Raw genomic sequence first — 115,343 nt, forward strand, 5'->3', positions numbered from 1 at the left:
CCCACTTGCAGGTAGGGCAGGTCCTTCAGGCTCACCTGCCACGCATCGTTGCCGAAGACCACGATGTCCAGCGTGTCCTTCGGATAGCGGCGTGCGATCAGTTCGGCCAGTGCCATCGCCACCTTCTTCGCAGGGGTTATGCGGTCCTCGCCGTAGAGGATCATGCTGTGGCTGATGTCGATCATCAGCACGGTGGCGCAGGCGCTCTGGTGCTCGGCCTCCACCACTTCGAGGTCGTCCTCGCTCATGCGCAGCTCATCGATACCGCGTTGCTGGGCGTTGCGGATGCTGTCGCTCATGGCCACTTGCTCCAACGCATCGCCGAAGCGGAAGGCGCGGCGGTCGCTGGTGACCTCATCGCCCTGTCCGGTGCGGCGCAGGCCGTGGCTGCCGCGGTCGCTCTTCTTCAGTTTGCCGAATACCTGCTCCAGCGCGCGCTCACGGATCAGTCGTTCGGCCTTGCCGGTGAGGGTGATCCCCTCCCCTTTCGTCGGCACGCCGAGGATGCCGTGTTTGAAGAGGTCCTCCTTGAAATTCTCGAAGCTGTATTCCGCCGTGAACAAGCCGTGCTCCTTGTCCACTTCCTGCATCCAGTCCAGCGCTTCCTCCACATCGCCGCTGGTGTGGGTGAGGATCTCCAAAAAAATGGGCAAGAGCTTTTCGAAAGGCGTACGGTCGTCCTTCGGGGGGAGGTATTTTTCGAAGCGTAAGCCAAGCATTCCAATGCAGTCGCAGCGTTCGTGCCGACTACAGGTACAAAGGTAGCGGGAAGGGTGCGCAGCGGATGATCAGCTACGCACCCTTTCCACTGAGATCACGCGATCACTACCGGGGCGGAGGCCAAAGGCTCTTCAGGATCAATGTGCAACGATGAACCGGCGCGTGCTGCGGCTGCCCTTTGCATCGGTCAGGAGCACTTGGTACACACCGGCATCCCATTGCGACACATCGATGCGCTCCACGGCCGGGGCATTGCCCGTTGTGCCGATCACCTTGTGCATTACCGTTGCACCGCGCATGTCCACCACTTCCATCGTGGCGGCACCTTGCACTTCATTGAACGTGACTTCGGCGATCTCGCTTGCGGGGTTCGGGAATACGCGCACGTTGAAGGGGTCCGTGTGGAGGGCAACAATGCCGACGGCCGTATGGTCGAGCCATTCGGTGTACGCATAATCCTGATTCAGGAATTGGGAGGTCAGGGAATCCGAAACCGTACGCAACACGGGGAACTTGCCCCATAAGGGATAGTAGGCATTGACGTTGTGAACATGCCCCACAGTGATCGGGAAACCGCTAACGGTAAGCGGGATCGTTTCGGTCAAACGCGTGGTCACACGCAACACCTCCACGGTGTCCACACCACCCGGCAACACCACGCGTCCCCACGCATCGGCGGTTCCCGTGATCCCTCCGTTGCGTGTCGTAGTGTTCCCATCCACGGTAACTGATCCTACGAAAAGATCGGTCCAAGAGGGGTCGCCGTATGTGAGCGGAAGGGTGAGTTCCAGCATGCTGTTGGAAAAGGAGGTGACCAGGTGGTAATCGGTACCAGCCGCATTGATCGTCTGGGTATCCCCCACCCGCTCAATGCCACTGGCCGTTGCCATGAAGAAGATCGTGTCCGCACCTCCGTTGGTCAAAGCGAACTGCGCGCTTGGGAACTGCGCTCCGTTGGGCAAGCCCGCGGGATCTTCCCACTTGTACGTATTGGTGGCGGTGCTCACCAAGGAATTGAAGTTGAAAAGCATCCCTGTGCCACCTGCTCCGGGGGCCACATAGGCTCCTCGCTGCACGATGAATGTGTTTCCTGTATTGGGCACGTTCCCCGGGGCCACCAAGGTGATGGATTGCGCACCGGCGGCGAGGGCGAAGGGGAAGGCGAGTGCGAGAGCAGCGTAACGATCAAGTCCCATGGTTCTGGTTTTGTAGGTTGCAAACGTAAGACATGGCCAAATGGCATTCCGTTGCTTGGACAGGGCTATCACGTTTTATCTTCTTTTTCGAGGTCAATGGCCCGGTGTATATCGGACCATTGCCGGAGAGTCGTCTCCCCTCCTTTTTGGAAGGAGGGGTTGGAGGTGGTCCGCTCACTGAATGCACCACCCCTGCCCCTCCTTGAAGGAAGGAGGGGAGAACTTCAACCATCGAGGCTGCATCTGCGGCCATCCAGTGCCGAAGGCACACAGCAGCCGGTCCGATATGCATCGGACGTGGCAACGGCATTATCTGTGTCATCTGTGTCATCTGTGGTCAACTCCCCGCGGCAACGGCATTACTCGCCTGGGCGAAGCGCTTTGGCGAAGCACGGTCCGTGTAGATCCGTGTGGATCCGTGGTTCCCTTCTTGTCCGCTCACAGAATACACCACCCCTGCCCCTCCTTGAAGGAAGGAGGGGAGAACTTCAACCATCGAGGCTGCATCTGCGGCCATCCAGTGCCGAAGGCACACAGCAGCCGGTCCGATATGCATCGGACGCGGCAACGGCATTATCTGTGTCATCTGTGTCATCTGTGGTCAACTCCCCGCGGCAACGGCATTATCCGTGCCTATCCGTGTGCATCCGTGGTTCAACTCTTTTGAGGCCGTGTCCGCCGTAAGGCGGGCGCACAATACCCGATCACCATGGACGGACCGGACAGATGCCCGTTTCTTCGTCTCTTTGCGGCCCATCCCATCCAACTTCATGCGGCACAGCATCAGCGATATCACAGAGACCATCCGCGACAGGCGGACCATCCAGCCCTCGGACTACACCGACCGGGAGGTGCAGCGCGACGTGATCGACAAGGTGCTCGGCAACGCCATCTGGGCGCCCACGCACGGCATGACGCAGCCTTGGCGCTTCACGGTCTTCACCGGGAAAGGCCGGGAGCGGCTCTCCGCGTTCATGGGCGCGGAATACATGCGGCTCTTTCCGGGGGAGAAATTCATGCAGCGCAAGTACGACAGCCACGTGCAGCGCCCCTTGCAGAGCAGCGTGGTGGTGGCCTTGGGCCTGGCCCGCGACCCGAATGGCAAGATCCCCCTGCACGAGGAGCAGTATGCCGTGGCCTGCGCGGTGCAGAACATGCACCTCACCTGCGCCGCATACGGCCTTGGCGCGTTCTGGAGCACCGGTTCCGTGCTCACCGGGGAGGCCATGCGCAACTTCTTGGAACTCGGCCCGGAAGACCATTGTTTAGGCCTGTTCTACATGGGCTACCCCGCCGGTGAATGGCCGAAGGGCTACCGGAAGCCGTTGCCGGAGTTCGTGAGGTATTTGGGGGAGTAGTTGTCAGTTGTCAGGCCCGGTTACTGAGAGTCCGTGCGGCTCAGGGTGCAGTGCGTTCTGCCAGTTAGTGATCGGTGATCTAAGTTTCTGGTACAGGGTACAGGGTACAGGGTACAGGGTACAGGGTACAGGGTACCGAGTACTGCCGACGCACGCTGCCGACTGCCACTGCCAACTGCTACCTGAAATAGCCAAAACCACCGCCCTCAGGGGCCTGCCTTCGGTACTAAGACCTCCAAAGGCGTCTCCCTAAAAATACCCTCCCGGTCCTCCGGCCTTGCCGCTGCGTTCCAGAAGAAACCTTCCAAACGCATTTCGTCGGTCGGTGCTTTGTCCAACGGATAGAGCGTGGCGTCCGGCTGGGTGATGAAGCTCACCGTGCTCACCTTCCCGCTGTCCAAGCCCACGGTGATGCGGCTGCAATCGGCGCGGTTCATGCCGGTGGTGCGTTCCGTGGTGTCCTTCTTTTCACGGGAGAAATAGACCGTTCTGCAATTGCCTTCCGCGGTCAGCTGCGCAAGCTCGTCGTTGCGGAAATGGCCGATCATCGTGGTGCCCACCACCTGGTCGAAATGCAGGCTGTCCGCTACGGAGGCCATGAACGCGGCCCCGTTCACGAAGAGCGTCTCGGCATGCCCGTTGCTCAGTTGGATGCGGACCGTATCGCCGCTGATCTGGTCGGTCTTGCTCCAAATGAACGGCTTGCCGCGCAAGGTGATGAGGCTGTCCGCTCCGGTATAGGTCATCGTATCGCAGACGCCTTGGAGGTCGCTCTTGAAGAAACGGACGTTCCGGTGGGCATCGATGGTCCGCTTGCCGAGGCTGTCCTCCCTACCGAAGAGCGTATCCGCATGCAGGAAGAGCGAATCCTTGCCCATCAGCATCACGAGCTCCGCACGACCGGTCACCATGGACCTGCCTTCTTGTTGACGGTGCTTGCCCAGTTCGCCACGCACCAACAGGTTGTTCACCGTATCCGTGATGGTGACATGGCCCCAGCCCGCGCCCTCACCGGTGGCGCGGTCGTAGTGCAGGCTGTCGCCGGTGAGCTCCTGCCCTTCGTTGGCGATGCGGCCGGCTTTGGTGAAACGCCCCTTCCCCGTGCGGGTGTCATAGCTGCCGCGCTCGCAATACATGCGCGTCTTTCCCTGGGTGATGTGCGTGGGCCCGAAGAACTCCGCGATGCCGGTGGCGGTGACATACTGCAGGGTATCGGCGGTAATGGTGCGGTCCGGGTGCTCCAGCCTTACGCTGTCGCTGAAGATGAAACGGCGGCTGTCCGCGAGGTAGGCCCCATGCCTGCTGGTGAGGGTATTCTCGTCCCGGAGGCTGACGATGCGCGCACCCTCGGCATATTCCGCCCGGTGGGCGCGGACATCATAGGTGAGCGCCTCGGTGGTCAGCTCCATACCGGGGTCTTTGAGCCGGACATTCCCGGTGATGCGGGCCATGCGCTCGGCTCCGGAATACTGGAGGCGGTCGCCGCTGATGTTCAGCGTATCACCTTGTTTGAGGTGGACGTTCCCGAAGGCGGCCACGCGTTCATCCTCATAGAGGTAGGCACTGTCGCAGTCCATCACCGCGTCCGCCTGCTTGAAGCGGACATGACCGATAAGCCGCTGTGCGCCGGGCGCGATGATCTGATCGAACTCCCAGCGGTCCGCATTGAGGATCTCCACCCGGTCCTCGTTCTTCTTGGCCGCGGGTTGCGCATAGGCAGCGAAAGCAGAAGCGGCAAGGATCACGGCTGCGAAGATCCTGTAGGTGCTCATCCGCCGATCATGTGGGTATGTCTCAGCCGCTTCCGCCACTGCCTTCACGCATAAGGCGGACGACCTACTTGGCCTTCGCGGCCTTTACGGCTTGATGCTGTTGATTCAGGCCGGCCACCACGGCCGAGGTGATGTCCAAGCCCTCGTTCCCCACCCAGATCTGCCCGGCGTCCTGGATGCTGAAGATGTAGTCGTACCCGGCCGTGCTGTTGTAGCTCTCCAAAAAGCCGCGGATCTTCTGGGTGATATCGCGCAGCATGTCGGTCTGCATCTTGTCCAACTGGTCCTGTGCGCTGGTGCGCATGTCCTGGATCTTCTGGCCCAGCTGTTCCAGTTCGGCCTGGTCCTGCTGCAGTTCGGCCTGGGTGCTGTAGGTGTGGTCCTTGCTCGTGAGCTGCTCATAGCGGCCCTGCGCTTTCTGCATTTCGCGCTGCAAGTTGTTCTCCATGCGCTGCCCCTCGCTGCGCACACGGTCCGAGCTTTCCTTCACCAGCGCATAGTTGGCCTCCACGGAATCCATGAGGAAATAGGCGATCCGGCCCTCGGGGACCGATCCCGTATCCCGCACCATCGGTAGGGGCTGCACTTCATTGGCGCCACCGATCTCCGTGAGCTGTTTTTCCAAGAGGCGCTGCGGCACTCTTGCGCGCACGAGCGACCAGACGATGGCGGCGGTGAGCAGGATGTTCCAAAAAACGAGGAGGAGAAGAAGCGAACGCTTGGACATGTTTTTTTCAGGAATGGCGCGAAGTTAGCCCACGTAGGCACCAAAGGCCGTGCCGTTCGTGCTCAAAGGCTCACGACTCATAGGCTCATGACTAACGGACCCCTCCAGGCCTCTTGGCATCTAAGGCGCATTCGTCACTGCGGGCCCGCCCCGATATGCATCGGGGCGCAGTCCCGGTTACTCCCGGAACACGCACATGGCCATCGGCCTCTTGGCTCCTTCAGGCTCAGGCGCATTTGTTCCATGACGACAGCGCATGGGTTCCGGCTCTTTCGGCATTCGGCTCTCAAAGCGTATTCGGTCTCAGGCGCATTTAGGCTTTAGGCCACTTGGCGCGCCATAAGGGACCCGGCCCGTCAGGAAAGGAAGGCTATGGATAGCTGGAACAACTGCCGCAGCGTGCGGGCAAGGCAATCGGACACATCGAAGACATGTGCTGGACTTTGTGTGCTGATGGTGCATACGGATATCGCCGTGGTCTATAGATGCACCTTGCTAACCAGAGGCAGTTGATAACACGAAGTCATACTCTGACTTGGACGGGACTACATTGTGCTGCTCAAAAAGACTCCTGTCCCTCTCATGGTTGATGCATTTCGGATATCGCGTATATTGAACTCGAAGCATCTTGTCACCGGGTTGAGCCATAACCTTTATCGGTATCCCGCAAGGTTCAGTCCCAGATTTGCACGAGAGATCATCACGAGCTTAAGTCAACCAGGGGACCTAGTCGTGGATCCGTTCCTCGGCGGAGGCACTTCGGCGGTGGAGGCTTTGTCCAACGGGCGCAACTTCCTAGGATGTGACATCAACCCTATCGCCATTTTCGCATCCAAAGCCAAGATCACAAGGTTTTCGGAGGAGAACTTCGAAGAGGCACTCGAACTCCTTAATGCTAGAGAGGAGCAAACCAACAGTGGCAGTGCGGTTCCCAAGCGATACATAAAGGACGGCTACCTGAACAACGTTCCGAAACGGTTTCTACGACTTGTCGCGCCAATCCTGATTTTGACTGAAAGAAGTAGCGATCCGGATGTCGAGCTGTTCGTACGATCTGTTCTCCTGAAGACGAGTCAATGGGCACTCGATTGTCGGGAGCACACACCAACTGGCCGAGCAATCCGTAAACGCCTTGTTGAGGATGCCCACGCTGTGTACTTAGGCGCGTTGGCTTTCACCCAGCAATGCGATGGGAGCACAGCACGATTTGGTGTACGACCGGTGGCTCAAATACACTTGAGCGCTGCACAGGATTTGCCAGCCAAACTGCTAACGAGTAGCATGCAACTCGAAAAGGCCAAACTCATCATCACGTCCCCTCCGTATGCCGGCACCCATATTGTGTACCACCAGTGGCAAATCAACAGCAGAAGAAGAACCCGCGCTCCGTTCTGGCTCATTAATTCAATGGACGGGATGGGCGCCCCCTATTACACCTTCGGTGACTATCGGACACACGCCAGGTCGAAGTACTTCGAGGAAGCATTAAACGTCTTCTCTACGATGAAGACCATACTTGACCCAGCAGGCACCTTGGTTCAGCTCGTCGGCTTCTCAAATCCCAGGGCGCATTTGCCCCGCTATCTGAACATGATGGCCGCAGCGGGGTACGAGGAGGTTACCGATCGTGATTCGCTTGGACGTGCGCAACGGGTTTGGCGCAATGTCCCCAACCGGCGTTGGTACAACAACACGGGTGCATCGCCAGCAAATAGCCGTGAAGTCATGTTGATCCATAGACCTGTATAATATGCCAGACCAAAGTCCTCTTCTTGAACGCCTACTTGTAGCGACACGACCGAGTGAGGTCCAAGCGATCCTTACAGAATTAGGTGACCATGCGGAAAGGGGTATCCGAAGCCCATTCGGTGTATCGCAATTCATGTGGGAACCATACAACGGCAACGAGAACAATCTTGGCACGATCAACCTCGGATCTAATTCAGGCCGTAGCCTTACTGAACGAATTACCAATTCGATTGACGCATTGCTTGAAGCTCGAGCGAATGTCACTACTGGAACTAAGCCCAATTCGCCACAGGAAGCTATGGCTAACTGGTTTGGGCGTCCAATATCCGGACCCGATAGCGGGCTGTTCGAATGGGACTATTCCGCCGCCAAGAATGACAGAAAGCTGCACGTCATCCTGCAGCCAGGGGATACCGGTGAATCTCCCACAGTCGATGTACTCGATGCCGGCGTAGGGGTGTCACCAACCGAGTTCCCCAACACGATACTCTCGCTTCATCGAGGAAACAAGATCACCAAGAAATACGTGGCCGGTGCATACGGTCAAGGTGGTGCATCAACACTTCGGTTTTGCGACTTTGTCCTGATAGCATCGCGCTCACCATCTAACCCCGGTGAAATAGGATTCACTCTGGTGCGAAAAGTCCGGCTTGATGAAAGTTATAAAGAGGACTGCTACGCCTATCTAGCTGTTCGTTCCCTGGAGGGGAAAGCATCGGTATTGGTGGCCACACGTGCAACACCGATACTTGTTCGGGTCTCCGAGGTACTCAAACGGGAGTATAGCATTACGACCGGCACACTGGTCCGGCACTATGGCTTCCAACTCTCAGGCAACGCAGCCAAGCTTAGCGCTGTGCCCGGGAATCTCTATCACTTCCTGCACTATTCGATGTTCGATCCGCTGTTTCCTTTCCGGATCGTGGATAATCGCGAGGCATCTACTGCTCGTGACGAGATAGTTAGAGGTAGTCGAAACCGACTCATGAGCTATGCCAAGGTGCGGGAAGAAGCTGATGAGGACTCGCGCACTCAGCTCATGCACTACAGGCCAATGGAATGGGTTGTTCCCGCTGGTAGCACTAAGCCATGCGTCGGTGTTGAGTATTGGGTAATCTACAACTATGAACGCAAAAGGAAAAATGCGGATTACCAACTGCGGCCAGATTCCAATGCACTCTACATCCGGAAGAAGCATCCAGTTGTTTTTACCCTCAACGGCCAGAACCAAGGTGATCTCGGGAACTACCTCTTCAAGCAAGCGAACCTCCCAATGGTTTCGCGGCACACCATAGTTCATATAGATGCCTCTGCGGTGCCTAAGGACGTTCGCAATGGCCTTTTCACATCCACGCGCGAGGGTGTACTGGAAGAGGGCGCTGTTGCTAAGAGCATAATGCAGGAACTTTTTAGAATGATCTCCGAAGATGAAGTTCTGCACGAACTTGAGAAGAAGTTAGAGGACTCGGTAACCCAAAAGGCTTCGCAGGAGACAGAAGGTGAGGTGCAGCGGCAAATCTCTGCCCTTCTAAAAGAGGCTGGGTTTGAATCCACCGAGAGTGCAAATACAGATACGCCAGGAAAGAATGGCGGGGGTGCGGCTCCCACGCCACAACCTCCAAAACCACCGGTGGAGCCTCTTCCGACATTACCTTTTCCAGAGGTTACAGAATTGGAGATCGTGTATCCTAAACCGTCGTTCGAGTTGGCAATCAACAGCACGAAATACCTCTCCATTCATACTAACGCGGATGCTCGAATGAATGACCGGTTGGATATTCGCTTCGAACCGGTATCGCTTGGCATCGCCTCTCGCAAGCCACTTAAAGGTGGTCGCGCGGGTTGGCGCCTGCGTGCCACTGACGATGCGAAGGTGGGGCAGAAAGGCCGTGTGGTTGTTACTATCACCAAGTTGGATGGTGCTCAACTTTCCGACTCGACAGAGTTCATACTAGCGGAGCCGAAATCTCAGCCGGCAAAAGATGGAAAGGGGAAAATACCACCATTCAAGATTCTCCCCATCACGCCAGATGATTCGTTTTGGCCTTCAGTGTGGGATGAGGATGTCTTCACTGACAAACTGGGTGTGGCATACAAGCCCATGAAGACGGCCGATATGATTGTTGTGTACTACTCGACAGTGTTTGGGCCCTATGCTCAAACAGTTGAGCGCCTCAAGACGCAGAATGAGAACAAGATGAAGCTCTTCATCACCAATTATCAGGTTTGGATCGGCTACCACGCCATCATCCAATTGAAGAGCCAACTCATTGACGCAGATACTCGAGAGGATGAGTCTATTGAATTGGAACAGGATGCCGAGCGTGTGCGTGTGGCACAGCTTCAAATTCGGCAGGCAATGACAATCACTGATCTCATGCTCAAGGTGAGCAAAGCGCAAGAGGCTGAGCGCTAACCATAACGCCTCCCAAGCTTCCCCACCACTGTTCTCGGCTCAACCGTGAACTGCGCTTCCGGATAAACGGGCCGTAGACCCGGATTGCGAAGTGAGCGCTTCCAGCACTACACGGGTCTTGAGCGCCGCGGTGTGCTTACGGTAGTTCTTCTTCGTACTCATCCTTTGGCAAAGTTCCGACCTTCGCCTGTCCTAAATTCCCCGACCACCTCACTCCGGCACGGTGATGTTGCCGTTGGCGATGGAGAAGGTGGTGCCGCCTAGCGCGCCGCTGCCGTAGCCCCCTCACTCCAGCAATTTAGAATGATCGGAGCGCTAACCGATAAGCGTAGATCCCAGCTTGCGAAGAAGCTGATCAATGAAGCGATCCCTCTCTTCTTCGCTCGCACGGCGAAATTCCGAAACATCAGCATCCGGAATGAGCAGAACCTGGATAATGATGTAGGCATCATCGCAGAGACGACCAGCGAAATCGATTTCGACGGGACCTCTGTAGTCCAATACGATGGGTCTTTTGTCGGTCAGCAATACTAACAAGGCATCCCGATAAGTGGATAGTTGCTCCTTGATGCGAGCCTGTGGAAGGTCTTGTAGCAATGAATACAAAACATTGAGAACCCTGGATCTTCCCCCAACACCTAACGCAGCACATGCTCCGAGCAAAGCCGGAAGGCACTTTTCATCATATAGGTTCAACACAGCCAGCGCATTGTCGCACCGTCTTCCCTTGCTATCCAGGAATTGTGCGAGCTGCCCAGCGCTCTCGGGATCATGAAGAAGGATCACGAGTGTAATGGGGGCACGCCGCACGTCCCGTCCAACCGGACTATCCAACACCTGTTCGATCATTCGAATGTCTACCATGCCCTATCAGGGTTTCACGACAACGACGGTTCCGGGATCAGGCTGGCTGTTCAGTCGCCGTATCATGGTTCTCGCTCCGCCACGGGATAAGGGGTCAGTCCCGTTGAGGGCCTCATCAACAAAGGTGGCTGCATGTGAGGCGCTGTTCACCCGCATGGTGAGGTAGAACCAGCAATTGGCCCTCTGGGTTGTACGATGGTTCACCAGCGAATGCCGGTAGTGGACGTTGCTGGAACAACTGCCCATGAACAAGACCGCGCAGCGCAGGTTCACCGTGTCCAGATCCCCATGACCGACGGTCACTGCCGTTAGGAAATCCGGGGTTCCGCCCACCGTGATCTGCGCGTAGTAGTTGCGATTGAGGATCGGCTGGTCAGGTCGTAGGCTGAATTGTTCCGCTTCAACGCTGTGGCAAGTATGCAGATTCCTCCACGCTCCACGTATGTTACAGGGATGCCTCCGGTCCTGCCTGGTCAACTTCCCACGCCGTCTCATCCGCTCCACATCTTTGGCTGCACTAGCGGCTCTCACCAATGCCGAAGGCAGGGAAAGACCTGGATTCGCCGCGGTGATGTCCAGCTCCCGCGGTGCAACTCCATGTTCGAGGATATCGCCCATGCATTCGGTGTCTGTGGCATCCCATCCCATTCGGAAGTGCTGGCCCCATGGATTCACCGGCATATCCACGGCTGTTGGACAATGTGCTGTATTGGCCGGTCCGAATGCGGGGCCCTGTCCATAACGCGAATGGCCACTGTAGATGACCCATGCGTCCCTCTCCTCCAATGCCGTGCGGAATTCCGCCATCGTATGCACCAGCTCGATCTCAAACTTCGCTGCAGCTACCGGGCCACGCGGGAATGTCCATCTGAGACCAGGAGGCCAAACCCAGTTTGGTTGTGCCCGGGTATTGAGCATTCCAACCAGATCCGCCTCTTGCGGGGCATCGCGGATCTCGATACCGGATGCAACAATGATGCGCTGGGGCATGACCGGTCAGATGCTCACGGTGTAACCACGTTCAACCTATCATACACGAACCCTTCGGTGGGAACGGTGACGTCGAACTCTTGAACGATGGGGTAAACGCCCTCGGGCTTCAATGGGTCCACTGGTGCTCCTGGTGTGGAATCCACCGTCACGTAGTCGGCGCTGTCCGTATCCAGGTCGCGTTCACGCTTGCGGAAGGCAGCAATGTCGTCGATCAATCGTTTCAACGGTCCACTTGTGTCATTGTATCCCGCATCGCCTTCCAGATGCTCGCGCAACCACGCCAATGCTTGGCTCTCCAAACCCGGCTTTATCGGGAGACATACCCTCGCCCATGCGGAGTTAAGGAATTCATTCCTCCGGTGGTCACCATCAAGTTGCAAGGCCCAGCCAAGTGAACTACCCAATGCAGCCGGTTCACTTTCGCTGGTGATCTCATACGGCATGCGGTCCACCAACCCTTTGCCTTGGAACCGAGGCTTCCACCAGGATGGATGGTTGTATGTGAACATGCCATCGATATCGAAGAAGCGGTGGAATTGTTCAATCTCTAGTGGGGTCGGTTCACTGCGCTCATCGCCTCGTCCAAAGAGATAATCCACCATTCGGTTCATCACTTCATAGCGCTCCTCTTTCCGGAGATCGTTCGCGGGTCTTGGACGGATGCGACTACGCTGCGTGATCAGGTTCTTCTGCTGCTCGAACTGATCGATCATGGCACTCTCCGTGATCTTACTCGCTGCATCAGCCCGCAATAGCTCCCACGCATCCAATACCGCTTGACTGGGTGAATAGTTGTAGGTGTAGTTCAACTGCACGGTGGCGGAATCCCCCGGGAGAATGGCGATCCGGGCGGTGAAGGTTCTGGTAGCAGGGTTCCATAATGATCCAAGGTCCACCTCATTGTGCGGTGCAGGAGCCTCATCGTCCTTGCCACCACCTTCCAGATCCGTCATACTGTCCACTCGCACTCCCGTGATATCGCGATCTGGGCCGGGCTTGATGACGAACTCCACGGCGTAGTATTCCACTCCATCGGTATGCCTGAACACGATAATGCTTGTGCTTACGCTTCCCGTATCAGAGCCACCGATAGGCCGCGGGGGTACTCCCGGTGGAACATCAGGTACCGCGATCGGTTGAGCGTCCCGGTATAGCACGAACTTGCTGCGCGCTAAGCCATGCCCGGGATCGCGCAAGTACAATTGCCAGACCAGTCGAGGGCCGAGGTCCTGCACCTTCACTTGCACACGGCGCAGAACACGGCGTAACCCATAGCTAACGGGATCTGCGCCATCGTTACGGATCACCCGGCGCGTGCTGCTCGTGGTGGTGGTGTCGGTAGAGTCCGTGGTTTTTATACTGAAACTCTTGGTGATGCGCTCCGAAGCTCGCTTAGTCATTTCCTTCAGGCGTCGTGTGGATAGCTCACGGCTGTTCTGCGAAGAGGTGTTCAGGCTGGCCGATGCTTCGGCACCAACAGACCACACCCCAATGCCCCCGGATGCGTTCGCGCTCATAGAAGCGCTCGAGTCCATTTGCATCATACTGCTCACCTTGTCGCTCACCTCATCCAGATTCTTCTCTTCTGTGGCCGATTCGCTCACACTTTCCAACCCTTGCTCCAAAACCTCTTCATGGATCTGTCGGCGCACAGTCTGGTATAGCACTTCGAGCGTTTCCAATGGAGCCACGGTGAAGGCCTCCTCGACCGGTCCTACACCTTCCTCCAGATTGAAGTACAGTTGGCGGTAGTAATGCGCTACCCCGATCGGAGAGAGCATCTCATAGGAGAGCCACGGCCAGAAATGCGGAATCTGGATACCATCATAATGCAGGTCTTTGCTCAAGCGGACCATTAGATCGTCTTTCGCACCAGCTTTCACCCAATCCCGCACCGTGGTATACATTGTCTGTTCCAACTTCATCTTTACATCATGCACGTTGATACCCGGCACTGCCTTGCCCATTCGCCGATCCAATAACACGGGTATGTTCATCAATGAACCGAATGAGTCTGCCGCCTTCTTCACCGCGCTGCGCACCAGGTCATTCATTCCCCACGCCTTGCTCATATGCTCCATCGCCGGCACCGCTGAGGGGTCTAACGATACGGCACCACTGACTATCGCCTGAGACCCAGAAGCCATCATACCCGGAAACCTTTTCATTTTTGCCTTTACCAAGGCGTCCGGATCCATGGGAAGCCCCATATGGTTCAAGGGTATCCACTTCGGCGCATCTTGCAACTTCAGATCAGGACGCATCGGCAGTCGAGGGCGAAGGGTTTCGTTCAAACCATACGCTGTGGGAAAGTGCTCCTTGCGGACCATCAACTTCGCCTTGGGATAGCGCAGGGCCAGATCCATGGAGAGATTCCGCAGCGTTAAGAAGGATATCCATTGAATGATGAGCGGCTCATAGGTTGCCACTGTCATGGTGGCGTACGGGCCGGAGAAACGTTTCAGTTCGGTTGCCATGGTGATGTTTATTTGAATGCTGCAAATCAACTTTGGCAAGTCGACTCCCACAATACCCGATCATAGGTATTTTTTCCAGAGACCGATCGTGTTCCCCAGCCCGGCGTTCAACTGATTCCCGAGTGTCACCAGTTCATCCGCCTCCGGCGGTCAGAGGCCAAAGGTCCCTCAATGCACCGCCCCCGCATCCACCCCACCCTCCAGCATCTCCTGTAGGTCCGCAGGCAAGGCATTCAACAAGTCCAGCCCGGTAACGGCTTCGATCTGGTCCACGCTGGTGCGGTAGTCATACCACGGCTGTGCGTTCGCGTACTGAGTGTTGGGCATGTCCACGGCGATGATGCGGGTGGTTGTGACTGGCGTGGGTTGGTGGGGCACCGGGACTGCGCCCCGATGCATATCGGGGCGGGCCCGCAGTGACGACATCAACCGGCCCGTAGTGACGACGCACCGGGACTGCGGGTCGGGGCCCGCAGTGACGAGGAGCCGGGCGGGCGCTGGAAGATCGACATCCTACCGTGGAAAACATCGCCAGCGGGGCGGCATGCCGTTAAAAGCGCCCCGGATATCTTGGCTGCGAGCAATAAACCTGCGCCCGCCGTCGCTCCCGTCGTGCGCCAAAACGCAGGCTATGAAATTTTGGATCGGAGAGCACATCCGCCAAGCGCGGGTGCTGAAGGGAGTAACGCAAGAATGCCTGGCCGGGAGCATCGGCCGCAAACAGAGCTACCTCAGCAAGGTGGAACGCGGCTATCGTGAGCCGGGCTTCCATGAGGTGCTTGTGCTCCTGCACCTGCTGGGTGCAGTGTTGCCCCCCTTGGTCGGTGGCCTGCGGCCGGACAAGCCGCCCACCCTCTAAAACCGTGATGGCCCCACCGGGTCGTCGGCACAACAGGTCGGAAGCGATCCGGGGCAATTCATGCGAGAAATAAGGTGATCTATCGCGCACCTCAAGGGAACTTGGTCCGCACATCAGGGAGACTTGACCCACACATCAGGCAGACTTGCTCCCCACAATAGGCAGACTGTGCCCGCACATTAGGCAGACCGTGCCCCCACATTAGGCAGACCGTGCCCCCACATTAGGCAGTCTGTGCCCCCACATTAGGCAGACTGTGCCCTCACATTAGGCAGACTGTGCCCGCACATTAGGCAGACTGTGCCCGCACATTAGGCAGACTGTGCCCGCACATTAGGCAGACTGTGCCCGCACATTAGGCAGACTGTGCCCGCACATTAGGCAGACTGTGCCCGCACATTAGGCAGACTGTGCCCGCACATTAGGCAGACTTTATGGCCCTTGTTCCACCCTGAGTGCCCTTGGGTCAGGCCCATCCGTGGTGGAATAAACTATTCCTATTGGAATTATGCCGCGGTATTTCGCACGGCCGACCAAGCCCTGCCCCGGGGTGCGGATATTCCGGGCCGGAATACCGCGAACACCGCTGTTACCGGGCCGTTGCAGCCCCCATGGACCGCTCACAACAACGGCATAAGCCACCGGGTCCGGGGCTGTACATACGATGAAAGCGAATATTCGCCTCTCTCTCTCCCGGTTGAACCCCGTGTCGGTGCTGGTGTTGCTGCGCAACGTGATCAGCAAAATGACGGGGAATGCAAACTTCCCGACGCCCAAGGTGCCTTTGGCGGACATGACCACGCTGGCGGACAACCTGAGCTTGGCCATCGACGACGCCAACGCCGGCAGCCTCTTGGCGAAGTCCAAACGCGATGACCTGGTACACAGCGCCAAGGAGGACCTCAACGCCCAGGCCGACTATGTACGCAGCATCTGCGGCGGCGACCGTTCCATGCTGCTGAGCAGCGGTTTTGAACTGGCCAAGGAGCGCACGCCCATCGGTATCCCCGGTGTGCCTGCCAACCTCTTCACCCGGATGACGGGCAAGATGGGGCAGCTGGAGGTGCGCTTTGACAGCGTACACGGTGCGCACGGTTACCAGCTCTGGATGACGGACAAGGACCCGGAGCTGTACAACAGCTGGAACGCGGTGGGCTACACCACCCGCGTGAAGCACCTGGTGACGGACCTGGAGAGCTACAAGGCCTACTGGTTCTGCGTCAGCGCCATCGGCACCGCCGGTGAGAGCGCACAAAGCGGGCCCGCCTTGGGCAGGGCCGCATAAAGTGGCCCGCGTACCGCAACGAGCGTGCGGACCGCGAAGTACTTCTTCACAGCAAAAGCCCTCCGGATGTTCCGGGGGGCTTTTTGCGTTACGGGTATCGGGGTACCTAAAGACTCATGAGCTCTTTGAACCGCAGCGCCTGCCGACGGCTCACCTCCACCACTTCCCCCGTGGACAGCGAGCAATTGAGCCCGTTGCTCCCGCAAGTCTTCCCGGCCAACCAAACTATGCGTTCCAGCATGCTTGGCCGGGGCGACTTGTGGGTGATGTTTGATGTTTTCATCCATGCTTATCCGTGAAGTCTTCGAACTTCACACCCCAAAGGCCCAGCGGTGAATGCAAAAACATTTCACGATCGATGCCGAGTATGACGCCCCGAAGTAGTGCAGTGTAGCAGTCTGAAGACTGCTGGTGGCTTCTATGCCTTGATCAGCTACTGAGGGCAAACCCACAAGTCGCCCCGACCTATTTGGACAGGGGCTCACCTTATTGTTGGGTCGGAAAGACTTGCGGGAGCGAGGGCTCCCTCAGCGGTCTCCGCCTCGGGATCGTAAGTACAGCGCAGATCAATGTAGCACCACCAGCGATCGCATCAACCGATCACTCGCGTTGCTCAAGCGCGCTACGTACAAGCCGTTCGGAACACCGTTCAGGTCCACGCGCATTTCCTCCCGGCCTTCGGGCCATGCCATGGTGCGCACCACCTGCCCCATGCCGTTGAGCAATTGCAGCTCCGCGCCGGTCTTCAGTTGCGGACACCTTACTGTTACTTGATCCTGCGCGGGCACGGGGTAGAGCGCCATCTCCAAAGGCGCGACTTCCTTCACATGCGTTATCAGGTCGGGGATTTCATCGCATTGGACGCCCTGTGAGGCGTACCACGCGTGGATCGCCACGCTCCGCAGCTTCAGTGCATCCAAGCTTTCAAGCCGGTTGCCGCTGGGGGCAAGGGCGAATGGGAAGGCCATGTCCACGCACAGGGTATCGCCCGTGTTCAGCGTTAGTGGACCGATGGAGCCGATACCTTTTCGATCACTGGGTTCGTTGCCCGTAGCTTCTTCCGTGAAAGGCCCACCCGGGTACTGGAAATGGGAAGGAAATCCCGTTTGCATGAACGGCGCCCCCTGCTGCGTACCGTCTATTAGATCGTCGAACGTGCTGTTAGCTGTTGCCGTGAACGCCGACATTTCCCGGTTCAGGAACATAACTCCCTGTGCAGGGATCTCCGAGCCATATCCGTAAGAGTAATAAGTTTCATCCAGATCATCCGCATTGTACACGTAATACAGGCTCTGCAGCGAATCACATCCAAAAAAGTCATCGTCCGGATTCCCAAGGCTCAGATCCGTGAACATGCCGAAGCGGACGTCGGTATAATCTTCCGGTCCGCGATCGATGATGGTGAAATTCGCGAAGACCGTGTTATACAGATCCACATTCGAAGGTTGGTCATAGGCGTAGATCATGATGCCCAGATCCAATTGCATGAGCGGGTAGGTCCCACCATAGTCGGGAATGCTGTGTTGTATGGAATAGATGGCTTGGTCCCCCCGGATCAATGGATACTCACCGGCCAACGGTTCATACAGCCCGTTCCCGTTCAGGTCCGCAAAGGGGGCGATTCGTGCCGGCTCCCCATTGGCCACAAGACCATTTCCCGGCCAGGTCAGGATAGCATGAGGCGCCTCATAGCCCGGATCGGCCCAATGGGCGGCATGATTAGCGATCATGGTTTGATCCAGCTTCCAAACTTGGTAGTAACGGGTGAAGAAATCGTCATCCATCACGTCTGCAGAGGGTCCCGCTTGAGCTGCCATAACATCACCATGTAGAGGTGTTGCATGGCAGCGTTCACCCATGTGCGTACCAACCACCCACGGTGCTGCCTCCTCAAGGCTATGAGCGAGGCCCGTTCGAGGCACCCTGAATGCAGGTCTCCCGGTCAAATTACTACGGAACAGACTCGAATTGGTAGCTAGCACCGCCTCCGTGTTACCGATATCCAAGTAGGCATATCCCATTCCTTCATCCAGCTTGCATATTCCCGTTACGATCCGGTGGGATAAACCCTGCCCTCCACCCAATAGCAGGTCACCTCCATATTGGATCGAACAGCGGGGATTGAAAGGGATCTCTGTCCTCACATCACCGTCCACCCACATCGACCGGGTGTTAGTACCGCCAATGATGTAGCCCGATATCGGATGTGCCTCAATGCTGCTAGCGGGCGGGACAAAGGACAGATCGGGGTCCCCGAAAGGCTCGCTGAAGGAACTGCCATCATATACGGTGCAACCGTGGAGAGAGAGCGAGCCGTCACCAAGGGCGGTGAAATATCCGCCCACGACAAGGCCGGTGGGCGTTGCGAGCAACGCGGTCACGGAGTTGTTCAAACCTTGCGCCACCTCCACCCAATGCTGACCGTTCCATTTCACCAAGCGGCGCAGTTCCGTGGGATCGTTGACCTGTTGAGTAAACGCCCCCCCCTGCATAAAGCTCACCTCCGAACGCTTCCAATGCATTAACATGATAGATGAACGCGTCGCCCAACGGCACCCAAGTGGTTCCGGTCCATCGCTTCACCCAGCTCCGCGATGGAGGTGAGTGCTCGGATCCTGCGGCATAAAGTTCTCCATTCAGTACACAGAGGTCGTACGCCCTGCCGGATTGGAATGCCGTGCCCATGGGTTGCCAGCCACTTCCATCCCACCGTGCAACACCGTGGTAGACCGTATCCCAGCCCGCCACAATAAGGTCGCCGTTGAAAACGACCATGTCGGTAACGATGAAATTCACATCATCAAAAGCCTCAGGATAATCAAAATGGGCCGTGCCATCCCAGCCTTGTAGGTTCCTTCGCTCATGCCCATTGAAGATCAGGAATGACCCTCCAAGCACCAACTGTCCGTTATACTCGACCATCGCGTTCACCCCACCATCACAATCATAGTAGGGCATCACCCGCTGGGCCTGTGCTGAGTGAGTGAACAGAACGCTCAGGAACACGGGGCCCAAGGTTGTGTGTAAGCGCGTTTTCATGGTGAAGAGGTTTGGAGGTTGTGCGAACTTCAGCTAACGTAACCGCTTCTTCGCCCTTCATTCCGGGCCTTACGGGCTACGGACCCTATTCATCCGACATGTGCCGAATGGGACAGGTAGCGGTGTTCTACTTAATAGCTCCCTCAGCGATTTCCTCCACCCCGGCGCTTGGCTGTTTGCCGAGTGCCAAACGCCACACGGCCTCCGGCCAACTTGTAAACTCCACTGCGCTCAGCCAAGAACCCAAAGCAGCTCCTAAGCCTGAACAGCCTATCAACGGCCAATCCGCCTTTTGCCTGAAAAGCCAATGGCGGAATGTCGCCACCCAAAACCAATATCCCGGAGGCACCCAGAAAGGTCTTACTCCCCCAATGCGTCAGCCTTGCGCACATCCTACATATCGAGTGTTGTTCACAGGCTCATCAGCTCTTTGAACCGCAGCGCCTGCCGACGGCTCACCTCCACCACTTCCCCCGTGGACAGCGAGCAATTGAGCCCGCCGCTGAACCAAGGTTCGATCTTGTCCACCCAGGCCAGATTGATCATCTGCTTACGGTTGGCCCGGAAGAAGACGTGGGGATCGAGCTTCTTCTCCAGGTTGTTCAGCGAACGCAGCACCAGCGGCTTGTTCTCCCCGAAGCGCACCCGCACATAGTTGCCCTCGCTCTCAAAGAGGCGCACGTCCTTCAGGGTGACGAACCAGCATTTCTCCCCGTCCTTGATGAAGATGCGGTCCTCCGCGGTCAAGTTCTCACGTTGCGCACCGTTGTCCTTCGGCAATTGGGCGAGCTTGTCGACCGCTGCGGCCAAGCGTTCGGGGTCGATGGGTTTCAGCAGGTAGTCCAACGCGTTCACCTCGAAGGCCTTCACGGCATGCTCGTCGTAGGCGGTGACGAAGACGACGTGCGGGGCCATCTCCAAAGCTTCCAGCAACTCGAAGCCGTCGCGGCCGGGCATGTTGATGTCCAAGAAGAGCAGGTCGGGCTTCAGCTCCGCGATCAGCTTCTCGGCTTCGTCGGCGTTGGCGGCCTCCCCTACTACTTCGATGTTCCCGAACGGTTCCAGCAGGCGGCCCAGTTCCTTTCGGGCCAAGCGTTCGTCGTCGATGATCAAGGCTTTCATGCTGTGTTGTTTTACTCAGTTACTTCCTGTGGCACGCCGGCGTCCATGAGCGGCAGGTGGACCTCACATACCACCATGTCCCCTTCATTCCGGATGCGGAGCGAGGCTTTACGGCCATAGATATGCTCCAGCCGTTGCTCGGTGTTCCGCAGTCCGATCCCCACCTCCGTTGATCTGCCTTTGTTGTAATGGCCGGTGTTGCGCACCGTCAGTACGATGCCGTTCTCCCCGGCATGCGCGGTGATGTACACATCGCCTCCCTTCTTCAACTTGGCGATGCCATGTCGGACGGCGTTCTCCACGAGCGTCTGCAGCATCATGGGCGGCACGGGATGCCGTTCCAGCGCCGGGTCAATGTCGAAATGCACGCGCAACCGTTCTTCGTACCGCATGGATTCGAGCTGAAGATAGGAGCGCACCATGTCGATCTCCTCGCCCAATGGCACGGTCCTTCGCTTCACGGTGGACATGGCATTGCGCAGGATGGCGCTGAGCAGTGTGATGGAGCGCTTGGCGCGTTCGGGGTCCTCTTCGATCAACGCACGGATGCTGTTGAGCGCGTTGAACATGAAATGCGGGTTCAGCTGGCTGCGGAGGTTGGAGAGCTGGCCCTCGCGGTTGGCGGCCTCCAATCTGAGCGCCCTCAATTCCTCAATGCGGCTGCGCACGATGTAGTGGTAGGCCACATAGAAGAGCGACCAGACAAAGAGCTGGAGCACCCAGCTGAGCAACACCTCGAACAGTCTACGGTCGTTATCGCCGATCAGCGGTTCGGCCGCCTGGAACGCCGCATCGTGCATGGCGGCCTGCAGCAGGCCGGCCACCGCGCCTAAGGCAACAGCCCCCATCACCATGCGCAGGAAGAGCCTGCCCACGGACATGTCCAGCCAGTGCCATTCCTTGAAGAACAGGCGCAGGGCGTGGCTGCTGGCGATACCGATGACGACCATGGCCAAGGTGACCAGTCCGAAGGTCGCGGAGAAGGAGCCCTCCATCCATGCGGGCAGCCCCAGCAACAACATGTAGCCGGTCCATGCCACGAGCTGGGTGGTCCAATACAGTAGGAGGTTACGCCGGTTAACGGACATGGGTGCCAAATTACCGTTGGATGCTTCCATGCGCAGTGCGCGATCCATGAGCGGGCGGGCCTTCCTTTGACCGGTGCGGGAACAGAAAGGCGGGCTTGAGGATCCGTCTCCCCTCCTCTCTTCAAGGAGGGGAAAACCACGAGCGCTCAGATGATCGTGTTTGACCACAGTGCCAGAGAGTCGTCTCCCCTCCTTCCTTTATGGAGGGGTTGGGGGTGGTTCAGTAAAGGTTCTGGCAATGTATGGACCACCCCTGCCCCCTCCTTGGAAAAAGGAGGGGAAAACCACGAGCGCTCAGATGATCGTGTTTGACCACAGTGCCAGAGAGTCGTCTCCCCTCCTTCCTTCCTTTAAGGAGGGGTTGGGGGTGGTTCAGTAAAGGTTCTGGCAATGTATGGACCACCCCTGCCCCTCCTTGGAAAAAGGAGGGGAAAACCACGAGCGCTCAGAAAATCGTGATAGAGCACCGTGCCAGAGAGTCGTCTCCCCTCCTTCCTTTAAGGAGGGGTTGGGGGTGGTTCAGTAAAGGTTCTGGCAATGTATGGACCACCCCTGCCCCTCCTTGGAAAAAGGAGGGGAAAACCACGAGCGCTCAGATGCACGCGGATCAACCCTTGGCATGCACCTTGCGGAGGTCCGGACCGGACCGGCCGACCGGCTGGTGAAAACGGTTGCAATACCTTTCCCAACGGTACCATGAACTTCTTGGGACATCTTCTCGTATCGGGTAATGCCCCCTTGACCATCGTCGGCAACTTCATGGCGGACGCGGTGAAGGGCCGCGACCTTTCCGGCTGGTCCGCCGGTCTTCAAACAGGCATCCGGATGCACCGTCGCATAGACAGCTACACGGACAACCACCCGCTCACGTTGCTAGGCCGTGAACGTCTGCGCGCGCATTGTGGAAAGTATGCGGGCGTGGCCTTGGACCTGTTCTACGACCATGCCATCGCCAGCCGCTGGGCCGATCTCAGCGCGGAGCCACTGCCCGCTTTCGCCCAGCGGATGTACAGCTTGCTTCAAGAGCATGCCCCGCTGATGCCCGAACGCACCCGGTACATGCTGCCGTACATGGTGGAGAACGATTGGCTCACCTCCTATGCCGGTATCGCGGGCATCCGGCGTGCGTTGAAGGGTTTGTCCGCACGGGTGCCCGCAGGGGAGGCGCTTCTCGGTGCCGAAGTGGTCCTGGAGGAGCACCATGCGGCTTTTGAAGAGGAGTGCATGCTCTTCTTGCCACAACTTCAACATCACTTGGCCGGGCCGGATGGGTAAGGCGGAACTCATCGGATGCGGCCTTTTCGCCGTGCTGCTCGGCCTGCCACTGATCTGGGGGCCGAGCGCGACCGAGCGGGCGCATCAGACCCAATTGCCCTGGTCGAAGCCCCACGTGGCACGGGACCTGAGGCAGATCCGAAAGGACACCCTGCGCGTGCTGGTGCTGAGCGACCCGTTGACCTGGGAACAGCGCCCCGGCGCCATGACCGGCCTTGAATGGGAGCTGTTGGAACGCTTCGCAAAACGGCAGCGCCTGCACATCAAGGCGGTGCCCGTCGCGGACCGCGACAGCATGCTGGTGATGCTTCAAGAAGGCCGCGGCGATGTGATCGCGGCACAGCTTACCACCGATGGCTGGACGGCTCCCTTCACGCACCGGACCCAGCCTTATCGCCTTGTGGCCGGCATGTACGCGAGGCCCCGGACGGCAAGGCCAGGCTCCAGCGACCAAGGATCCGCCGACACGCTCGCGGTGAGCGCGTGGTCGCCTTTTCTGGACAGTCTGCAACTGAGCACGGCCGTCGATAGTGGGGTCGTACTGCATATCGTTGACCAACTACCGGAGGAACTGCTTGCGCGGTCCGCAATGGGCAAAGTGCCTGTGGTACTAGTGAGCGATGCCACGGCCGACATGGAGGCGAAACGCCTGCCCTTGGTGGAGTTCGGCCCACGCTTGGGAAAGTCGGTGCCCTTGGTCTTCGCCGTGCGCACGAACGCGGACCACCTGTTGCACGCACTGGACACTTGGCTGGCCGTGGCCTCGGAGCGCGAGGCACGCAAGGCGATCATAACGGCGTATGAAAATGGGCTGGACACGCGCGGCACAATACGATCCTTCAGCGCACTGGCCTTTGGTGGCGATACGATCTCACCTTATGACAGCTTGTTCCAAGTACACGCGGACAGCCTTTCGTGGGACTGGAGGCTGCTCGCAGCGGTGGCCTTCAAGGAATCCCGCTTTGATACCACAGCGTTGTCCTATGCCGGCGCGGGAGGCCTGATGCAAATGATGCCGACCACGGCATTGCGCATGGGCGTCACTGCTGAAGGTGGGCTGAACGGGCACATCGAGGGAGCTTCGCGCTATTTGGACCGGCTGGACCGCATCTGGCTGAAGGAGGTCCCCGATCCCGCGCAACGCTTGAAATTCGTCCTGGCCGCATACAACGCCGGACCGGGCCATGTGAAGGACGCCCAACGACTAGCCGAAGAACTGGAGCTCGACCCGAAGCGCTGGGACGGCAATGTGGAACGGGCGATCGTACTGCTGAACCGCCCGGGCTATTTCACACGCAGCTGCGTACGGACGGGCTATTGCAGGGGGCAGGACACCTATTGGTACGTGCACGATGTGGTGCAGCTTTACGCTTGGCTGCGCGGTAGCAAAGGCCACGGATAAGGAACATGCCGGGATGAGACGACATGGCTCCTATTCGGAAGGCCCTGTCCAGCGTCGCTCATCCCACGCTTGGCCATCCCCTACCTTGCGGATATTTTTCCAAAGCCCATGAGATCTATTGTCGTTGCCGTGGCATGCGGCCTGTTCCTTTTTGCCAATGCACAGGAGCAAGGTCTTCCACACGTTCTTGCCCCGGAGGAACTTCATCTTATCCCTGAATACCGGGACACGCGTGCCACCCTGCATCGCAGCATTCAGGCACCACCGACCTTTCCCGTTCGCACCATGGCCGAATGGGAAGAAGTACAGAGCTTGGTGATCACGTGGACGGACTATCCGGCCATTCTAAAACAGATCGTGCGATACGCGAAGGAAGAGTGTGAAGTGATCATCGTGTGCGACGATCCCGCCGCGGTCACGCAGGTGCTGAACAACTCAAGCGCTGGCGGTCCCTTGGACGACCTGACCAACATCACCTTTCTCCAAGCGGGGTTCAACAGCATCTGGGTTCGTGACTACGGCGCGGAAACGATCTACCGCAACGAAGTGGACAGCTTGATGCAGTTGGATTGGATCTACAACCGGCCCCGGCCATTGGACGACGTGCTTCCGGATGCGATCGCCGACCTGAAGAACATCCCGATCTACGGGACCACGCAAGCACCTTACGACCTCGTACACACCGGCGGGAACTTCATGTGTGACGGGGCCGGCACGGCCTTCAGCAGCAACTTGGTACTCGACGAGAACGGCCCAGATGGCAACTTCAACCAAACGGTGAAGAGCGCTGCACAAGTGGACACGTTGATGAGCGAATGGATGGGGATCAGCCTGGGGCGCTACATCAAGATGACCACGCTGCCCTACGACGGGATCCACCACATCGACATGCACATGAAGCTGCTGGATGAGGAGACTCTGTTGGTGGGCGCATTCCCGCAGGGTGTGAGCGATGGCCCGCAGCTGGAACAGAACCTGCAGGGGATCATGAACGGCTACACGAATGTGTTCGGAGACCCGTACGAAGTGGTGCGGATCCCGATGCCGCCGAGCACCAGCGGCGGTTATGCGCCGAGCGCATCCTATCGCACGTATGCGAACAACGTGTTCATCAACAAAACGGTCTTGGTGCCCACCTACCGCACGGAATATGACACCACGGGCTTGCGGATCCTGCGGGAGAGCTTGCCGGGATACCGCGTGGTGGGGATCGATTGCGACGATGGGGGATCGAACATCATCAGCCAGAGCGGTGCCATTCATTGCATCACCAAGGCCATCGGCGTAGAGGACCCTTTGTTGATCCGCCACAAAAAGCTGCACGATACCTATGAAACAGCGAACCCATACACGGTCAGCGCCTACATCCGCCATCGCAGCGGCATCACATCCGCTGAGCTGTATTGGACCACGGACACCGCCCAAACCTTTATCGCCGTACCGATGACCGCCGGGGCCGACAATATGTGGACGGCCGCGATCCCTGCACAGGAGCCCTTGACCACTGTCTTCTACTACATCCGCGCTGTTGCGGAGAACGGCAAGGTGCAGGTGCGCCCCATCGTGGCCCCGGAAGGCTGGTGGCGCTTCCACGTGCTGGATCTGGGAACGGCCATTGCCGACCCGGAAGGGCCAGTGATCACCGAAGTATTCCCGAATCCCACACAAGGCGCGCTCGTGATCACGCTGGACCGCTTCCGTAGCGAGCCGATGCATGTGGCCCTGTACGATGCCACGGGCCGCCAAGCCCGCGAATTGCACGAAGGACCGATGCCCGCTGATGGCCAGCTGATCCTGGACATCTCTTCACTTTCTCCCGGCGCCTATGCACTTGTAGCCACCAGTAAGCTCGGCAGCTCTACCATGCGGGTGTTGAAGCAGTGAACTTTACGGATGTTCAGGGTGATCATCGCCATGCATTTTCGCCCCCGGCGCATGCCGGGGCCGGGTCTGGCCCGGAATGACATTCGTTAGTGGCTGTGCAACTGGGAAGGCCACTGGGTGAGGCCTTCCCAGTTGCACAGCCTCCCGATGTTGTCACCCCGGCCCCCGAGCCGGGGTCGCGCAAGGGCAATTAAGCTCTGTTCATAGGATCTGATCCCATAAAAAAGGAAGCCCCGCCGGTAGGACCGGCGGGGCTTCTTTCGATTTCATTCGGGACTACTTCTTCATGTTCTCCATCTCCTTGTCGAAGGTCTCCTTGAACTTCTCGTAGTCGTAGTCGATCTTCAGTTTGTCGTCCTTGCTGAGGCGTTCGTTGTAGGCCGCCAGCAAGTCCTGTGCACTGAGCTCGATCGCCACATAGCACTTGTAATTACCGCTGCCTTCCACCTTCATCATCTTCTCGCAGATGGTGCGTGTGCCGGTCAGCTTTTGATCGACCACTTCGCGGGTAAGGCCTTCGAAACGCTCGGCGATCTCTTCCTTGTTGTTCATCTCGCGGCTGTTCACGTAGTTGTCGATCACGCTCTTCACTTGCGTGTTGATGGCACTGGCCATGTCGGCGCGGGCGTTGGAGAGGGCCTTCTTCTTCGCGGTGGCCTGGTCCATGCTTTCGCCGAGGTTGTTCGAGCGGAAGTTCTTCTCGTCGGTGAAGAACTCGGGGCCTGAGCAGAGCACCTTCACCTCGGTCTCCCCACTGGGCGGCTTGGCGGCCTCGGCTGCCTTTTTCTTGCTTTTGCAGGCGCTAAGCCCGCCAACGAGCATCAAGCCCATGAAGGCGATCGATGCGATTTTCGATGTAGAGGTTCTCATGGTCTTCGTTTTAGGTGGTTGTCGGTTGTGTGCTTTCCAATGGCGTGCCAAAGTGCGAAAAGTACCGTCATTGCTGCAAAAGAGTATTGACCATTGCAGGAAAAAGTTCTTTTCTCAGGTCCAGTGCCGCCTTTTTGTAGGCGTCCAGTCCGGCCTTTTCATAGTTGAGCTGTATGCCCTTCACGCCCTGCTTGCCGCCCTCGTAGATCACTTCTCCGCTGCGGCGGTCGCGCACCTTGAGCGCATTGTCCAATGCGGCGGTGAAGAAGCCGTTGCTCTCGCCCATTTCACGGGTGCTGGCCGTGATCTCCATCTCCATGTCGGCGTCCGCGGCACGGTCCACGGCACGGAAGCCCATGGCGGTCAGCTCCTCTTTCAGGGCCAAGGCGAGCTGGGCGTCCGGGAGCGGCCTGCCCAGGTTGCTCTCCGTATCCTTGACAAAGACCTTCGGCATCACGCGATCGATCGGCACATGGACCTCCGGAATGGTGAGGCTGCCTATGAGCGGCTTGGTGAACGCAGGGTCGAGGTCCTTGCTCACCAAAGCATCCACGTCCAAGCGGACCAGCATTTCCGGGGCGGCCGCTTGCAGATCGAGCCGTTGGACAGTGGTGCGTGCCCTGCCCTCCGTATCGGTGTTGCGGCTTTCGGTGACTTTGCCGGCCTGCCCGGGGAACTCGATGGTGATGGGCAGTTGGGCCAATGCATGTCCCGCCGGGGAGAGCGTGGCGGAGATGAGCATTTCCCGCTTGAAACGGTTGGACCAGTTCAACGCACAACGCTCCGGCAGCACCGTTAAGCGCACGCCGCTTGTCATGCCTTGCAGGTCACTGAACAACTGGTTCGCTAAGGGCACTTGTTTGCCGTCCAGCATGACCTGATCGCTCTCGCCCCAGTACTCCTTCATGGCGATCAACGCGCGGAGGTCCAGGTCGAACGCGGTCTTCATATCACCGCTGGCAAGGCTGCTCTTGGCCCGGCCATAGAGGTCGGTGGCCTGATCGATGGCCTTCTGCTTGCGTGCGGCCTTGATGCGTGCGTGCTCGCTTTTGCTCAGCCGGTAATACACCCAGTAATTATCGGGCCCGTCATAGCTGTCCACCAGCTCGTAGCCCTCGATCCGTTCCTTGGTGCTGGTGTTGATGGTGCTGGTGAACTCCTCGTCGAACTTGTACTTGCGGTCCAGCGTGTAGAGCAGGCTGTTGCCTTCCACGGTGACGCTGATCTCGCTCGCGAGGTCGTTCAGTGCGTTCTTCTTGGCGGTCTCCTGGACATCCGGCCGGTTCTTCGGGCATTGGCCGATCCCGATGTAGTCGGCATCGGCCACAGGGCGCGCATTCACCCAGGCGGGGCGCTGCGCTTCGGTGGCCACGGGCGTTTCAACCTGTACCGTTGGCCGGTTGGACTTGCACGCAGCGAAAAGCACGGTGGCAAGGAAAGCGAAGGCCATCACGGCCTGGCCCTTCCGGAAGCCCAACGTCCTTTGCCTACCGGCCCCGATCATGGCAGTTTGCTCGCAATTTCCTGCTGAATGCTGTTGGCCATCACCACTGACGTGTTCCGCAGAAGCTCAGTGCCAAGGTCGGCAGTGGACTTCACTTCCCGCGGTGCGCCCAACAACGAAGTCAACTGTTGTCGCGCACTGCTGTTGGTGTTCACCGCTCCGTTCAACATGGGGAACAGCGCCTTGGCATTGCCATCGTAGGTGGCGTAATAGGCGTGATCGTCGGCCTGCTTGTCGACCACCTTGCTCATGAGCACCTGACCGGTCTCCAAGGAAACCAACTTGTAGCTGAACGAGATATTGGTCTTGTTCTCCTGGTAGTACTCGTTGTACTTCGCCGGTTTGTACCGCGTGTCATAGGAGTAGTTGTTGGTCTCCTTGTTGAGGACCTTCACCTGGTAGCTTTCATAACCGTCCTTGGTGCTGCGCTTCGTTTTGCCCGGCTGCTCCGTGTACGTGATCACCGTGCCCATCACCACGGCCTGCGCGCCCAACAACTTCCCTGCGCTCACGGCGGTGCTCTCGTCCACCACGCCGCTCATTCCCATGCGCTGTTCGTCCAGGATCCTTTGGATGTTGTCCCGGTCCACCACCTGGATGAACGGGTCGTTGACGTCCGTGAGCGCGGAGGTGACGTACGCCTGTAAGGTGGCCGCCTGCGCCGTTTGCACCCTGCTGCCCGCCGTATTGAAAGGAAGCACGGCAATGGCGTACCTGCCCTTTTGCACGCATTCCGCTTTCAGTGCTGCGGCATCCTTGTAATCCGCGCTTCTCGTCACCACCCTTTCGAGGTCGGTGTAGGCCTTGCGGTACTGCCCCGCCTGCAAGGCCGCCTTGCCCGAAACGTAGAGCGGCTCCAAGTAGGCGATGTCCTGCAAGCTTCCAGCATCCTTGTACCCCGGCTCCAGCTTGCCGATCTTGGAGAACACGGCCTCGGCGGTGGCATAGTCCTTTTTATCCAGTAGATCGTGGCCTTGGGTGTACAACTGGACGAGGTACTCCCCTTTCACCTGTTTGAAATCCGTGGCATAGCTGTCCGGGATCTCCAAGGTGACACCCGCACGTTGTACCCGGTCCTGATAGTCCTTGGCATCTAGGTAGGCGTTCACCGCAGCCTCCTTGTCCGTGCCGAGGCTGAAGGCTTTGAAGAAGGTGCTGAGCTTGTCGTTCATCAGCGTCTGCCCGGTCTTCTTCAGGCCGATCTTGGCATCGATGTTCTTGGCGTTGCGCACGGCGCTTTGCAGGTACATGTCCGCGGCCTCCGCGTACATGCCGCTCTCATCCAGCTTGGCGGCCTTTTTGGAAAAGGACTTGGACCCCGAGCAGGCAGCGAGGAAGATCGCGAAGAAGGTAAGTGCTGTCAATGCGGTTTTCATCCTGTGGTGATGAAGGGTTGGGACCGGTTCAACGGCCTTGTATGTACTTGTCCAGCTCGTCCACGGAGCTGGAGAAGCCGAAGGCATCGTTCACTTTGTAGTAGTTGTTCACGTCGATCACATGGTCGTATGCGAACTTGGCGAAATCGAGCTTGCTGTCCTCGAAGCCGAAGAGCTCCATGATGTCCTTCACCTGGGCGGAGGTGAAGCAGTTGCTGCCGCCGATCTGTTTGGCCAAGGTGAGCTTGGTCTCCTCGAAGCCCTTCGAGGCAATGCTGGTTTTGGCATCCTGGAAATCAGCGGGGCTCATCGCCCGCATGCATCCGGTGGTGGTGATCGGCTCTTCTTCGATGGGCAATGTGGGATCTTCGTTGATCAAGGTGCCCGACTGTGAATAGGTGGTGGTCGTTGTGGTCGTTGTCGTCATTGTGCCGCCCGTGCCGTCGGTAACGTTCACCCCTACGTTCATGCCGATCCCGTTGACCCCGACGTTCATGTTCACGCGCTCACCCGTGCCGCCCTCGGTGACGGTGGTGGTGGTCTGCGTGCCCACCGGGGCATCGGCCACAATGGTCTGCGTGGTGCGCACTGGGGCCTCTACATCCTCAACAAACTCGGTGGGCACGGGCTTTCCCGCGGAATTCGACGCGGCGCTTCCCAACGGGGCCTGCCCTTGCATGCGCAGCACGCGCTGGCCCTTCTTGTTGGTGGTGATCCGCAAGGTGTACTCCGTGCCCGGCTCCATCCATCCGTTCTGCTTCAGCGCAGGAATGGCCTTGTCCTCGAAGTTCACGGCCAGCATCGGTGTTTCGTTCCTGATACCGGTGGCGACCACCCGTGTTGCGGGCACATCGTTCTTCACATCCCCATCAATGACCAGAGTGAACTTCTCACCCGCATCGGAGAAGACCACGATGTCGCTGGTCTGTGCGAAAAGCCCGGCTAAACACGTGAAGGAAGCTAAAGCGAAAGTGGAAATACGTATCATCTGATGGCGTTTGGTCCGCGAATGTAGATCGCGTGGGGAATGGCAAGGGTTGTGCCAAAACCATTGCCTGCGTTCCGAGGTGCGCGGGCCTCCGTTCGCACAGGTGGACAACCGTTCATGTAAGGAGCTTCATGGCATGGGCGTTGACCGGTACTTTCGTGGACCCGAATCCAGAGCATGCTTCAACTGAAGAACATCCGCAAGTCCTACCGCATGGGGAGCAACACCCTTGAAGTACTGAAGGGTGTGGACCTGCACATCCGCAAGGGTGAAATGGTGAGCATCATGGGTTCCTCGGGCTCCGGGAAGAGCACGCTGCTGAACATCATCGGCATCTTGGACAATCCGGACAGCGGGGAGTACCTGCTGGACGGGCTGCCGATCAAGGACCTCAGCGAAACGCGGGCCGCGGAACTGCGGAGCAAGTACATCGGCTTCGTCTTCCAGAGCTTCAACCTCATCGCCTTCAAGAACGCCATGGAGAACGTGGCCTTGCCGCTGTACTACCAAGGGGTTTCGAGCCGCAAGAGGAACGAGATGGCGGTGGAGATGCTGGCCAATGTGGGCCTGCGCGATTGGGCCAAGCACATGCCGAACGAGATGAGCGGGGGGCAGAAACAGCGCGTGGCCATCGCACGCGCCTTGATCGCCGATCCCAAGGTGATCCTAGCGGACGAGCCGACGGGAGCGCTGGACAGCACCACCGGTATCGAAGTGATGGACCTGCTGCAGAAAGTGAACACGGACCTGGGGATGACCTTGGTGATCGTGACGCACGAATCGGAGGTGGCCCAGCGGACGCAGCGCATCATCCGGTTGAAGGACGGCGAGATCGAAAGCCACGACGGGCAACCCATAACCGAGGGCGCGGATGTTCGACGCTGAGAAATGGGCGGAGATCTTCGACACCATCGGCAAGAACAAATTGCGGACGGTGCTCACCGGCTTCAGCGTGTTCTGGGGCATCTTCATGCTGATCATCCTGCTGGGCACGGGCGCGGGACTGCAGAACGGATTCAGCTACAACTTCCGGGACACGGCGATGAACACCATCACGCTTTACGGCGGGGAGACCACCAAGCCTTGGCAGGGCCTGGCGGTGAACCGTCCGGTACAATTGGACACGCGCGACGTGGCGGCCCTTCGGACAGCGATACCCGGGCTGGAGCACATCAGCGGCAATTTGCGGGTGTGGCGCGGCAACAGCACCTTGAGCCGGGGCAAGAACTACGGCAACTTCAGCATCAGCGGGGTGACGCCGGAGATCTCCTACTTGCAGGAGCAGCAGATCGTCGAGGGACGCTTCATCAATACGATGGACCAGCTACGGACGCGCAAAGTGATCATTCTCGCGGAAGATTCACGGGACGCGCTGTTCAAGGGCGAGGACCCGATCAATCAATGGGTGCAGGTGAACAACATCCCTTTCCAAGTGGTGGGAGTTTACCGCTTCGAGGCTGGCGGACGGGGCATGAACCAGAGCAGTCAGGTGTTCATCCCATTGAGCGTGTCCCAGCGGGTGTTCAACGCGCAGCAGACGGTGGACAAGATCATGTTCAGCTTCAGTGACGGATCCTTGGTGGGGGCCGAAATAGCCGCGAAACGAGCGGTCGGCGTGCTCGCCGCACGGCACCACTTCGACCCCACGGACGACCGTGCGGTGTACGTGAACAATAACGTGGAGAACGCGGCCACCTTCGGGAGCATCTTCGGCGGCATCAATGCCTTTCTGTGGATGATCGGCATCGGCACCATCGTGGCAGGCATCGTGGGCGTGAGCAACATCATGCTGATCGTGGTGAAGGACCGCACCAAGGAGATCGGCATCCGCAAGGCCTTGGGCGCCACGCCGGCGAACGTGGTGGGCCAGGTGATCATGGAAGCGGTCTTCGTCAGCGCCATGGCAGGCTACTTCGGGCTGGTCTGCGGCGTGGGCCTGCTGGAAACACTGGCGAAGGGGATCCCCGGCAACGAGATGTTCCGCAACCCGACCATCGACATCCGTGTGGCGCTCTATGCCACGGCGGTGCTGATCGTGGCCGGCGCCCTGGCAGGTTTGATCCCTGCGCGAAGGGCGGCGGCCATACGGCCCATTGAAGCACTCCGGGACGAATGAAGATGGTTCACCACAGAGGCATGGAGGGCACAGAGAATTGGTGTCTGGTGGTTCCGGTACCGGGTACTGGGTATCAGGTACCGGGTACTGACAGGTTCTTGCGACCGCTTCGCCGCACGGTACCCTGTACTCGGTACCCAGTACCCTGTACCGTTCCATTCAAAAGATCCACTCCTCCGTGCCTCTGTGGTGAAAACACACCTCTCCCCCATGTTCGATAGCGAGCGCTGGAGCGAGATCTGGATGACGTTGAGCCGCAACAAGCTCCGCAGCGGGCTCACCATGTTCGGCGTGTTCTGGGGCATCTTCATGCTGGTGATCATGCTCGGCATGGGCCAGGGCCTGAGCAACGGCGTGCTGAGCGGCTTCTCCGGCTGGGCCACTAACAGCTGCTTCATGTGGACGCAGACCACCTCGTTGCCATACGCGGGCTTCAAGCGAGGGCGGTATTTCAACTTCGACAACGGGGATATCGCCGCCATCAAGGCCGTGGAAGGCGTGGACCAAGTGGCGCCACGGCTGCAGCTCGGTGGCTACCGGGGCGCGAACAACGTGAACTATAAGGACAAGAACGGCGGCTTCAGCGTGAATGGGGACATGCCTGAGGTGCTGCACTTCCAAGCATCGGACATCACCAAAGGGCGCTTCCTGAACGAGAAGGACATCCGGGACGACCGTAAGGTTTGCGTGATCGGGCCGAAAGTGGTGGAGGGACTTTTCGGCAGCGAGGACCCGCTGGGGAAATACATCCGGATCCAAGGTGTCTACTTCCAAGTGGTGGGCGTCCATGTGCCGAAGGCTTCCGCCATGCACGACGACGGGCAGGGCAGCACCATCTTCATCCCCTTCAGCACTTTCCAAAAGGCGTTCAACAGCATGAACATGGTACACTGGTTCAGCATCAGCGCGAAGCCCGGTGTGGAAGTGAGCGACATCCAAACAGAGGTGATAAAAGTGATGGCGAAGCGCCACAAGGTGGACCCGAACGACCCGTTGGCCTTTGGCGGGTTCAACCTGCAGGAGAAATTCCAGCAGATGAACATGCTCTTCGTTGCGATCGCGGCGCTCAGCTGGTTCGTGGGGATCCTCACGCTGATCGCGGGCGTCATCGGCATCAGCAACATCATGCTGGTGATCGTGAAGGAGCGCACCAAGGAGATCGGGATCCGCAGGAGCATCGGCGCGCGCCCGGGCAACATCACCGGGCAGATCATGCTCGAAGCGCTCACGCTCACCTTCATAGCGGGCTACTTCGGGCTGCTCGCGGGAGTGGGCACCCTGGAAGGGATCAACGCCATCGGCATCCAAGGGGGCTTCTTCAAGAACCCGGAAGTAAAACTGAACGTCGCGGTGGTCGCCCTCGTCGTTCTGATCATCAGCGGCCTCATCGCCGGTTACATCCCCGCACGTCGTGCCTTAAGCATTAAACCCGTGGACGCCCTCAGAGCGGAGTAGGGGCGTGTATGGGCGATGCATGCACCGCCCATACGTTCGCCCCTGCCCGCCCCAACAACAACAAAACGCCTTCGCCGAGCTTCGGCGCTTCAAGCATGAAAAAAGCCCTCAAGTACCTCCTCCTCGCCCTGCTCATCGTCCTCTTCCTCTGGACGCTCTGGTTCCTCTACCAGAAGAGCGTGACCAAGCCGCCCGCCTACAAGGTGGTGAAGCCGTCCGTGGCCACCATCATTAAGAAGACCGTGGCCAACGGCACCATCGAGCCGCGGCAGGAGATCGACATCAAGCCGGTGGTGAGCGGCGTGATCCGGCAACTTTTCGTGGAGGCCGGGCAAAAGGTGAAGGAGGGCGACAAGCTGGCGCAGATCCAGATCGTGCCGGACATGCTCTCACTGAACCAGGCCGAGAGCCGGGTGAACAGTGCCGCCATCGCCGTGACCAATGCGCAGCTGAACTATGACCGCAACAAACCGCTTGCCGACAAAGGCGTGATCTCAGCGAGCGAAATGCAGACCTACGACATCGCGCTGCGCAACGTCAAGCAGGAGCAGAGCGCCGCACAGGACGCCCTGCAATTGGTGCGCGACGGTATCAGCAAGAACAGCGGCAGCGCCAGCAACACCATCGTGCGCAGCACCATCACCGGCATGGTGCTGGACGTGCCCGTGAAGGTGGGCACCAGCGTGATCGAGCGGAACAACTTCAACGAGGGCACCACCATCGCCACCGTGGCCGACATGAACGACCTGATCTTCAAGGGCAACGTTGACGAGAGCGAGGTGGGCAAAGTGCGTCTCGGCATGCCTGCGGTGATCACCGTGGGCGCCATCGACAGCGCCACTTGGGATGCCGATCTGGAGTACATCGCCCCGAAAGGCGTGGAGGACAACGGTGCCATCCAATTCGAGATCCGTGCGGCGGTGAACGTGAAGGAGGGCCAGACCCTGCGCGCAGGCTACAGCGCCAATGCCGACATCGTACTGGACCGGCGCGACAGTGTGAGGAGCATCCCGGAAAGCGTGATCACCTTCAACGACAAGGGCGACAGCGCCTTCGTGGAAGTGATGAACGGCAAGGACTGGAAAAAGACCTACGTGAAGACGGGCCTTAGCGATGGCGTGAACATCGAGGTGCTCGGCGGCATCGCGGACAGCACCTCGCTGAAAGGTGCCAAGATCATGGAAGAGCCGGAAGCCCATGGACCGGGCGGAGAGTGATAGCGGACATCGCATGCACTTGTTCCACTGTCCTGACCTGAGCCAGCTCGTGGCGGAGCTTCCCGCTGAGGAGGCTCACCACGCTGTGAACGTGCTTCGGCTTTCCGTGGGAGATCCGATCGGCCTACTGGACGGGAATGGCGGCTTCGCGGAAGCGGAGATCGAGGAAGCGACAAAGCGCAGGTGCTTGGCGCGTATTGCACGAAAGGACAGTGTGGGACCGGAACGCACTGCACACATCCACATCGCCGTGGCGCCCACCAAGCAGATGGAACGCTTCGAGTGGTTCCTGGAGAAAGCCACGGAGATCGGCGTGGACCGCATCACTCCGGTCCTCACGCACCGCACGGAGCGGAGTAAGCTCCGCCACGACCGCATGGAAAAGGTGCTGGTGGGGGCTATGAAACAGAGCCAGCGCAAATGGCTGCCGCAGCTCGACGATCTGATCAAGCTGAAAGACTTGGATTCCACGACCACGCACCAGAAATTCTTTGGCTGGTGCGATGGCGACCATGCGGATCTCACCTCGGCCTACGACCCGGAACAGGACGCGCTAATTGTGATCGGTCCCGAAGGCGACTTCACCCCGGAGGAGGCGGAATGGCTGATCGCGAACGGATTTCAGGCGGTGAGCTTGGGCAAGTCCCGATTGCGCACGGAGACAGCAGCGATAGCGGCATGCACGTGGATGAGCTTCGCACAGCGTTGATCGCAGATCGCATGAATACGTTGGGAACCGCCGGAGGCGGCGCACAACAACGCACTCGCGAAAAACGCGAGCGCGGGCATTTGGCCTGCACATGGATGGGCTTTGCACAGCGTTGACGGTAACTTCGCACCATGAAGATCCGGTTCCTCGCTGTTGCGGCCTGTGCTTTGAGCGTCGTGGCCATATGCGCCCAAGGCACCTACCAACTGGCAGTGATGAAGTACAACGGCGGCGGCGACTGGTACGCCAACCCCACCGCCGTGCCGAACCTCGTGAAATTCTGTAACGAGCAGTTGGGCATGAACATCAACACCGACGTGCCGAACGTGGACGTGGGCAGCCCTGACATCTTCACCTATCCGTGGCTCGATGCCACCGGCCATGGCAACATCACCTTCAGCCCACAGGAGGCGGAAAACTTGCGCAATTACCTCATTGGCGGCGGCTTCCTGCACGTGAGCGACAACTACGGCATCGACAAGTTCCTACGTCCCGCCATGAAAATGGTGTTCCCCGAGCTGGAGTTCATGGAGCTGCCTTTCGCGCATCCCATATACCACCAGAAGTTCGACTTCCCAAAAGGCCTTCCGAAGATCCACGAGCACGATGGCCTGCCCGCGCAAGGCTTCGGCCTCATCTGGGAAGGTCGCTTGGTCTGCTTCTACGACTACCAATGCGACCTCGGCGACGGCTGGGAGGACCGCGATGTACACAACGACCCGCCGGAGCTGCACACCACCGCATTGCGCATGGGGGCCAACATGGTGCAGTACGTTTTCGGGGGTGGAATTAATTGAACAGTTGTCAGTGGTCTGTTGTCAGTTGTCAGGTCCGGCAAGCTGATCCGTGCTCATTTGGTTTCTCAGTGCATTTCACGCCTTGCAACTGACCGCAACGCGCACGCCGGACGACCCATTGAGAACGCCTGACAAGGGACAACGGACAACTGACACCTAAGTCCTCGCCTTCCTCACCTTCATGTTCAACAGCTCCACACCGAAGCTGAAGGCCATGGCGATGTAGGCGTAACCCTTCGGGATCTCGCTGTGGTGCAGGGGTTCGAGGCCCTCGAAGAAGAGCATGAAGCCCACCATTACCAAGAAGGAGAGCGCGAGCATTTTCAAAGTGGGGTGCTTTTCGATGAAGCTGCTGATGGCCTGCGCGAAGAAGAACATCACGAACATGGCGATCACCACCGCGGCGATCATCACCTCCACATGGCTGCCGAGACCGATGGCGGTGAGGATGCTATCGAAGGAGAACACCGCGTCCACGAGAATGACCTGGGCCATCAACGCGCCGAAACTCTTGGCCTTAATGCTGGTTTCCTTGTGCCCCTCCTCCCCTTCCAACTTGTCATGGATCTCCATTACGGCCTTGTAAAGGAGGAAGAGGCCGCCCGCGAAGAGGATCACGTGCCGAAGGGTGAAATCGTATCCGGCGATGCCGAACAGCGCGGTGTCGCCATGCTTCACGAGCGTGGTGAGGCCCAGCAACAGGGCACAGCGCATGAGGATCCCGTAGATCATCCAGAGCCTGCGGCCGCGAGCACGGTCCTGCTCCGACATACGGCCGAGGATGATGCTGACGAAGATCACATTGTCGATGCCGAGCACGATCTCGAGCAAAGCCAGGGTGATCAGGCTCACTAGCGCATTGAGGGTAAAGAGGTCTTCCATCCGGGGCGTGAATGTCGTGCTAAGCGTTGATCACCTCCTGCATCCACCGCGAAATTTCCTCCGCACGGGTCAGCACCATGACATGCCCTCCGCCCTCTACGGCATGGTCCACCGGGAACCTCATGGGAATGGCTTGGTCATTGGTGCCGTGTATGCGCGCCACGGGGCCCTTCCAGCGCGTGCCTTTCCAGCGCAGCACGGCCTCCACGCCGCGACGGATCTTGGCCGCGGTCTCCTTCTTCGCCATGTCCCAGAGCAGCTGGTCCGAAATGCGGTCGCGTAAGCCCAGGAACCGTTTGAACGGCCACGTGGCCCACATGGTGAACCTGCCGATCAAGCATGTGCCCCCCAGTGACTTCATCACATGCACCTGCCTCGGCCACTCGTGCGGCCCGGTCCACGTGGAGATGAGGATGACCTTTTCGGGCTTGGTCAGCAGTGCAAGCTCCTGTGCCACCATGCCACCCAGGCTAACGCCTGCCAGCATGTGCGGCTTCGTTCCGTCCACTCCCGAACGCATTTCAGCGGCCAGTTCCTCCAACGTGCACCTTTTGGGGAAAGGCGGCCATTCGAGCATGACCATCTCATGGCCCGGCAGCTTGATGCGCGAGAAGAGCCGCTTGTCGCAGCCCACGCCGGGAAGGAAATAGACGGTCATGCTCGAGATCAGACGATCAGACAATAAGACGATCAGAAGATCGAACGAACGCCAGTGCATTCTCCATCAGTTCGTGCATCACCACATCCTCCTCCACGAAGGGAACTTGCTTCCGGAGAGAAGCGTGCAACGCCTCGATCGCTTTGGAAGATCTCAACGGCTTCCGGAAATCCAAGGCCTGTGCAGCGGTGAAGAGTTCGATCGCGAGGATCCGTTCCACGTCTTCCGCCACCTGCCATGTCTTGATCGCGGCAGCGGCGCCCATGCTCACATGATCTTCTTGCCCGTTGCTGCTGTCGATGGTGTCCACGCTATTGGGCATGCAGCGCTGCTTGTTGGCGCTCACCAATGAAGCCGATGCGTACTGCGGGATCATGAAGCCGCTGTTCAGCCCGGGATGCGCCACTAGGAACGCCGGTAATCCGCGCTGGCCGCTGAGCAACTTGTAAGTGCGGCGCTCACTGATGCTGCCGAACTCAGCGAGGGCGATGGCCAGAAAGTCCAATGCCAGCGCCAACGGTTGGCCGTGGAAATTACCTGCGCTCACGATCAAGTCCTCGTCATCGAAGACGGTGGGATTGTCGGTAACGGACTCCAATTCGCGTTCCACCACGCGCTCCACGTAGGCGATGGTATCGCGCGATGCGCCGTGGACCTGAGGGACACAGCGGAAGGAGTACGGGTCCTGCACGTGTTTCTTGGTGCGCTTCGCGATGTCACTGCCTTTCAGCAGATCACGGACATGCCCGGCCACCACGGCCTGCCCGGGATGCGGGCGCACCGCATGCACTGAGGCATGGAACGGCTCCGTGCGACCATCGAACGCATCGAGCGACATCGCAGCGATGACATCGGCGATGTGCGCCAGCCGGTTGGACTTTAGCGTGAGCAACGACGCATATGCACACATGAACTGCGTGCCGTTCAGCAGCGCCAGGCCTTCCTTGGGGCCGAGTTCGAGCGGCTCCCAGCTCAACTGCTTCAAGGCCTTCGTGGCTTTCATGCGCTTGCCCTTCAGCACCACCTCACCTAAGCCGATCAGCGGCAACGCCAGATGCGCCAAGGGCGCGAGATCACCTGAAGCACCGAGCGAACCGCGCTCATACACCACCGGCAGCATGTCGGCATTGTGCATGTCGATGTAGCGTTGCACTGTACCGATGGCCACGGCACTGTGTCCGAAGGCCATGTTCTGCACCTTCAGCACCAGCATGGCCCGCACGATCTCCGCCGGAACGGGATCACCGGTTCCGCAGGCGTGGCTCATCACGAGGTTCTTCTGGAGCTGGGCGAGCTTGTCCTTTGGAATGCTGGTATCGGCCAACGCACCGAAGCCCGTGTTCACGCCGTAGATCGGCGCGTCGCTCTTCTTCAGGCGGTCGCGCAGGTAGGCGTGACAGCGCTTCACGGCAGCCGTTGCGTCCTTGCTGAGCGCGATGGGGCTGCGGGATGAAAGAATGTGGCCAAGCTCGGCGAGTTCGAGGCCGATGGTTCCTATTTGATGGGGCTTAGACATGGTATGCGGCGATAATGCGCCTCAGTATTTCTGGACAAGGACTTCAGTGGGGATCCTCAGCACTTCATTGAGTTTCCTGATCATCTCCAAGGTTAGCTTCCGTTTTCGGTTCAACACCTCGCTAACACGACTTTTGAAGCCCATGGCATCGGCCAGGTCCTTCTGCTTCATGCCCATTTGCTCCATGCGAAATTTTATGGCTTCGATCGGGTCCGGCATACCGATGGGAAAATGTGCATTTTCGTATGCATCGATGAGAATGGCCAGCACTTCCAGCTCATCGCCTTCCTTGGAACCTTTCTTGGCATCAAAGATCTTATCCAGCCGCTTCAGCGCCGCTTGATAATCCTTCTCGTTCCGGATCGGGGTGATGGTCATCTCAAATGGTGTTTGCGTTGATCTTGTCATACTCGGCATGGGTGCCGATAAAGCGGATCCAACCGAGCTGGAAATCGAAGTTGAACCTGACGATCAACCTGTACTTGTTGCCTTTGATGTTGAATGCAATGCGATTCCCTTGAAGAATGCTTGCGTTCGGATGGTCCTTTTTCAATGCGTTGACATTTTTCCATCCTGCCGTTTCAGTTTCCCTGAACCATGCTTTCAACTGCTGTTCGCAATCGGCATGCTTGGTCCAAAAATCCCGTAAAGTCCGTTTGGCTATGATCCGCACGTTGAACGAATTGGTGCAAAGGTACAGAGTGTTACCATTCCGGTAACTGCATCGCTTTACCGGAACGGGAAGACTCCTATGCCCGCTGGATCTCTTTCATCTAGCACTATCCGAGCATCGACAACAACTCCCCCTCCTTCACCGCTTTCTGCTCGCCGCTCTTCATGTCCTTCACGGTCACGATGCCTTGCTTCATTTCATTCTCCCCGATGATGGCCACGAAGGGGATGCCTTTGTCATCGGCGTACTTGAATTGCTTGGCCATCTTCACCGCGTCGGGGTAGAGCTCTGCGGCAATGCCGACATCGCGCACTTGGCGCAGGAGTTTGAGGCAATGCAGGGCCTCCGCCTCGCCGAAGTTCGCAAAGAGCAGCTTCGTGCTTTCGCCCAATTCCGCAGGGAATTTGTTCGTCTCCAGCAGCACGTCGTAAATGCGGTCCGCGCCGAAGCTGATGCCCACGCCGCTCATGTTCTTCAGGCCGAAGATGCCTGTGAGATCGTCGTACCGGCCACCACCGCAAATGCTGCCCGGCATGCTCCCTTCCAAGGATTTCACCTCAAAGATGGCACCCGTGTAATAGTCGAGGCCTCGGGCAAGCGTAGGGTCGAACTCCAGCGTAGCGCTCTTCAGTGTTCCCACAGCATCAAAGATGGCGGACAAGTTCTTCAGCCCTTCCTGCGCGAGGGGCACACTGCCTAGCCAATCATCGAGCTTTTTCTTTTGCTCCGACCACGTGCCGCTGAGCCTGAAGAGCGGTGCGATAGTGGCCAGCGCGGTATCCGTAATACCCTTGGCGCGCATCTCCTCCTCCACTTTCTCCTGACCGATCTTGTCCAGCTTGTCTATCGCAGTCACCATGTCAACGACCTTCTCCGGTTGCCCGCTGATCTCGGCGATGGCACTGAGCACCTTGCGGTCGTTGATCTTCACGGCCACCTGCAAGTTCAGCGCGGAGAAGACGTCATCGATCAACTGCACGAGCTCGATCTCGTTCAGCAGGCTCTTGCTGCCGATCACGTCCGCATCGCATTGATAGAACTCGCGGTAGCGGCCCTTCTGCGGGCGATCCGCACGCCACACGGGCTGGATCTGGTAGCGTTTGAAGGGGAAGGTGATCTCGTTCTGATGCTGCACCACGTAGCGTGCAAAGGGCACGGTGAGGTCGTAGCGCAGGGCCTTCTCGGAAAGCTCGGTGGCTTTTACCTGCGCTATCATCGCTCGCATATCATTGAAGACTGCAATGGAGAGTTCAACAGGCTTCGTTCCATACTTTGCCTCGAATTTCTCATTCACCTCCTGCATAAAATCTCCGCTGTTGAGCACCTTGAAGATCAAGCGGTCGCCCTCCTCGCCGTACTTGCCGGTGAGGGTGCTGAGGTTCTCCATTGCGGGGGTCTCCAGCGGCAGGAAGCCGTACTTGCGGAACACCGTTTCGATGGTATTGAAAATGTACTTGCGACGGAGCATCTCCTGTGGGGAGAAATCGCGGGTACCCTTGGGCGTGGAGGGCTTTTGTGCCATGCGGCGAAGGTAGTGACGGGTAGGTTTTTTTACCACAGAGGCACAGAAACACGGAGAAATACGAGCTGTACCTTGAAGTACACGAAGGGTACAACGATGCAGCACGGCCTGCGGAGGTGAAGAGCTACGAATGCGAAAGTTTGACCGCAACGCCCGCAACGATCGCAACGAAATTCAAAGTCTGGCAGCGGAGGCGCAGAACCCCTCTATCACCGTTCCTGCGGTTCCATGGCATAACCCAGTGCTACTTCGGTGGCGCTCTTCCGGGCCATGGTGCTGAAGGTTGGCACGTCGTAAGCCAAGGATATGGAGAAAGCAGACCAACGCACTGCCATTTGCGCCACCACAGCACCGTCGCTGCGCCAAGAAGCGCCGAGCTCCACCTTCACTTGCACGGCTTCGTTCTGGAAGGACTTCGCAGGGCCGAACACGTGGCCGAACGAGCTTCCCGCGAGCATCATGGTGCTTGGACCTTGCGCAAAGAAATACGCAGCTGGAACAAGGTAATTCGTCGGCTTCCCCAGCAGCAGCCGTGCTTGTGCAAATCCGGACCAGCGGACAGCGATGTGGCCCAGCGCGGGATCTGCGAACAACTTTGGACGGGCGAGATGCTGGCCTGAGGCACCAGCCGTAAAGCGGTTCTGCACCGCATCCCTTCCACCTCCCCAATGCAGGGCATAGACCACTCCGCCGCCCAGATCGAGGGCAGCATGCCGGTCGCGCACGGAGGCTTCACCGGAAGGGATCGAAGGATCATATTGCAGACCATCGTATTGACTGCCCCACTGCCCGTCCGGGCCGCCTTGCACGAACTGGAGCAAACCCACCTGCAGGCCCGCTCCTACGCTGCTGTTGCGTGTCACCGGCACGTGGTAGGCCAAGGCAAGCGCCACCTCCGTGGTGTTCAAGGCCGTGGTGCGGTCGCTCCTGAACTGGATCCCGGCGCCGAACCTTCCGCCGGATGTGGTGCCTTGCTCTTTTCCCCGCTTCACGCATCCATGCACCCCTGCCGCCAACGTGTGGAAAGGATCACCGATCGGGTTCCGCTTTGTGCGCTGGACAAGGGTCACTTGAAGATCGTTGACGGCACCGGCCAACGCCGGGTTCAACCCAAGTGGAGCCGTAGCCGGATCGGAGAACACAGCGTCCTGCGCTTGGATCCCGGACGCCAGAAGCATAAAGGCCATTACGCAACCACATGCCACATGTTCATCGCGATTCATCGCCGGATCAGTATTTCACCGGCCCTTTCCAGCACGGTGCCGTCGTCCTTCACCACATGCAGCATGTACCGGAAGGGGCCACCGTTCAATGATCTGCCACGGAGGTTGCCGTCCCAGCACCGGGCGGGATCATCGGTTTGGAAGACCGTCTCTCCCCATCTGTCGGTAATGGTGAATTGGAACTCCGCGATGCAACCGCCCAGCACACAGAGGTCATCGTTCAGCCCGTCATTGTTTGGCGAAAAGATCGTGGGCACGAAGATCTCCGGGCAGGTATACCAAGTGTTCAAAAGCACGGAATCCGCCACCATGCAGCCGTATGCCGAAGTGGCCGTGAACACGAACCAAGTGTCGCTTTGCGGCGATGCATACGGCGTCAGGCATTCGGTGCAGCTCAAGGCTTCCGGCGGCGACCAGTGGAAATCCGTCGTGCTGTCCAACGGTACCAGTTCGGCTTCCAATTGGATGCTGTCCACGATGTTCACCAGCGCGGTGTCCGGGAATACGCTCAAGGCCATCGAGCCCAGGTCGATCACGGTGCCCTGTTCGGTGTACACGCAGCCCAGTGCGTCCGTTAGCTTCACCTGATAGCTTCCCGCAAGCAACGGATCGGCAAAAGCCACAGTGTCCCCATTGCTCCACAGGAATTGGTATGGAGGCGAGGCTTGGTTGACGACGAGCATGGCCCATCCGTTCGCATTCCCGCAGGTGCTGTAATGGGTCTCGAGGGAATCAATGGGATAGGTTGGTTGCGGGACCACAAGGGAATCTGTTCGCGAACATTGGGCATTGCTCGTCACCACCACATATTGCCCTGCTGCAAGACCGGAGCGAGAAGCCTCATTGGATCCCGTGGTGGGCCAGAGAAAATTCAGTGGAACGGTGTCCAGCGGGATCAGCTCGATACTGCCGTCCGCTTCCCCGTAGCAGCTCGCACCGGTGATGGTGATATCGATGTTCGGCGGCGGCAGCACCTGCACGATCAGGCTATCACTGCTGGAGCAGCCATGCTGAGAGAACGCGGTGACATGATAGACCAGGGAGTCACCCGCAAATGGCGGTATGATGGACGGCTCCTGCTCATCGGAGGTGAAATCACCAGGACCGTTCCATGAATAGTGGTCCGCACCGTAAGCATACCCCTGCACAGTGTCTCCCAAGCATGCGCCGGACGGAATGGAGAACAAGGGTATCGGACGGTCCTCGATCAAAATAAATTTCTCCTGGCAGGAGCTGGGGCCGAAAACGTTTTCCGCACGCAATTCAACGAACATGCTGTGCTCCGGCACGAACGCGAGCGTGTCGCCCACATACAGGAAGTAGCGCGGGTCGCCGCAGTGGGTGTCGTACCAGACGGGTTCATAGCCGTCCGGGAATGAATCGATGTTGAATGTGATGCGCACGGTATCGCCGGTGCAGGCGAAAATGGTGTCGGGGCCATCGATGTGGAGACTGTCGGGCCATCCTCCTCCTCCTCCCGGCCCCGAACCATTGCAGACACAGGTATCACAGACGGCCGTGGAATCACCGGAGTTCCAATTGTGCTGTTGAAAGCGGGCGATGAACGCATCGGTGGTCCCGCTCAGGGCCTCGCGCACGCCCATGTCGAAAATGCCGGATCCGGAGGAGGTCGTTCCTGTGAAGAACATGATGTTCACGTCGAACACGGCGATATCCGTTCCCTCGTCCGCCCCCGGCCCGCCGAAATACGCGCCCCACAAACGGTGCCCGGTGGTGTCGAACTTGGTGATGAAGACATCCGTGGCCCCTTGAAGTTCCTCCAGTGGCACGCCAGCGGTAGCGATGGTGGAATCCGAGGCCGTGGTACCGATCACGCGCACCTGCCCGCCGGGATCGCGGATGATGCGCGCCGACCGGTCTTCCGAGCTATCACCGAGGTAGGTGGCCCACGCCAATGCCCCGCCGCTGTCGATCCGGGCGATGAAGACATCACCTCCGCCACCATAGCGCCATTGGTGCGCCGCCGTGTCCGTGACCAACGAGTCCGAAAAGGTCTCCCCGGTGATGAAAGCCGACTTCCCCACAGCAGCCACGCTGATGGCCCCGTCGTTGTCGGCCCCGCCGAAGTAAGTGGCCCATTGCACGTTGCCGGAACTGTCCATGCGCACCAAGAAGGCATCCTTCATCCCGGCCAAGCTGTCCTGATGCACACTGTCCGAGGCGATGCCTGCTGTGGAAGCGGTGGTGCCGGCAAGCCAGATGCCTGTGCTGTCCATGGCAAGCCCGTTCCCGATGTCATCCGCCGCACCACCGAAGAAGGTGGTCCACGTCCGATGTCCTGTACTATCGATATGGGTCAGGAAAGCATCCTTCCCGCCGGAAGGAGGATGTAGTGGCGGTACGGAATCACCCAAGAATTCCGTGCTTGCGGAAGTGCCCGCGAGAAAGAAACCGCCTTTCCCGTCCAGCACAAAGGTCGCCGCGCTGTCATTCAGGAGCCCGCCGATGTAAGAGCCCCATAAGCGATGTCCGAGTGAGTCGAATTTGGCCACGAACACATCGGTGTCCCCGGCCAACTCCTCTTGCTGCGCCCCGACGGTGGAAATACCAAGTGTGGATGCAGTGTTACCGATCAGGTAGATGTTCTTCAAACTGTCCACGGCGATACCCGTGGGCACATCCCAGTTCTCACCACCGTAGTAGGTGACCCACGGAAGGGAACCGAGCGGCATGAAGCATGCGACGAACACGTCCATGTCCCCCAGGAAGGTGGATTCGTAAGTGCCTTCGGTAGCGATGTTGGCGATCGATCTTGTGGCACCCGCCACATACACCCTTCCCGTCACTTGGTGAACTGCAATGGCCCGTCCCGAATCGTATGCCGTATCGCCGTAATAGGTGGCCCATTCGATCACGGGATCCGGATCCACGACCAAAGTCCTGTCCGGCCCGTGGTCCGTGGCATCCGCCCATTCCAAGCCGACCACGACATGTTCCGCGTCCTGCTCAACTACCCGGTAGAGCACGTCCGCGGGCTTTCCCCCGGGAAGGGTCCAACTGTGCGGGATCGATTCTGTGAGATGCTTACCGGAAAGGAAGAAATCCATCGATTTTTCGTTGACTACCGCGCTGTCATAACCTTCAAAGCGGAGCTGCACCGCATTGACATCCGCTCCTGGATGCAGCACCAGGTCATATTTGAACGCTCCATTGGCACCGCTTTGCGACAGGGCCATGTCGATGCCGGGATAGATGGAATTGTAGCGCAATCGATCAAAATGCGGCACGGCATTGAAGCCATGGATGTTGATGCGGTCCGGCCGAGGTGCCTCGCCGATCAATCGGGCATTTGCGCTGCCGTTGAGGACATACATGTCCAAGCGATGGAAATGCACCGGGCCGTCCTTGGTCTCCGCCGTATAGGTGTCATAGCTCAGTCCATTGTCGCGGACCTGCACGTTCATGCCGGTCCCTCCTGCCCAGAGATAACGCACTTCCGGATGCGGCAGGTGGTGCTGGTCAAGGACCTGCCCCACATTGCTAACGAACCCTCTACCGTGGACCGGAGATATGCGCTGCTGTGCTGAAGCGGCAAACGGCAAGAGGTTGGCCGCGAGCACCAGGCAGTGAAGACCGTAGCGAATTTTCGATGTTCCCATGGCGCTGTCAATTTCAACAAGGATAGCCCCGTGGGTGGGCGGAATCCAAGGAAACGCAGGCCAGATAGCGGGCGCGATATACAGGTCTGACAGGCGGTTCCGGCTAGGCCGCAAGTGGCAAAACAGCCCGAACTCAACACCCACAACGGAGCACTACCGATCGGACGCACCGAAATGGGCGGATATATTGGAAAAAATGCCGGCCCAATAGCAGCCGACCGGTCCCTTCACTTCCGGTGTTCGCGCTGCTTGGCTTCGAGCGCAGGCAACCGGATCTTGACCTCCGAGGGAGGATGGCTCATGTACTCAATACCCTCCTCCCCGGCCTGAACCGGTTTTTCAGCCGAAGGAAGAACAATTCAAAAAAATGGTAGGAAAGCGCTGCCATGGCGATGGAAAGGGCGAAGACCACGGGATAGGTCACAAGGTCGCTGGTGATATCCATACGCTTAGCCATGTTCAAGATGGCTATCACGGCCACCATGTGGTAGATGTACAGCCCATAGGAAATGCGACCGAGGTAGCGCAGGACGGGGTGCTCCAGCACGTTGATCAACCAAGGGTTCGCGGCGAGGTTCAGCACCAGCAGCCCGAACAGCACGGAGTACATCCGGTAGCCTATGAGGGCCGTCCTGGTGCCGGTGGCCATGCACGCCACCACCGTGATCAACACCACGATGAACAGCCTGCGGTCCAAGAGCACCTTGAGCAGAGCGCTTTTTTTGAAAAGCAACCAAGCGCAAAGGCCCCCCACGGCCATGACATCGATATTGAAATTCTGCCAGTAAGGCCTGAAAAGATCGATCCCGGACAACCCTTCGGCAAGTGGTGAGAACAGCAAGCGGTACACGACCGCATAGCCGATGAACACAGCGGCCATGAGCAGCCAGCAGTAGCGTTTGAAAACACGCAGGAGAAAAGGCCAGACCAAGTAAAAATGCTCCTCCGTGCCGATGGACCACAGGTGCAAGGCAAAATACACCTTGCTAAAAACAGAAGGGACCAAGGTGGGCAGGAACAACATAAAGAGCACCAGCTTGCCCATGGGGTTGTCCATTTGTTCCCGGGCGGGCAGATCGGGCACTTGGAGGAGGGAAAGCCGGGGCAGGACAAAGAGCGCCAGCAGTACCATGAGAAAATACAAGGGCCAGACCCGGAGGATCCTGCGGACCTCGAAATTCAGAACATGGATCTTCCCGTACCGCTGCTCTTCTTCCAAGATCAGGTAGGTGATGAGGAAGCCGCTGATAGAGAAGAAGAGAAGTACGCCCAGATGGCGGAGCATTTCCCAGTGCAGGAAGGCCGTCACGGGAATAGCCAAGGTCAGCTTTCCGCCAACGATGTGGCCGATGATCACCAAGCTGGCGGCGATGAAGCGCAACCCGTCCAGATTCGGAAAATAGGTTTTGCCGGTCCCTGCCATTCCGGACGAAACTACCTCCATTGACCTTATCCCACCTTCGTCAAAGATCATAGCCACAATAAAGACCAGGCCAGCTTACCGCAGCTACCACAAAGCTCTCTAACAGCCGCATCATTGCACCTCGAACCATCAGCAAAGCAAGGAAACAAGTGCTGCAACCACGGTCCGAAAGGCTTCGGAGATCGCGATCTCACGGAAGGTCTGCACGCCGCAAATGCGGCCCAATAGGAAAACGTCAGTGGAGCGCATCCATGCCGAACAACGCACTTCAGGGATCGCATCCCACAACCAGCACTGGACAACTCGTAGACGGACAGGATGCGGAGGGCTTTCCCGCAACGTTCTTTTGCCGGTCATGAGCCCTTACCTGCTGCTTGCCATCGTCCTCGGTTACTTCTTGGTGCTGTTGGGCATCGCGTGGTACACCTCGCGCGGCGCGGGGGAGCACAGCTTCTACAGTGGCGACCGCAAGAGCCTGTGGTACGTGGTGGCCTTCGGGATGATCGGCACCTCGCTCAGCGGCGTCACCTTCATCAGCGTGCCGGGTTATGTGGACGCCAAGGCTTGGACGTATTTCCAATTGGTGTTCGGTTTCGCGATCGGCTACTGGGTGGTGGCGGGCGTGCTGCTGCCGCTGTACTACCGGCTACAGCTCACCAGCATTTACGGCTACCTGCGGGAGCGTTTCGGCATGCAGAGCTACCGCACCGGTGCCTCGTTCTTCATCCTGAGCCGCTTGGCCGGGGCCACCATCCGGATCTTCGTGGTGCTGAACGTGATCCAGCTTTTCGTGCTGGACGCCATGGGCGTGCCCTTTGAAGTGACGGCCTTCATTGTGATGGTGATGATCGTGCTCTACACGCTGAAAGGCGGCGTGAAGACCATCGTATGGACGGACACCTTGCAGACCTTGTTCATGCTGGGCGCTTTGGTCGGCACCATCATCTACATCACGCAAAGCAGCGGCATGGGCGATTGGCTCCCGGAGCTGAAGGCGAACGGCAGCATGCGCATTCTCGATCTGGATTGGCGCAGCGACAGCTTCTTCCTGAAGCAGGTGCTGGCGGGCATCTTCATCACCATCGCCATGACGGGGCTGGACCAGGAGATGATGCAGAAGAACCTCAGCGTGTCCACCGTGGAAGGCTCGAAGAAGAACATGCGCGTGTTCAGCGTGATCCTGCTGGGCGCGAACCTGCTCTTCCTGTTGCTGGGCTCATTGCTGTACCTGTACATGCACCGCCAAGGCATAGCCATTCCGGGCCATTCGGACGATGTGTTCCCCACGCTCGCTTTGCAGCATTTCCCACCGTGGCTGGGCCTGATGTTCATCATCGGCCTCATCAGCGCGCTCTTCCCCAGTGCCGATGGCGCGCTCACGGCGCTCACCGCCAGCACCTGCATCGACCTCATCGGCATCCGTGACCGGGGCTGGGACGAGGCCCGGCAGAAGCGCGTGCGCCAGCGCGTCCACCTTGGCATGGCGGTGCTCTTCCTGCTCTTCATCCTCTACTTCCATTGGTTGGCCACGCCCACGGTGATCAAGACCTTGTTCGACATCGCCGGCTTTACCTACGGGCCGCTGCTGGGCCTGTTCGCGTTCGGCATCTTCTTCAAGGGCGTGCCACAGGAGCGCTGGGTGCCATGGGTGTGTATCGCGGCACCGATCATCACCTACTTTATCCGGATGTATTCACAGGAGCTCTTCTTCGGCTATAAGATGGGCTTCGAGGTGCTCTTGGTGGTGGCAGGCTTGACGATGCTGGGCTTGTGGGGTGTATGTTCGCGGAGGGCGGCAGTGTAAAGTTGAATTGGCCGCCGACCGTGCTCCGCCGCAGCGGCTACGCCCAGGCGAGGGCGCGGAGGCGCCGAGAACTGCCGTTGGGGATCGGTGCCCGCTGCCAACTGGGACTGCTGACTGGCCTCTGGTGATCAGGTTCTACATTTTTCGTTCCCCTCCCCGCCCTTCATCGGGCAACGGTACCCGCCCTTCGTTCGTCACACTTGCTGTCCCTGCCTCCTTATACTTGTACTACCAAAGATGATCGGAAAAAAGTCCGTGCTCCTCCTCCTTGGCGTGGTCGTCGCGTCTTTCCTCGCTTGCCGCAAGGATCATCCCGAGGAACCCGTGCCATCCACCCCGCCAACGCCCACTTCCCCGGTGGTCTTCAACTTGGACTCGGTGCCATACTCCACGCTGTCGCACTATAACTTCTTTGAGGGACCTTTGGCGGAAATGCAGCCGGTGCAAGGCGTGCTGCCCTATGAGCTGATCACGCCCTTGTTCACCGATTATGTGCATAAGCTGCGCTACGTTTGGATGCCTGCGGGGAGCAAGGCCAGCTATGTCTCCGACGGCGAGGTGTTCGACTTCCCCGAGGGCGCGGTGATCATCAAGAATTTCTATTACGACAATGTGCAGCCCGGGAACACCCGCCGCATCCTGGAGACCCGCCTGATGATCAAGAAATTCGGGGCTTGGATCTTCGCCGACTACGTGTGGAACGATGACCAGACGGAGGCGGTGTACAACCTGAGCGGCTCCTATGTCCCCCTTACTTGGAATGATGCCGGCGGCCAGGGGCATGACGAGATCTACCGGATCCCTTCCGAGGCGGAATGCTTCACCTGCCACAAGTATTACGACCAGCCGATCCCCATCGGTCCGAAGCCGCAGAACATGAATTCCACCATGAACTATGCGGACGGCCCCATGAACCAACTGGCCAAATGGGAAGCGGAGGGCTACCTGCAAAGCGGTTATCCGACCAACATCGAGACCGTTGCCAAATGGGACGACCCCAACGAGACCGTGGAGCGCCGCGTCCGCGCATACCTGGACATCAACTGCGCACACTGCCACTCCACGGGCCGCCACTGCGATTATCGGCCCATACGCTTTGACTGGAACCTGACCACCGATCCAGTGAACCTGGGTGTTTGCGTGCCGCCGGACGATCCCATCCAGCCTTCACAGCAATACATTGTTTACGCCGGCAACAAGGCCCGTTCGATGCTGTACTTCCGGATGAGCTCCAATGAGGAAGCCGAACGCATGCCGTTGATGGGCCGCACGGTGCGGCATGAGGAGGCCATCGCGTTGATCGGCCAGTGGATCGACGCCATGCCGGACACCTGCCAATAGGACTACATTCACCGTTCCAAACCACCACCCGATGAAAAGAACCATACTCCTCGTTGCGATCTCGATGGCCGCATGGCATGTCCAAGCACAAGGCACCTGTGCGACCGCCGTAACCGCCGTATTGGGCGATTACTATGTTTCGCAGATCAATGGCCCGGAAGCCCCTACCCCCGTATGCAGTTCGGGAGGCGGCGGTGCCACGGCGGGCAGGTGGTACAGTTATACCGCCACCATCGACACCTTCATCACGGTGACCACCGACCTGCCCCAGAACGCCGGCATCGATACGCGCGTCCAAGTGTACACCGGCAGTTGCGGCAACCTGAGCTGCTATGCCGGTGATGATGATTCCGGCTCGGGGAACCTGGCCGTCACCACCTTCGCGGTCACGGCCGGTACCACCTATATCATCGCCTTTGACAACCGATGGACGGACTCCGCCTTCACCTTCCGGATCTTGAAGACCGCGCCCGCACCCTCGATCAACGGCTTTTCGGAACAGTTCGTCAACACCACGGGATATGCCTACTGCATAGTGGACATGAACGGTGATGGGCTTGATGATGCCGTATCGGTGGACAACACCCACATCAACATCAATTACCAGAACGCGGGCGGCGGATTCACCAATACGATCTACACCACCACGTACGCGGACTACCAGCCTTCCTGGAGCATGTGCGCAGGTGACCTCGATGGCAATGGCTACAACGACCTGGTGTATGCCGGCAGCGGGCTCACCTTCATGCTGGCCAACGGCGATGGCACCGGCTACACTGAGCTCTCCCAGCCCGAATACATCTTCTGCCAGCGGAGCAACTTGGTGGACATCAACAACGACGGCAACCTCGATGCCTTCAGTTGCCACGACGTGGCCCCGAACGTGTATTACATCAACAACGGGGACGGCACGTACACCTGGCACCAAGGAGGCTTGGGCGACACGCCGGACGGAGGCAACTACGGCAGCATCTGGATCGACTACAACAACGATGGCAACTTGGACATGTTCATCGCCAAATGCAGGGGCGCGCAATCACCAGCGAGCATCGACCAGCTCTGGCGGAACAACGGTGATGGCACCTTCACCGATGTGGCCCCGGAAAATCACCTGGACGGCTTCCAGCAATCCTGGAGCAGTGCTTGGGGCGACTTCGACAACGACGGCGACATGGACGTGATGATCGGCGCCAGTTCCTTCTCAGGCGGAGGCCACATGCTGATGCGCAATGACGGCAGCACCTTCACCAACATCACGGCGGGATCCGGGTACGACCTCTTCAACGGCACCAGCATCGAGTTCATCACGCGAGATTTCAACAACGACGGCTACCTCGACATCCTCGGTGGCGGCGCCCTGATGATGAACAATGGCGACATGACGTTCACCTATACCAACATCCCCGCAGGCAACGGCCCCACGGGCGACCTGAACAACGACGGCTTCATCGACATCCAGAACGGCAACTCCATCTGGTTGAACGACGGCAACGACAACAACTGGATCAAGATCATCACCACGGGTACGGAAAGTAACTTGAACGGTATCGGCGCCCGGGTGGAGATCACAAGCGCCATGGGCACGCAGATCCGCGATGTGCGCAGCGGCGACGGCTTCCGCTACATGAGCAGCCTCACCACGCACTTCGGCATCGGCACGGACGATGCCATCTCGAACATCACCATACGCTGGCCGTCCGGCATCGTGAACACGGTCGCCGACCCACAGATCAACAGCACGATCACCGTGGTGGAAGACCCCGACAACAATGTGGCCACTGGAGTTGCAAGCGCACCGGCTGCTGAGTTGAGCCTCTTCCCTTCTCCGGTGATGAACACCCTGCACATTCGTTCCACCCGGATCATCAATGGTGACCACGTGGCCATCACGGACATGACCGGAAAGGAAGTCGCTCGGCCGGCGCTCGTCAACGGCACTGTCGATGTTTCCGGTTTGAGCAGTGGCATCTACCTTTTGAAAATGGACGGTGCATCAGGCACCCTTACGGCCAAGTTCACGAAGGAATAACGCCAACACCCCGCTTCGGGAAGGGCCATCCGGATCGGGGTGGCCCTTTCCGTTGGTCATACCCACGTTCCCAGTGCCCTCCCTGCTCCGATCAAGCCGCAAGGACAACAGTAGATATCCAGCAGCATGAGCAGGGGATTCGTACGCGAGGACGATCAGGAGGAACCTGTGTTCATCCCTGCGCGTGCACCCATCCCTGCCGGCATGGACAACTTGGTGACACCACGCGGCCTGAAGCTGTTGCGGGAAGAGCGGGCGCAATTGGAGCGGGAGCGCGCCGCAGTGGACACGCCCGAGGGGCCGTCTCGCCGAAGGGAACTGGCCGAGATCAATGGCAGGCTGGCTTTGCTGGAGGCACGGATCGCCAGCGCGCGCGAGGTGGAATCCGACGAGCGCCCCAATGATGAGGTGCGCTTTGGGAGCACCGTGAACTTCGTCATCACGGGCGGACCCCGGCAAGGCATTGAGCGCACCTTCACCTTGGTAGGCGTTGACGAGGCCCGGATCGCGGAAGGACTGATCGCCTTCACAGCACCCATCGCACAGGCCCTATTGGGCCGGAAAGCTGGTGACACGGTGGAATTCCAGCATGGCGAACAGGTGCAGACATTGATCGTGAACGGCATCCGGTAGGCGTTTTCCGGCGGTTCGTCGAACTGCGGCTTTCGGGTGTTGTTGGCTCATTACCTTCAAACCCCCTTCACCCTATCCCAATAAAAATGGCACCCATCGTCACCCTTTTTCAAAAATCGATTTTCCTGTTGGCGATCCTGTTGTTCGCAGCGGCCCCCATCTCAGCCACGGCCCAGAACGAGTGCGCGGCCCATGCGGGTATCATCACCACGGACTTCGGTCCCCATTGCCTGCACAACGGTGAAGCCACGTTGACAGGGACACCGGACGGGAGCGCCGTGGTACCGGCGGGCTTCACCACCGTCTACATCCTTTCGCGCACCAACAGCCTGATCATCGAGCAGATGGGCCCGTCCCCCAATTTCGTCGTGAGTACCGTGGACGTATGGCGCATCCATGCAATGGTCCTCGATCCCGCCACCCTTGATCTCTCCACGGTGCAGTTCGGGATCACAAGCATTTATGATGTGCAGCCCCAGATCACGCAAGGCGGAGGTCCGATCTGCGCGAGCATCAGCATGACGGGTGCTGCCATGAAAACCGCGGAATGTGAAGAACCCTGTACGGCATTCGCTTCCGGCATGGCCATGGACTCCACCTTGGTATGCTTGGTGGGCGGGCAGGCCACGCTCACGGCCACGCCTTCCGGCCTGAGCAACGTGCCCGCCGGTTACGAAGTGCGCTATCTGCTCACCCGCACCAACGGCCTCATCATCGAGCAGCTGTCCACCGCGTCCAGCTTCACCGTACACAGCACGGATGTGTGGCGCATCCACAACTTGGTGTATGATCCCGCCACCCTGGACCTCGGCACCATCACCTTCGGTGTCACCAGCGCGTACGACCTGCGATCCATGTTACTGCAGGGCGGCGGCTCCATCTGCGCCAGCTTGGACATCAACGGGGCCTTCGTAAAGACCGGGGAATGCACGCCCAACTGCTTTGCGGAAGCGGGCGTGGTGAGCGCCGACCAAGCTGATGTGTGCCTGGCGGAAGGGTCGGCCATGCTCAGCGCCACACCCGATGGCAACGCCACCGTTCCCGACGGTTACGAGCTCGTCTACTTGCTCACCCAGGAAAGCGGCATCCCGGTGATCCTCGCGCACGCCGGTACGCCTGAGTTCACTGTGCAGGCTCCGGGGCAATACGGCATTCATCCCTTCGTGTACGATCCGGCGACCTTCGATCTCACCACGGTAGTGCCGGGCGAGACGACCCTCCTGGACCTGAACGCCCAGTTGCAGCAAGGCGGCGGTGGCATTTGCGCCAGCTTGGACATGGACGGTGCGGATTTCCAAGTGGTGGACTGTTCGCCGACCTGCACAGCGGATGCGGGAACCATGAATTCGGAGACCGAAGTGCCCTGCTTGGGCGATGGCAGCGCCATGATCAGTGCGACCTCCAACGGCGACACATTGGTGCCACCCGGCTTCGTGATGGGCTATTGGCTCACACAGGGTTCCGGACTGGTCCTCGTGGATCTGGGCACCGAGCCTGTCTTCGCCGTTTCCGACACCGGCCTCTACCATATTCATGCGTTCGTGTTTGATCCCTCCACATGGGATCTCTCCATGGTCCAACTTGGCGAAACCTCCGCTTATGAACTGAACCTTTCGTTGACCCAGGCAGGAGGCACCATCTGCGCCAGCTTGGACGTGTTGGGAGCCGCCATCCACGTGATGGCGTGCCCGCCCTCATGCACGGCAGGTATCGACGCCTTCATCAGCATTTGCACAAGCAATTCGCTCGTGGTCTTGTTGAACGCGCTTGGCGGCGAACCTTGCCCGAACGGTATGTGGACGACCCCGAATGGGAACCCCTTCAACGGGATCTTCAACCCGGCGATCGATCCAGCAGGGACATACACCTATACAGTGGCCATTCCGTTCAGCGCACCCTCCGTGGCCACGGTGACCGTGAACGTGGTGACGGCAGCTAATGCCGGTGCCTCCACCTCACTCGTGCTCTGCGCCACGGATGGCATCATCGACCTCCATGATGCACTGGGCGGCGCATCCGATCCCACAGGAACTTGGATGTGGGGAGGAACTCCCTTCAACGGGCAGTTCGATCCCGCGACCATGAGCTCAGGCGTCTGCACGTACACTGTCACTGGAATCCCGCCTTGCCTTGATGCCACAGCGAGTGTGACGATATTGGTCATCCCTCCACCGAACGCCGGCACGGACGGTGAGGTCACCGCGTGTATTGATGGACCTGCCGTGCTTCTCTTCCTTGCTTTGAACGGATCCCCTGACCCGGGAGGTAGCTGGAGCGGACCGAGCGAGGTGACCAATGGCGTGTTCAATCCCGCGACGATGGAGTCGGGGATCTATATCTACACGGTGCTCGGAATTGCACCCTGTGCTTCCGCCAGTGCCGTGGTGATGGTGAACGTGTTGGAATGCCCGGATGAATTCCCCGTGGCCCGCAACGGGAACGACTTGGAGGCGGCCACCACCGCCGTGGGTGAAGATCCGGCAGGGCAACCCATCGGGATCTGGCCGAACCCGGCCACGGACGCGGTCAACGTGGTCCTTCCCTTCCCCGCATCGGGGATCGACCGGCTGGAGTTGACCGATGCCACGGGCCGTACTGTATTGGCCACCGCTCATCCAAAAAGCGCGAACGAGCTTACACTGGACGTGCGCACGCTGACACCCGGTGTTTGGACGTTGCGCGTCACCGCAGTGGGCCAGGTCAGTGTGGGGCGGTTCGTACGCAGCGCGCATTGACCTCATCGACAATGGCCGATGGAGCAACGCGTGACCAGGCCCCGTCCCTCTTGCGTTATCCGACTATCTCTCTATCGTTGCCAGTGGTTTCCTCTTTGCGTTTTTGAGCATACTGACTTTGGGCCTGTTGTCGGGCGCCTTTCTGATCAGTATGGAACACTGATGACTTCGGCACATCTTGCAACAGTGGGCGGAGCGCGATCAGCGCGGGTTCCGACTTCCAGTTGACCCATGGACATTTCACACATAGGGCTATACATTTTACTCGGCTTCGGTGTCGGTGCTTTGGGCACGTTGATCGGCGCGGGCGGCGGCTTCATCCTGCTGCCGGTACTCTTGCTCCTGTTCCCCGACATGCCCCCTGAGGCGCTCACGAGCATCTCCTTGGCGGTGGTCTTCATCAACGCCGCCTCCGGCTCCTTCGCCTATTCCCGCCTTAAGCGCATCGACTACCGCTCAGGCTTAAGGCTGGCATTGGCCACCCTTCCCGGGGCGATCATCGGCGCGTATATCACGCAGTACATCCCGCGGAAGGCGTTCGATATCGTGCTCGGTTTCGTACTGCTCGCGGTTGCCGCCTTTCTTCTGCTGAAGCCCGGCTACCAAGCGGCCACATTGGTCACGCAGCGGCATCGCGCCCACCGCACGGTGACGGACCGTGAAGGCACCACTTACGCGTACTCCTTCAACATGGTGACCGGGGTGGCGGTGAGCTTTGTCGTCGGCTTTCTGTCCAGTCTGTTGGGCATCGGGGGCGGGGTCATCCACGTGCCTTTCCTCGCCACCGTGCTGCATTTCCCGGTACCCATCGCCACGGCCACCTCGCACTTCATCTTGGCCATCATGGCCTTGGCAGGCACGGTGGCGCACATCGCCCAAGGCAACCTCACTGCAGGCTGGCCCTACGTGCTTTCCATCGGTGCGGGAACCGTTGTGGGCGCACAGGTGGGTGCCTGGGCTTCGCACAAGATCAAGCCGGAATGGATCATTCGCACACTGGCAGTAGCGCTATTCCTATTAGGCCTGCGCTTGGTGATGCACTGAGCACCGAACATCGCATAGAATGAAGGCGAGAGAGGAGATGGAGGTAAGTGAGGTAAAGCCACATCTCTACTTTGCTACCCTCACCTACATTACTTCCCTTGCCTCCCTTACCCGCAGATGAAAAAAACTCGAAGGAAGAACTACCTTTGTCCGGGGCAAGTCTTGTACGTCCAGCTCCTGCTGAATCCCTCAGGGCCGGAAGGCAGCAAGGGTAGGCGGTCGTAGCGGAGCGATATGAGGAGCTTGCCCCACTTTTTTTGCCCCCCACTGATGTCCCCCACTTCGAAGGTCGTACTGGTCACCGGCGGTTCCAGCGGCATCGGCAAGGCCATTTGTACACGTTTGGCCGCACAAGGGCACACGGTCTTTGGTACTACGCGCAAGGTGGGTACACAGCCCAAAGGTTATCGTCTCATCACCATGGATCTGGTGGATGACACCTCGGTGAAACACGCCGTTAACGAGGTGATAACTGCGGCGCACCGCATCGATGTGGTGGTCAACAATGCCGGGCTCGGCATCCAAGGCCCTACCGAGGATATTCAACCTGAGCAGGCGATCGAACTGTTCGACGCCAACCTCTTTGGCGCGCACCGTGTTTGCCGCGCGGTACTGCCGCACATGCGGGCCAATGGTTCGGGACTGATCATCAACATTACCAGCCTCGCCGCCAACTTCGGATTGCCCTACCGTGGTTTCTACAGCGCCAGCAAGGCGGCCTTGGAGCGATACACGGAAGCCTTGAGCATGGAAGTACAGCCTTTCGGCATCCATGTGGTGAGCTTGCAACCCGGCGAGTACAAGACCAACATCGGCACCAACCGCATCCGGCCCGCCGTGATCGGCGAAGCCTACAAGGACGGCTACGACCGTGCGATGGAAATCCTCGGTGGTAGCCTTCATTACAGCCATGACCCCGATGAAGTGGCGGTGCTGGTACAAAAGATCATGGGCACGGCCAGGCCGAAGAGCGTCTATTACGCCGCGCATGGCCTGCAGCGGTCGGCGGTGCTGTTGAAGAAGCTGCTGCCGGGCAGGCTGTTCCAACGCCTGATGATGCGGGAATACCGCTGAAGTGCGTTCAGGGATAGGAATGTGCGCCTGTGGTACGATCTGGTGCCGTTCAGCGTGCCAGATGCTTTTATCTTGTGTTCCCAAATCCAAGAACCATGAGAACAATTACTCCTGCTTTGCTCTTCCTTTTGGCCGTCGGTCCCGCACTGGGGCAATGGACCACGGACGTCTCGTTGAATACGACGGTCCGCGCGGCCAGCGTGATCGAGATCTCCTCTCATCTGGTCGCAGATGGTCCGGACGGGAGCACATACACCTGCTGGTTCGAAAACGGCAGTGGAACCTACCAGCTCCGCATGCAGCGCTTGGACGCGGACGGGAACCGGATGTGGGACGACGCCGGCTTGATCGTAAGCGCGCACCCGCAGAACAGCGCGATCTTCCGCTACGACTTGAAGAGTGACCGTGACGGCAACGCGGTGGTGGCCTTTCAGGATGAACGCACGGGATCCTTGGACATCGTGGCCTATAAGATCGGCCCCGACGGCACCTTTCTCTGGGGAGCGGACGGTGTGGAATTGCCCTCTGTAGGTAGTACCGGACTGGCCCCCTCATTGGCCCCCTTGCGGAACGGGAACACGGTGATCGCATGGAACACCAATGATTCACCAGGGCGTATCGCCTACCAACTGGTCGACGCGGACGGTGCCTTGCTACTGTCGCCTGCAAGTGAGATCTCCGCGCCCACCAGGGTCTCACGGCCCGTACCGGTGGCCACCAGCGATTGAGGGTTCATCCTGCAATACGAGCTGGAAGGCGGTAATTTCCTGGCCCCTGCCACCATGTATGCCCAACGTTACGACGAAGTCGGACAAGGCGTATGGCACGACCCTGTGCAAGTTTCCACAAAGACTGTTTCCGGCTTCTTTTTCCCACGGCCAGCTCCGGACGGGCATGATGGCCTCTATCTGGCCTTCACTACAGGGAACCCCAACAATGCCGACTTGAGCGACGTGTATGTGCAACGGGTACACTCTGACGGTTCGCTCTGGTCGGCCGAGGGCACCCGCATGGACAACAGCAACATCATACAGAAATTCACCGCCGGCAAAGGCTTTGCCTTCATCAATGACGAAGACGGGCTGATGGTCCCCTTGCAAGTGACGGACATTGCCCAAGGACAATCCGCCGTCGCTGTGCAACGTGTGGACACCTTGGGTGCTTTACCACTGGGCCCCGCAGTACCGAACGTACTGTTCGGCTCTTCCTATGTCAGCCCGGTGGACATCACCTCCACCGATGATGGTGCGCTGATCATCCAGAGCTCGGGGGCCTTCGGACAACAACACCTCATGGCCAAACGGGTCGATCTTTCCGGCGCGGCGGTCTGGTCACCCGCACTGCATGATGTTTCCACAGCGAACAGCACGAAGGGCGATGTTGCCGTGACCAGCACGAGGGACGGGCAGGCCGTAGTGGTTTGGCAGGACGATCGCAGCCCCAACGGCATTTATGCCCAGAACATCACGGAGCTTTCCACCGGCGTGGCATCCCTTCCTCTGATCACCACGAACCTCCGCTTGGAACAGAACCCCACGGACAACCCGGTCCTGTTGATGGATCAAGATCTTCGCGCCGCGACCGGCCTGAATGTTTTCGATGCCCAAGGCCGGGAGGTCTATCACACTGCGGTCCCGGCTACCGATCGCGTGGCGCTTCCGCTGAGCGGCCTGAACCCGGGCGTGTACACGATCCGCGTCACCGGGAGCGGTGGTGTTGGCACCGTGCGCTGGGTGAAGTGAGCCTTGTGCCCACCAATGTTCGTTGCGGCCCGGCATTCGTCGGGCCGCAACGCATTCGGGCCATGGGTAGGCTGTGCTCTGGCTTACCTTTGCCGAAGCGTCCGCGACAACCATGTCCGGCCTGCACAGCATGAAATTCTTCATCGATACCGCCAGCCTCGCACAGATCAAGGAAGCCCAGGACCTCGGCATTCTTGACGGCGTCACCACCAATCCGTCCCTGATGGCCAAGGAGGGCATCTCCGGCACCGACCGGGTGATGAAGCACTACGTGGACATCTGTAACATCGTGGAGGGCGACGTGAGCGCCGAAGTGATCGCCACGGACTATGAGGGTATGGTGCGCGAGGGCGAGGACCTTGCGGCGCTGCATCCGAACATCGCGATCAAGCTGCCCATGACGCGCAACGGCGTGAAGGCGATCAAGCATTTTGCGGACAAGGGACTGAAGACCAACTGCACGCTGGTGTTCAGCGCGGGGCAGGCGCTGCTGGCGGCAAAGGCCGGTGCCACATACGTCTCGCCCTTCATCGGCCGGTTGGACGACATCAGCACCGATGGTGTGCAGTTGATCGAGCAGATCCGGACCATCTATGACAACTACGGCTTCAACACGCAGATCCTGGCCGCGAGCATCCGCCATCCCATGCACATCATCCAGTGCGCCGAAGTGGGCGCCGACGTGGCCACTTGCCCTTTGAGTGCCATCGTCGCCCTCTTCGATCATCCGCTCACCACCCTCGGGCTGGAGAAATTCCTGGCGGACCACAAGAAGGCCGCACAGCAGCAGGTCGCTGCGAAGTAGGATGTTGCTGGCGATCCATCCGAAGGATCCGGAACCCCGGAAGATCGCAGATGTGGTGCAGCGGCTGAACAACGGCGCCGTGGTGGTCTGTCCCACGGACACGGTCTACGCCTTCGTCTGCAGTGCCCACCAGCCCCGGGCCATCGAGGCCATCGCCCGGTTGAAAGGGACGAAAGCACACAAAACGGACCTGTCCTTGATCTGCAAGGACCTGAGCCAACTGAGCACCTATGCCCGTGCGATCGACACACCGGGTTTCCGCCTGATGAAAAAGGCGCTGCCCGGCCCCTACACCTTCATCGTTCCGGCCAGCAGTGAGATCCCCCGCCTCTTCAAGAACAACAAACGCACCGTGGGGATCCGCGTGCCGGACCATCCGATCCCCTTGGCCATCGTGGAAAGCTTAGGCCATGCCTTGGTAGTGACCAGCGTGCATGATGACGACATTCTGCTGGAGCACACCACGGACCCGGAACTGATCGAGGAGCGCATCGGCAAGCAGGTGGAGTTGGTGATCGACGGCGGCATCTGCGGCATGGAGGGTTCCACCGTGATCGACCTCACCGGTGCGGAACCGGAAGTGCTGCGGGAAGGGAAAGGCCCTGTTGCTGAGATCTTTTGACAACGTTCTTGGGTTACGGGTTACGGGTTCCGGGTTACAGGGCAGAACTCATAACACGTAGCACATCAACCCGCAACAAGACCGGATCACCGAATTGCCTCCCTCAGTTGTTTCCAAGTTTCCGGCAAATGATCGATAAGGTCACTGGGCAACATACCGTCCATCCCGAGGTCCCTAGCGGCCAGATCACCGGCCAAGCCGTGTGCATACACGCCAACGAGTGCTGCTGAGAGCGCATCCAGACCTTGGGCACGCAGGCTTGTTATGATACCGGTGAGCGCATCGCCGCTGCCGCCCTTGGCCATGCCGGGGTTGCCGGTACCGTTGAAGAAGATCTTTCCGTCCGTTGAGCAGATGGCCGTGTAAGCGCCCTTCAACACCACCACCGAGCTCAAACGGACGGCGAGATCTTTCGCCTTCATCAAGCGCTCGTGATCGTTCGCGGCTTTACCTGCCAAGCGCTCGAATTCCTTGGGATGCGGGGTGAGGATGGAGCCGGCAGGGAGGAACGCAAGCCAGGTCTTATTCTCCGCGAGGATGTTGAGCGCATCAGCATCGAGCACTAACGGTGCGGGCGCCTCTTGGATCAATAATTTGAGCATGCGTGCTGTATCGTCGGCGGTCCCGATCCCCGGGCCGATGCCGATGGCCGAGGCATTGGAGAGCTCCGGCAGCGATGACAGGTGAGCAATTTCCGGGTCCGAGGAGACCATAGCTTCCGGAATGGCGGCATGGACAACGGCTTCCTGCCCTGACGGCACATGTACGGTGAGCAAGCCACAGCCTGAGCGCAAGCATGCCTTGGTGGCCAATAACGCGGCGCCCATCTTTCCTTCACCGCCGGCCAGGATCCAAGCATGCCCATGATCGCCCTTGTGCGAAAAGCGCTTGCGCTCGGGCAGCAAGGCAGCGATCTCAGCAGCCTCCAGTATCACGGCCTCCGGCGTCAAGCCCGCTATGAAATTCCGGTCCAGACCGATGGGAACCACCTCCCACTCCCCGGAATAGCGCGCATTATCCGCCAGCAACAGAGACAATTTGGGCAGCTCCAAGGTGAAGGTCCGGTCAGCTTGGACGATGGCCTTCGGGTCGTTCTCCGTATTGTCCTCCGTGAAGGAGCCTGACGGCATATCGATCGCCAGCACTTCGTTCGGCCTCGCGTTCAGGGCCATGACCCATTCTTTCAGCCAGCCGGTGATGGGGCGTTGCAGGCCGGTGCCGAAGAGGGCGTCGATCACAAATGAGCCCTGCGTGAAGGGGGGCAGCTCCGCTCCTTCATCAACGAGCTCCACCAATATGTCAGCCCTTTGTGCCCGCCACAGGTTCACTTCGAAGTCCGGGCTCCCCTCTGCTTTGTACCGCGGAACCAGGACCCGGACGGGTTGCGCGGCCATGTGGAGGATCCGGGCAATGGCCAAGCCGTCCCCACCATTATTGCCCATGCCCGCCAATACTACCACGGGTACATCGTATGCCAAGGTCTCCATAAGCATGTTGGCACAGGCCACAGCGGCGCGTTCCATCAGGTTGATGGAGGCGATCGGCTCGTGGGCGATGGTGTGGGCATCGGCCTGGCGGAGCTTTTCTGCGGAAAGCACGGGGATCATAGTTGCGAAGGTATCCAGGGGGGCTTTCAAATGGACAAAAAATGGACTAGCGGATGGACGCGAATAGCGCGTCCATCCACGTCCATTTGGGTCCATTGAACCCACGTGTTAACCGCAAGCAAAAACGCCCCGGCCGTTTTACGGCCGGGGCGTATACGAGAAAGCCCCCGTTTCCGGGGGCTTTCAGGACCAAAGCGAGAATCTCTCTTATTGGAAGTAGAAGTTCACCCCGATCATGCCACCGCTTACGCCGGTGTCAATGCTGAAGTTGCTCTTCTTTTGACCGCCATCGGCAGTGGTGCTCTCCGCGGAGGTACCGTTCCACGACTCCTGAGTGGTGGAACCGTAGCCACTGCTGCTCAGCCCAAGTCCCCAGGTGTACTCACCGCTCAGGGAAACCTTCGGGGCGCAGAACCACTCGATACCTGCGAATGCGTTCAGCCCGATGTGGAAGGAGGAACCGTTCTTTGATTCGGTCACACCCGTACCTTGGTTAAAGGTGTTCGTATGGGAGGTGATCGTGTTGCTCAAGGAGTTGCCGTACTCATAGGTGTCCTTGCTGTTGCCGAAGCCCACATTGAACATGGCACCGTAGACGCCCACTACGCGGGTGCTGCCCACGCGCTTCTCCAAGCCCACACCGAGGTCGATGGCCATGTAGCTGTGCTTCATAACGTCTTCCACTGTAACGGTTGGATCGGTGCTGGTAGCGTCGTCCACGTTCTCGCTCGTTTTCTTGCTACCGAAGCCGATGCGCACTTGGGCACGATAGGCCGTGTTGGCATCCATGAGCTTCTTCCCACGGATGGTAAAGTCATCGCTCAGCCATGTGAGGCCGTTGCCGATGCCATTGTTGTTATGTCCGTTGAACAGATTGCCTGCGTAGTTCAAGAGGGGGTTCGCATCGAACGTGATGCCGTAGTCGCCATCTTGTGACAGCCAGTTCTCGCCACGGTTGCTGGTGATCTCACCCGTCTGGGCGGAAACAGCCGTTACGGCAAAGAGCGCTGCGGTGAAAAGTACAGTCTTCTTCATGACGTTTTGGTTTTTCGTGTGCTTTGGTTAGTGGTTCGTTCTGCTTGGTCGGTCAAATCTATCCGACCGGGGGCGCAAACTTATAAACATCCGGATGACATATCAACCATTTTTTGTTGATAGTCGATTTCCTGCTGCTTTTCGTCGATGCTCCCGGGCGGTTGGTTTGGTCGATTTCGGGGGCGAATGTAGCACAGTCCGTGAAATCACGTAGTCACCCCCTCACTTTGTTTTCCACCATGGGTACAAAACTGAATGCGCCATGCTCCGTACGCACGTCCCCCTCTGCCGTCCGCACTACGCTGTACATGGCCTGTCCGCCTTCACCGCCCACGGGAATAACAAGGATACCGCCCTGCACCAATTGATCGATCAAGGCCTGCGGAACTTCCGGTGCCCCACAGGTAACGATCACCTTGTGGAAGGGCGCATGGACCGGGAGGCCCTTATAGCCATCGCCATGCACCAAGTGGGCACGGTACCCCATTTCGGTAAGGCGCTTCTTGGTGGTGAGGTAAAGCGGCCGGTGCCGTTCAATACTGTACACCTTGGCACCGAGTTCACAGAGTATGGCCGTCTGGTAGCCGCAGCCGGTGCCGATCTCCAGCACCTTTTCCCCGGCCTTCACTTGCAACAGCTGGCTCTGGAACGCCACGGTGTAAGGTTGGGAGATGGTCTGGCCGCAGCCGATGGGAAACGCCTGGTCCACATAGGCGAAGCGTTCAAAAGCGCTGTCGTCGATGAACTGGTGGCGGGGCACTTTGCCAATGGCGGCCAACACTCTGGCATCGGTGATGCCCTTCCGCTTCAGCTCTTCCACCAGCTTGCGGCGCATGCCTTGGTGGCGGAAATCATCAGGTCGCATGGTTCGGCGGCAAAGCTATGCTCAGTGCCGGGACCGAGAGCGCTCAGAACAGATCGTGCCGGAGGATCTTGAAAAAAGTCGTCTCCCCTCCTTCCTATAAGGAGGGGTCGGGGGTGGTTCGTGGAAGTATGGACCACCCCTACCCCTCCTTGAAAAAGGAGGGGAAAACCAAGACTCTCTTAAGGGCCATCAGAAGTGGAAGACGCGATCACCCTTGCCCTCCCCCATTTTGGTGCCCCGTCGCTTCAGCTACTTTTGCGCGCCTAAATGGAAAGACCACTTCGTATCGGCGTGTTGGGCGCAGGCCACCTGGGCCGGATCCATGTGCAGCAACTGCGGGAGCTTCCGGAGTTCGAGATCATGGGCGTGTACGACCCGCACGCGGAAAAGACCGCGAAGGTGCAGAGTGAGTTCGGCGTGGCCCTGTTCGGGAGCATTGCCGAGCTGATCGCCGCCTGTGATGTGGTGGACGTGGTGACGCCCACCCTGGCGCACCACGCATGCGCGATGCAGGCGCTTGACGCGGGCAAGCACGTCTTCATCGAAAAGCCGATCGCCCACACATTGGAAGAGGCCCGGCAGCTGGTGGAGCGTGCGGAAACCACGGGAAGGAAGGTCCAGATCGGTCATGTGGAACGCTTCAATCCCGCATTCTTGGCTGCACAGGGAGCACTGAACGCCCCCATGTTCATCGAGACGCACCGGTTGGCCACCTTCGACCCGCGCGGCACCGATGTGAGCGTGGTGCTGGACCTGATGATCCACGACCTGGACATCATCTTGCACGTCGTGGGCCTACCTGTGGTGGATGTGCATGCCAGCGGTGTTCCCGTGGTGAGCGACACGCCGGACATCGCGAACGCACGCATCGCCTTCAGCAACGGCTGCGTGGCCAACCTTACTGCGAGCCGGATCAGCCTGAAGAAGATGCGCAAGAGCCGCTTCTTCCAGAAGGACGCCTACATCTCCGTGGACATGCTGACCAAAGAGACCGAGATCATGCGGATGCGGACGGTGGAAACACCCGATCCTTTCGCCGTAACGCTCGACCTCGGTCCGGGAAAAGGGCATCGGGAGATCTCCTTCGAGAAGCCGGAGATCCCCCCCACCAATGCGATCCGGGAGGAATTGCGCTCCTTCGCCGAGGCGATCCAGGCCGACCGCCGTCCCGAGGTGCCTGCCACCGACGGGCTTGCCGCGCTGGAGCTCGCACACCGCGTACTGGCTGCCATGGAGATCCGGACCGTGTGACCCGCCATACTGATCCGCCATCCTCACCGTTACCCGCACAGGAAGAGAACATGACCCGCGCCCTGCCGTTGACCGGCCTCTTCATTCTGATGCTCGCCGCCTGTAAGAAGGACGGCGCAGTCCCGGCGTACGTGCAGTTCAATACGCCAACAGTGATCGATGCGAGCGGGCACGGTGTCTCCTCGAAGATCACCGACCTGTGGGTGTATGTGAACGACCAGCCCGTGGGCGTGTGGGAACCCGGCAGGCGGATCCCGATGATCGCCGATGGCACGGCCAACGTGAAGCTGATCGCCGGGGTACGTAAGAACGGCATCACCGACGACCGGATCCAATACCCTTTCTATGCCACCTGGCAGCAGCAGGTGCAATTGGTGCCGGAGCAAACACTGACGCTAACCCCCGAGATCCATTACTTCGACAACCTCAACTACTGGCTGGCGGACTTCGACAATGGCCAACTCTTCGACACGGTGGCCTGCACGGCGACCATGGAACTGGTACCCTCGGACAGCACGCTCATCGGGCAGGGCATCCAGAACGGCCGCATCACCTTGGACACCGAGCATGCCCTGTACCGCGGCGTCAGCAGCGGCGACCCGTTCACGAACATCGGCAGCACGGCCTTCCTGGAGGTGGACTATCGGAGTGACACCCGCCTGCTGGTGGGCGTCCGCTTCACCTTGGCCGGCGTGCAGTACATCACGCCCTACGTCTATGCCCTGCCCACCAAGCAGGCGGACGGGAGCATGCCGTGGAACAAGATCTACATCGACCTTGCCGAACCGTGGAACGTGCCCGGGGCGTTGGACAAGCACTTCTACCTCCAGGCCGCATTGGAGAATGGCGCCACTACAAGCATCGTGGAGGTGGACAACATCAAGCTGGTGCGGCCCTGAAGATGAACAAGCGGTCGCAGACGATGCTGTACGTGGTGGCCGACCTGGTGGCCACGGCACTCGCATGGACGCTTTTCTTCCTGTTCCGCAAAATGTACCTGGAACCGCTGAAGTTCCATTATCCGGTGCCGGTGGACCTGGACCACCGCTACTGGCTGGGCCTGTCCGTGGTGCCGGTGTTCTGGGTGCTGCTGTTCGTAATGATCGGCGGCTATTCGGACATCTTCCGGCGTTTCCGCATCAAGGAACTGGGCCAGACCCTGCTGATCAGCTTCATCGGCTCCATGGTGATCTTCTTCGCCCTCTTGCTGGACGACACCATCCCCGGCCCGGCGTACTACTACCGCTCGTTCGGCGCCTTTTTCGGCCTGAACTTCGGGCTGCTTTTCCTCTTCCGCTTCCTGCTCACCAGCCGCACAGTGCGCCGGGTACACGACCGCCGGATCGGCTTCAACACCTTACTGATCGGCGGCAATGAACGGGCCATCTCCATCCATTCGGAGATCGAGGACCTGCCGAAATCTCCCGGCAACCGCTTCGTGGGCTTCGTGAACGTGAACGGCGGGGACCAGCACTTGGCGGAGATGGGCCTTCCTCGTTTGGGCAAATGGGATGAGCTACGCACATTGATCCCGCAATACGGTGTGGAGGAAGCGATCATCGCGGTGGAAAGCAGCGAGCACGCCCACATCAGCAAGATCCTCAACGAGCTGGACGGCACCGCAGTGCGGATCAAGATCATCCCGGACATGTACGACATCCTCGCGGGCAGTGTGAAGATGACCAGCATCTTCGGCGCGCCGCTGATCGAGGTGAACCCACAGATCATGCCGGCCTGGCAGTTCGCCCTGAAACGCCTGATGGACGTGACCTTCAGCATCCTGGCCTTGATCGTCCTGTTCCCTTTCCTCTTGGTGATCGCGGTGCTTGTAAAGCTCGGTTCCCCCGGACCCGTCTTCTTTCGCCAAGAACGGATCGGGCTATCCGGGAAGCCTTTCCGGATCATCAAATTCCGCAGCATGGAGGCGAATGCCGAGCGGGATGGGCCGCAGCTCAGCAGCACGTCGGACCCGCGCATCACCGGCATCGGGCGTATCCTGCGCAGGGCGCGGATAGACGAGCTGCCACAGTTCTGGAACGTGATCAAAGGCGAAATGAGCTTGGTGGGGCCACGGCCCGAGCGGCAGCACTTCATTGACGAGATCACCAAGGTGGCACCCCATTACCGCCACCTGCACAAAGTGCGGCCGGGCCTCACCAGTTGGGGGCAGGTGAAATTCGGCTACGCCGAGAACGTGGACCAGATGGTGCGCCGCCTGAAGTACGACATCCTCTACATCGAGAACATGAGCCTCGCGGTGGACCTGAAGATCCTGGCCTACACCGTGATCATCATTTTGAAGGGCGACGGCAAGTAGGGGCGATGCATGCATCGCCCCTGCTTGCGTCGCCCCTACATTCGCCACATGAAAATTTCCGTTATCGGCGCGGGCCAAATGGGCAACGGTATCGCGCACGTGTTCGCCCAAGGCGGCCACGACGTGGTCCTCATCGACATCGCGCAGGCCAGCTTGGACAAGGCCCTGGCCACCATCGGCAAGAACATGGGCCGGCAGGTGGAGAAGGGCAAACTCGCCGAGGCCGACATGCAGGCCGCATTGGCACGCATTTCAACAAACACCATCACTTCGGAAGGCGTGAAGAACGCCGAGCTCGTGGTGGAGGCCGCCACGGAGAACGTGGACCTGAAGCTGAAGATCTTCAAGGACATCGACGCGCACGCGCCCGTGGGCTGCATCCTCGCCACCAACACCAGCAGCATCAGCATCACCAAGATCGCGGCTGTGACCGGAAGGCCCGCACAGGTCATCGGTATGCACTTCATGAACCCGGTTCCGGTGATGAAGCTCGTGGAGGTGATCCGAGGCTACAATACCAGTGACGCGGTGACCAAGGCGGTGATGGAGCTGAGCCGCGCCATCGGCAAAGAGCCCGTGGAGGTACGCGACTACGCGGGCTTCGTGGCGAACCGCATACTGATGCCGATGATCAACGAGGCCATCGAAACGCTCTTCCAGGGCGTGGGCGGCGTGGCGGACATCGACACGGTGATGAAGCTCGGCATGGCACACCCCATGGGGCCGCTACAGCTGGCGGACTTCATCGGCTTGGACACCTGCTTAGCGATCATGCGCGTACTGCACGACGGCTTCGGCCAGCCGAAATACGCGCCCTGTCCCCTGCTGGTGCAGATGGTGACGGCCGGCAAGCTCGGCGTGAAGAGCGGTGAGGGTTTCTACGCCTACACGCCCGGCAGCAAGGATCTGGTGGTGGCGCCGGCATTCGCTTCCTGAGCATGGGCCGCCTCCTTGCTCCTGTTGTTGCGGGCATCGCGCTGTTGGCTGGCTGTGGCCAGCCGGAGCAACCCTCTTCCCGCTACGACATCGACGCCAACGCCCAAGGCGAGCCGGAAATGGAGACACACTGCTACCTGCAGGTCGCCCAAGGAGCGCCCCGCATTGAAGGCCGCGATACCATCCCCGGTCCGGTGGATTCACTTTACATCCGGCTGGACATCCTCGGCGAACTGGCCAATGGCGTGTACAACTGGCTGCCGGAGGAAAAAGACCACATGATCGGCTCCTTTCAAGGTTCCATCGACGGTGACGAGGTGACCGCTGTATACACCTACACCGCAGAAGGCGCGACCGGAAAGCAGGAGGTGCTCTTCAAGGTGGAGGACGGCCAATTGCGTGTGGCCACCGGCGAAATGGAGACATCCGAAGGGGTGATCCTGTTCAAGGACAAGTCGCAGGTGACCTACGGCGAGCCGATCCCGAAGGTGGATTGCAAATAGATCAAGGGGACCGCTGAGCATGCCTCCGGCTGCCAGGCGCGCAGAGAAATGCTGGATGTGATCGGTAAGTAGACGACTACTGACTGCCACTGCCAACTGCCAACTGGCCCCCTGTGTTCTCGGTACCTCTGTGGTGAAACTTCAGCATTCCAGTTTCAAAAGCTCGACCTTTCGCCCATGAAGATGCGCATCAACACACTGCTGGGTACGGCGGCGATCCCGAACAATGGAGGCACGTTGCGCTTCTACCAGCGTGGGGAGGATTTTGCCATCGAGGTCGTGGGCATCGACGGCGACCTGATGAACAGCGCGGTGCATGGCAGCGAGGAATTGCTGGCGGAAATGGCATTGAAGCGGCTTCCATCTCCCTTGACAGCACGCGTGCTCGTGGGCGGCCTCGGCATGGGTTTCACACTGCGCGCGGCGCTAAAGCACACCGGCCCAAAGTCACAGGTGGTGGTGGCGGAACTGGTGCCGGAGGTGATCGAATGGAACAAGGGACCGTTAGGCGAAAAAGCGGGAAACCCCATGCAGGACCCGCGTGCCTTGGTGCGTGAAGGCGATGTGGCCGCGATCATCCGCGAACGGAAAGAAGCTTACGACACCATCCTGTTGGACACGGACAACGGCCCGGAAGGTTTGACGCAGAACGACAATCGCAAGATCTACAGCACAGCCGGCATTCGTGCTATTTATGACTGCCTACGCACCGGTGGCGTGCTGGCGGTATGGAGCACGCATCCGGACAAGCCCTTCTCGCGGCGCTTAGGCATGGGCGGCTTCCGCGTGGAAGAGGTGCAAGTGCCCGCCACGGGAACGAAAGGCACGCGGCACACGCTGTGGTTCGCGAAGAAGTTACCGCCGGAGCGGAAGGGGCCGCAGCGGCGCAAGTGATCTGCACAGCTGCGATCCGATAGCGGCCTTTCTTCATCCCGGTACACGCGCTCAGCAGCCACGGCCCCACGTTAACAATACGTTGAGGTCCCGGTCGGGGAGGTCATGTCGTGGCCATACTTTGCACCTCACCCGTCCAACATGAGCAGCATCGAGGGGAATATCGCCGCTGGTACCTCCAACGAAAAAGGCCCGCCGTTGCACGTAGGCCCGAACGCCCGCAAGGTCGTCTTTATCATCGCCATGCTGCTCTGCCTCAGCCCGGCGATGGGGCCGCCGCTGGCGCTGCTGTTAGGCTTGGTACTATCGATCACCATCGGCGATCCCTTCTCGGAATTCAATCACAAGGCCACCGGCTGGTTGCTGAAGGCATCCGTGGTGGGCCTTGGCTTCGGCATGAACCTGCAGCATGCCATCGCCGCCGGCAAAGACGGGCTGATCTTCACTGTGTTCTCCATCGTGATCACCCTCGGCGCAGGCTGGTTCATCGCCAAGCGGCTGAAGGTGGACGGCATCTCCGCTTTTCTCATCTCCAGCGGCACCGCCATCTGCGGTGGTAGCGCCATCGCCGCCGTATCGCCCATCGTGCAGGCTGACCGCAAGCAGATGTCCGTCGCGCTCGGCACCGTCTTCATCCTCAACTCCGTAGCCCTTTTGGTCTTCCCGCTGCTGGGGCATCTGCTGGGCATGAGCCAGCACCAGTTCGGCATGTGGTGCGCCATCGCCATTCACGACACCAGCTCCGTGGTGGGCGCGGGCGCGGCCTACGGCAACGAAGCGTTACAGGTGGCCACTACGGTAAAGCTCGAGCGCGCGCTCTGGATCATCCCGCTATCGCTGATCACAGCGCTGGTGATGAAGGGCGGCGGCAAGGTGAATATCCCTTGGTTCATCGGCCTCTTCATCGCGGCCATGATCATCAGCAGTTACTTCCCGCAATACAACGAGATCTACGGCTGGCTCGCGCTGGCAGCCAAACGCGGCCTCACCCTTACGCTCTTCCTCATCGGCGCCAGCCTCACTTTGGAAACCATGCGTGCCGTAGGCGTGAAGCCGATGGTATTGGGGATCCTGCTGTGGATCATCATCAGCGTGATGTCGTTGGTGGCGATCCTGTGGGTGGGTTGAAGGATGGAACGCTGAAGACACGGAACGATCGGATCTGCGCGGACCAAAGGCGAAATTGGTGATCCGGGAGTGGACGACCCCCAAATGTTCAATCTCACCGGTGTCCAGATCCCCAATAAGGACCGGCGTTCAATTCCGGTGCTCTGCGTCCTCCTCTTCTTAGTCTGAATAGCCCTTTAGCATTCCAACCGGTCGGACCTCATCACCGCCTTCAGGCCCGCAATGGCGTTGGCGTCTCAAGCGTGAACGCACGAACACCTCCCCACCGCTTCCCAATGATGTGGAAAACTGCTCCCTTGTCGGGTGTGTCCGATCCGAGCTGCCGGATAGTTTCGCCGACCGAAATTCAACCCCTGACCCGATCGGCCCCTGCCTTCATCGAATTTCCCGAACAACGCGAAAGCGCGGGCGTTAAGGCATCCGGACCAACATCCACGACCATGACAAATTCACTTCAGCGTACTGCGATCACCTGCTTCGCCATCCTCTTGGGTCTTTTCGCTTCCGAACGGTCGGTCGCGGCTCCTCCCCCGGCGGCCAATATGGACCAAGTGGCACTAACAGCGTGGCTAGATCTGTCAGGCGGGAACTCAAGCGACGTGATCGTAGAGGTACACGTGAACGGCACCAAGGACTGGGGCCGCCCCGATGCGGACGGCCGCGTGGACCTGATGCTTCCCGCCGATGCGGTGGCCTTGATCAGCTTCCGAAAGCCCGGGCACCTCACCAAGACGGTGTCGGTGGATACACACAACATGGAGGCCGGCAACTTCAAAAGCAAGCAACGCAGCCTCACCTTCGGCGTGAAGCTGGACGCGATCACGGACTACGAAGGGCTGGTGTACGCCGGGCCGGTCGGTGTGCTGGCCTTCAACTCGGCCGATGGCGGCCTTATGGTGGAACACGACCAGCAACTGGTACCCGAGCGCCAGCAGAAGACGGTGGTGTTCTAAGCGCCGGGCGCCGGTTGAACCCCCCGGACCACGCATTCACGCCCCCGGCGCACGGCCGGGGTGAGAACAAGAGGAGATCACAATGCACGAACACCTGCGCATGGCGCGGGTGTTCGTGCATTGTACTTGGTGTGAATGTCTTTGCTGGCACTACCGTGCTTCCATGCGGCCCACCAAGTTGGCCACTGCATTGCGAAGACGCTCGGCCGCACCGGCGATGGCCTGGTGCAGGTTGCTGTCCGCGTGGGTGACGGCCAAGGGTTTCAGGCCGCGCAATCGGGCCTCCATCATGCATTCGTGGTCGCGTTCGCCGAACTTGTCGCCGTTCACGTCCCGCAGGTGGACCTCCACGCGAGTAAGGCGCTCGTCGAAGTGGGCCATGGCCTTGTTCACGTTGTTGCGGACGTGCTCTTCCAAGCCTGCCGAGCTTTCAATGTTCTTGTCGGTGCGGATGAGGATCTGCAAAGTCTCCATGGTTTTCGGATCGTTGTCTGCGGTCGTTGGTCCCGTGGATGGGGGGGGAAGTTAAAATGGAATGATGGATGGACGGGATAACCATGGCCACGTTCATTCACGATCCCGGATCAAGCCCGGAATGACACTCGTTCTTGGGGCGGGTCGCGCCAGAGGCAACTCCCCTGCGTAGGTTTGGGCCATGCCCAATAGCCCCGGCCGCAAGCCCACGAACGAATTCCGGATGACGGCCCAGACGATGTACGGGCTGGAGCCGGTACTGGCGGAGGAACTGCTGCGTTTGGGCGCAAAGGAGGTGGAGAAGCACAACCGCGCGGTGGCCTTCACGGGCGACCTCGGTTTCCTGTACAAGGCCAACCTGTGCCTGCGCACGGCGCTGCGGGTGCTGATCCCGATCGAAGACTTCCCTGTGCGGAACGAGCAGGACATCTATGCAGGCATCAAAAAGATCCCGTGGGAAGTGTTCATGGGCGTGGAAGACACCTTCGCGTTCACCGCCAAGCTGAATTCGGAGCGTTTCGGCCATTCGCAGTATGTGGCGCTGCTGGCGAAGGACGCACTGGCGGACCGCTTCCGCGAGAAGACGGGCAAGCGCCCTTCGGTGGACGCTGAGGATCCCGCACTGCGCATCCGCCTCTTCATCACCGGCGAACATTGCTCGGTCTCTTTGGACAGCAGCGGCGATTCCCTGCACAAGCGCGGCTATCGCGAGCAGACCAATCTGGCCCCGCTGAACGAGGTGCTGGCGGCAGGGATGGTGCTACTTTCGGGCTGGGACCGCATGAGCAACTTCGTGGACCCGATGTGCGGCTCGGGCACTTTGCTGATCGAGGCGGCGCTGATCGCGGGGAACATCCCGCCGGGCGCATACCGCAAAAGCTTCGGCTTCCAGCTGTGGAGCGATTACGACGCTGAGCTCTGGGCGAAAGTGCATGCCGGGGCGATGGAGCGCATCACCGGCAACCGCCCCGTGATCTTGGGCGGGGAACTGTCGAAGAACGTGGCGCGCAAGGCCGAGACGAACATCGCCATCGCGGACCTGAAGGAAGAGATCGAGGTGAAGAACGTCGCCTTCGAGGACCTTGAGGCCCCTGCCGGCCGCGGCATCCTCATCATCAATCCGCCCTACGGGGAGCGCATGGACGAGGACGAGGACATCAACGGGCTGTACAAGATGATCGGCGATACGCTGAAAAAGAACTGGGCTGGCTACGACGCCTGGGTGCTCACCTCAAATTTGGATGCGGCCAAGCACATCAAGCTGACTCCAAGGCCGAAGATCCGGCTCTTCAACGGGGCGCTGGATTGCCGCTTCCTGCGGTATGAATTGTATGAAGGCTCGCGGAGACGGGATCCTGTGGAGTAGTTGTCAGTTGCCAGTTGTCAGGGCCGGCGCGGCGATCGTGCCTCCGGAACCTCGCTGGCCCTGACAACTGGCAACTGAACAGGTCACCTCAACACCTGCACATATCCGGCCTTCCTGTAATTCTCACCCGCATCGGTGATGGCCTCAATAGTGTAGAAGTAGACCCCTTCGCTCAGCACTTCACCGCTGAAGGAGTTGTGGCCGTCCCAAACGGCGTTACGGCCCAACACCAGCGCCACCTGCTGGCCCCAGCGGTTGTAGACGTGCAGTTCGGCACGCGCAAAGCCTTCACCCGCGAAGTGGAACGCGTCGTTCACGCCATCGCCGTTCGGGGTGATCACGTTGGGCGTTTCACCGGGCGGCAGCACCACGGTACAGTCGGCCAGCCGGACAAAATTGAACGCGGTATCGCCGGGGCAGCTCCCCAGCATCGCTCGGCACGCGTAGAGGCCGGTATCCGCAACACCCACGTTCGGCACCACTAGCAACGCACCGTTGAATGTCCCTGCCGGCATGGTCCATTGCCATTCGCTTCCTGCACTGCCGGATGCTTGGAGGAACAAGGTATCCCCGATACAGAGCAAGGTGTCCCCGGTGATCTCCGGCACACCCGGACTATCCAGCACCACCACCGCCGTTGTGGCGGTATCACCCGTGCAGCTGTTCAACGTGGCGAAGCAGGCGTACAACCCGGTATGCATCGCCGAGGCAGCTACGGGTCCGATACTATCACCGGTATACGTGCCCCACGGGGCCGACCAAAAGAGCTGTGCACCGGGACCGGCCTCCGCGACCAGCATCAGCGCATCACCTGTGCAATAGGCGGTGTCGCCCATGATCAGCGGTGCCGGTGGCGGATCTTGAACGATGACGGGCACCGCCACGAAAGCGCCGGTGCATCCATCCTCCGTTTGCTGGAGGAAGACCGTGTCCGTCGCGCTGGGCATAAAAGTGTAAGATGTCCCGGTGGCCAACAGGGCGGTGGTATCCGCACTTGCATACCACGCCAATTCGCCCGAGCCTGATGCGTTCAGGAATGCAGCTCCCCCTGCGCAAAGGGAATCCCCGGCGGCAGTGGCGAGCTGTGAGAACACCTGCTCCACCACCTGCACGGGTCCCGAGGAGGCACTGCATCCGGCGGTATCGATCACCACAAGCTCCACGATGCCCGCTGCAGACACGGTCAGCTGCGGCAGCGTATCGCCGGAAGGCAGCCAGAGGTAGCTGGCTCCACCGGGCGGGGCCGTGAGGGTGACCGTCTGGCCTTCGCAAAAAGTGAAATTGTCCACCCCTAGGTCGGCGCTCACCACGCTGAGCACCACATTGTAGAAGAGGTTCCAGCTGGACCCGCAGCTCAATACCGTGCATGAATAGGTACCAGGCGCGGAAACTGTTTGCACGGGGTTCGTTCCGGAGAGCGGCGACTGCCATTGCACAATGCTCCCCGGCCCCGCCTCCACCTGCAGTTGCACGGTGCCACCGGGACAGAGCACGCCGGAAGCCCCACCGCTGAACACGGGCGAACCAAAGAAGGATACCGTGGCGGGACCATTGGCGGCGGTGCATCCCGAATAAAGGGCGACAGCGAGGTAATAGTCGCCCGGCTCATGCACCCAGATGCTGGTATCGTGCGGCAGGAAGGCCGTTCCCGGTCCGGTCCAGAGATAGTCGCTTCCCTCAGCATCCGTGTATAGGCGCACGGAATCACCCGTACAGATCACGCCATCCGAGGGATCCATGTACACGGCTGGCGGTGGCGGGTCCGTCACGGTGACCGCCAGAAGCGTCCCAGCGCAGTACAAGCTGTTCGACAGGGACAAGGGCATGGCGGTGTACAACCCGTCCATGTTCACCAGCACGGTATCGCCGCTCGGGGAGGTCCAGACGATCCCCGGTCCGGTCCAGATGATGGAATCACAGTTGGCGCAAGTGAACGGGATCATCACGGTATCCCCCGCGCAGTGGTACACCTCGCTCTGGGTGAAGGTCAGGACCGCCGCTTCGGCCTCGTCCACATATACGCTGTCCATGAAGGTGAACGCATACAGTTCCGTGCCGCACTCTTCGAAAATCGTTACCTCGGACTGGATCGCATACCAGCCCGAACCGTTCAGCTGCAGCCCCCAAAACACGGGCTGATAGGTGTCCGTTACGCCGGACTGGTTGCAGCCGCCCGACCCGGTATAACTCTGCAAAAGCCCATCCGGCAACGCAGTGGGCACGCCGTCCACATACCAGGTATTGGTGAACGTGCCATAGATGCAATTGGCCTCGCAGGTGTGGATGGTGTCGCTGCCGACCAGTTCGGGGACCACACCGGTGATGTTGATGTCGGCATGTTCGAACAACTGCACCACCACAGGGCCCGAACGCGTGCAGCCATTGATCCCGATCAAATACAGAACATAGACACCGGAAGCGGCGATGTGGACCGTGTCACTGAAGATCGTATCCGTACCGGTCACCCAATAGACCTGATCCCCCGGCTCTACTGGGTCTGCCCAAAAGACCTGGGGATCACAGGTGGTAAGGATCAGCGGGTACTGGGGGGATATGAATAAACTCTGGTAGGTACCCGTGCTATCCGTGACGAACGGACCCGGCGCGGCAGAGATGTCCACGTAAACGGAGTCTTTCCACGGTCCGCAGCCGCTCGTGTTGTTCACCGTGAATGTGAACCATCCGGTGGAAAATACCGAGGCGGTATCCATGTTTGTGCCGTTGGTCCAAAGCTGTTGACCGAAGGGTCCGACCGTGGGTGTATAAGTTGCACAAGGTTGCATGCCACCTCCGCGCTGGAATGGCACATAGGTTGACAGGAACGCCCGATTGCACTCATGGATCGTATCCGGAGCGTCGATGCCCTGATACAGGATCTTCACATCCTGACCCCGGTCCGAGCGATCGCAGGGCGCGGCGCCGTCCCGGTCCCAGAAGTCAAACGGCTTGCGCCCTTCCACCCAACCTTTTGTGAGGAAGCCTGTGGCCGGGCCTGTGCCCGTCGCCCATGCGAATGATCCATAGTCCGGATCGTCGCAGAAGGTGGTTCCCGCATTGGCGGACAGGAAGGAACAGGCCAGTACGGGATCGCCCCAGAACGCGCTTCCCCGGGGCAGATAGAGTTCGGTAGTGAAAGCGCCCGCGAACAACAGGCCGTCCGGTGTACTGGAGATCGCCCCTGCACTTTTCAGCGCGGAGCCGCCGAACTGCTGGGCCGCCACGAAGGCAAGGTCCCCGGCAGCATGCTTGGCGATGAAGAGGTCCGGTGTTCCCGTGGCAATGAAAAGCCCGTCCGCACCATAGGCATCCTGTAGGCCGGTGAAGTCGCATTCAAACTCGCCGAAGACCACTACCGAATCCGCCTGCTCCGTGATGGAGGCCACATGTACGACGGAAGTTGAACCCATGGATGTGGCATCCAACAATGCCCCGGAAGCATCCACGCGGAGAATGAAGTAGGCATGGGGATCAGCGCTGGGCACCGGAGTGGACGCGGTGCCATCGGACCAGTACATGGTGCCGCTCTGGTCACCGGTCACCAGCAGGTCGTTCGCTGCGGACCAATGAAGGTCGCTCACCTGGTTGAAGTTGCCTCCGCCGCATTTGCGGAACCAGAGCTCATTGCCCTGCGGATCGAACTTCGCCACGAAGATGTTGTTCGACACTGTGTTCGGGTGCATCACATCGAAGGTGAGCGTGTCGTTGAACTGGCCAGCCACATAGAGTTGATCATTCGGAGCGCTGACGATGTCCACTGCTAAGCAATCCTTGGAACCTGTGCCCTGCTTCACCCAATGGAAGGTCCCGTCGGCTGCCCAAGCCGCTATGAAGACGTCGAAGCTGGGCAATGCCGTGGCGGGGTTGATGGCACCGTGCAGGGTCTGGGAACCGAAGACCGCTTCACCCTTGAACTTGCCGGCCACGACCACTTGCCCGTTGCCGGCAAGAGTGATGCCGCCGGGCGTGTCGGTGTAGCCCGGGCTGCCGGCCGTGCGCACCCACTGGGCCTGCCCATCTGCGGGATCGAGCATGGCGACGAAGAGGTCGGTGCTTCCGCCTTGGGCATTCACAACGGTGCCGAAGAGGTCGGCGGTACCGGTGAAGATGCCCGTGAGCGCCAACCCGGAGGGGCCTAACGCCAGCTTCAAGCCCACGTCCACCGCAGGCCCGCCGGCATGCTTTGCCCAGAGCAGCGTACCGTCCGTGGCGAACTTGGCCACCAGCACGTCCTGCGCCCCGGCCGTTGTGGTGTTTCCCTGGGCAGTTCCTCCGGAAGAGATGGTGATGGTGCCGCTGAGGTCACCGGTAACGTAGGCATTGCCCGCCACATCGGTGACCACATCCACGATATGGCAGGCTTGGGTGCCATCGAATTTGTTCAACCAATGCGCCTGGCCATCCACAAACGGCGAGGAGAAGGCCGCAAGGAGCAGGATAAACCACTTGACCCCATTATGGCCACAACCGGTCATGCCCCCACTGATCATCGCGACAAGATAAGATGATGTGGAGGTTCCAACCTCCAGTTGTCAGGACCTATCCTTGAACTCTTACGCCACCCTGCTTCCTATTGCTCGCGCGAAATTCCGGAGGCACGATCGCCGCGCCCGTCCTGACAACTGAGAACCGACAACTGACAACTAATTCGCAGACACCACCGGCATGCTCACCCCGTACTTGCGGTACAGCCGTGCCTTGCGCTTGACGAGGCGGGCGGTGGCCTTCTCGGTGCGCGGCGCGCGGGGCGTGGTGGCCAGTTCGCCGTTCTCGATGCGATGCACGATGGATTCCACGAGGCGGTCGTCGCCTTCGGGGTCGTATTCGCCCTTGAGGTCGTTGCCGAAGAGCTTGGCCACGCCTTGCCACATCCAGGCTTCGAAGGAGCCTCGGAGCTGCTTCACAAGGTCGTAGCTGGTGTGGCCGGTCTGGCGGTCGATGAGCTTCACAAGAATGCGGCCTTGGATGATGGTCATGCCCTTGATGTCCTGCTCGAACTCGGCCTTCAGCTCGGCCTCGGCCAGCTTTAGGTAAAGGTCCTTGTCGCTTTCGCGCTGGATAGTGGCAAGGTCGTGGTCGTATTCATCGAGCAGTTTTGCGGTGATCAACGCGTACGGATAGACTTTCTGCACATAGCGGGTAAGGCGGTCCGTGCGGGTGGCATTGCGACGTGCCCTGCGGCTCATCACAGCCTCCACCTCCACCGGGGCCAGCATGTACATGGGGATGGTGTCCGTACCTTGGATCATAACGGGCACCATGTCCGTTGGCGCTTGGGCACATACACGATCGGCGGCAAGAAGCGCGATGCCAAAAAGGAATATGATCGGGAACCTGTTCATGAACGGCAGTGCCAAGTTACCATTCTAACGTTCGTTCCGCCAGTGTAGTTGTAAACGAACACTGGCGGGCCTACACCTGGGCTACGTCGCTAAAAACAGCCTCCTCATCTACGATTCAGCCACCACGGGGAGGGCTGCTGGGCCGCTGGGCCGCCGGGGGTCGGCTTCCGCAGTTCCTCTTCCTTCAAGTGGGCCGCCACCATCGCGGCCACGGCCATCTCGTCCGGGTCGGTGCCGTCCAGCAGCTCCGGGCGGAAGTGGTCCCGAACGAAAAGCGTATCGTACATGCCGCTGCGGAAACTGTTGTGGCCCATCACGAAGCGGCAGAAGGGCAAGGTGGTCTCCACCCCGGCGATGGCATAGTCGTCGATGGCGCGCTCCATGCGGGCGATGGCCTCCTCGCGCGTGGCCGCGTGTACGATCAGCTTGGCGATCATCGGATCGTAGTGGATGGGGATCGTCATGCCCTCCTCAAAACCGTCGTCGACGCGCACGCCGGGGCCTTGGGGCAGGCGGTAGGTGGTGAGCGTGCCGATGTCCGGCAGGAAGTTGTTCGTCGGGTCCTCGGCATACACACGCACTTCGATAGCGTGGCCCTGGATCTTCAGGTCCTCCTGTTTGAAGGAGAGCTTCTCCCCCTGCGCCATCTTGATCTGCTCCTTCACCAGGTCCAGCCCGCTGATCATTTCGGTAACTGGATGCTCCACTTGCAGGCGGGTGTTCATTTCCATAAAGTAGAAGTCGCCGTTCGCGTCCAGCAGGAATTCCACGGTACCTGCGCCAACATAGTTCACGCTCTTGGCCACGTTGACCGCGGCTTCGCCCATCTTCTTCCGCAGCGCCGGGGTGAGCACGGCGCTGGGCGCTTCCTCGATCACCTTCTGGTGGCGGCGTTGGATGCTGCACTCACGCTCGAAGACGTACACCGTATTCCCTTGCATGTCCGCCAGCACCTGCACTTCGATGTGGCGCGGGCCTTCCACGAACTTCTCGATAAAGACGCTGCCGTCGCCAAAAGCGTTCTCCGCTTCGCTGATGGCACGCTCCAGCCCTTCCTTCAGCTCGCTCTCCCGCTCCACGATGCGCATGCCCTTGCCCCCACCGCCGGCTGCGGCCTTGATGAGGATGGGGAAGCTGATGGTCTTCGCCACCGCCATGGCCTCCTTTAGGTCCGCCACGGCACCTTCCGTGCCGGGCACCAATGGCACGCCGTGCTTTTTCACCGCCTCTTTGGCGGAAAGCTTGTCGCCCATGATGTGCATGGCCTCCGGCGAGGGGCCTATGAAGATGACGCCCGCCTTTTCCAACGCTTGGGCGAAGTCCCCGTTCTCGCTGAGGAAGCCATAGCCCGGATGCACCGCGTCCACCTTCAGGTCCTTGCACACCTTGAGCAACTTGTCGATGACCAAGTAGCTCTCTTTGCTGGGCGGCGGCCCGATACAGACGGCCTCGTCGGCGGCGCGGACAAAAGGCGCGTTGCGGTCGGCCTCAGAATAAACGGCCACCGTGGCGATGCCCATCTCCTTCGCGGAGCGCATGATGCGCAGCGCGATCTCGCCGCGATTGGCGATGAGGATCTTTTTGATCGTGCGTTTCTTCATTTGATACCCGGATAAGCTTGTAGGGAGGGGACGAAGATGCGAAGGGAGCGGTTAACCTGCCCGCAACGGCCTATCTTGGCAGCATCCCCAACGGGCCTGTACATGACCCACCTCCCCGACCTGATCGCCGACCTCGGCCTCATCCTCTCGGTGGCCGCCGTGACCACGTTGGTCTTCAAGAAGATCAAGCAGCCATTGGTGCTGGGCTATATCATCGCCGGGGTGCTGGTCGGCCCTCATGTGACGTTGGTGCCCACCGTGCTGGACGAGGAGAGCATCAAGGTCTGGTCGGAACTGGGTGTGATCTTCCTGCTGTTCAGCCTAGGGCTGGAGTTCAGCTTCAAGAAGGTGGCGAAGGTGGGCGGCACCTCGGGCATCACCGCACTGGTGACGGTCTGCTTCATGCTGGGCGTGGGCTACCTCACCGGGCAGTGGTTGGGCTGGGGCGCCATGGACAGCCTGTTCTTAGGCGGTATCCTTTCGATCTCCAGCACCACGATCATCGTCCGCGCTTTGAATGAGCTGGGGCTGAAGACGCAGGTGTTCGCCGGCGTGGTGGTGGGCGTGCTGGTGATCGAGGACATCGTGGCCGTGCTGCTGTTGGTGCTATTGAGCAGCCTTGCGGTCAGCCAACATTTCTCCGGCGGTGCGATGCTCTGGGAACTGGGCAAACTGGGCTTCTTCCTGATCCTGTGGTTCGCCGCCGGCGTGTTCCTGATCCCTACGCTCTTGGCACGGACCCGGAAGCTGATGAATGACGAGACGCTGCTTATCGTGGCGGTGGCGCTCTGCCTTTCCATGGTGGTGTTCGCGGTGAACACGGGCTTCAGCGCGGCGTTGGGCGCTTTCATCATGGGGGCGTTACTGGCTGAGACGGTACAGGCGGAACGGATCGAACACTTGGTACGGCCGGTGAAGGATCTCTTCGGCGCTATCTTCTTCGTATCGGTGGGGATGCTGCTGGACCCGGCCATGCTGGTGGAGTATTGGCAACAGGTGCTGTTGATCTCCGTGGTAGTGATCTTGGGCCAACCGTTGAGCGTGATGGCGGGTGCTTTGCTGGCGGGCGAGCCGATGTTCCGTGCGGTGCGGGTGGGCATGAGCCTTTCGCAGATCGGTGAGTTCTCCTTCATCATTGCCACATTGGGGCTCACCCTGAATGTGACCAGTGCGTTCCTCTACCCCATCGCTGTGGCGGTATCGGCGGTCACCACCTTCACCACGCCGTACATGATCAAGGCGTCCGGTCCGTTCGCCGGCTTCGTGGAACGGATGCTCCCCCAACGCTGGGCAAAAGCACTTGGCCGGTACAGCCTGCAGGCCGATCAGGTAAAGGAGACCAGTGCGTGGCGGCAATTGCTGCGGTCCTACGCCATCAACCTCGCCGTTTTCGCAGTGCTGTGCCTCACCGTCGTACTTGGCGCGGGCCCTGCCTTCCTTGTGCTTTTCGGCGATCAATTCATGGGCGTGGACGGCCGTGTGTTGGCGGGCCTCACCACCTTCCTGTTGGTTCTGCCTTTCATCTGGGCGATGTCCCTGCGGCGCATCAGCCGCAACGCCTACCGGCAGCTTTGGGTGAACAAGCGGATGTTGCGGGGCCCCTTGGTGATGATGGAGGTGGTGCGTCTGGCCGCCGCGGTGGTGGTGCTGGCCGTTCTGGTGAACGTGTTCTTCAGCACGGGTTGGGCCTTCATGGCGCTCTTGGTGCTCATGATCGTGGCCCTGTTCCTCTTCCGCCAGCGCCTGCACATTTTCTACCTGCGCATGGAGGAACGCTTCTTCCAGAACCTGAACCAGCGCGAGCTGAGCCTGCGGCGTACCGACCTGGCCCCGTGGGACATGCACTTGGCCCAGGTCCGCGTGAAGGTGGATTCCGGGCTCGCTGGCCAGAGCCTGATAGAGCTGGGGCTTCGCGAGAAATACGGGGTGAACATTGCCATGATCGAACGCGTCAGCGGCCATTCGGTGCCTGCGCCCGGCCGGAACCACCTGCTCCTTCCGGGCGACAACCTGTTCGTGATCGGCACGGATGAACAACTGGCGAACTTGCAGCGCGCGCTGGACGCCCCGGTATCAGCGCAACAAAAAGCGCGCATGACCAAGGAGGACATCCGCCTCAAGCGCTTCCGCATCACGCCGCAGTCCCCCTTGGTGGGCATGCGTATACATGAAAGCGGGCTGCGCAACGAGGCCAGCGCCATGGTGGCGGGCATCGAGCGTGGTGGTAACCGGATCATGAACCCGGAAGGCACTGCGGTGTTCCAGGAGAACGATGTGCTCTGGTTGGTAGGGAACGGCCCCACCATCATCGCCTTCATGGAAGAACGGAAGGCGGTGCGGGAGTGAGCACAATACGGAATGGCGCAAACGGATGTCCTACATTCATGATTGCAGCCACGCTATGTTCAAACCTGATCGGGCGTAATGCTACACCAAAACCAAAGGCCAGATCTGCGGCGTGTTGGCGGACCTTGAAGGCAGAAACCCTATTGCGCTTTCCATGCCCCCATAGTGAAATAGTAACCACTCCAAGCACAAACCAAATCCGGAAATAAACGCAACTGTCGTCATAACCCACTAGTTGCCAACCAAGAGCACTTACTTCATGATCTGGATCACTGGTCTGATCTTCGTGCTCTTGTCCCTATCGTCCTGCCATGGTCCGTCCTACCTCTTCGGGCACATAGAGAGCATGGAAAAAGAAGGAGTAACGCTCTATTTGATCGAACCCGGAAATCTTCGAGAGATAGCAGCCTCCTATTTCGGCTGATCCAAGCAGGGCATATTCATTGAACTGCCGTGAAAATTGATCTTTGCTACATTCAGGCCCTGTTGGTCCCTGCGATCGTCTAGGCGAACAACGGCCGCCTGCATGCCGCCAACCACCGTCGGGACCGATGAGAAGCCGGCCTCGATGACACCAGACGCAGATCAAGTGGGAGCATCGATGTGATCGTCGCCACGCACCACCGATCAAAACATACTCGGAAATGACGAAGAATGAGCGCAGGACTACCGGTCGAAAAAAAGCGAAGCGCATCATACGGATCGTTCTTGTCGTGGGCACGGCCATCTCCCTGTACTTCGTTCCGTGGCTTCTGGTCCGGGCGTGGATACAGCCGCTTCCGCATACGATGCAGGAACAGGCCGATGAGACTGTCGAACACGGATTCAGCGGCGTTATCATATACGTGGACCAGCAGGGCAAGCCACCGGCATTCCATACCGCAGGTTGGCATGATCGGGCACGACGGATACCCGCCAAAAAGGACGCCTATTTCAAGATTGGGAGCATCAGCAAACTGTATCATGCCGTGGCGATCGCCAAATTGGTAAGCGCAGGCCAGCTCTCTTTGGACGGGACCCTAGCGGACTATTTGCCTGAGCTGGCGGGACAGATCGAAAACGCCGAGAAGATCACGGTACGGATGATGGTGCAACATCGGAGCGGCATACCCAATTATACCGCCACTCCGGATTACTGGGCCCACCCGGAGACGACGGCTGAAGGAAAACTCCGATTGATACTTGGAAGACCGGCCAACTTCCAGCCTGGCGAAGACCAGGAATACTGCAACACGAATTACCTGCTGCTGAACATGATCATGGACCGCACGCTGGGCTACAACAATTTCCGGTTCATCCAGGAGGCGATCTTGACCCCGTTCAATCTGAACCACACCTTCTCCTCGATCCAGGACGTGAAAATCGACGATGTTATGAGCGGCTATCATGAAGGCCATGACGCGGACCTGAAGACGGATGATATCGGAATGATTGCCACGGCCGAAGACGTGGGTCTATTTCTGCGTGCCTTGAACACCGGGGAATTACTTACCGATAAGGAACGGAAGATCTATTCATCCATCTACAAGTTTGAGCATGCCGGCTGGGTGCCCGGCTACCAGAGCTTCGCTGCGTACGATAAGGACCTGGATGCGGTCATTGTGACGTTCTACAGCACGACGGATCCCGATCTTCTCCTGTGGAATTTGGCCGAGATCTTGAACGGTCGTTTTGCAACCATACTGAGAAGGAAAAGCTCCTGACAAAAGCTCTAAGAGCCAGTTTAGGCGCGCGAAGACGCTCGCACAGGATGTGAGACCAAAGTCATTCAATACACGCACGAGTGTGATCGTAGGCGATGGCTGTTCCGGGTACAAACGCGAACGCCCGAGGTCTGGCCTCGGGCGTTTCAACTTTGTACAATTCAGGATCTACCCCAGCACCTCCTTCACCGCGTCCGCAGCCTCTTGCAGGGAGATCGCGCTGAGCACCTTCAGGCCGCTCTTGTCGATCAGTTCCTTGGCCTCCTTGGCGTTGGTGCCTTGCAGGCGCACGATGATGGGCACCTTAATGTTGCCGATGTTCTTGTAGGCGTCCACCACACCCTGCGCCACGCGGTCGCAGCGCACGATGCCGCCAAAGATGTTCACTAAGATGGCCTTCACGCCGGGGTCCTTCAGGATGATGCGGAAGCCCTTTTCCACACGTGCAGCGTCGGCCGTGCCGCCTACATCGAGGAAGTTCGCGGGACTGCCACCGCTGAGTTTGATGATGTCCATGGTGGCCATGGCGAGGCCGGCGCCGTTCACCATGCAGCCCACGTCGCCGTCGAGCTTCACGTAGTTCAATCCGGCTTCACCGGCCTCCACTTCGATGGGGTCCTCCTCGCTCTTGTCGCGCATCTCCACGTAGTCCGGGTGGCGGTAGAGTGCGTTGCCGTCCAGCCGCACCTTGGCGTCCACGGCGATGATCTTTTCGTCGCTGGTCTTCAGCACGGGGTTGATCTCGAACATGGATGAATCGCTGCCTTCATAGGCCTTGTAGAGGGCGGCCACGAATTTGACCATCTCTTTCTTGGCGCCGCCGGAGAGGCCGAGGCTGGTGGCGATCTTGTTGCACTGGAACGGACGCAGGCCCACGCGCGGATCGACCTCTTCCTTGAAGAGGAGTTCCGGTGTCTTCTCTGCCACCTCCTCGATGTCCATGCCGCCCTCGGTGCTGTACATGATGATGTTGCGGGCGCTGGCGCGGTCGAGCAGCACGCTCATGTAGAACTCCTTCGGCTCGCTGGCGCCGGGGTAATAGACGTCCTCGGCGATGAGCACCTTGCTCACCTTCTTGCCCTGGGGCGGCGTTTGCGGCGTCTTCAGCATCATGCCGATGATGGCTTCGGAACGCTCGCGCACCTCTTCGATGTTCTTGGCCAGCTTCACCCCGCCGCCCTTGCCGCGCCCGCCGGCATGGATCTGCGCCTTCACCACCCACCATTTAGTACCGGTCTCCTGGCTAAGGCGTTTGGCCTGATCGACCGCCTCATCGGCGTTGTAGGCCACCAGCCCGCGCTGTACGCGGACGCCGTATTGGGCGAGAATGCTCTTTCCTTGGTATTCGTGGAGGTTCATGGGGATGCTTGCTACGGATGTTCCCGGCCTTATGGCGGGCAGGCCGCGAATGTAACGGCTGTTGGACGGACGGCATAGGACGAAGGCTACCTCCCCGGCCTGAAGTTCGTTCCTTTGCGGCCGATCAGACCTGATGAACGACCGTGAACTCCCCTTGCTGTACGACCTGCTGAACACAAAGCTTCACCAGTGGTTGTCGGGGTTCGGGGTATCGCCGGAACAGATGGCATGGGTGGGCCTGATCGCAGGCTTGACCTTGGTGCTGTTGGCCATGGCCCTGCTCTCCAAACTGCTCAACTGGATATTCACGTTGTTGCTGCACCGGCTTGCGGTTACGACCGTATCGGAACTGGACGACAACCTGGTGAAACATAGGATGCCCCGGTTCGTGGCCCGGATCATTCCGTTGATCCTGGCCTACAACCTCGTTCCGGCGGTGCTGTCGGATTTCCCGAAGTGGGTCCCCGTCGGTCAGGGACTGTTCAACATCTTTTTCATTGTCCTGGCTACCCGCATCCTGCGCTCCTTCCTGCACGCTTCCAGGGACACGCTGAAGGACAGTGAGACTTACCGCAGCAAGCCGCTGGACAGTTATGCCCAAGTGATCTCCCTCATTCTATGGATCATTGCGGGCGTTCTCATCTTCTCGCAGCTCACGGGCCGCTCGGCGTTGGCCTTCCTCACGGCCATGGGCGCCGCCTCGGCGGTGTTGCTTCTGATCTTCAAGGATGCGATCTTGGGTTTCGTGGCCAGCATCCAGATCAGCGCGAACGATATGCTGCGCCGGGGCGACTGGATCACCATGCCGAAGTACGGGGCGGATGGCGATGTGGAGGAGATCAACCTCACCACGGTGAAGGTCATCAACTTCGACAAGACCATCACCATGATCCCCACCTACGCACTGATCTCGGACTCCTTCCAAAACTGGCGCGGGATGCAGGAGAGCGGCGGGCGGCGGATCAAGCGGAGCATCCTGTTGAAGGTGAGCAGCATCCGCTTCCTCAGCACCACGGAGATCGATGCGCTGAAGAAGATAAAGATCCTTGCGCCGTTCATCGAGGAACGATCGGCGGAGATCGCAGCCTTCAACGAGGAACGCGGCCTTGACGGAAGCATGCCTGTGAACGGCCGGAAGATGACCAACGCGGGCCTGTACCGGAAGTACATCGACCTCTACCTCGCCCAACATCCGGGCATCAACAAGCACATGACCCGGATGGTCCGGCAGCATGCGCCCAACGAATTCGGCCTGCCCTTGGAACTGTACTGCTTCACGAACACCACTGAATGGGTCTCATACGAGGGCACCATGTCGGACATCTTCGATCACCTCTTAGCGGCACACACCTATTTCAATATCGTGGTGTTCGAACGGCCGGCGGCGGACGACATGCGGAACATGGGCAAGCCCCTGCTATCCGCAACGAACTGATCACGCCGCGGGAATCGAGACATTTGCCCCATGATCCGCGCCAGCGCCATCCACAAACGATACGGGGACCTCGAGGTCCTGAAAGGGGTCGAGCTCCAAGTGGCGAAGGGCGAGGTGGTAAGCATCGTCGGCGCCAGCGGCGCGGGCAAGACCACGCTGCTCCAGATCCTCGGAACCTTGGAGCGGGCCGACAGCGGGTCACTGATGATCAACGATGAGGACGTGACCAAGCTCGGCACGCGTGCCCTCGGCGCCTTCCGCAACGCGCACATCGGATTCGTCTTCCAATTCCACCACCTGCTTCCTGAGTTCAGCGCTTTGGAAAATGTGATGATGCCGGGCCTGATCGCAGGGAAGTCCAAGGCCGAATGCGCCCGCCGCGCCGAAGAATTGCTCACCCGCCTGAACGTGATCGCCCGCAAGGAGCACAAGCCGGGCCAGCTGAGCGGTGGCGAGCAGCAGCGGGTGGCCGTAGCCCGTGCGCTCTTCAACAACCCGAGCGTGGTGCTGGCCGATGAGCCTTCCGGCAACCTCGACTCCGCCCATGCCAAGGAGTTGCACCAGCTCTTCTTCGACCTGCGGAAGGAGCTCGGCCAGACCTTCGTGATCGTAACGCACAACGAGGAGCTGGCCGCGATGGCGGACCGGCGGCTGGTGATCAAGGACGGAGTGATCTGAGGTGGGATCTTTATGAAGGCAGCGTCGGAGCGGGTTACTACGTCTACCTTGTGTTGACCATGAACCAATGATCCGACCGAATGAAGCAACTCAGAACAATCGCTGCCCTGTGTACCCTTGTTTGCATCGGTAGTACTTCACTTGCACAAGATGGAACGCTCGATCTCACCTTCAATCCCAATGACGTTGGATCCGGCGTCGGCGATGGCCCTTTCAATCCTGTTGACGTTATAGCCGCGCAGCCTGACGGAAAAATCCTGGTCGGCGGAGAATTTTGGAGATACAATACCATCGACCATGGTCGCATCGTCCGCTTGAACGCAGATGGCAGTTTGGATACCGGTTTTGATACCACGATAGGTGCGAATAACGATGTGAGATCCATCAGCCTTCAAAGCGATGGAAGGGTACTGATCGGCGGAGCCTTCACCAGCTTCAATGGCACCTCTCGCAACTACATCGCACGCCTGAATCAATCTGGTGATTTGGACAACACTTTCGATCCAGGGACAGGCGCAGACGGTCAGATCCGTTCCACTAGGATACTGTCCGGTGGCAAGATCTTGATCGGTGGAGACTTCACCACCTACAACGGCGTGGCACGCATTGGCATAGCGCGGCTTAACCCGGAAGGCAGCTTGGATACCACCTTCGATATCGGCACAGGGACAGACTACCCGGTCTATTGCACCGCCATCCAAGACGATGGCAAGATCCTGATCGCGGGCGAATTCACCAACTACAATGGCACACCCCGCAACCGCATCGCACGCTTGGATCCGGACGGCGACTTGGACACCACGTTCGATCCGGGGAGCGGAGCGAACAGTTCGATCCAGTCCATCGACCTTCAACCGGATGGAAAGGTCATCATTGGCGGAGATTTCTGGAGTTACAACGGCATCGACCGGCATCAGGTCGCCCGACTGAACGAGGATGGCAGTTTGGACTTGGGTTTCGATCCAGGGACAGGAGCGAATAGCGAGGTCCGTACCGCTTTGGTCCAAGCGGACGGCAAAGTCCTGATCGGCGGATATTTCACGGATTTCAATGATACGCTCGGCAATTTCATCACGCGCCTGAATGCCGATGGCAGTTTGGACAACGGATTCCATGTTGGAACAGGAACGAACGGTGGGGTCCTTTGCACTTCGATCCAAACGGATGAAAAGATCCTTATCGGCGGAGATTTCAGAAGTTACAACAGCATCGGCTGCAATTACATCGCACGCCTATACCCTGATGGCACTTTGGACACGGGCTTTAACGTTGGTAGCGGAGTGGTCGGCTGGGTGTATTCCACCAAACTCCAATCAGACGGAAAGATCCTGATCGGAGGGGATTTCACCAGTTACAACGCCATATCGAGGAACCACATCGCGCGCTTGAACGGGGACGGATCTTTGGACACCAGTTTCGACCCAGGGGCGGGTACGGACCAATTGATCTATTCCGTCGCGACCCAAGCCGACGGCAAGATCTTGATAGGCGGCCTTTTCAACAGTTACAATGGAACCGCACGCAAGTGTATCGCACGCTTGAACATGGACGGTAGTTTGGACACTGGTTTCGACCCTGGGGCAGGAGCCAACTTTTGGATCAATTCCGTCACCGTCCAACCTGATGGCAAGATACTGATAGGAGGAGAATTCACGAGCTACAACGGTATTGCACGCATTGGTATAACGCGCCTCAATGCAGATGGGAGCATGGACACGAGCTTTGACCAAGGGACCGGAACGAGCAGTTGGGTCGAATCCATCTCATTGCAGACCGATGGGAAGATCGTTATCGGCGGAGCCTTCTCAAGTTACAATGGTACTAGCCGCAAGAACATCGCACGCCTTAACGCGGATGGAAGTTTGGACACGGATTTCGATCCCGGGACCGGGACGAACCACAACCCGATCCATGCCACCTCGATCCAATACGATGGCAAGATCCTTATTGGCGGGAACTTCACCATGTACGATGGAATCGCGCGTAACTGCATAGCTCGCTTGCACACTGACGGTAGCTTGGATCTTGGTTTCGATCCGGGAACAGGAGCGAACAACGTGGTCTATTCCACCACTATACAAGCTGACGGCAAGATACTGATTGGGGGAGCCTTCTGGGATTACAATGGCACCCTTATCAATCGCCTTGCACGCCTGAACACGGATGGTAGTCTCGACATGGACTTCACCATAGGAACGGGATCGAACAACGGTGTCCTTTCTAGCGCGCTCCAAGCTGATGGGAAGATCTTGATCGGGGGAACTTTCACCAGCTACGATGGAGTGGGCCGCCCAGGAACCTGGACCATATTTCGTATCGCTAGCTGGGAAAAGCGGGACGGTCACTGAGCGAATTATCGTTCAATAGCTGATGAACCGCACCCATCCTTATGGTAACATCTTACGAGGAGCTGGCAGAGATGGCTGACAGGAGGCTGGTGATCAAGGACGGGGTGATCTGAGAGAAGTTATTGAGGCAATGGAGGCAAGAGAGGTAAGGGATGCATGGGAGTATTCCGAAATGTGTGTCAATCTGCACTGAGGCACGGTGACATTCTCCTGGCCCCAAGCCAAAGGAGAATGTCTCCGTGCCGGATCCTCAGACCAGCACATGGGCCAATCTTTCGGGGTACATGTTGCTCAACGACTGAAGGATCTGCGGCCAGCTGCGGACCTTTCTCTTCCAGCTTTTCTCGTTGTGCTTAAGTGTCAAATATAATTGCTTCTCCAAGGCACTTTCGCTGATGAACGCACCCTTGGTCTTGGTGGCCTTGCGAAGAATGCGGTGCAGGGCCTCCACCGGGTTCGTGGTGTAGATCACCCTGCGTATGGCATCGGGATGATCAAAGAACGGGCTTAGCTCGCACCAGTCTTTCTCCCACTTGGCCGCGATCTCCGGATATCTCCCTACCCATTCCCGCTTGAACTCCTGGAGCTTTTCCCAGGCCGCTTCGGGACTATCCTGCTGGTAGATCGAACGCAGTCCTTGGCAAACTGTCTTGTAGTCCTTCCAAGAGACGAACTTCAAGCTGGTGCGCACCATATGGACGATGCAGCGCTGTACGACCGCTCGCGTGAATACGCCTTGGATCGCCTCGCTGAAGCCGTTCAGGCCGTCCACGCTGAAGAACAGCACGTCCTTTACCCCGCGGTCCTTGATGTTCTCCAGAACGCGCGCCCAATGGCGTGCTCCTTCCGCATCGCCGATGAACAAGCCGAGAACATCACGTTCCCCGTCCATCCTCACCCCGTATACCGAGTAAACGGCTTTGGTCAACACCTTTCTATTCTCCCGGACCTTGTAGTGGACCGCATCGAGATAAATGACCACGTACACCTCTTCCAGCGGGCGGTTGCGCCATGTCTCGATCTCCTCGAACACCCGGTCGGTGATCGAGCTGATGAACGATGGGGAGTAGCTCACCCCGTACATCTTCTTTAGATGGTCCCCAATGTCCTCGTAGCTGGTGCCCTTGCCGTACAGATGCAGGATCTGGTTCTCCAGTTCGGGGCCAGCGACCGGTCCCACTTCTTGATGATCGTCGGCTCAAAACGGCCTGTGCGGTCTCGCGGAGGCCTGACCGAAACGGGACCCAGTGCCGTTCTCACGGTCTTGTCGGTGTAGCCGTTGCGCCTATTGCTCCGCTTCTTCTCCTGGTCCAAATGCGCGTCCATCTCCCCTTCGAAGGCGGCGGAAAGCAGGCGGCCGATCATGCCCGTGAGCACACCGTGTTCTCCGATCAGGCCCTTGCCTTCTGTCAATCCTTGGATGGCTTCTTGCTCGAACTTGGCGTAGTCGAACGCCTTCTCTTTTTCAACTTTTCTCTTTTTCATGGGGCAAGTTTCTGAATGGTTTGTCAAACTATCCTTGACACACTTTTCAGAATACTCTCGGGATGCATCTCCATCCCCTCCAACCCCTTCATCACTTCCATTACCTCCATCATCTCTTCATCCTATCGCATCTTTGCCCCGATGAACAGCCGCATTCTGATGATCGCCAGCGCCGCCGTGATGGCCGCGATCGGCCTTGTGCTTTCCTTCGCCCCGGAAGAATCATTGGCCTTCTTTCAGCAACCTGTTGCTGGTGCCGTGCCGGTGCTTTTGCAATTGACCGGCGCACTCTACCTTGGTTTTGCGTTCATGAACTGGACGGCAAAGGGCTCAGTGCTGGGCGGGATCTACGGCAGGGCTATCGTAATAGGCAACTTCCTGCATTTCACCATGGGAACCTTGGCCTTGCTGAAGGTGGCCATCGGACCTGAGCGCGGGCCTGCCATCTGGTTTCTCTGCGTCGTCTATGCCTTGTTCGCGTTTTGGTTCGGGCGCACCTTGTTCACACAGCCCGCTGAAGCGCGCGGTACTGCAGGACACTGAATCAGCAGTGGACGGGCAACGATCGATCGAAAAGCTTCGGGCCGACCGCGTGGACCTGATCACCGCTCCGTGAGCAACCCGGCCGTTTGACTAACTTAGCCCTTCTAAAATACGACACATAACATGCGCCTCCTGATCCCCCTTTGTGCCGCCCTCTTGGCCATCCCTGCGACAGCCCAATCGGATGCCGATCAAAAAGCCTTGGAAAGCCTGAGGCAGAACGGTGCGTCCATCGGCTCGGCGATGGGTGACATGAAGATCGTGGACGACAACGACCCCTTCGAACCCAACACCTTCATCGGCAGCTTCCGCATGGAGATACACACATTCAAGAACGGGGAAGAGGACAAGGAAAGCCCTATGGACATGAGCCTATGGAGCAGCTCCGACAAGACCTTGTTCAGCTTTAATTCGGCCAAGACGCAAGGGACTGATATAAAGATGCTGAATGACCTGAAAGGCAAGTGGAGCTACATCATGATGGCCACCTCGAACGGAAACAAGACGGCCATGAAAACCCATAAGAAAAAGGTCATTTACACCGGTGACGAGAAGGGCAAGGAAAAGGACATGAGCTTCACCGTGACCAAAGAGACCAAGACGATCGACGGGCATCTTTGCAAGAAGGTCATTGCACGCAATGAAGAAGGGACGTGGACGGCCTGGGTGGCCCAGGACATCCCGACACCCTTCGCGGACCTGTTGCGCAGCATGCGGCAGCCCGGCCAGCCGGACCGGTTCAAGTCATGGGACGGCCTGAATGGCTTCCCGATGGAAATGACCTCGGAAAGCATTGACGGAAAGGAGAAGAGCACGATGTACACCAAGGACCTTCAGCTAGGGCCGGTGGATGAGCACATCTTTTCGCTGGACGGCTACAAGATGATGGAGATCCCCGGCATGGGGCAGTGATGCGCACAGTTGTCACTTGCTAGATGTCAGTTGTCCGGGTGATTAGCTCACCTGTTGTGCCATGCGAAGCACCTGCGCCGCTTGACGCGGCTAAGGCATTATGTGCGCCCACGTACGGTCGGTGCGATCTGCGGTTCTTCCTCCTCATCAGCGGCGATCCGCTCTTTCAGCGTTATCAGCGTTCCATCTCCGCCTACCTTCGCGCGCTTTTTTGAGGCCGGCACATGAAGAAGATCAACGACAGTCGCAAGCTCATCGGTGCCACCAGCGCCACCGGGCTGAAGGAGCTGAACACGCTGTACAAGGGCCTGATGAAGACCCACCACCCGGACCGCTTTCCGAACGACGATGAGAAGCGCCATGAGGCGGAGGAGTTCAGCAAGCACCTCATCGATGCGTACAAATTTCTGGAGAGCATCCATCCGGAAACGCACGAAAAGGATGCGGAGGGCTTCGGGAAGACCGTGGCCACCAACATCGCCGATTGGCACTACAAATCACTCACACTGCACATCACCTTCGGGGATGGCAGCACCTATGAATTCTACGGCCTTCCACCGAAGACCTACAACAAGTTCGTGAACACCGACGGCAACACCCGCTTTGCGAAGCGCCACATCTTCGGCAATTTTGCCCACCGCAAGGTGACCGGGGCCGTGCGATCATAATACCAGCCCCTGTAGCGCGCACTGGAGCAACACTTAGAGGCACAGGCCACCTCCGAGCGTTGATCTTCGTCTATGCCAATAACAGCGTCCCCCAAACGCACATGGTGTTATCTTGCTGATCAGTTTCCAACCCGGCGCCCGCACTTATGAAGAAACTCTTTACCTGGCCCCTACCGGTTTTGTCGATCCTCGTGTTCGCACTTAGCGGATCCACTGCCTTGGCCCAGGGCCAGCAGTACAGCATTTCAGGTGGCGACATTTCCACATGTTCCGGAGTACTAGAGGATACAGGAGGACCCACTGGTGACTATGGCAATAACGAAAATTTCACCGTCACCATTTGTCCGGATATTCCGGGTGACGCCATCTCCCTGAACTGGGTCTTCTTCGCCTTGAGCACCCAAGGCCCCAATCCCTTGGACCGGATTCTCCTTTGGGACGGTGATAACACTTCCGCCACCCCACTCGGCCAGTACACCGGCAGCCAATTGCAAGGATTGATCACCTCGACCACGAACATGAACGCGACGGGCTGCATCACCGTGCAGTTCATCTCGAACGGCGCAGGCACGGGCAACTTCGCGGCCGGCATCACGTGCTACACGCCGTGCGAGCGCCCAACGGCAGTGGCCACGATGTCCGAACCTGGGCCAACTGCACTGGTCTGCGTGGGTGAGGATATCTCCTTTGACGGCAGTGGTTCCTATGCCGCCCCGACCTTCAACATCACGGACTACACTTGGATCTTTGATGACGGCAGCACAGGCAGTTCGCCGACCGCCACGCATTCTTATTCCGCTCCCGGAGAATATATTGTTCAGTTGAACCTATTGGACGACAACGGTTGCGTGAACTCAAATGTGGTGGACCTGCAGGTCTTGGTAAGCACCACGCCGTCTTTCGTCGGCACCATTGAAAGTTTGGAGACTTGCTTAGGGGCAGTTGTAGACTTCACCGCGGTCGTACAGCCCACTACGTGGACGGGCATTCCGGAGGCGCACTTCGGCAGTGGTGTCTATCTTCCGGACGATCTTGGCATCCCTTTCACGAGTGACCTGGTGTTCACCCAGTTCGATCCGGGCCAATCGGTGACCAGCACCAATGATATTCTTTCCGTTTGCGTCAATATGGAGCATTCCTACATGGGTGATCTGGTGCTCCAGGTCACCTGCCCAAACGGGCAGACCATGGTGATGCACCAGCAAGGGGGTGGGGGCACGTTCATCGGCGATGCCAATGATACTGACGAACCTCCAAATCCTCCGGTGCCCGGTGTTTGCTGGAACTACTGCTGGAGCCCAACGGCCACCTTGGGCACTTGGGCCGATTGCGCCAACTTCGGTCCCACGCCCAACGTGATGCCCTCCAGCCAAGGCACTGCGCTAGTACCCGGTACATACACCCCCGTGCAACCCTTCACCAACCTCATCGGCTGTCCGCTCAACGGGACGTGGACCTTCACAAGTACGGACCTCTACGCGATCGACAACGGCTTTATATGCGATTGGTCCATCAACTTCGATCCGGCTATAATCCCGGATGCCACGCAGTTCACACCGGTGCTCGGCATCACCATTGATTCCGCAGGTTGGACCGGCCCCTCATTCGTAGAGGACCCGAATGACCCGCTCATCGGCCAAGCCACGCTGGTCGTTCCGGGTTCGTACGATTACACCTTTACGGTCACGGACAACTTCGGTTGTTCGTACGACACCACCATCAACGTCATCATTGACCCGCAGATGGTGGTGGACGCGGGGCCGCCCATCGAACTGTGCAACGTTCCCGAGCCCATGGCCGGTGGCATCACTGCCAACGCTGTTCCGAACATCACCTATGTCTGGGTCCCCGCCGCGGGCCTCACCGACCCTTCGGACCCCGTGACCGACGTCTTTGTCACGTCGCCCACTTGGTTCTTCCTTACGGCTTACCCTGCGGGATCTCCCGAATGTGCGGTAATGGACAGTGTGCTGGTAACCCCGCCACCTTCCCTGGATCCCGGTGAGGATGCCGCCATCACCATTTGTCCCTCCTCGCCGATCTTCGTCATGACCGACTCTCTTGGCGGAACCCCGCAGATCGGCGGTACATGGACGGACGTGGCCGGTACTGTGCAAGCCGACAACTTCACGCCTGCGACCGCCACCCCCGGCATATACTCCTACACCTACACGGTGATCAGCCCGGCCCTCTGTATCGCTACCGCCCAGTTGGACATCACGGTGATCCCTGACACGGACCCCACCTGTTGCGGGGTGCCTGACGCCGGGTTGCCGACCTATTCCTGCGACTTGACCATCAGTCTCGATGCTACGCCCGGGAATACCGGTGTTGGCGTGTGGAGCGGCCCCGCAGGCGCCTTGTTCGCCGATGCCTCGGACCCTCAGACCACCGTGACCATGCCACCCGGCCAAGGTGGCACCCATCGCTTCTACTGGATCGAGGACGATGGCGCGTACTGCAACACCATTGACAGTGTTGACATGACATTCACGGATGCCATCGACCTGACCTTCAGCACCACCGATGCCACATGCTATTCCTACTGTGACGGCAACGCACGGGTCAACGTGACCGGCGGCAACACCGTGGACGACTTCACCTACGCCTGGTCCGCCGGCAACGTGGGTGCTTCCCCGGACAGCGTCAGTGGACTGTGCTTCGGCACCTACGACCTGCTGGTGACCGATGACAATGGCTGCACCGCCATTGACAGCCTCGTGATCCTTCAACCGGTGTTGCTGGAGATCGATTCACTGGTCAGCCGGCCGGTGACCTGCTCCGGTGATTGCGATGGCCAAGTGGAGGTCTACGATCCGGAAGCCGTGGCATACAGTTTCGATGACGGCAACACATGGAGCGGTTCATCCCTGCTGACGAACACCTGCGAAGGGCTGTATCACGCCGTGATCCGAAACGTTGCGGGTTGTGTAGGTGCGCGGCCCACTGTTGTTACAGGCCCGCCCCCGGTTACGGCCAATTTCATCTGGGGGCCGATCCCTGCGACCGTGGAAGCGCCCACGATCTATTTTCATAACACCAGTACCGGTTCCGAGAGTTACCACTGGGACATTGCCGGGTTCGCCTACAGTACCCTTCCGGACACCTCCTTCCTGTTCACGAACAAAGTGCCCGGCATTTATCCCGTGTGCCTCACCGCCTTCAACTACAATGAATGCCCCGACACGATCTGCTACGATGTGACGATCGAGGACGTGTTGGAACCCTATATTCCCAATGCCTTCACCCCCAACGGGGACGGGAGCAATGATGGCTTCCTCATGAGTTCCAACGGACCTGCGATCACGGATTTCGAGATGTTGATCTACGATCGTTGGGGGCAACTGGTATTCAGCACCGAAGATCCCTACGAAGCATGGCTGGGCAGTTACAAGAATGGCGGCAAGGTGCTGGCGTCCGGAGTTTACGTCTACCGGATCCGTTTCGAGGTCGCCCGCACAGAGGCCAAGCGTGAGCTGATGGGGCATGTGACCTTACTGAAGTAGGCCATCGCAAGCCCGGAAACGAATACGGAGGCGGGAAGTTCACTTCCCGCCTCCGTCATTTATGGCCTATGCGGCCCTCTATTTCTTTGCGGTGGCTGTTTTGCTTGCCGGCTTGGTCGTTTTGGTCTCGGAGGCCCCTTCCTTCAGCCGCGCGAGCTTGAGGGTTGCCTTGCGCTTTCGGATGGCTTGTGCCCGTGGTTTCTGTGCCATGGTTCTTGGTTTAGGCCGCGAAGGTAGGGCGAGGGGACCGGAGAGGCTCATTCAGATCCGGAAAACATGTCCTCGCTCAATTGAAATGCTTCGCGGGATCATCCCCTCCGGTCTCCTGAACTTCAATATGAAAGATGCTTTTCCCGTCGGATACGGATCTCGCAGAAAACCGCGTTGATCCGGAAACCTCCATGCATGCGGCATTCCACCACGTTGTTCCTCTTGTGCCTACTGCTGGCCGGGCTCTACGTATTCCTTTTTCACGGGACCGGCACAGGGATCAACCTGCTCCTCTTCGAACTGATCATCGCCACGGCACTTTGGGCCACACGCCCGGCACGATATCCACCATTGGCCCGGTTGGCGTTAGGCGGCGTGTTGATCACCGCTGCGATGGTGTTGGTCCACGGGTCCTTGTTGGCCGTGGTGCTGAATGTGATCTCCGCAGTCTTGGCCATCGGCGCACTTCTGGCCCCCGAGTTGAACGCCTTGCACCGGTCCGCAGTGCTGGCGGTCGCGCACCTTATCGCCGTGCCGTCGGCGTTCCTCCACACCATCCCTTTCCCGCTGCGCCCAGCACAAGGGCCGCGGATCACTCCGCGTAGTGTCCTGTCCGTTACATTGGTCCCCTTGGTGCTGCTGCTGTTCATCGCCATGTACCGCGCCTCTAACCCGCACTTCGACCAGTTCATGGTCAAGGCCTATGCGGTCCTGGACCATATCGACTTCGCCCTTCTTGGCAGCTTCATCATCGGTCTGGTGATCAGCGGTTTCGTGCTGTTGACCACACGGAACGAAGGACTCCTGCGCTGGGCGGCAAGTGGCAAGGACCAACTGCTGTCAACCGGGGAAGGTGCCGCCGACCCTAAAGTGCGCAGTGAACGGCTGACCGCCACAATGCTCCTCGCCGGGCTGAACGTGCTGCTGCTGATCGCCAATGTGCTCGACATCAAATATGTCTGGACCGGCTTTGAGTTCGATGGGCAATACCTGAAGCAGTTCGTGCACGAAGGCACCTACCTGCTTCTCTTGTCGATCGTATTCGGTGCGGGCATCGTGCTGTACTACTTCCGTGGCGACCTGAACTTCCATCGGCCCAACCGCGTGGTGAAGCTGCTGAGCTACGCATGGCTGGGGCAGAACGTGGTGCTCGCGCTGTCAGTGGGCATGCGCAACTACTGGTACATCCACTATTACGCCTTGGCCTACAAGCGCATCGGTGTCGCCTTCTTCTTGCTGGCCTTGTGCATCGGCTTAGTGCTGGTGATGATCAAGGTACACCGCGGCCGAACGGCTCATTACCTGTTGCGCACGAATGGCGTGGCCGTGTACGGCGTGGCCTTGGTGATGGCGCTGTTCAACTGGGACGGCATCATCGCCCGTTACAACATGGACCACCGCGAGCAGGCCTTCGTACACCTCGATTTTATGGCCGGCCTTTCCGACAAGGCATTGCCGTACTTGGTCCGTTCTCCGGAGGAATTGGAGAAGGTCGCAGCACACAACACGGAACTGATCGGAGGTGCCGAACGCTATTCGCGGAACTTGTACATGACACCGGAGGAATACCGGGCGCTCATCGACCAACGGGTGCGGGAATTCGTGGGCAGCTATCCTGATCACTCTTGGAAGGAGTGGAACTGGGCGGATGCGCGGGCCTACCTAGCGTTGAAGACTAACCCAAAGAACTGATTGCCGCAGATCAAGGTTTCAGACCTCGCGGCTGCCTCACCACGCACCAACTTCCGGTGCTTGAAGCGCTACAGCATTACGCTTCAAAAAAATGAGTCCCAAGAACAGGTTTTAAGATTGAATTCCATGAGTTTTTTAAAGTTGAACTTTAGAAAACTCATGGAATCAATGTTTCTGAAAGTTGCGTTTTAGGCGCAGTTCCATGCCGCGAACTCCACTGCGATACCGCGACATCACCTCCCTCACCCCCGTACCAGCTTCCGGTACTTCAAGCGCTTAGGCACCACGTCCCCTACCCGCTTCTTGTAGTTCTCCTCGTAGTCGCTGAAGCCGCCTTCGAACCAGTACACGTTGCTATCACCCTCAAAGGCGAGGATATGCGTGCAAACACGATCTAGGAACCAGCGGTCGTGGCTGATGATCACCGCGCAGCCGCTGTAGTCCTGGATGCCTTCCTCCAGCGCCCGGAGCGTGTTCACGTCGAGATCGTTGGTCGGTTCGTCAAGAAGGAGCACGTTGCTGCCGTTCTTCAGCGTCATGGCCAGGTGCAGGCGGTTGCGTTCGCCGCCGGAGAGCACGCCGACCTTCTTGTTCTGGTCCTGCCCGGTGAAGTTGAAGCGGGCCAGGTAGGCGCGGCTGTTCACCAGGGTGCCACCGATGGTCATCATCTCCTGACTGTTGCTCAGCACCTCCCACACGGTCTTCTCCGGTGAAAGGTCCTTGTGGCTCTGGTCCACGTAAGCAAGCTGCACGGTATCGCCGAGGGTCACAGTGCCTGCATCGGCCTTCTCCTCACCCATCACCATGCGGAACATCGTGGTCTTACCCGCGCCGTTGGGCCCGATGATGCCCACAATGCCAGCAGGCGGCAGGGTGAAGCTGACGTCCTCGAAAAGCACACGGTCGCCAAAGGACTTCGAGACTTTATTGAACTCGATCACCTTGTCGCCGAGGCGTTGGCCGTTGGGGATGAAGATCTCCAGCTTGGATTCCTTCTCCTTCACGGTCTCGCTCTGCATCTTTTCGTAGTTCTCCAAGCGGGCTTTGCTCTTGGTGCGGCGCGCCTTGGCATTGCTGCGCACCCATTCCAATTCCTGCTTCAGGATGCGGTTGCGCTTGCTCTCGCTCTTTTCCTCCAGGGTGAGGCGGGCAGTCTTCTGCTCCAGCCAGTTGGTGTAGTTGCCCTTGTAGGGAATGCCTTCGCCGCGGTCCAGTTCGAGGATCCAGCCCGCCACGTTATCAAGGAAATAACGATCGTGGGTGATGGCGATCACGGTGCCTTTGTACTCGGAGAGGTGGTGTTCCAGCCAAGCCACGCTTTCGGCGTCCAAGTGGTTGGTGGGTTCGTCCAACAGCAAGATGTCCGGAGCTTGCAGCAGTAGGCGGCACAACGCTACGCGGCGCCGTTCACCACCGGAGAGCACGCTGATCTTGGCGTCCGGCTCGGGACAACGTAGCGCGTCCATGGCGATGTCCAACTTCTGGTCGATCTCCCATGCGCCCTGCGCCTCGATCTGATCCTGGAGCACGCCTTGCCGGTTGATGAGTTTCTCCATCTTGTCCGGATCCTCCAGCACTTCAGGGTCAGCGAACTTGTTGTTCACATCCTCATATTCCTTCAGCAGGTCCATGATCGGCTGCACACCTTCGCGCACGATGTCGATCACCGTCTTGCTTTCATCCAGCAATGGCTCTTGCTCCAAGTGACCGATGCTGTATCCGGGTGTCACATGCACGTCGCCCTGAAAGTCCTTCTCCTTGCCTGCGATGATCCGCATCAATGTGGACTTACCGGATCCGTTGAGGCCGAGGATGCCGATCTTGGCACCGTAGTAAAAGCCGAGGTGGATGTCCTTGAGGATGGTCTTTCCGGAGGGCAGCGTCTTGCCGACCTGCACCATGTTGTAGATGATCTGACGTCCTTCTTCTGCCATGTTCGCTGAGTATTGGATGCGGAGCGGTTTTGCCCGCCACCGTCATTTTAGGGCCGCAAAGGTCCGGGATCTTTTCGTATGAACGACAGATCGGGAACTTCCTTCACAGGCGACCTTCGCAGAGGCCGCTCTTATGGACGGTCCGAATAGAGTTCCAACCGCTTCCAGTTCTTCACTATCCGCAGTTCCGGATGGGCTGTGTTTCCCTGATCGTCGTCGTTCATCACACCCAGCGGCGTCTGCCCGGCCCCGGGAGCTACCAGGACATAGGTCGTTCCGACGCCGACAGGCTTGCCTTTAAATACCTGAGGGTCTCCACGGTCACACGCCAAGTGGAACTCCACCGGTGCATCCCAAGGGAGCGCCACATATACCCGGTCCCCGGGCTTGGTGTCCTTTTTGATCCATTCCGCAGCCTCGCCCGCCTCCGGGAACCGCTCCACGGGATCACCTTGTCCACGCACCCCGAACCAGCCGAACACGGTGAGCATGAACAGACCAGCCACCAATGTGCGTTGCGGTTTGTTGAATCGGGGTGCCAACTTGTCCTGAACGAGCTTCATGAGGTAGAACGCACCGATGGCCGTGCCCAGATGAAGTACGAACAGACAGAACGACCAGACCGCCGGCGGGGCCACCATGTGTTGTATAATGACCAACGGCACCGACCCGATGATCATCGCGAACAACAGCAGGCGGTATTTTACGCTGGCGTAGGCGGAATAGATGATACCCACCGCCCCTAAGAAAGCAAGGACCGTGGACGCAGTACCGGTGAAATAGGCCCAGAGGTCGAAAGCCCGGTCCTGCTGGGTATTGACAAACGCCGCCCAGGTGTTGTCGTCGAGCGAAGGGTGATGGATAAGCTGGTCCAGGCTGTGTTTGATGATGACCGGGGAATAGAACAGGAGACTCAGCAGGATGAACAGAAGGAACGACCCGGCAAGCTTGGCGATACGGCGCCGCACGGTACTCTGATAATTGGTCACCAGCATGAAGAATGCCCAAATGAATACCATCAATGCGGGATAGATCATGACAGGTGCCGCCCACATGCCCAGCGCGCAAAAGAGGCCCAACATGACCACGCTCACGGAATTCTCGTGCTTTACGAAATGCCTCGCAGCCAGAAGCGAGCATACCATGAAGAACCAAGTGAGACCGTACCCTCTTGCCAAGGCTGAATATTCCACCAAGGGCCCGCTGACCGCCAACAAGCAAAGCGCGATCACCGCGATATGGCGATTGAACAATGCCCGGACGAATGCATAGAACAGGGGCATTACAAGTATCCCAGCGATCAGGGCGGGAAGCCGTAGCGACCATAGATGGACCCCGAAGATCAGGGTGGAGATCCGCACAAAGGCGGAGTGCAGGATGTGATTGCCGGTGTACATATAATCACTGAACAGAAAGCCGAACGACCGGCTGGAATAGTTCACATAGGTGAGTGCCTCGTCATAGGTCACCGGGCCGTCCAGCCGGAGGATGCGGAGAATGACACCGATCGCCAGCACGAGGAACACGAAGCGTTTATGGTCCGTACTGGACCGGCGGAAGAGATGGCCCCATGAAGAACGCAGGTCCGTGCGGAAGCCCTTCCACCCTGGCTGGTGTTCCCTTCTGCGGTGCCGCTTTGATCCTTCAGGCATGGCCGTTTCGGACGGTTGCGGACCGATGGCTTTCGATGAGCATGGTGGCGTCCAACGCCAAAAATAGAGGAAGGCCCCGAAAGGCTGGGCATCGCTTCGCAACTTCGCGGCGTATAATCTGTCCGCATGGCACGCATCACGGAATCTCCTTCCCGCTACGAACACTTGGAACAGATGTCCACCACGGACCTGCTGCGGAGCATCAATGCGGAGGACCGCACCGTGGCGGTTGCCGTGGCGAAGTGCATCCCAACGATGGAGCCATTGATCGACGCGATAGCGGAACACATGGTGCTCGGTGGACGGCTCTTCTACATCGGTGCGGGCACCAGTGGCAGGCTCGGCATCGTGGACGCCAGCGAATGCCCGCCCACCTTCGGCGTACCGCACGGCATGGTGGTGGGCCTCATCGCTGGCGGGGACAGTGCCATCCGCAAGGCCGTGGAATTCGCGGAGGACGACACGGAACAGGGTTGGAAAGACCTGCAGGAACATGAGGTCGGCACGGAGGACACGGTGATCGGCATCGCGGCCAGCGGCGGCACGCCCTACGTTGTAGGCGCATTGAAGAGCGCGCGGGCCGCGGGCGTCCTCACGGGCTGCATCACCTGCAATCCGGACAGCCCGGTCACACAAGTATGCGACCATCCCCTCGTCGCGGTGGTCGGCCCGGAATTCGTCACCGGCAGCACCCGCATGAAAAGCGGCACGGCGCAAAAGCTTATTCTCAACATGATCAGCACCACCGTGATGATCAAGTTGGGGCGCGTGAAGGGGAACCGAATGGTGGACATGCAACTGAGCAACAACAAGCTCGTGGACCGCGGCACCCGCATGGTGATGGACGACTTAGGCGTGGATTATGATACTGCGAACGCCCTGTTGAAAACACACGGCAGTGTGAGAAAAGCCGTGGAAAATGGAAGATAGTGAGACTGGATCTTTCCACAGAAGTGGAGAATCGCAGCGGAATGCGACGAGGATCGATATGATCCAGTTCTCTTATCCGGCCCGGGGCATAACCAGGCCTGGACCATACTGATCACGATCACCTATCAGGCCCCATCGTTCATTCTTCCTGCCGCACTCCATTGCCGGAACACGCTGGGCCAAGACCTTTGTAACGCATGCACGCGATCGAACCATTTTTCAATTGGCGCCACTTGTACACTGCGGAGGAGGACCCTCGTTCCCCCTTTCACGGCACGGAGCACAGCGAATTCGAGTTCAGCCATGCGATCTACGACCACGCCATCCATCCGCAATGGGACCCGTTCGGAAGCAGCACGCTGTATTTGAAGGTCCTCTTTGCGGACTACGATGAGGGCTTTGTCATCATCGAATTCATCGGCGAGTGGAACGACCTGTTGCACAACGACATCATGTACCTGAAAAGAGACGTGATCGAACCGATGTTGGCCGAGGGCATCAGCAAGTTCATCCTGATCGGGGATAGCGTACTGAATTTCCACCTCGGCGAGGAGGACTACTATGCCGAATGGTTCGAGGAGGCCACTGACGCGGACGGCTGGATCGTCTTGGTGAACTTTTTGCCGCACGTGCGGGAGGACCTACAGGCCGCGGACCTGGACCAGTACCTCATATTCGGGGGCAAGCTGGATGAAATGCCGTGGCGCACCATGGAGCCGGATGAACTGATGGCACAAGTGGAGGCACAGGTGACCAAGCGGCTGGGTTGAGCGCCAGGCCTGCGGGATCGTCATTGTCCAGCAGGCGTACCAATGCCCAGGTCGGCCAGATAACTGTTGACGTAGTTGGTCCAGGTCATCAGCTTCGTGGCCTCATGCGCGGCCCTCGCCTTCCGGCTCCACGCTTCATCGTCTTGAAGGAGGGATGAGATCGCATCGGCAATGTCCGCCGGTCGCACGGAGTTAAGTGCAAGGCCCACCCTGTTCGTGTCACCGAACGTGTGTTCGAATTCGCGATATGGGAAGATCACCACCGGTGTAAAGAGGAATAGCGCTTCACAGGAAGCGGAGAATGCGGCCCACTTCGGGTTCGGGTTCACGAACAGTCGCGAACGTTCCAGGATGTCCAGATAGACCTGCTTCTGGCGGTGATCGCCCTTGTCCAGATAACCATGGAATTTCATATTGGGTGGTGCGGAAGGCAGGTCTCCACGGTCCATCCCGATCACGTTCACCGTGACTTCCGGCAGTTGGTCCTTATTCATGATCGCCACCGCTTCCGCAAGCCGCTCCAAGCCCTCCTTATACCTGCGATTACCGATGAAAACGATCTCGTTCACATTCCGCTTGCGTGCCAGCAGCTCGTCCCCGTCCACTTCCACGCGGTCGATGTTGACCACATTGCCATAGTATTTCACCTTGTTCCCATGTTGCTCTCTCAGGTTCCCCGCCAGGTCCGGGAATAAAGCGATGATCAAAGACGCGTTCTTCAGGTTCTTTCGCTCCTCGACGATGGTGGGAGCCTCCAGCCCGTCCGGCTTCCGCTCATCAAAGTAGGTGATGTGCTGCGCGAAGGTCTGATCGCAGAACAGGGTGTAGGGCCGGTCAGGAGGGGGGCCGAAAGAGAAGGTCATGAACAGGCAATGGCCTTCCGGAAATCGTTTCAGCGCCCTTCCGATCTTGGCGTTCGTGACCCTCCGATTGAACCGGCTCCGCAAAAACGTGAAGCGCGTCTGCCTACCGACAAGTTTGCAGAACGCCTTCCACGGCAGGTCGAACAACAATTGTACGAAACGTGACGGGGCTATATTCACGTGTTTCACCGGGAATCCCTGCTCCTCCAATGTCCGGGTGAAGAAGTACGGGACGTTCGACCAGGTGCTCGGTTTGCGCGAATCCCCGATGGTGAACACGACGAAACCAGGGTGGAGGGATGCGTTGGTCCTGCTCATCATCGTTGCATCAAAAACACACTTTGCCCCATCATCACTTTGGTACAGGCGAATGGAACTTCCCTACCGGGGCCGGTGCTAGCCACCTTATTGCTACACAAGGCAAGAATACGGTGCTCCCGCCCTGCTGTCCAATGTTGGCCATCATAACAAATCCCACATTTCTCATGAGGCCTTCAAACGGTTTTCCCCATTAATGAGCAGCTTCATCACCACCCTGTCGATCGGCAGGTCCACATGCTCGATCCGCGCCATGTCCAACGGTATCCAGCGGAACTGTTGCGCCTCGTCCGCCCCGGCCCCCATTGCCCGCTCTCCGTTCCCCAATGATCCGGGGTCTTCCACTTGGAACGTATAGTAGATGCTCACGATCTGGTCCTCCGGTCGATAGGCGCTGGGCTGGAAAAAGTCCGTGGTATAGAAGTGATTTAGACCCGATGCTTCCATCCCCATCTCCTCTTGGATCTCCCGTCGCAGGCAGTCGAGTGTCCCCTCCCCCGGCTCCAAGCCGCCTCCCGGGAATTTGGTCACGTGAACACCTTGGATCACTTCGTCGGACACGAGCAATCGGCCAGCATGGATCAACAGGCCATAAACCCGGATATTGAAGCGCGATATGCTCATGCCGGACGAGTGGCCCTGATCATCTTGTACTTCCCCGGCGGACCCGGTATCCGCTGGGCGAGCAGACCTGCCTCCAACATCGCCCGGCGCACATCCCCCTTGGCACAATAGGTCACCAGCATCGCGCCCGGACGCATAGCTTCGTATATCCGGTGGAAAACGCCCACCGTCCACATGTCCGGTTGTACTGCGGGTGCAAAAGCATCGAAATACACCAGATCAAAAGCTTGAACGGCTTCCAATTGTTGCACCCCCTGCTGAACGCACTGGAAGCGGAAGCCTTTGGACGGTTCGATCCGCTCCCCTGTTCTTGCGTTCATCATGGCATTATACCCGGTTCCCATACTGGAAAGCCCGGTCGCCGTTACATGGCCTACGGCAGCGATGGATCCGGGGGACAATGGAAACGGTTCAAGGGCCAAATAGTTCACCTCCAACCTCTTGTTGATGGCTTCCGACCAGGTCAGTAAGGCGTTCAAGCCCGTGCCTAAGCCAACCTCCAGAACATCCACCTTCTGCTTGCCCAGATGTAACAGGCCGCTCTCCAAGTATACGTGGCGACTTTCTGCCAGCGCACCGTACAGGGAATGGTAGTGCTCACTCAATGAGGCACTGGCCAGGGTAAAGGAGCCATCCGCTGTACGCGTGGCAAGAAGGTCTGTAGGCGGGGTGAACACGATTCTGCTGTGCGCTTCTTTATGCACGCCGCACAAAATAACGGCCGAAAAGGCTGCTTAAAGCACCCGGATCACCGTCCTTCGGTTCAATGCCTTCTCACCGTCGACCGGGTCCGGCTTCAACGGCTGGCTGTCCCCATATCCTTTAGCCTCCAGCATGTCAGGCGAAATGCCATGGGCGACGAGCCAGTTCAGCACCACATAGGCCCGGGCCTCGCTTAATTGCTGGTTGGGAACGGGTCCCACATCACTGTCGGTATGACCGCCGATCTCAATACGAAGTGTCGGGTTTCTCTTGAGGAACTCGGCCAATTTCTCCAGCTCCGTGGTTGAGGCCGCACTGAGCTTATAGCTGTCCCTTTCAAAGAAAATGTTCCGCATCACTTCCGAATTCCCGGGATCCAGAGCCATCAGATCCATATCCATCTGGACCTGCCTCTTGCCGCTTCCCACATGTTCGGAGTGGATCAGGTATCCATCGGCGGAGACGTGCACAGCGTATTCTTTTCCAGCAGGAACCTCGGCGGTATACTCCCCTGTCCTCGGGTCGGTTGTGAACGTTGCTCTGAAGACCGGGTCCTCCAAGGTCATGAGTTCCACGATGGCATTGATCGGTTCCATCATCTTCAACCCCTTGATGAAACCGATGAGGCGCAATTTCTTTTCATCTACGCTCAACGGCACCCCTGTACCGGCACTGACGAGCAGGGCGGTCCCATCCACCTGCCTACCAACCAGGAATTCCACACGGTAGATGTCGTCCCCTCCCATTCCGCCAGAGCGAACGCTGTTGAAATAGCCAGTGGCCCCATCGGCACTGAGCACGAGGAACTGGTCGTCGCCCGGCGAGTTGATGGGCCAGCCCAGATTTTCAGGCTTGGACCATTTCCCGTTCCTCAACTCGCTCTTGAAGAGGTCATATCCGCCCATCGAGGTATGGCCCTGGCTTGCGAAATAGAGCGTATTGCCGTCCGTCGGCAGGAACACTCCTTCCTCGTCATACATCGTGTTGATGTCGGGCCCAAGGTTCTCTGCCGTGCCCCAATCACCGGCGGCCTCATCCCAAGAACTGCGATAGACATCACTGCCTCCCAAGCCACCCTCGCGGCTGCTGACAAAATAGAGCCATTTCCCGTCGGCGGTACGCCAGGCGCTGCTTTCTTGGGCCGAGCTGTTCACGGAAGCGGGAAGGGGTACCGGTGAAGTCCAACCGTTCCCGGTCCGTTCGCTGACATAGAGATCGCCTCCGTCCTTCTCATCGCGGTACAGGATCATCTGTTTTCCATCTGGGCTCAGGGATACGGTCGCATCGTTACGAGGGCCGTTCAGTGGTTCCGGCACGGGTTCCGGGACGGACCAACCATTGGCCTCCCATCGGGAACCGTATATATCCTCGAACCAGTTGTTGTTGACCTTGTTGATCTTTCCTCCGGTGGTCCCTTCCCGTCTGGCGGTGAAAAAGAGTTCTCCATCGGGGTCCAATAGTGCGCCGTACTCACTACTGATCGTGTTGACCGCATTCCCTACGTTCATCACGGTGGCACGCACCGGCGAGGCCATGTAGACCTTGCCGTTCCTGCACTCCGCGATGTGCTTGTCCACCATATTATACGTGCGGTCGGGGTCCGGGGAAAGCCGGATCATCTGCCCGTGACGAGTGTATTCCGCGATGGCCTCGTCCCACTTGGCGTTCAACTGGAGGGCATAACCCAACAAAAAATGCACCCGCGCCATGGCCGGGTCCAATTCAGCCGCTCGTTGGATCTTGGCCAAGGCCGATGTAGGCTGCGGTCCGTTGAGCATACAGACGCCCAACTTCAGGTTCAATTCGGCATTATCCGGGTTCACCTCAAGGGCTTCCTCGTAGCTGGCCACTGCCTGTGGCAGGTCCAACCCGCCTTTGTCCGCCAAGGCATCCCCCTTCTTGATGGCGGCCAGCGCCTTTTTCAATAGGGTACCATCGGCAATATGGGCCCTGTCAAAAGGCACATCGCCACCTGTCGATTGGGCAACGACGCACCCCGCCAAAGCGAAAAAGGAAACCAAGGAAAATGCACGACAAAGCATGGATGATCAGGTCATGTTTGATCCACGACGGGTGTTCATACGTGATCGGCGCGTGCAGGTTCGTGCGTCGGGGTACCGGGTACATTTGGCCCCGCCGGTCCGTTCCGGCACAAATACCCACCCATGGCAAAGAAGACCAACGCGAAGAAGCCGGCCAAGAAAGGCGCCACACCGGCAAAGTCCGCATCGGGAAAGAACAAGAGCATCTTGGACAAGAGGTCATTGGACTTCATGGAGCGCTATCTGAACAATGCAAGCCCCACGGGGTTCGAGAGCGGGGGCCAGCAGCTTTGGCTGGACTATCTAAAACCTTGGGTGGATACCCATTTCACGGACAATTATGGCACGGCCGTAGGCGTGATCAATCCGGACGCGAAATACAAAGTGGTGATCGAGGCCCATGCGGACGAGATCAGCTGGTTCGTCCACTACATCACCAACGAAGGCTTCATCTATGTCCGCCGCAACGGTGGCAGCGACCACATGATCGCACCGAGCAAGCGTGTGAACATCCATACGGACAAGGGCATCGTGAAGGCGGTGTTCGGTTGGCCGGCGATCCATGTGCGCACCGCCAAGAACGACCCGCCCCCCGCCTTGGACAACATTTTTCTGGACTGCGGCTGCGCGAACAAGGAGGAAGTGGAGAAGCTGGGCGTGCATGTGGGCTGCGTGATCACTTATGAGGACGAGTTCATGGTGCTCAACGGCAACACCTTCGTTGGCCGGGCACTGGACAACCGCATGGGCGGCTTCATGATCGCGGAGGTGGCGCGCCTGCTCAAGGAACAGAAAGTGAAGCTGCCCTTCGGGCTGTACATCACCAACAGTGTACAGGAGGAAGTGGGGCTTCGCGGGGCGGAAATGATCGTGGAACGCATCAAGCCGAATCTGGCCTTGGTGACCGATGTGACACACGACACGCAAACACCCATGATGAGCAAAGTGCAAAGCGGGGACGTGGCTTGCGGCAATGGCCCTGTGCTGGCATATGGCCCGGCCGTGCACAACAACGTGCTGAAGAAGGTGTTGGCAGCGGCCACCGTGGCCAAGATTCCCTTTCAGCGCGCGGCGGTAAGCAGGGCCACGGGCACGGACACGGACGCCTTTGCATACGGTGCGGCCGGCGTGCCAAGTGCGCTCATCAGCCTGCCCCTCCGTTACATGCATACCACTGTGGAGAGCGTGCATAAGCAGGACGTGGAGAACGTGATCAAGTTGATCCTGGCCACCTTGCGGTCCTTAAAGGGCAACGAGGACTGGCGCTATATCAAGTGATGCCCGGCACATGCGGCTGAACCTCGACGACAATGAGCGCGGCGCGTTCCACTACCTCATCGCCGGGGTGGTGGTGGTGATCCTGCTCAAAGGCGTGGCATTCATCACCGACAGGTTGGGTCCTGCACTCTCACCCGACCAATTGGCACTTCGCCCGTTCCAACAAGGCTATCCGCAGCTCCGGGGCGAGCTGGTCGCGGTGAGCACCACCACGGGACTTACCGAGCGCCTGATCTTGGCCGTTGTGCTGTCCGTGGGCATCACGTTCCTGTGCGCATTCGTACTGGCCGCGACCACCCGTGCGTTGGGTAAGGGAACGGGCCGCACAGGCATGTTCGCCACACGGGCCGTACTTGTGATCACGCTGGGCTGGTCGATCTGGGCGGCGTTCCTATTGCCCATCAAAGAGGCCCGGATAGCGGACGGCAAGCTGGTCTTGAGCGAGCGGCATTCTGCGATCGGGGACATCCCATGGCCGTTCACCTTGCACAAGGTGGTTGTCCCCGGCCGTGATGTGCTGCGGTTGGAAGCCGGTAGTGAGCCACCGGAACGAGGATGTGACGGCATCGCTTGGATCAATGCGGTGACCAAGGAAGGGGCCCAACGCATCGGTATGGTCGGCCAGGTCTGTGCTGCGGATGAAATGAAGCTGCTGCGAACGGCCAGCGATGCGGCGGCCCTCATGGAGCGAGAGTTGCGCTGAGGCACTCGACAAGCGTTAACTTGCACTTTCACCATGCGGATCCGTTTCATCAAGCCCGCTGAGACCCACGCCCTGCGGCACACCGTGCTACGGCCTGGCCAGCAACTGGAGGAAATGGCATGGTCGCAGGATCAGGCGGAAGACAGCTTCCATCTCGGCCTGAGCATCGGAGGCCACCTCATTTCAGTGGTGACGTTCATCCGTGAGCGGAATGAACTGCTCCGCGGGTGGAAGCAGTACCGCCTCCGGGGCATGGCCACACATCCGGAATTTCAGGGCCAAGGTGCGGGTACGGAATTGCTCCATTTCGGCATCGACCATCTGCGCACGCTGAAAGCTGACCTCGTGTGGTGCAACGCCCGCGAAAGTGCCAAGGCCTTCTATGGCAAGGAGGGCTTCTTGCCCGAAGGAGCGCAGTTTGACATCGAGGGTATCGGCGTCCATCAACTTATGCTCTTACGACTTTGAATCCACGGAGCAGCCATACGCATCGCTGGATGATCGCAGCGCTGTTGGTCTTGAACCTGGCGCTCAAGCTCTGTTGGACGGGCGTGAACGAGCTGGCCGGCGACGAACCCTTCACCGTGTACTGGGCGCAGCGTCCATTGTCGGAGCTGTTCGGCATGTTGCTCACGGAGAACAACCCACCCCTTTACTTCCTGCTGATGCACGGCTGGAGCCAGATGGTCCCTCTTGATCCCGGTTGGTTGCGAATCCCCTCCGCGGTCTTCAGTGCATTGACGGTGTGGCCCTTGTTCCTCTTGGGAAAACGGCTCGGGGGAAGGACGGCGGGATTAACGGCGGCCTTGTTATACAGCTTCAGCCAACACAGTTATGGCTTTGCGCATGAGGTGCGGGCCTATTCGTTGTTCGTGTTGGCATGTACTTGGGCCATTTGGCAATTGTTGCGCTTGGCGAACGATGCGCACCGCCATCCGTCACAGCGATCCGCATCGATCATTTGGTTGGTGCTGGCGAACGTGGTGGCCACATGGGCGCACTACTTCGGTTGGCTCATGGTCGGCTTGGAGCTGGTCTTGGTCTTCGCCGTGCCCATGCTTCGTACGATGCGTGTGAAAATGCTCGTTACCACAGTGCTCACCGCCGTGTGCAGCATCCCGATGTTGGGCATTTTATTTTCCCGCGCCGGCAGCAGTTTGGGCCATGGCACCTGGGTGGATGTGCCGGGGTGGGAAGAACCCTACAACATGGTGATGCGCTGGAGCAACGCACCGGTGGTTGCGGTGATCTTCCTGGCCTTGATCAGCTTGGCCCTTGCCCGTGGCAGGATGCGGCACATGGCCATCCCGCTGCTCTGGTGCGGTCTACCGCTCATCGGAATGTTCATTGTCTCCTTCCTCTTCCCCATATATCTGGACCGATATCTGTTCTTCGCCTCCATCGGCTTTTATCTGTTGGTGGCATTAGCGGCGGCGGTGCTGATCCCCAACAAGAAACTGGGCTGGATGGTGCCGCTTGGATGCGTATTGGGCATGGCGATCACCTTTTTCCCATGGAAAAGCAATAGGCTTCATCCCTCACAGGTGGTGGCCCAAGTGGAGGAATGGAAGGTCGGCCCCACGGCGGTCATTCTCCAGCCTGCCTGGTACGACCTGACCTACGCATGGGCGTCCGATCCTGCGCTCTTCCAAGGTGCCGCCCCGGTGGAGATGGCTATGCGGGCACATGAGATCTTCCCGATCACCGGATCGAAGATGCCGCTATTGGACACCGCCACCACCACCGTGATCCACATTGACGCCTGGGCG

At 59.0% G+C, this 115,343-nt stretch carries 92 protein-coding genes and 1 other RNA gene (2 of these 93 only partly in view); 53 read left to right on the forward strand and 40 right to left on the reverse strand.

Annotated features, from left to right (window positions below; translation table 11 throughout):
- Positions 1–719, reverse strand: partial view of a VWA domain-containing protein gene (locus IPP95_05405; protein QQS73659.1) — the 5' portion only. It extends 370 nt beyond the left edge of the window; 719 of the gene's 1,089 nt are visible here — the first part of the coding sequence; the start codon lies at positions 717–719; the stop codon falls past the left edge of the window.
- Positions 720–857: 138 nt separating this feature from the next.
- Positions 858–1,916, reverse strand: a complete 1,059-nt coding sequence (locus tag IPP95_05410; GenBank protein ID QQS73660.1) for a T9SS type A sorting domain-containing protein — start codon at positions 1,914–1,916, stop codon at positions 858–860.
- A 770-nt stretch (positions 1,917–2,686) separates the two neighbouring features.
- Between IPP95_05410 and IPP95_05415 the strand changes: the two genes are divergently transcribed.
- On the forward strand, positions 2,687–3,274 hold the full coding sequence (locus IPP95_05415) for a nitroreductase (GenBank protein ID QQS73661.1): 588 nt from the start codon (positions 2,687–2,689) through the stop codon (positions 3,272–3,274).
- 206 nt (positions 3,275–3,480) lie between these two features.
- Here the strand turns inward: IPP95_05415 and IPP95_05420 are convergent, their stop codons facing one another.
- A complete protein-coding gene (locus IPP95_05420; GenBank protein ID QQS73662.1) occupies positions 3,481–5,046 on the reverse strand; it encodes a hypothetical protein in 1,566 nt (521 codons plus the stop codon).
- A 64-nt stretch (positions 5,047–5,110) separates the two neighbouring features.
- Positions 5,111–5,773, reverse strand: a complete 663-nt coding sequence (locus IPP95_05425) for an OmpH family outer membrane protein (GenBank protein QQS73663.1) — start codon at positions 5,771–5,773, stop codon at positions 5,111–5,113.
- 582 nt (positions 5,774–6,355) lie between these two features.
- Here IPP95_05425 and IPP95_05430 point away from each other — a divergent pair.
- Positions 6,356–7,522 (forward strand): site-specific DNA-methyltransferase, encoded by a 1,167-nt coding sequence (locus tag IPP95_05430; GenBank protein QQS74202.1) that lies wholly within the window; start codon positions 6,356–6,358, stop codon positions 7,520–7,522.
- A gap of 133 nt (positions 7,523–7,655) precedes the next feature.
- A complete protein-coding gene (locus IPP95_05435; protein QQS73664.1) occupies positions 7,656–9,938 on the forward strand; it encodes a hypothetical protein in 2,283 nt (760 codons plus the stop codon).
- A gap of 315 nt (positions 9,939–10,253) precedes the next feature.
- Here IPP95_05435 and IPP95_05440 read toward each other — a convergent pair whose 3' ends face one another.
- The 4 genes from IPP95_05440 to IPP95_05455 all read right to left on the reverse strand — a co-directional run bounded on the left by IPP95_05440 (position 10,254) and on the right by IPP95_05455 (position 14,599).
- Positions 10,254–10,802, reverse strand: coding sequence for a hypothetical protein (locus tag IPP95_05440; GenBank protein ID QQS73665.1), 549 nt, complete (start codon positions 10,800–10,802; stop codon positions 10,254–10,256).
- 6 nt (positions 10,803–10,808) lie between these two features.
- Positions 10,809–11,792, reverse strand: coding sequence for a hypothetical protein (locus IPP95_05445; GenBank protein ID QQS73666.1), 984 nt, complete (start codon positions 11,790–11,792; stop codon positions 10,809–10,811).
- 14 nt (positions 11,793–11,806) lie between these two features.
- The gene (locus tag IPP95_05450; protein QQS73667.1) at positions 11,807–14,272 is read right to left on the reverse strand and encodes a hypothetical protein; all 2,466 of its coding nucleotides are present in this window, start codon (positions 14,270–14,272) and stop codon (positions 11,807–11,809) included.
- Between the two features lie 168 nt (positions 14,273–14,440).
- A complete protein-coding gene (locus IPP95_05455) occupies positions 14,441–14,599 on the reverse strand; it encodes a hypothetical protein (protein QQS73668.1) in 159 nt (52 codons plus the stop codon).
- A 304-nt stretch (positions 14,600–14,903) separates the two neighbouring features.
- Between IPP95_05455 and IPP95_05460 the strand changes: the two genes are divergently transcribed.
- The 3 genes from IPP95_05460 to IPP95_05470 all read left to right on the forward strand — a co-directional run bounded on the left by IPP95_05460 (position 14,904) and on the right by IPP95_05470 (position 16,715).
- On the forward strand, positions 14,904–15,131 hold the full coding sequence (locus tag IPP95_05460; protein QQS73669.1) for a helix-turn-helix transcriptional regulator: 228 nt from the start codon (positions 14,904–14,906) through the stop codon (positions 15,129–15,131).
- Positions 15,132–15,795: 664 nt separating this feature from the next.
- Positions 15,796–16,416, forward strand: a complete 621-nt coding sequence (locus tag IPP95_05465; protein QQS73670.1) for a fibronectin type III domain-containing protein — start codon at positions 15,796–15,798, stop codon at positions 16,414–16,416.
- 116 nt (positions 16,417–16,532) lie between these two features.
- Positions 16,533–16,715 (forward strand): hypothetical protein, encoded by a 183-nt coding sequence (locus IPP95_05470; protein ID QQS73671.1) that lies wholly within the window; start codon positions 16,533–16,535, stop codon positions 16,713–16,715.
- Between the two features lie 267 nt (positions 16,716–16,982).
- On the opposite strand, the gene IPP95_05475 is transcribed toward IPP95_05470, so the two are convergent.
- The 3 genes from IPP95_05475 to IPP95_05485 all read right to left on the reverse strand — a co-directional run bounded on the left by IPP95_05475 (position 16,983) and on the right by IPP95_05485 (position 21,665).
- A complete protein-coding gene (locus tag IPP95_05475) occupies positions 16,983–18,938 on the reverse strand; it encodes a T9SS type A sorting domain-containing protein (protein QQS73672.1) in 1,956 nt (651 codons plus the stop codon).
- Between the two features lie 928 nt (positions 18,939–19,866).
- Complete coding sequence (locus IPP95_05480) at positions 19,867–20,577, reverse strand: response regulator transcription factor (GenBank protein QQS73673.1); 711 nt, start codon at positions 20,575–20,577, stop codon at positions 19,867–19,869.
- Positions 20,578–20,588: 11 nt separating this feature from the next.
- Positions 20,589–21,665, reverse strand: coding sequence for a histidine kinase (locus tag IPP95_05485; GenBank protein QQS73674.1), 1,077 nt, complete (start codon positions 21,663–21,665; stop codon positions 20,589–20,591).
- Between the two features lie 696 nt (positions 21,666–22,361).
- On the opposite strand from IPP95_05485, the gene IPP95_05490 reads away from it, so the two are divergent.
- The 3 genes from IPP95_05490 (at position 22,362) to IPP95_05500 (ending at position 26,226) form a co-directional block, all read left to right on the forward strand.
- Positions 22,362–22,940, forward strand: a complete 579-nt coding sequence (locus tag IPP95_05490) for a DUF479 domain-containing protein (GenBank protein ID QQS73675.1) — start codon at positions 22,362–22,364, stop codon at positions 22,938–22,940.
- Positions 22,933–24,342, forward strand: coding sequence for a transglycosylase SLT domain-containing protein (locus tag IPP95_05495; protein ID QQS73676.1), 1,410 nt, complete (start codon positions 22,933–22,935; stop codon positions 24,340–24,342). Before IPP95_05490 ends, IPP95_05495 begins: the two co-directional genes overlap by 8 nt.
- 108 nt (positions 24,343–24,450) lie before the next feature.
- Positions 24,451–26,226 carry an agmatine deiminase family protein gene (locus tag IPP95_05500; GenBank protein ID QQS73677.1) on the forward strand — a complete coding sequence of 592 codons (1,776 nt, stop codon included), beginning with the start codon at positions 24,451–24,453 and terminating at the stop codon, positions 26,224–26,226.
- A 276-nt stretch (positions 26,227–26,502) separates the two neighbouring features.
- On the opposite strand, the gene IPP95_05505 is transcribed toward IPP95_05500, so the two are convergent.
- The 4 genes from IPP95_05505 to IPP95_05520 all read right to left on the reverse strand — a co-directional run bounded on the left by IPP95_05505 (position 26,503) and on the right by IPP95_05520 (position 30,964).
- Positions 26,503–27,096: an LPP20 family lipoprotein gene (locus IPP95_05505; protein QQS73678.1), complete on the reverse strand. Its 594-nt coding sequence runs from the start codon at positions 27,094–27,096 to the stop codon at positions 26,503–26,505.
- A gap of 67 nt (positions 27,097–27,163) precedes the next feature.
- Positions 27,164–28,600: an LPP20 family lipoprotein gene (locus IPP95_05510; protein ID QQS73679.1), complete on the reverse strand. Its 1,437-nt coding sequence runs from the start codon at positions 28,598–28,600 to the stop codon at positions 27,164–27,166.
- The gene (locus IPP95_05515) at positions 28,597–29,976 is read right to left on the reverse strand and encodes a hypothetical protein (GenBank protein ID QQS73680.1); all 1,380 of its coding nucleotides are present in this window, start codon (positions 29,974–29,976) and stop codon (positions 28,597–28,599) included. Before IPP95_05515 ends, IPP95_05510 begins: the two co-directional genes overlap by 4 nt.
- 28 nt (positions 29,977–30,004) lie before the next feature.
- Positions 30,005–30,964 (reverse strand): DUF4476 domain-containing protein, encoded by a 960-nt coding sequence (locus tag IPP95_05520; protein QQS73681.1) that lies wholly within the window; start codon positions 30,962–30,964, stop codon positions 30,005–30,007.
- A 177-nt stretch (positions 30,965–31,141) separates the two neighbouring features.
- Between IPP95_05520 and IPP95_05525 the strand changes: the two genes are divergently transcribed.
- The 6 genes from IPP95_05525 to IPP95_05550 all read left to right on the forward strand — a co-directional run bounded on the left by IPP95_05525 (position 31,142) and on the right by IPP95_05550 (position 37,258).
- Positions 31,142–31,849 carry an ABC transporter ATP-binding protein gene (locus IPP95_05525; protein QQS73682.1) on the forward strand — a complete coding sequence of 236 codons (708 nt, stop codon included), beginning with the start codon at positions 31,142–31,144 and terminating at the stop codon, positions 31,847–31,849.
- The gene (locus IPP95_05530; protein QQS73683.1) at positions 31,836–33,080 is read left to right on the forward strand and encodes an ABC transporter permease; all 1,245 of its coding nucleotides are present in this window, start codon (positions 31,836–31,838) and stop codon (positions 33,078–33,080) included. Before IPP95_05525 ends, IPP95_05530 begins: the two co-directional genes overlap by 14 nt.
- Positions 33,081–33,290: 210 nt before the next feature.
- Positions 33,291–34,535, forward strand: a complete 1,245-nt coding sequence (locus tag IPP95_05535; GenBank protein ID QQS73684.1) for an ABC transporter permease — start codon at positions 33,291–33,293, stop codon at positions 34,533–34,535.
- A gap of 95 nt (positions 34,536–34,630) precedes the next feature.
- Positions 34,631–35,752: an efflux RND transporter periplasmic adaptor subunit gene (locus IPP95_05540; protein ID QQS73685.1), complete on the forward strand. Its 1,122-nt coding sequence runs from the start codon at positions 34,631–34,633 to the stop codon at positions 35,750–35,752.
- 13 nt (positions 35,753–35,765) lie between these two features.
- Complete coding sequence (locus tag IPP95_05545) at positions 35,766–36,461, forward strand: 16S rRNA (uracil(1498)-N(3))-methyltransferase (GenBank protein ID QQS74203.1); 696 nt, start codon at positions 35,766–35,768, stop codon at positions 36,459–36,461.
- Positions 36,462–36,592: 131 nt separating this feature from the next.
- The gene (locus IPP95_05550) at positions 36,593–37,258 is read left to right on the forward strand and encodes a DUF4159 domain-containing protein (GenBank protein ID QQS73686.1); all 666 of its coding nucleotides are present in this window, start codon (positions 36,593–36,595) and stop codon (positions 37,256–37,258) included.
- Between the two features lie 156 nt (positions 37,259–37,414).
- On the opposite strand, the gene IPP95_05555 is transcribed toward IPP95_05550, so the two are convergent.
- The 9 genes from IPP95_05555 to IPP95_05595 all read right to left on the reverse strand — a co-directional run bounded on the left by IPP95_05555 (position 37,415) and on the right by IPP95_05595 (position 48,775).
- Entirely contained in the window at positions 37,415–38,140 is a 726-nt protein-coding gene (locus IPP95_05555; GenBank protein ID QQS73687.1) for a TerC family protein, read from the reverse strand.
- Between the two features lie 19 nt (positions 38,141–38,159).
- The gene (locus IPP95_05560) at positions 38,160–38,798 is read right to left on the reverse strand and encodes an alpha/beta hydrolase (protein QQS73688.1); all 639 of its coding nucleotides are present in this window, start codon (positions 38,796–38,798) and stop codon (positions 38,160–38,162) included.
- Between the two features lie 16 nt (positions 38,799–38,814).
- Entirely contained in the window at positions 38,815–40,314 is a 1,500-nt protein-coding gene (gene hutH / locus IPP95_05565) for a histidine ammonia-lyase (protein ID QQS73689.1), read from the reverse strand.
- A 21-nt stretch (positions 40,315–40,335) separates the two neighbouring features.
- Entirely contained in the window at positions 40,336–40,692 is a 357-nt protein-coding gene (locus IPP95_05570) for a helix-turn-helix domain-containing protein (protein ID QQS73690.1), read from the reverse strand.
- 1 nt (position 40,693) lies between these two features.
- A complete protein-coding gene (locus tag IPP95_05575) occupies positions 40,694–40,987 on the reverse strand; it encodes a type II toxin-antitoxin system HigB family toxin (GenBank protein ID QQS73691.1) in 294 nt (97 codons plus the stop codon).
- Positions 40,988–41,093: 106 nt separating this feature from the next.
- Entirely contained in the window at positions 41,094–42,509 is a 1,416-nt protein-coding gene (locus IPP95_05580; protein ID QQS73692.1) for a histidine--tRNA ligase, read from the reverse strand.
- A gap of 209 nt (positions 42,510–42,718) precedes the next feature.
- Complete coding sequence (locus tag IPP95_05585) at positions 42,719–43,732, reverse strand: PorP/SprF family type IX secretion system membrane protein (GenBank protein QQS73693.1); 1,014 nt, start codon at positions 43,730–43,732, stop codon at positions 42,719–42,721.
- Positions 43,729–47,352, reverse strand: coding sequence for a gliding motility-associated C-terminal domain-containing protein (locus IPP95_05590; protein QQS73694.1), 3,624 nt, complete (start codon positions 47,350–47,352; stop codon positions 43,729–43,731). The genes IPP95_05585 and IPP95_05590 overlap by 4 nt, the downstream gene beginning before the upstream one ends.
- A 298-nt stretch (positions 47,353–47,650) precedes the next feature.
- Positions 47,651–48,775: an acyltransferase gene (locus IPP95_05595; GenBank protein ID QQS73695.1), complete on the reverse strand. Its 1,125-nt coding sequence runs from the start codon at positions 48,773–48,775 to the stop codon at positions 47,651–47,653.
- A gap of 355 nt (positions 48,776–49,130) precedes the next feature.
- Here IPP95_05595 and IPP95_05600 point away from each other — a divergent pair, with 355 nt between their 5' ends.
- The 12 genes from IPP95_05600 to IPP95_05655 all read left to right on the forward strand — a co-directional run bounded on the left by IPP95_05600 (position 49,131) and on the right by IPP95_05655 (position 62,604).
- The gene (locus IPP95_05600; GenBank protein QQS73696.1) at positions 49,131–50,579 is read left to right on the forward strand and encodes a sodium:solute symporter; all 1,449 of its coding nucleotides are present in this window, start codon (positions 49,131–49,133) and stop codon (positions 50,577–50,579) included.
- Between the two features lie 237 nt (positions 50,580–50,816).
- A complete protein-coding gene (locus IPP95_05605; protein QQS73697.1) occupies positions 50,817–51,920 on the forward strand; it encodes a hypothetical protein in 1,104 nt (367 codons plus the stop codon).
- 31 nt (positions 51,921–51,951) lie between these two features.
- Positions 51,952–53,949 (forward strand): VCBS repeat-containing protein, encoded by a 1,998-nt coding sequence (locus IPP95_05610; GenBank protein ID QQS73698.1) that lies wholly within the window; start codon positions 51,952–51,954, stop codon positions 53,947–53,949.
- A gap of 126 nt (positions 53,950–54,075) precedes the next feature.
- Positions 54,076–54,582, forward strand: coding sequence for a GreA/GreB family elongation factor (locus tag IPP95_05615; GenBank protein ID QQS73699.1), 507 nt, complete (start codon positions 54,076–54,078; stop codon positions 54,580–54,582).
- Between the two features lie 86 nt (positions 54,583–54,668).
- Positions 54,669–57,317 (forward strand): T9SS type A sorting domain-containing protein, encoded by a 2,649-nt coding sequence (locus IPP95_05620; GenBank protein ID QQS73700.1) that lies wholly within the window; start codon positions 54,669–54,671, stop codon positions 57,315–57,317.
- Positions 57,318–57,548: 231 nt separating this feature from the next.
- A complete protein-coding gene (locus tag IPP95_05625; protein ID QQS73701.1) occupies positions 57,549–58,361 on the forward strand; it encodes a sulfite exporter TauE/SafE family protein in 813 nt (270 codons plus the stop codon).
- 153 nt (positions 58,362–58,514) lie between these two features.
- Positions 58,515–58,613: signal recognition particle sRNA small type (ffs, locus tag IPP95_05630), an RNA gene on the forward strand.
- A gap of 18 nt (positions 58,614–58,631) precedes the next feature.
- Positions 58,632–59,435: an SDR family oxidoreductase gene (locus IPP95_05635; GenBank protein ID QQS73702.1), complete on the forward strand. Its 804-nt coding sequence runs from the start codon at positions 58,632–58,634 to the stop codon at positions 59,433–59,435.
- A gap of 95 nt (positions 59,436–59,530) precedes the next feature.
- A complete protein-coding gene (locus tag IPP95_05640) occupies positions 59,531–60,163 on the forward strand; it encodes a hypothetical protein (GenBank protein ID QQS73703.1) in 633 nt (210 codons plus the stop codon).
- A 54-nt stretch (positions 60,164–60,217) separates the two neighbouring features.
- Entirely contained in the window at positions 60,218–61,177 is a 960-nt protein-coding gene (locus IPP95_05645; GenBank protein QQS73704.1) for a T9SS type A sorting domain-containing protein, read from the forward strand.
- 130 nt (positions 61,178–61,307) lie between these two features.
- Positions 61,308–61,982: a fructose-6-phosphate aldolase gene (fsa, locus tag IPP95_05650; protein ID QQS74204.1), complete on the forward strand. Its 675-nt coding sequence runs from the start codon at positions 61,308–61,310 to the stop codon at positions 61,980–61,982.
- A gap of 1 nt (position 61,983) precedes the next feature.
- Positions 61,984–62,604 carry a threonylcarbamoyl-AMP synthase gene (locus tag IPP95_05655; GenBank protein ID QQS73705.1) on the forward strand — a complete coding sequence of 207 codons (621 nt, stop codon included), beginning with the start codon at positions 61,984–61,986 and terminating at the stop codon, positions 62,602–62,604.
- An 86-nt stretch (positions 62,605–62,690) separates the two neighbouring features.
- Here IPP95_05655 and IPP95_05660 read toward each other — a convergent pair whose 3' ends face one another.
- From IPP95_05660 to IPP95_05670, 3 genes are all read right to left on the reverse strand, one after another.
- On the reverse strand, positions 62,691–64,211 hold the full coding sequence (locus IPP95_05660) for an NAD(P)H-hydrate dehydratase (GenBank protein QQS73706.1): 1,521 nt from the start codon (positions 64,209–64,211) through the stop codon (positions 62,691–62,693).
- 207 nt (positions 64,212–64,418) lie between these two features.
- Positions 64,419–65,246 (reverse strand): hypothetical protein, encoded by an 828-nt coding sequence (locus tag IPP95_05665; GenBank protein QQS73707.1) that lies wholly within the window; start codon positions 65,244–65,246, stop codon positions 64,419–64,421.
- Between the two features lie 214 nt (positions 65,247–65,460).
- Positions 65,461–66,111, reverse strand: coding sequence for a protein-L-isoaspartate(D-aspartate) O-methyltransferase (locus IPP95_05670; GenBank protein QQS73708.1), 651 nt, complete (start codon positions 66,109–66,111; stop codon positions 65,461–65,463).
- A gap of 267 nt (positions 66,112–66,378) precedes the next feature.
- Here IPP95_05670 and IPP95_05675 point away from each other — a divergent pair, with 267 nt between their 5' ends.
- The 8 genes from IPP95_05675 (at position 66,379) to IPP95_05710 (ending at position 74,093) form a co-directional block, all read left to right on the forward strand.
- Positions 66,379–67,362: a Gfo/Idh/MocA family oxidoreductase gene (locus tag IPP95_05675; GenBank protein QQS73709.1), complete on the forward strand. Its 984-nt coding sequence runs from the start codon at positions 66,379–66,381 to the stop codon at positions 67,360–67,362.
- Positions 67,363–67,412: 50 nt separating this feature from the next.
- Complete coding sequence (locus IPP95_05680; protein QQS73710.1) at positions 67,413–68,261, forward strand: hypothetical protein; 849 nt, start codon at positions 67,413–67,415, stop codon at positions 68,259–68,261.
- A 23-nt stretch (positions 68,262–68,284) separates the two neighbouring features.
- Positions 68,285–69,679 (forward strand): sugar transferase, encoded by a 1,395-nt coding sequence (locus IPP95_05685; protein QQS74205.1) that lies wholly within the window; start codon positions 68,285–68,287, stop codon positions 69,677–69,679.
- A 48-nt stretch (positions 69,680–69,727) separates the two neighbouring features.
- Positions 69,728–70,615: a 3-hydroxybutyryl-CoA dehydrogenase gene (locus tag IPP95_05690; protein ID QQS73711.1), complete on the forward strand. Its 888-nt coding sequence runs from the start codon at positions 69,728–69,730 to the stop codon at positions 70,613–70,615.
- A 2-nt stretch (positions 70,616–70,617) separates the two neighbouring features.
- Entirely contained in the window at positions 70,618–71,118 is a 501-nt protein-coding gene (locus IPP95_05695; GenBank protein ID QQS73712.1) for a hypothetical protein, read from the forward strand.
- Between the two features lie 183 nt (positions 71,119–71,301).
- Positions 71,302–72,012 (forward strand): hypothetical protein, encoded by a 711-nt coding sequence (locus IPP95_05700; protein QQS74206.1) that lies wholly within the window; start codon positions 71,302–71,304, stop codon positions 72,010–72,012.
- A gap of 141 nt (positions 72,013–72,153) precedes the next feature.
- On the forward strand, positions 72,154–73,140 hold the full coding sequence (locus tag IPP95_05705; protein ID QQS73713.1) for a putative sulfate exporter family transporter: 987 nt from the start codon (positions 72,154–72,156) through the stop codon (positions 73,138–73,140).
- A gap of 440 nt (positions 73,141–73,580) precedes the next feature.
- The gene (locus tag IPP95_05710) at positions 73,581–74,093 is read left to right on the forward strand and encodes a hypothetical protein (protein QQS73714.1); all 513 of its coding nucleotides are present in this window, start codon (positions 73,581–73,583) and stop codon (positions 74,091–74,093) included.
- A 150-nt stretch (positions 74,094–74,243) separates the two neighbouring features.
- Here the strand turns inward: IPP95_05710 and IPP95_05715 are convergent, their stop codons facing one another.
- On the reverse strand, positions 74,244–74,567 hold the full coding sequence (locus IPP95_05715; protein ID QQS73715.1) for an HPF/RaiA family ribosome-associated protein: 324 nt from the start codon (positions 74,565–74,567) through the stop codon (positions 74,244–74,246).
- 223 nt (positions 74,568–74,790) lie between these two features.
- Between IPP95_05715 and IPP95_05720 the strand changes: the two genes are divergently transcribed.
- A complete protein-coding gene (locus tag IPP95_05720) occupies positions 74,791–75,933 on the forward strand; it encodes a class I SAM-dependent RNA methyltransferase (protein ID QQS74207.1) in 1,143 nt (380 codons plus the stop codon).
- Between the two features lie 83 nt (positions 75,934–76,016).
- Here IPP95_05720 and IPP95_05725 read toward each other — a convergent pair whose 3' ends face one another.
- From IPP95_05725 to accC, 3 genes are all read right to left on the reverse strand, one after another.
- A complete protein-coding gene (locus tag IPP95_05725; protein ID QQS73716.1) occupies positions 76,017–80,405 on the reverse strand; it encodes a gliding motility-associated C-terminal domain-containing protein in 4,389 nt (1,462 codons plus the stop codon).
- 168 nt (positions 80,406–80,573) lie between these two features.
- A complete protein-coding gene (locus tag IPP95_05730) occupies positions 80,574–81,272 on the reverse strand; it encodes a DUF4294 domain-containing protein (GenBank protein QQS73717.1) in 699 nt (232 codons plus the stop codon).
- Between the two features lie 104 nt (positions 81,273–81,376).
- Positions 81,377–82,873: an acetyl-CoA carboxylase biotin carboxylase subunit gene (gene accC, locus IPP95_05735; GenBank protein ID QQS73718.1), complete on the reverse strand. Its 1,497-nt coding sequence runs from the start codon at positions 82,871–82,873 to the stop codon at positions 81,377–81,379.
- A 102-nt stretch (positions 82,874–82,975) separates the two neighbouring features.
- Between accC and IPP95_05740 the strand changes: the two genes are divergently transcribed.
- The 3 genes from IPP95_05740 to IPP95_05750 all read left to right on the forward strand — a co-directional run bounded on the left by IPP95_05740 (position 82,976) and on the right by IPP95_05750 (position 86,922).
- Positions 82,976–85,219 carry a cation:proton antiporter gene (locus tag IPP95_05740; protein ID QQS73719.1) on the forward strand — a complete coding sequence of 748 codons (2,244 nt, stop codon included), beginning with the start codon at positions 82,976–82,978 and terminating at the stop codon, positions 85,217–85,219.
- Positions 85,220–85,478: 259 nt separating this feature from the next.
- Entirely contained in the window at positions 85,479–85,643 is a 165-nt protein-coding gene (locus IPP95_05745; protein QQS73720.1) for a hypothetical protein, read from the forward strand.
- 220 nt (positions 85,644–85,863) lie between these two features.
- Complete coding sequence (locus IPP95_05750) at positions 85,864–86,922, forward strand: beta-lactamase family protein (protein ID QQS73721.1); 1,059 nt, start codon at positions 85,864–85,866, stop codon at positions 86,920–86,922.
- A gap of 168 nt (positions 86,923–87,090) precedes the next feature.
- Here IPP95_05750 and sucC read toward each other — a convergent pair whose 3' ends face one another.
- The gene (gene sucC, locus IPP95_05755; protein ID QQS73722.1) at positions 87,091–88,281 is read right to left on the reverse strand and encodes an ADP-forming succinate--CoA ligase subunit beta; all 1,191 of its coding nucleotides are present in this window, start codon (positions 88,279–88,281) and stop codon (positions 87,091–87,093) included.
- Positions 88,282–88,414: 133 nt separating this feature from the next.
- Here sucC and IPP95_05760 point away from each other — a divergent pair, with 133 nt between their 5' ends.
- The 3 genes from IPP95_05760 to IPP95_05770 all read left to right on the forward strand — a co-directional run bounded on the left by IPP95_05760 (position 88,415) and on the right by IPP95_05770 (position 92,742).
- Positions 88,415–89,716, forward strand: a complete 1,302-nt coding sequence (locus IPP95_05760) for a mechanosensitive ion channel (protein ID QQS73723.1) — start codon at positions 88,415–88,417, stop codon at positions 89,714–89,716.
- Between the two features lie 30 nt (positions 89,717–89,746).
- Positions 89,747–90,394, forward strand: a complete 648-nt coding sequence (locus IPP95_05765; GenBank protein QQS73724.1) for an ABC transporter ATP-binding protein — start codon at positions 89,747–89,749, stop codon at positions 90,392–90,394.
- 80 nt (positions 90,395–90,474) lie between these two features.
- The gene (locus tag IPP95_05770; protein ID QQS73725.1) at positions 90,475–92,742 is read left to right on the forward strand and encodes a delta-60 repeat domain-containing protein; all 2,268 of its coding nucleotides are present in this window, start codon (positions 90,475–90,477) and stop codon (positions 92,740–92,742) included.
- 250 nt (positions 92,743–92,992) lie between these two features.
- Here the strand turns inward: IPP95_05770 and IPP95_05775 are convergent, their stop codons facing one another.
- Both IPP95_05775 and IPP95_05780 read right to left on the reverse strand, forming a co-directional pair.
- A complete protein-coding gene (locus IPP95_05775; GenBank protein QQS73726.1) occupies positions 92,993–93,922 on the reverse strand; it encodes an IS256 family transposase in 930 nt (309 codons plus the stop codon).
- Entirely contained in the window at positions 93,832–94,227 is a 396-nt protein-coding gene (locus IPP95_05780; GenBank protein QQS73727.1) for a transposase, read from the reverse strand. Before IPP95_05780 ends, IPP95_05775 begins: the two co-directional genes overlap by 91 nt.
- Before the next feature lie 141 nt (positions 94,228–94,368).
- On the opposite strand from IPP95_05780, the gene IPP95_05785 reads away from it, so the two are divergent.
- From IPP95_05785 to IPP95_05805, 5 genes are all read left to right on the forward strand, one after another.
- Positions 94,369–94,770 (forward strand): hypothetical protein, encoded by a 402-nt coding sequence (locus IPP95_05785; GenBank protein ID QQS73728.1) that lies wholly within the window; start codon positions 94,369–94,371, stop codon positions 94,768–94,770.
- A 123-nt stretch (positions 94,771–94,893) separates the two neighbouring features.
- Positions 94,894–95,682 carry a DUF4412 domain-containing protein gene (locus IPP95_05790; protein QQS73729.1) on the forward strand — a complete coding sequence of 263 codons (789 nt, stop codon included), beginning with the start codon at positions 94,894–94,896 and terminating at the stop codon, positions 95,680–95,682.
- Positions 95,683–95,906: 224 nt separating this feature from the next.
- Positions 95,907–96,350, forward strand: coding sequence for a KTSC domain-containing protein (locus IPP95_05795; GenBank protein QQS73730.1), 444 nt, complete (start codon positions 95,907–95,909; stop codon positions 96,348–96,350).
- Between the two features lie 146 nt (positions 96,351–96,496).
- Complete coding sequence (locus tag IPP95_05800; protein QQS73731.1) at positions 96,497–99,856, forward strand: gliding motility-associated C-terminal domain-containing protein; 3,360 nt, start codon at positions 96,497–96,499, stop codon at positions 99,854–99,856.
- A 405-nt stretch (positions 99,857–100,261) separates the two neighbouring features.
- Entirely contained in the window at positions 100,262–101,758 is a 1,497-nt protein-coding gene (locus tag IPP95_05805; GenBank protein QQS73732.1) for a DUF4173 domain-containing protein, read from the forward strand.
- A gap of 242 nt (positions 101,759–102,000) precedes the next feature.
- Here IPP95_05805 and ettA read toward each other — a convergent pair whose 3' ends face one another.
- Together ettA and IPP95_05815 are read right to left on the reverse strand one after the other, a co-directional pair.
- On the reverse strand, positions 102,001–103,692 hold the full coding sequence (gene ettA, locus IPP95_05810) for an energy-dependent translational throttle protein EttA (GenBank protein QQS73733.1): 1,692 nt from the start codon (positions 103,690–103,692) through the stop codon (positions 102,001–102,003).
- A 131-nt stretch (positions 103,693–103,823) separates the two neighbouring features.
- Positions 103,824–105,344 carry a glycosyltransferase family 39 protein gene (locus IPP95_05815; GenBank protein QQS73734.1) on the reverse strand — a complete coding sequence of 507 codons (1,521 nt, stop codon included), beginning with the start codon at positions 105,342–105,344 and terminating at the stop codon, positions 103,824–103,826.
- Positions 105,345–105,470: 126 nt separating this feature from the next.
- Here IPP95_05815 and murQ point away from each other — a divergent pair, with 126 nt between their 5' ends.
- Complete coding sequence (gene murQ / locus IPP95_05820; protein ID QQS73735.1) at positions 105,471–106,274, forward strand: N-acetylmuramic acid 6-phosphate etherase; 804 nt, start codon at positions 105,471–105,473, stop codon at positions 106,272–106,274.
- Positions 106,275–106,471: 197 nt separating this feature from the next.
- The gene (locus tag IPP95_05825; protein QQS73736.1) at positions 106,472–107,044 is read left to right on the forward strand and encodes a hypothetical protein; all 573 of its coding nucleotides are present in this window, start codon (positions 106,472–106,474) and stop codon (positions 107,042–107,044) included.
- 20 nt (positions 107,045–107,064) lie between these two features.
- Here IPP95_05825 and IPP95_05830 read toward each other — a convergent pair whose 3' ends face one another.
- From IPP95_05830 to IPP95_05845, 4 genes are all read right to left on the reverse strand, one after another.
- The gene (locus tag IPP95_05830; protein QQS73737.1) at positions 107,065–108,225 is read right to left on the reverse strand and encodes a glycosyltransferase; all 1,161 of its coding nucleotides are present in this window, start codon (positions 108,223–108,225) and stop codon (positions 107,065–107,067) included.
- Positions 108,226–108,390: 165 nt separating this feature from the next.
- Positions 108,391–108,849, reverse strand: a complete 459-nt coding sequence (locus IPP95_05835; GenBank protein QQS73738.1) for an NUDIX domain-containing protein — start codon at positions 108,847–108,849, stop codon at positions 108,391–108,393.
- Positions 108,846–109,553 carry a tRNA (5-methylaminomethyl-2-thiouridine)(34)-methyltransferase MnmD gene (mnmD, locus tag IPP95_05840; GenBank protein ID QQS73739.1) on the reverse strand — a complete coding sequence of 236 codons (708 nt, stop codon included), beginning with the start codon at positions 109,551–109,553 and terminating at the stop codon, positions 108,846–108,848. The genes IPP95_05835 and mnmD overlap by 4 nt, the downstream gene beginning before the upstream one ends.
- A gap of 30 nt (positions 109,554–109,583) precedes the next feature.
- Positions 109,584–111,476 (reverse strand): OmpA family protein, encoded by a 1,893-nt coding sequence (locus IPP95_05845; GenBank protein ID QQS73740.1) that lies wholly within the window; start codon positions 111,474–111,476, stop codon positions 109,584–109,586.
- Positions 111,477–111,716: 240 nt separating this feature from the next.
- On the opposite strand from IPP95_05845, the gene IPP95_05850 reads away from it, so the two are divergent.
- The 4 genes in view from IPP95_05850 to IPP95_05865 are tightly spaced (at most 33 nt apart) and all read left to right on the forward strand, a layout consistent with a single transcriptional unit that may run on beyond the window.
- On the forward strand, positions 111,717–112,871 hold the full coding sequence (locus tag IPP95_05850; GenBank protein QQS73741.1) for a M20/M25/M40 family metallo-hydrolase: 1,155 nt from the start codon (positions 111,717–111,719) through the stop codon (positions 112,869–112,871).
- A gap of 10 nt (positions 112,872–112,881) precedes the next feature.
- On the forward strand, positions 112,882–113,574 hold the full coding sequence (locus tag IPP95_05855; protein ID QQS73742.1) for a hypothetical protein: 693 nt from the start codon (positions 112,882–112,884) through the stop codon (positions 113,572–113,574).
- Positions 113,575–113,607: 33 nt separating this feature from the next.
- A complete protein-coding gene (locus IPP95_05860; GenBank protein QQS73743.1) occupies positions 113,608–114,042 on the forward strand; it encodes a GNAT family N-acetyltransferase in 435 nt (144 codons plus the stop codon).
- 29 nt (positions 114,043–114,071) lie between these two features.
- Positions 114,072–115,343, forward strand: the 5' portion of a protein-coding gene (locus IPP95_05865) for a glycosyltransferase family 39 protein (protein ID QQS73744.1). 114 nt of this gene lie beyond the right edge of the window; 1,272 of the gene's 1,386 nt are visible here — the first part of the coding sequence; its start codon is at positions 114,072–114,074; its stop codon lies beyond the right edge, outside the window.

This window comes from Flavobacteriales bacterium (assembly GCA_016700415.1).
Classification (GTDB): domain Bacteria; phylum Bacteroidota; class Bacteroidia; order Flavobacteriales_F; family PHOS-HE28; genus PHOS-HE28.

Excerpts from the sequence above, each read along its gene's own strand:
- IPP95_05410 (QQS73660.1), bottom strand. The coding sequence starts at position 1,916 with ATGGGACTTGATCGTTACGCTGCTCTCGCACTCGCCTTCCCCTTCGCC.
- IPP95_05415 (QQS73661.1), top strand. The coding sequence starts at position 2,687 with ATGCGGCACAGCATCAGCGATATCACAGAGACCATCCGCGACAGGCGG.
- IPP95_05420 (QQS73662.1), bottom strand. The coding sequence starts at position 5,046 with ATGAGCACCTACAGGATCTTCGCAGCCGTGATCCTTGCCGCTTCTGCT.
- IPP95_05425 (QQS73663.1), bottom strand. The coding sequence starts at position 5,773 with ATGTCCAAGCGTTCGCTTCTTCTCCTCCTCGTTTTTTGGAACATCCTG.
- IPP95_05430 (QQS74202.1), top strand. The coding sequence starts at position 6,356 with ATGGTTGATGCATTTCGGATATCGCGTATATTGAACTCGAAGCATCTT.
- IPP95_05435 (QQS73664.1), top strand. The coding sequence starts at position 7,656 with ATGTGGGAACCATACAACGGCAACGAGAACAATCTTGGCACGATCAAC.
- IPP95_05440 (QQS73665.1), bottom strand. The coding sequence starts at position 10,802 with ATGGTAGACATTCGAATGATCGAACAGGTGTTGGATAGTCCGGTTGGA.
- IPP95_05445 (QQS73666.1), bottom strand. The coding sequence starts at position 11,792 with ATGCCCCAGCGCATCATTGTTGCATCCGGTATCGAGATCCGCGATGCC.
- IPP95_05450 (QQS73667.1), bottom strand. The coding sequence starts at position 14,272 with ATGGCAACCGAACTGAAACGTTTCTCCGGCCCGTACGCCACCATGACA.
- IPP95_05455 (QQS73668.1), bottom strand. The coding sequence starts at position 14,599 with ATGCCCAACACTCAGTACGCGAACGCACAGCCGTGGTATGACTACCGC.
- IPP95_05460 (QQS73669.1), top strand. The coding sequence starts at position 14,904 with ATGAAATTTTGGATCGGAGAGCACATCCGCCAAGCGCGGGTGCTGAAG.
- IPP95_05465 (QQS73670.1), top strand. The coding sequence starts at position 15,796 with ATGAAAGCGAATATTCGCCTCTCTCTCTCCCGGTTGAACCCCGTGTCG.
- IPP95_05470 (QQS73671.1), top strand. The coding sequence starts at position 16,533 with ATGAGCTCTTTGAACCGCAGCGCCTGCCGACGGCTCACCTCCACCACT.
- IPP95_05475 (QQS73672.1), bottom strand. The coding sequence starts at position 18,938 with ATGCATTGGAAGCGTTCGGAGGTGAGCTTTATGCAGGGGGGGGCGTTT.
- IPP95_05480 (QQS73673.1), bottom strand. The coding sequence starts at position 20,577 with ATGAAAGCCTTGATCATCGACGACGAACGCTTGGCCCGAAAGGAACTG.
- IPP95_05485 (QQS73674.1), bottom strand. The coding sequence starts at position 21,665 with ATGTCCGTTAACCGGCGTAACCTCCTACTGTATTGGACCACCCAGCTC.
- IPP95_05490 (QQS73675.1), top strand. The coding sequence starts at position 22,362 with ATGAACTTCTTGGGACATCTTCTCGTATCGGGTAATGCCCCCTTGACC.
- IPP95_05495 (QQS73676.1), top strand. The coding sequence starts at position 22,933 with ATGGGTAAGGCGGAACTCATCGGATGCGGCCTTTTCGCCGTGCTGCTC.
- IPP95_05500 (QQS73677.1), top strand. The coding sequence starts at position 24,451 with ATGAGATCTATTGTCGTTGCCGTGGCATGCGGCCTGTTCCTTTTTGCC.
- IPP95_05505 (QQS73678.1), bottom strand. The coding sequence starts at position 27,096 with ATGAGAACCTCTACATCGAAAATCGCATCGATCGCCTTCATGGGCTTG.
- IPP95_05510 (QQS73679.1), bottom strand. The coding sequence starts at position 28,600 with ATGATCGGGGCCGGTAGGCAAAGGACGTTGGGCTTCCGGAAGGGCCAG.
- IPP95_05515 (QQS73680.1), bottom strand. The coding sequence starts at position 29,976 with ATGAAAACCGCATTGACAGCACTTACCTTCTTCGCGATCTTCCTCGCT.
- IPP95_05520 (QQS73681.1), bottom strand. The coding sequence starts at position 30,964 with ATGATACGTATTTCCACTTTCGCTTTAGCTTCCTTCACGTGTTTAGCC.
- IPP95_05525 (QQS73682.1), top strand. The coding sequence starts at position 31,142 with ATGCTTCAACTGAAGAACATCCGCAAGTCCTACCGCATGGGGAGCAAC.
- IPP95_05530 (QQS73683.1), top strand. The coding sequence starts at position 31,836 with ATGTTCGACGCTGAGAAATGGGCGGAGATCTTCGACACCATCGGCAAG.
- IPP95_05535 (QQS73684.1), top strand. The coding sequence starts at position 33,291 with ATGTTCGATAGCGAGCGCTGGAGCGAGATCTGGATGACGTTGAGCCGC.
- IPP95_05540 (QQS73685.1), top strand. The coding sequence starts at position 34,631 with ATGAAAAAAGCCCTCAAGTACCTCCTCCTCGCCCTGCTCATCGTCCTC.
- IPP95_05545 (QQS74203.1), top strand. The coding sequence starts at position 35,766 with ATGCACTTGTTCCACTGTCCTGACCTGAGCCAGCTCGTGGCGGAGCTT.
- IPP95_05550 (QQS73686.1), top strand. The coding sequence starts at position 36,593 with ATGAAGATCCGGTTCCTCGCTGTTGCGGCCTGTGCTTTGAGCGTCGTG.
- IPP95_05555 (QQS73687.1), bottom strand. The coding sequence starts at position 38,140 with ATGGAAGACCTCTTTACCCTCAATGCGCTAGTGAGCCTGATCACCCTG.
- IPP95_05560 (QQS73688.1), bottom strand. The coding sequence starts at position 38,798 with ATGACCGTCTATTTCCTTCCCGGCGTGGGCTGCGACAAGCGGCTCTTC.
- hutH (QQS73689.1), bottom strand. The coding sequence starts at position 40,314 with ATGTCTAAGCCCCATCAAATAGGAACCATCGGCCTCGAACTCGCCGAG.
- IPP95_05570 (QQS73690.1), bottom strand. The coding sequence starts at position 40,692 with ATGACCATCACCCCGATCCGGAACGAGAAGGATTATCAAGCGGCGCTG.
- IPP95_05580 (QQS73692.1), bottom strand. The coding sequence starts at position 42,509 with ATGGCACAAAAGCCCTCCACGCCCAAGGGTACCCGCGATTTCTCCCCA.
- IPP95_05585 (QQS73693.1), bottom strand. The coding sequence starts at position 43,732 with ATGAATCGCGATGAACATGTGGCATGTGGTTGCGTAATGGCCTTTATG.
- IPP95_05590 (QQS73694.1), bottom strand. The coding sequence starts at position 47,352 with ATGGGAACATCGAAAATTCGCTACGGTCTTCACTGCCTGGTGCTCGCG.
- IPP95_05595 (QQS73695.1), bottom strand. The coding sequence starts at position 48,775 with ATGGCAGGGACCGGCAAAACCTATTTTCCGAATCTGGACGGGTTGCGC.
- IPP95_05600 (QQS73696.1), top strand. The coding sequence starts at position 49,131 with ATGAGCCCTTACCTGCTGCTTGCCATCGTCCTCGGTTACTTCTTGGTG.
- IPP95_05605 (QQS73697.1), top strand. The coding sequence starts at position 50,817 with ATGATCGGAAAAAAGTCCGTGCTCCTCCTCCTTGGCGTGGTCGTCGCG.
- IPP95_05610 (QQS73698.1), top strand. The coding sequence starts at position 51,952 with ATGAAAAGAACCATACTCCTCGTTGCGATCTCGATGGCCGCATGGCAT.
- IPP95_05615 (QQS73699.1), top strand. The coding sequence starts at position 54,076 with ATGAGCAGGGGATTCGTACGCGAGGACGATCAGGAGGAACCTGTGTTC.
- IPP95_05620 (QQS73700.1), top strand. The coding sequence starts at position 54,669 with ATGGCACCCATCGTCACCCTTTTTCAAAAATCGATTTTCCTGTTGGCG.
- IPP95_05625 (QQS73701.1), top strand. The coding sequence starts at position 57,549 with ATGGACATTTCACACATAGGGCTATACATTTTACTCGGCTTCGGTGTC.
- IPP95_05635 (QQS73702.1), top strand. The coding sequence starts at position 58,632 with ATGTCCCCCACTTCGAAGGTCGTACTGGTCACCGGCGGTTCCAGCGGC.
- IPP95_05640 (QQS73703.1), top strand. The coding sequence starts at position 59,531 with ATGAGAACAATTACTCCTGCTTTGCTCTTCCTTTTGGCCGTCGGTCCC.
- IPP95_05645 (QQS73704.1), top strand. The coding sequence starts at position 60,218 with ATGTATGCCCAACGTTACGACGAAGTCGGACAAGGCGTATGGCACGAC.
- fsa (QQS74204.1), top strand. The coding sequence starts at position 61,308 with ATGAAATTCTTCATCGATACCGCCAGCCTCGCACAGATCAAGGAAGCC.
- IPP95_05655 (QQS73705.1), top strand. The coding sequence starts at position 61,984 with ATGTTGCTGGCGATCCATCCGAAGGATCCGGAACCCCGGAAGATCGCA.
- IPP95_05660 (QQS73706.1), bottom strand. The coding sequence starts at position 64,211 with ATGATCCCCGTGCTTTCCGCAGAAAAGCTCCGCCAGGCCGATGCCCAC.
- IPP95_05665 (QQS73707.1), bottom strand. The coding sequence starts at position 65,246 with ATGAAGAAGACTGTACTTTTCACCGCAGCGCTCTTTGCCGTAACGGCT.
- IPP95_05670 (QQS73708.1), bottom strand. The coding sequence starts at position 66,111 with ATGCGACCTGATGATTTCCGCCACCAAGGCATGCGCCGCAAGCTGGTG.
- IPP95_05675 (QQS73709.1), top strand. The coding sequence starts at position 66,379 with ATGGAAAGACCACTTCGTATCGGCGTGTTGGGCGCAGGCCACCTGGGC.
- IPP95_05680 (QQS73710.1), top strand. The coding sequence starts at position 67,413 with ATGACCCGCGCCCTGCCGTTGACCGGCCTCTTCATTCTGATGCTCGCC.
- IPP95_05685 (QQS74205.1), top strand. The coding sequence starts at position 68,285 with ATGCTGTACGTGGTGGCCGACCTGGTGGCCACGGCACTCGCATGGACG.
- IPP95_05690 (QQS73711.1), top strand. The coding sequence starts at position 69,728 with ATGAAAATTTCCGTTATCGGCGCGGGCCAAATGGGCAACGGTATCGCG.
- IPP95_05695 (QQS73712.1), top strand. The coding sequence starts at position 70,618 with ATGGGCCGCCTCCTTGCTCCTGTTGTTGCGGGCATCGCGCTGTTGGCT.
- IPP95_05700 (QQS74206.1), top strand. The coding sequence starts at position 71,302 with ATGCGCATCAACACACTGCTGGGTACGGCGGCGATCCCGAACAATGGA.
- IPP95_05705 (QQS73713.1), top strand. The coding sequence starts at position 72,154 with ATGAGCAGCATCGAGGGGAATATCGCCGCTGGTACCTCCAACGAAAAA.
- IPP95_05710 (QQS73714.1), top strand. The coding sequence starts at position 73,581 with ATGACAAATTCACTTCAGCGTACTGCGATCACCTGCTTCGCCATCCTC.
- IPP95_05715 (QQS73715.1), bottom strand. The coding sequence starts at position 74,567 with ATGGAGACTTTGCAGATCCTCATCCGCACCGACAAGAACATTGAAAGC.
- IPP95_05720 (QQS74207.1), top strand. The coding sequence starts at position 74,791 with ATGACGGCCCAGACGATGTACGGGCTGGAGCCGGTACTGGCGGAGGAA.
- IPP95_05725 (QQS73716.1), bottom strand. The coding sequence starts at position 80,405 with ATGACCGGTTGTGGCCATAATGGGGTCAAGTGGTTTATCCTGCTCCTT.
- IPP95_05730 (QQS73717.1), bottom strand. The coding sequence starts at position 81,272 with ATGAACAGGTTCCCGATCATATTCCTTTTTGGCATCGCGCTTCTTGCC.
- accC (QQS73718.1), bottom strand. The coding sequence starts at position 82,873 with ATGAAGAAACGCACGATCAAAAAGATCCTCATCGCCAATCGCGGCGAG.
- IPP95_05740 (QQS73719.1), top strand. The coding sequence starts at position 82,976 with ATGACCCACCTCCCCGACCTGATCGCCGACCTCGGCCTCATCCTCTCG.
- IPP95_05745 (QQS73720.1), top strand. The coding sequence starts at position 85,479 with ATGATCTGGATCACTGGTCTGATCTTCGTGCTCTTGTCCCTATCGTCC.
- IPP95_05750 (QQS73721.1), top strand. The coding sequence starts at position 85,864 with ATGACGAAGAATGAGCGCAGGACTACCGGTCGAAAAAAAGCGAAGCGC.
- sucC (QQS73722.1), bottom strand. The coding sequence starts at position 88,281 with ATGAACCTCCACGAATACCAAGGAAAGAGCATTCTCGCCCAATACGGC.
- IPP95_05760 (QQS73723.1), top strand. The coding sequence starts at position 88,415 with ATGAACGACCGTGAACTCCCCTTGCTGTACGACCTGCTGAACACAAAG.
- IPP95_05765 (QQS73724.1), top strand. The coding sequence starts at position 89,747 with ATGATCCGCGCCAGCGCCATCCACAAACGATACGGGGACCTCGAGGTC.
- IPP95_05770 (QQS73725.1), top strand. The coding sequence starts at position 90,475 with ATGAAGCAACTCAGAACAATCGCTGCCCTGTGTACCCTTGTTTGCATC.
- IPP95_05780 (QQS73727.1), bottom strand. The coding sequence starts at position 94,227 with ATGAAAAAGAGAAAAGTTGAAAAAGAGAAGGCGTTCGACTACGCCAAG.
- IPP95_05785 (QQS73728.1), top strand. The coding sequence starts at position 94,369 with ATGAACAGCCGCATTCTGATGATCGCCAGCGCCGCCGTGATGGCCGCG.
- IPP95_05790 (QQS73729.1), top strand. The coding sequence starts at position 94,894 with ATGCGCCTCCTGATCCCCCTTTGTGCCGCCCTCTTGGCCATCCCTGCG.
- IPP95_05795 (QQS73730.1), top strand. The coding sequence starts at position 95,907 with ATGAAGAAGATCAACGACAGTCGCAAGCTCATCGGTGCCACCAGCGCC.
- IPP95_05800 (QQS73731.1), top strand. The coding sequence starts at position 96,497 with ATGAAGAAACTCTTTACCTGGCCCCTACCGGTTTTGTCGATCCTCGTG.
- IPP95_05805 (QQS73732.1), top strand. The coding sequence starts at position 100,262 with ATGCGGCATTCCACCACGTTGTTCCTCTTGTGCCTACTGCTGGCCGGG.
- ettA (QQS73733.1), bottom strand. The coding sequence starts at position 103,692 with ATGGCAGAAGAAGGACGTCAGATCATCTACAACATGGTGCAGGTCGGC.
- IPP95_05815 (QQS73734.1), bottom strand. The coding sequence starts at position 105,344 with ATGCCTGAAGGATCAAAGCGGCACCGCAGAAGGGAACACCAGCCAGGG.
- murQ (QQS73735.1), top strand. The coding sequence starts at position 105,471 with ATGGCACGCATCACGGAATCTCCTTCCCGCTACGAACACTTGGAACAG.
- IPP95_05825 (QQS73736.1), top strand. The coding sequence starts at position 106,472 with ATGCACGCGATCGAACCATTTTTCAATTGGCGCCACTTGTACACTGCG.
- IPP95_05830 (QQS73737.1), bottom strand. The coding sequence starts at position 108,225 with ATGAGCAGGACCAACGCATCCCTCCACCCTGGTTTCGTCGTGTTCACC.
- IPP95_05835 (QQS73738.1), bottom strand. The coding sequence starts at position 108,849 with ATGAGCATATCGCGCTTCAATATCCGGGTTTATGGCCTGTTGATCCAT.
- IPP95_05850 (QQS73741.1), top strand. The coding sequence starts at position 111,717 with ATGGCAAAGAAGACCAACGCGAAGAAGCCGGCCAAGAAAGGCGCCACA.
- IPP95_05855 (QQS73742.1), top strand. The coding sequence starts at position 112,882 with ATGCGGCTGAACCTCGACGACAATGAGCGCGGCGCGTTCCACTACCTC.
- IPP95_05860 (QQS73743.1), top strand. The coding sequence starts at position 113,608 with ATGCGGATCCGTTTCATCAAGCCCGCTGAGACCCACGCCCTGCGGCAC.